90 protein-coding genes, 1 tRNA gene and 1 pseudogene are annotated in these 102606 nt (G+C 65.8%); 31 read left to right on the forward strand and 61 right to left on the reverse strand.

From position 1 onward, the window contains the following. The first annotated feature begins 3 nt into the window (after positions 1 to 3). Both ABUE31_RS18650 and ABUE31_RS18655 read left to right on the forward strand, forming a co-directional pair. A complete protein-coding gene (locus ABUE31_RS18650; RefSeq protein ID WP_367725210.1) occupies positions 4 to 1188 on the forward strand; it encodes a putative 2-aminoethylphosphonate ABC transporter ATP-binding protein in 1185 nt (394 codons plus the stop codon). A gap of 1 nt (position 1189) precedes the next feature. Then, positions 1190 to 3208, forward strand: coding sequence for a putative 2-aminoethylphosphonate ABC transporter permease subunit (locus ABUE31_RS18655; RefSeq protein ID WP_367725212.1), 2019 nt, complete (start codon positions 1190 to 1192; stop codon positions 3206 to 3208). A gap of 818 nt (positions 3209 to 4026) precedes the next feature. Here the strand turns inward: ABUE31_RS18655 and ABUE31_RS18660 are convergent. Both ABUE31_RS18660 and ABUE31_RS18665 read right to left on the reverse strand, forming a co-directional pair. Next, a complete protein-coding gene (locus ABUE31_RS18660; protein WP_367725214.1) occupies positions 4027 to 5370 on the reverse strand; it encodes a GGDEF domain-containing protein in 1344 nt (447 codons plus the stop codon). Between the two features lie 250 nt (positions 5371 to 5620). Next, positions 5621 to 6799, reverse strand: a complete 1179-nt coding sequence (locus tag ABUE31_RS18665) for a magnesium transporter (protein ID WP_367725216.1) — start codon at positions 6797 to 6799, stop codon at positions 5621 to 5623. Positions 6800 to 7012: 213 nt separating this feature from the next. Between ABUE31_RS18665 and ABUE31_RS18670 the strand changes: the two genes are divergently transcribed. Continuing rightward, positions 7013 to 7156, forward strand: coding sequence for a hypothetical protein (locus ABUE31_RS18670; protein ID WP_367725218.1), 144 nt, complete (start codon positions 7013 to 7015; stop codon positions 7154 to 7156). Between the two features lie 48 nt (positions 7157 to 7204). Next, a complete protein-coding gene (locus ABUE31_RS18675; protein WP_367725220.1) occupies positions 7205 to 7900 on the forward strand; it encodes a class I SAM-dependent methyltransferase in 696 nt (231 codons plus the stop codon). Here the strand turns inward: ABUE31_RS18675 and ABUE31_RS18680 are convergent. The 3 genes from ABUE31_RS18680 to ABUE31_RS18690 form a co-directional block, all read right to left on the reverse strand. Beyond that, the gene (locus ABUE31_RS18680; RefSeq protein ID WP_367725222.1) at positions 7897 to 8184 is read right to left on the reverse strand and encodes a Dabb family protein; all 288 of its coding nucleotides are present in this window, start codon (positions 8182 to 8184) and stop codon (positions 7897 to 7899) included. The genes ABUE31_RS18675 and ABUE31_RS18680 overlap by 4 nt on opposite strands. A 79-nt stretch (positions 8185 to 8263) precedes the next feature. Further along, a complete protein-coding gene (locus ABUE31_RS18685) occupies positions 8264 to 8392 on the reverse strand; it encodes a hypothetical protein (RefSeq protein WP_367725224.1) in 129 nt (42 codons plus the stop codon). 109 nt (positions 8393 to 8501) lie between these two features. Continuing rightward, positions 8502 to 10505 (reverse strand): bifunctional 2',3'-cyclic-nucleotide 2'-phosphodiesterase/3'-nucleotidase, encoded by a 2004-nt coding sequence (locus tag ABUE31_RS18690; RefSeq protein WP_367725226.1) that lies wholly within the window; start codon positions 10503 to 10505, stop codon positions 8502 to 8504. Positions 10506 to 10712: 207 nt separating this feature from the next. Between ABUE31_RS18690 and ABUE31_RS18695 the strand changes: the two genes are divergently transcribed. Next, the gene (locus ABUE31_RS18695) at positions 10713 to 11297 is read left to right on the forward strand and encodes a 5-formyltetrahydrofolate cyclo-ligase (RefSeq protein ID WP_367725228.1); all 585 of its coding nucleotides are present in this window, start codon (positions 10713 to 10715) and stop codon (positions 11295 to 11297) included. Position 11298: 1 nt separating this feature from the next. Here the strand turns inward: ABUE31_RS18695 and ABUE31_RS18700 are convergent, their stop codons facing one another. Continuing rightward, a complete protein-coding gene (locus tag ABUE31_RS18700; RefSeq protein WP_367725229.1) occupies positions 11299 to 11772 on the reverse strand; it encodes an Lrp/AsnC family transcriptional regulator in 474 nt (157 codons plus the stop codon). 158 nt (positions 11773 to 11930) lie between these two features. Here ABUE31_RS18700 and ald point away from each other — a divergent pair, with 158 nt between their 5' ends. Both ald and ABUE31_RS18710 read left to right on the forward strand, forming a co-directional pair. Beyond that, positions 11931 to 13049, forward strand: a complete 1119-nt coding sequence (gene ald / locus ABUE31_RS18705; RefSeq protein WP_367725230.1) for an alanine dehydrogenase — start codon at positions 11931 to 11933, stop codon at positions 13047 to 13049. A 226-nt stretch (positions 13050 to 13275) separates the two neighbouring features. Continuing rightward, on the forward strand, positions 13276 to 14520 hold the full coding sequence (locus ABUE31_RS18710) for an outer membrane protein (RefSeq protein ID WP_367725231.1): 1245 nt from the start codon (positions 13276 to 13278) through the stop codon (positions 14518 to 14520). A gap of 122 nt (positions 14521 to 14642) precedes the next feature. Here ABUE31_RS18710 and ABUE31_RS18715 read toward each other — a convergent pair whose 3' ends face one another. The 4 genes from ABUE31_RS18715 to ABUE31_RS18730 all read right to left on the reverse strand — a co-directional run bounded on the left by ABUE31_RS18715 (position 14643) and on the right by ABUE31_RS18730 (position 17066). Further along, positions 14643 to 15113, reverse strand: a complete 471-nt coding sequence (locus ABUE31_RS18715; protein WP_367725232.1) for a DUF1203 domain-containing protein — start codon at positions 15111 to 15113, stop codon at positions 14643 to 14645. 93 nt (positions 15114 to 15206) lie between these two features. After that, on the reverse strand, positions 15207 to 16232 hold the full coding sequence (locus ABUE31_RS18720) for an NAD(P)/FAD-dependent oxidoreductase (RefSeq protein WP_367725233.1): 1026 nt from the start codon (positions 16230 to 16232) through the stop codon (positions 15207 to 15209). A 73-nt stretch (positions 16233 to 16305) separates the two neighbouring features. Continuing rightward, positions 16306 to 16626: a 2Fe-2S iron-sulfur cluster-binding protein gene (locus ABUE31_RS18725; protein ID WP_367725235.1), complete on the reverse strand. Its 321-nt coding sequence runs from the start codon at positions 16624 to 16626 to the stop codon at positions 16306 to 16308. A 101-nt stretch (positions 16627 to 16727) separates the two neighbouring features. Next, positions 16728 to 17066 (reverse strand): Hpt domain-containing protein, encoded by a 339-nt coding sequence (locus ABUE31_RS18730; protein WP_367725322.1) that lies wholly within the window; start codon positions 17064 to 17066, stop codon positions 16728 to 16730. A 315-nt stretch (positions 17067 to 17381) separates the two neighbouring features. Between ABUE31_RS18730 and ABUE31_RS18735 the strand changes: the two genes are divergently transcribed. Next, the gene (locus ABUE31_RS18735; RefSeq protein ID WP_367725236.1) at positions 17382 to 23840 is read left to right on the forward strand and encodes a kinesin; all 6459 of its coding nucleotides are present in this window, start codon (positions 17382 to 17384) and stop codon (positions 23838 to 23840) included. Between the two features lie 213 nt (positions 23841 to 24053). Next, complete coding sequence (locus ABUE31_RS18740; protein ID WP_367725237.1) at positions 24054 to 24797, forward strand: L,D-transpeptidase; 744 nt, start codon at positions 24054 to 24056, stop codon at positions 24795 to 24797. A gap of 21 nt (positions 24798 to 24818) precedes the next feature. Here ABUE31_RS18740 and dapB read toward each other — a convergent pair whose 3' ends face one another. The 6 genes from dapB to ABUE31_RS18770 all read right to left on the reverse strand — a co-directional run bounded on the left by dapB (position 24819) and on the right by ABUE31_RS18770 (position 29764). Beyond that, positions 24819 to 25625, reverse strand: a complete 807-nt coding sequence (gene dapB / locus ABUE31_RS18745) for a 4-hydroxy-tetrahydrodipicolinate reductase (protein WP_367725238.1) — start codon at positions 25623 to 25625, stop codon at positions 24819 to 24821. Positions 25626 to 25740: 115 nt separating this feature from the next. Further along, a complete protein-coding gene (locus ABUE31_RS18750) occupies positions 25741 to 26298 on the reverse strand; it encodes an OmpA family protein (RefSeq protein ID WP_367725239.1) in 558 nt (185 codons plus the stop codon). A 92-nt stretch (positions 26299 to 26390) separates the two neighbouring features. Beyond that, complete coding sequence (locus ABUE31_RS18755) at positions 26391 to 26996, reverse strand: GNAT family N-acetyltransferase (RefSeq protein ID WP_437344150.1); 606 nt, start codon at positions 26994 to 26996, stop codon at positions 26391 to 26393. Then, positions 26993 to 27841 carry a 3-mercaptopyruvate sulfurtransferase gene (gene sseA, locus ABUE31_RS18760; RefSeq protein WP_367725240.1) on the reverse strand — a complete coding sequence of 283 codons (849 nt, stop codon included), beginning with the start codon at positions 27839 to 27841 and terminating at the stop codon, positions 26993 to 26995. The genes ABUE31_RS18755 and sseA overlap by 4 nt, the downstream gene beginning before the upstream one ends. A gap of 148 nt (positions 27842 to 27989) precedes the next feature. Next, positions 27990 to 28730, reverse strand: coding sequence for an alanyl-tRNA editing protein (locus tag ABUE31_RS18765; protein WP_367725242.1), 741 nt, complete (start codon positions 28728 to 28730; stop codon positions 27990 to 27992). Continuing rightward, complete coding sequence (locus tag ABUE31_RS18770; protein WP_367725243.1) at positions 28730 to 29764, reverse strand: cysteine synthase A; 1035 nt, start codon at positions 29762 to 29764, stop codon at positions 28730 to 28732. The genes ABUE31_RS18765 and ABUE31_RS18770 overlap by 1 nt, the downstream gene beginning before the upstream one ends. A 210-nt stretch (positions 29765 to 29974) precedes the next feature. Between ABUE31_RS18770 and ABUE31_RS18775 the strand changes: the two genes are divergently transcribed. After that, positions 29975 to 30790, forward strand: a complete 816-nt coding sequence (locus tag ABUE31_RS18775) for an SDR family NAD(P)-dependent oxidoreductase (RefSeq protein WP_367725245.1) — start codon at positions 29975 to 29977, stop codon at positions 30788 to 30790. 34 nt (positions 30791 to 30824) lie between these two features. On the opposite strand, the gene ABUE31_RS18780 is transcribed toward ABUE31_RS18775, so the two are convergent. Beyond that, positions 30825 to 32519 (reverse strand): amidohydrolase, encoded by a 1695-nt coding sequence (locus tag ABUE31_RS18780; RefSeq protein ID WP_367725247.1) that lies wholly within the window; start codon positions 32517 to 32519, stop codon positions 30825 to 30827. 172 nt (positions 32520 to 32691) lie between these two features. On the opposite strand from ABUE31_RS18780, the gene ABUE31_RS18785 reads away from it, so the two are divergent. From ABUE31_RS18785 to ABUE31_RS18795, 3 genes are all read left to right on the forward strand, one after another. Beyond that, on the forward strand, positions 32692 to 33126 hold the full coding sequence (locus tag ABUE31_RS18785) for a YciI family protein (protein ID WP_367725248.1): 435 nt from the start codon (positions 32692 to 32694) through the stop codon (positions 33124 to 33126). 230 nt (positions 33127 to 33356) lie between these two features. Continuing rightward, positions 33357 to 33686, forward strand: a complete 330-nt coding sequence (locus ABUE31_RS18790; RefSeq protein ID WP_367725250.1) for a hypothetical protein — start codon at positions 33357 to 33359, stop codon at positions 33684 to 33686. Positions 33687 to 33765: 79 nt separating this feature from the next. Continuing rightward, on the forward strand, positions 33766 to 34014 hold the full coding sequence (locus ABUE31_RS18795) for a DUF982 domain-containing protein (RefSeq protein ID WP_367725252.1): 249 nt from the start codon (positions 33766 to 33768) through the stop codon (positions 34012 to 34014). Positions 34015 to 34069: 55 nt separating this feature from the next. Here the strand turns inward: ABUE31_RS18795 and ABUE31_RS18800 are convergent, their stop codons facing one another. Beyond that, positions 34070 to 34222 (reverse strand): hypothetical protein, encoded by a 153-nt coding sequence (locus ABUE31_RS18800; RefSeq protein WP_367725253.1) that lies wholly within the window; start codon positions 34220 to 34222, stop codon positions 34070 to 34072. A gap of 150 nt (positions 34223 to 34372) precedes the next feature. On the opposite strand from ABUE31_RS18800, the gene ABUE31_RS18805 reads away from it, so the two are divergent. Then, positions 34373 to 35146: an NAD kinase gene (locus tag ABUE31_RS18805; RefSeq protein WP_367725255.1), complete on the forward strand. Its 774-nt coding sequence runs from the start codon at positions 34373 to 34375 to the stop codon at positions 35144 to 35146. A 189-nt stretch (positions 35147 to 35335) separates the two neighbouring features. Beyond that, complete coding sequence (locus ABUE31_RS18810) at positions 35336 to 36886, forward strand: DEAD/DEAH box helicase (protein ID WP_437344151.1); 1551 nt, start codon at positions 35336 to 35338, stop codon at positions 36884 to 36886. A gap of 63 nt (positions 36887 to 36949) precedes the next feature. On the opposite strand, the gene ABUE31_RS18815 is transcribed toward ABUE31_RS18810, so the two are convergent. From ABUE31_RS18815 to ABUE31_RS18835, 5 genes are all read right to left on the reverse strand, one after another. After that, positions 36950 to 37606, reverse strand: a complete 657-nt coding sequence (locus ABUE31_RS18815; protein WP_367725259.1) for a YiaD family glycine zipper/OmpA-like lipoprotein — start codon at positions 37604 to 37606, stop codon at positions 36950 to 36952. 247 nt (positions 37607 to 37853) lie between these two features. Beyond that, positions 37854 to 38225, reverse strand: a complete 372-nt coding sequence (locus tag ABUE31_RS18820; RefSeq protein ID WP_367725260.1) for a hypothetical protein — start codon at positions 38223 to 38225, stop codon at positions 37854 to 37856. A gap of 262 nt (positions 38226 to 38487) precedes the next feature. Next, a protein-coding gene (prfB, locus tag ABUE31_RS18825; RefSeq protein ID WP_367725261.1) for a peptide chain release factor 2 occupies positions 38488 to 39619 on the reverse strand; the annotation gives its coding sequence in 2 pieces (ribosomal slippage) (positions 38488 to 39552 and positions 39554 to 39619; 1131 coding nt in all). A 118-nt stretch (positions 39620 to 39737) separates the two neighbouring features. Next, positions 39738 to 42170: a penicillin-binding protein 1A gene (locus ABUE31_RS18830; RefSeq protein ID WP_367725262.1), complete on the reverse strand. Its 2433-nt coding sequence runs from the start codon at positions 42168 to 42170 to the stop codon at positions 39738 to 39740. A gap of 229 nt (positions 42171 to 42399) precedes the next feature. Beyond that, positions 42400 to 43623 (reverse strand): N-acetylmuramoyl-L-alanine amidase, encoded by a 1224-nt coding sequence (locus tag ABUE31_RS18835; RefSeq protein ID WP_367725263.1) that lies wholly within the window; start codon positions 43621 to 43623, stop codon positions 42400 to 42402. Between the two features lie 632 nt (positions 43624 to 44255). Between ABUE31_RS18835 and ABUE31_RS18840 the strand changes: the two genes are divergently transcribed. Continuing rightward, positions 44256 to 47255, forward strand: coding sequence for an Rne/Rng family ribonuclease (locus tag ABUE31_RS18840; protein WP_367725265.1), 3000 nt, complete (start codon positions 44256 to 44258; stop codon positions 47253 to 47255). Positions 47256 to 47385: 130 nt separating this feature from the next. Here ABUE31_RS18840 and ABUE31_RS18845 read toward each other — a convergent pair whose 3' ends face one another. The 4 genes from ABUE31_RS18845 to ABUE31_RS18860 are packed head-to-tail and all read right to left on the reverse strand — an operon-like array spanning position 47386 to position 51472. Continuing rightward, complete coding sequence (locus ABUE31_RS18845; protein WP_437344152.1) at positions 47386 to 48033, reverse strand: ABC-type transport auxiliary lipoprotein family protein; 648 nt, start codon at positions 48031 to 48033, stop codon at positions 47386 to 47388. A 20-nt stretch (positions 48034 to 48053) separates the two neighbouring features. After that, the gene (locus ABUE31_RS18850; RefSeq protein ID WP_367725266.1) at positions 48054 to 49427 is read right to left on the reverse strand and encodes an MlaD family protein; all 1374 of its coding nucleotides are present in this window, start codon (positions 49425 to 49427) and stop codon (positions 48054 to 48056) included. Between the two features lie 27 nt (positions 49428 to 49454). Continuing rightward, on the reverse strand, positions 49455 to 50276 hold the full coding sequence (locus tag ABUE31_RS18855) for an ABC transporter ATP-binding protein (RefSeq protein ID WP_367725267.1): 822 nt from the start codon (positions 50274 to 50276) through the stop codon (positions 49455 to 49457). An 8-nt stretch (positions 50277 to 50284) separates the two neighbouring features. After that, a complete protein-coding gene (locus ABUE31_RS18860; protein ID WP_367725268.1) occupies positions 50285 to 51472 on the reverse strand; it encodes an MlaE family lipid ABC transporter permease subunit in 1188 nt (395 codons plus the stop codon). Between the two features lie 77 nt (positions 51473 to 51549). Between ABUE31_RS18860 and dgcA the strand changes: the two genes are divergently transcribed. After that, positions 51550 to 52533 (forward strand): N-acetyl-D-Glu racemase DgcA, encoded by a 984-nt coding sequence (gene dgcA, locus ABUE31_RS18865; RefSeq protein WP_367725269.1) that lies wholly within the window; start codon positions 51550 to 51552, stop codon positions 52531 to 52533. Here dgcA and ABUE31_RS18870 read toward each other — a convergent pair. After that, positions 52485 to 53729, reverse strand: coding sequence for an MFS transporter (locus ABUE31_RS18870; RefSeq protein ID WP_367725270.1), 1245 nt, complete (start codon positions 53727 to 53729; stop codon positions 52485 to 52487). The genes dgcA and ABUE31_RS18870 overlap by 49 nt on opposite strands. 264 nt (positions 53730 to 53993) lie before the next feature. Continuing rightward, positions 53994 to 54818 carry a UDP-2,3-diacylglucosamine diphosphatase gene (locus ABUE31_RS18875; protein ID WP_367725271.1) on the reverse strand — a complete coding sequence of 275 codons (825 nt, stop codon included), beginning with the start codon at positions 54816 to 54818 and terminating at the stop codon, positions 53994 to 53996. A 118-nt stretch (positions 54819 to 54936) separates the two neighbouring features. Here ABUE31_RS18875 and ABUE31_RS18880 point away from each other — a divergent pair, with 118 nt between their 5' ends. From ABUE31_RS18880 to ABUE31_RS18890, 3 genes are all read left to right on the forward strand, one after another. Then, positions 54937 to 55716, forward strand: coding sequence for an SDR family oxidoreductase (locus tag ABUE31_RS18880; protein WP_367725272.1), 780 nt, complete (start codon positions 54937 to 54939; stop codon positions 55714 to 55716). 172 nt (positions 55717 to 55888) lie between these two features. Next, positions 55889 to 58210: an NADP-dependent malic enzyme gene (locus ABUE31_RS18885; RefSeq protein WP_367725273.1), complete on the forward strand. Its 2322-nt coding sequence runs from the start codon at positions 55889 to 55891 to the stop codon at positions 58208 to 58210. Between the two features lie 102 nt (positions 58211 to 58312). Next, positions 58313 to 59515, forward strand: coding sequence for a DUF2865 domain-containing protein (locus ABUE31_RS18890; protein ID WP_367725274.1), 1203 nt, complete (start codon positions 58313 to 58315; stop codon positions 59513 to 59515). Here ABUE31_RS18890 and gltX read toward each other — a convergent pair. The 7 genes from gltX to ABUE31_RS18925 form a co-directional block, all read right to left on the reverse strand. Then, positions 59433 to 60806, reverse strand: coding sequence for a glutamate--tRNA ligase (gene gltX / locus ABUE31_RS18895; RefSeq protein ID WP_367725275.1), 1374 nt, complete (start codon positions 60804 to 60806; stop codon positions 59433 to 59435). The genes ABUE31_RS18890 and gltX overlap by 83 nt on opposite strands. Positions 60807 to 60953: 147 nt before the next feature. Further along, entirely contained in the window at positions 60954 to 62774 is a 1821-nt protein-coding gene (locus ABUE31_RS18900) for an ABC transporter ATP-binding protein (protein ID WP_367725276.1), read from the reverse strand. A 251-nt stretch (positions 62775 to 63025) separates the two neighbouring features. Next, a complete protein-coding gene (locus ABUE31_RS18905) occupies positions 63026 to 64267 on the reverse strand; it encodes an MFS transporter (protein WP_367725277.1) in 1242 nt (413 codons plus the stop codon). Beyond that, the gene (locus ABUE31_RS18910; protein WP_367725278.1) at positions 64264 to 64668 is read right to left on the reverse strand and encodes a GNAT family N-acetyltransferase; all 405 of its coding nucleotides are present in this window, start codon (positions 64666 to 64668) and stop codon (positions 64264 to 64266) included. Before ABUE31_RS18910 ends, ABUE31_RS18905 begins: the two co-directional genes overlap by 4 nt. A 12-nt stretch (positions 64669 to 64680) precedes the next feature. Continuing rightward, positions 64681 to 66360, reverse strand: a complete 1680-nt coding sequence (locus ABUE31_RS18915; RefSeq protein WP_367725280.1) for an NAD+ synthase — start codon at positions 66358 to 66360, stop codon at positions 64681 to 64683. A gap of 65 nt (positions 66361 to 66425) precedes the next feature. After that, entirely contained in the window at positions 66426 to 68843 is a 2418-nt protein-coding gene (locus ABUE31_RS18920) for a hypothetical protein (protein WP_367725281.1), read from the reverse strand. 77 nt (positions 68844 to 68920) lie between these two features. Further along, positions 68921 to 69643: a DNA-3-methyladenine glycosylase I gene (locus tag ABUE31_RS18925; RefSeq protein ID WP_367725282.1), complete on the reverse strand. Its 723-nt coding sequence runs from the start codon at positions 69641 to 69643 to the stop codon at positions 68921 to 68923. Between the two features lie 86 nt (positions 69644 to 69729). Here ABUE31_RS18925 and ABUE31_RS18930 point away from each other — a divergent pair, with 86 nt between their 5' ends. Together ABUE31_RS18930 and ABUE31_RS18935 are read left to right on the forward strand one after the other, a co-directional pair. Continuing rightward, on the forward strand, positions 69730 to 70287 hold the full coding sequence (locus ABUE31_RS18930; protein WP_367725283.1) for a DUF1003 domain-containing protein: 558 nt from the start codon (positions 69730 to 69732) through the stop codon (positions 70285 to 70287). Positions 70288 to 70457: 170 nt separating this feature from the next. Beyond that, on the forward strand, positions 70458 to 71828 hold the full coding sequence (locus ABUE31_RS18935; protein ID WP_367725284.1) for a class II 3-deoxy-7-phosphoheptulonate synthase: 1371 nt from the start codon (positions 70458 to 70460) through the stop codon (positions 71826 to 71828). Between the two features lie 55 nt (positions 71829 to 71883). Here ABUE31_RS18935 and ABUE31_RS18940 read toward each other — a convergent pair whose 3' ends face one another. From ABUE31_RS18940 to ABUE31_RS18950, 3 genes are all read right to left on the reverse strand, one after another. Beyond that, the gene (locus ABUE31_RS18940) at positions 71884 to 72657 is read right to left on the reverse strand and encodes an RES family NAD+ phosphorylase (protein WP_367725285.1); all 774 of its coding nucleotides are present in this window, start codon (positions 72655 to 72657) and stop codon (positions 71884 to 71886) included. Next, positions 72617 to 72997, reverse strand: coding sequence for an antitoxin Xre/MbcA/ParS toxin-binding domain-containing protein (locus tag ABUE31_RS18945; RefSeq protein ID WP_367725286.1), 381 nt, complete (start codon positions 72995 to 72997; stop codon positions 72617 to 72619). The genes ABUE31_RS18940 and ABUE31_RS18945 overlap by 41 nt, the downstream gene beginning before the upstream one ends. Positions 72998 to 73058: 61 nt before the next feature. Next, a complete protein-coding gene (locus ABUE31_RS18950) occupies positions 73059 to 74126 on the reverse strand; it encodes a GGDEF domain-containing protein (RefSeq protein ID WP_367725287.1) in 1068 nt (355 codons plus the stop codon). Positions 74127 to 74458: 332 nt separating this feature from the next. Between ABUE31_RS18950 and ABUE31_RS18955 the strand changes: the two genes are divergently transcribed. The 3 genes from ABUE31_RS18955 to ABUE31_RS18965 all read left to right on the forward strand — a co-directional run bounded on the left by ABUE31_RS18955 (position 74459) and on the right by ABUE31_RS18965 (position 76110). Next, positions 74459 to 74875, forward strand: coding sequence for a GFA family protein (locus tag ABUE31_RS18955; protein WP_367725288.1), 417 nt, complete (start codon positions 74459 to 74461; stop codon positions 74873 to 74875). Between the two features lie 105 nt (positions 74876 to 74980). Next, complete coding sequence (locus tag ABUE31_RS18960; protein ID WP_367725289.1) at positions 74981 to 75340, forward strand: diacylglycerol kinase; 360 nt, start codon at positions 74981 to 74983, stop codon at positions 75338 to 75340. Positions 75341 to 75447: 107 nt separating this feature from the next. Beyond that, positions 75448 to 76110, forward strand: a complete 663-nt coding sequence (locus tag ABUE31_RS18965; protein WP_367725290.1) for a Crp/Fnr family transcriptional regulator — start codon at positions 75448 to 75450, stop codon at positions 76108 to 76110. Positions 76111 to 76135: 25 nt separating this feature from the next. Here the strand turns inward: ABUE31_RS18965 and ABUE31_RS18970 are convergent, their stop codons facing one another. Further along, positions 76136 to 76411 (reverse strand): hypothetical protein, encoded by a 276-nt coding sequence (locus ABUE31_RS18970; protein ID WP_367725291.1) that lies wholly within the window; start codon positions 76409 to 76411, stop codon positions 76136 to 76138. Positions 76412 to 76590: 179 nt separating this feature from the next. On the opposite strand from ABUE31_RS18970, the gene ABUE31_RS18975 reads away from it, so the two are divergent. Then, a complete protein-coding gene (locus ABUE31_RS18975; protein WP_367725292.1) occupies positions 76591 to 76968 on the forward strand; it encodes a hypothetical protein in 378 nt (125 codons plus the stop codon). A gap of 46 nt (positions 76969 to 77014) precedes the next feature. Here ABUE31_RS18975 and gor read toward each other — a convergent pair whose 3' ends face one another. The 3 genes from gor to rpiA form a co-directional block, all read right to left on the reverse strand. Beyond that, positions 77015 to 78406, reverse strand: a complete 1392-nt coding sequence (gene gor / locus ABUE31_RS18980) for a glutathione-disulfide reductase (RefSeq protein ID WP_367725293.1) — start codon at positions 78404 to 78406, stop codon at positions 77015 to 77017. A 98-nt stretch (positions 78407 to 78504) separates the two neighbouring features. Then, positions 78505 to 79131, reverse strand: a complete 627-nt coding sequence (locus ABUE31_RS18985; RefSeq protein ID WP_367725294.1) for a DUF2059 domain-containing protein — start codon at positions 79129 to 79131, stop codon at positions 78505 to 78507. A gap of 23 nt (positions 79132 to 79154) precedes the next feature. Then, complete coding sequence (gene rpiA, locus ABUE31_RS18990; RefSeq protein ID WP_367725295.1) at positions 79155 to 79850, reverse strand: ribose-5-phosphate isomerase RpiA; 696 nt, start codon at positions 79848 to 79850, stop codon at positions 79155 to 79157. Positions 79851 to 80080: 230 nt separating this feature from the next. On the opposite strand from rpiA, the gene ABUE31_RS18995 reads away from it, so the two are divergent. After that, positions 80081 to 80764, forward strand: a complete 684-nt coding sequence (locus tag ABUE31_RS18995) for a phosphoglycolate phosphatase (protein WP_367725296.1) — start codon at positions 80081 to 80083, stop codon at positions 80762 to 80764. Between the two features lie 67 nt (positions 80765 to 80831). Continuing rightward, positions 80832 to 80906: transfer RNA gene (locus ABUE31_RS19000), tRNA-Val, on the forward strand. 116 nt (positions 80907 to 81022) lie between these two features. Here the strand turns inward: ABUE31_RS19000 and ABUE31_RS19005 are convergent. From ABUE31_RS19005 to ABUE31_RS19015, 3 genes are all read right to left on the reverse strand, one after another. Continuing rightward, positions 81023 to 81688, reverse strand: coding sequence for a thioesterase domain-containing protein (locus ABUE31_RS19005; protein WP_367725297.1), 666 nt, complete (start codon positions 81686 to 81688; stop codon positions 81023 to 81025). A gap of 616 nt (positions 81689 to 82304) precedes the next feature. After that, the gene (locus ABUE31_RS19010) at positions 82305 to 84230 is read right to left on the reverse strand and encodes a L,D-transpeptidase family protein (RefSeq protein ID WP_367725298.1); all 1926 of its coding nucleotides are present in this window, start codon (positions 84228 to 84230) and stop codon (positions 82305 to 82307) included. A 253-nt stretch (positions 84231 to 84483) separates the two neighbouring features. Continuing rightward, positions 84484 to 84804: a hypothetical protein gene (locus tag ABUE31_RS19015; RefSeq protein WP_367725299.1), complete on the reverse strand. Its 321-nt coding sequence runs from the start codon at positions 84802 to 84804 to the stop codon at positions 84484 to 84486. Positions 84805 to 84946: 142 nt separating this feature from the next. On the opposite strand from ABUE31_RS19015, the gene mazG reads away from it, so the two are divergent. Continuing rightward, on the forward strand, positions 84947 to 85780 hold the full coding sequence (gene mazG / locus ABUE31_RS19020) for a nucleoside triphosphate pyrophosphohydrolase (RefSeq protein WP_367725300.1): 834 nt from the start codon (positions 84947 to 84949) through the stop codon (positions 85778 to 85780). Here mazG and hflX read toward each other — a convergent pair. From hflX to dusB, 8 genes are all read right to left on the reverse strand, one after another. Further along, positions 85777 to 87177: a GTPase HflX gene (hflX, locus tag ABUE31_RS19025; protein ID WP_437344153.1), complete on the reverse strand. Its 1401-nt coding sequence runs from the start codon at positions 87175 to 87177 to the stop codon at positions 85777 to 85779. The genes mazG and hflX overlap by 4 nt on opposite strands. Further along, complete coding sequence (gene hfq / locus ABUE31_RS19030) at positions 87178 to 87426, reverse strand: RNA chaperone Hfq (RefSeq protein WP_367725301.1); 249 nt, start codon at positions 87424 to 87426, stop codon at positions 87178 to 87180. 134 nt (positions 87427 to 87560) lie between these two features. Next, positions 87561 to 88421 (reverse strand): D-amino-acid transaminase, encoded by an 861-nt coding sequence (locus tag ABUE31_RS19035; protein ID WP_367725302.1) that lies wholly within the window; start codon positions 88419 to 88421, stop codon positions 87561 to 87563. Between the two features lie 83 nt (positions 88422 to 88504). After that, on the reverse strand, positions 88505 to 89866 hold the full coding sequence (gene ntrX / locus ABUE31_RS19040; RefSeq protein WP_367725303.1) for a nitrogen assimilation response regulator NtrX: 1362 nt from the start codon (positions 89864 to 89866) through the stop codon (positions 88505 to 88507). Beyond that, complete coding sequence (locus ABUE31_RS19045; RefSeq protein WP_367725304.1) at positions 89856 to 92144, reverse strand: sensor histidine kinase NtrY-like; 2289 nt, start codon at positions 92142 to 92144, stop codon at positions 89856 to 89858. The genes ntrX and ABUE31_RS19045 overlap by 11 nt, the downstream gene beginning before the upstream one ends. Before the next feature lie 123 nt (positions 92145 to 92267). Then, positions 92268 to 93728, reverse strand: coding sequence for a nitrogen regulation protein NR(I) (gene ntrC / locus ABUE31_RS19050; protein WP_367725305.1), 1461 nt, complete (start codon positions 93726 to 93728; stop codon positions 92268 to 92270). Then, on the reverse strand, positions 93725 to 94852 hold the full coding sequence (locus ABUE31_RS19055) for a two-component system sensor histidine kinase NtrB (RefSeq protein WP_437344154.1): 1128 nt from the start codon (positions 94850 to 94852) through the stop codon (positions 93725 to 93727). Before ABUE31_RS19055 ends, ntrC begins: the two co-directional genes overlap by 4 nt. Then, positions 94849 to 95877, reverse strand: a complete 1029-nt coding sequence (gene dusB / locus ABUE31_RS19060; protein WP_367725306.1) for a tRNA dihydrouridine synthase DusB — start codon at positions 95875 to 95877, stop codon at positions 94849 to 94851. Before dusB ends, ABUE31_RS19055 begins: the two co-directional genes overlap by 4 nt. A 127-nt stretch (positions 95878 to 96004) precedes the next feature. Between dusB and ABUE31_RS19065 the strand changes: the two are divergent. Together ABUE31_RS19065 and ABUE31_RS19070 are read left to right on the forward strand one after the other, a co-directional pair. After that, a pseudogene (locus ABUE31_RS19065) lies at positions 96005 to 97329 on the forward strand (bifunctional 2-C-methyl-D-erythritol 4-phosphate cytidylyltransferase/2-C-methyl-D-erythritol 2,4-cyclodiphosphate synthase). Continuing rightward, on the forward strand, positions 97326 to 97811 hold the full coding sequence (locus ABUE31_RS19070; protein ID WP_367725307.1) for a CinA family protein: 486 nt from the start codon (positions 97326 to 97328) through the stop codon (positions 97809 to 97811). Before ABUE31_RS19065 ends, ABUE31_RS19070 begins: the two are co-directional and overlap by 4 nt. 99 nt (positions 97812 to 97910) lie before the next feature. Here ABUE31_RS19070 and ABUE31_RS19075 read toward each other — a convergent pair whose 3' ends face one another. From ABUE31_RS19075 to ABUE31_RS19105, 7 genes are all read right to left on the reverse strand, one after another. Next, on the reverse strand, positions 97911 to 98201 hold the full coding sequence (locus ABUE31_RS19075) for a HigA family addiction module antitoxin (protein WP_367725308.1): 291 nt from the start codon (positions 98199 to 98201) through the stop codon (positions 97911 to 97913). Positions 98202 to 98212: 11 nt separating this feature from the next. Next, positions 98213 to 98494 (reverse strand): type II toxin-antitoxin system RelE/ParE family toxin, encoded by a 282-nt coding sequence (locus tag ABUE31_RS19080; RefSeq protein WP_367725309.1) that lies wholly within the window; start codon positions 98492 to 98494, stop codon positions 98213 to 98215. 92 nt (positions 98495 to 98586) lie between these two features. Beyond that, complete coding sequence (locus ABUE31_RS19085) at positions 98587 to 99051, reverse strand: type II toxin-antitoxin system RatA family toxin (protein WP_367725310.1); 465 nt, start codon at positions 99049 to 99051, stop codon at positions 98587 to 98589. Between the two features lie 7 nt (positions 99052 to 99058). Next, positions 99059 to 100024, reverse strand: a complete 966-nt coding sequence (lipA, locus tag ABUE31_RS19090) for a lipoyl synthase (protein ID WP_367725311.1) — start codon at positions 100022 to 100024, stop codon at positions 99059 to 99061. A gap of 7 nt (positions 100025 to 100031) precedes the next feature. Further along, positions 100032 to 100316, reverse strand: a complete 285-nt coding sequence (locus ABUE31_RS19095; RefSeq protein ID WP_367725312.1) for a GlsB/YeaQ/YmgE family stress response membrane protein — start codon at positions 100314 to 100316, stop codon at positions 100032 to 100034. Between the two features lie 81 nt (positions 100317 to 100397). After that, positions 100398 to 101843, reverse strand: coding sequence for a dihydrolipoyl dehydrogenase (gene lpdA, locus ABUE31_RS19100; RefSeq protein WP_367725313.1), 1446 nt, complete (start codon positions 101841 to 101843; stop codon positions 100398 to 100400). A gap of 11 nt (positions 101844 to 101854) precedes the next feature. Beyond that, positions 101855 to 102496, reverse strand: a complete 642-nt coding sequence (locus tag ABUE31_RS19105; protein ID WP_367725314.1) for an SGNH/GDSL hydrolase family protein — start codon at positions 102494 to 102496, stop codon at positions 101855 to 101857. Positions 102497 to 102606 lie beyond the last annotated feature (110 nt).

Genomic DNA, 102606 nt, shown 5'->3' on the forward strand with positions numbered 1-102606 from the left:
CCGATGAAACACGAGACCATTCCGGGCGCGACACGCGCTGCGGCAAACTCGCGGCTGTCGGCGGAAGGGACCAAGCCCGTGAAGCCCCCCTACCTGCAGATCGAGAACGTCTGGAAGACTTTTGGCGACTTTGCCGCGCTCAAGGGTATCTCACTGTCAATCTCGGAAGGCGAGTTCGTTTGCTTCCTCGGCCCTTCCGGATGCGGCAAGACAACGCTGCTGCGCGCCGTGGCCGGTCTCGATCTCCAGACCCGCGGTTCCATCAGCCAGGGCGGCAAGGACATTTCGGTCCTGCCGCCGTCGCAGCGCGACTACGGTATCGTGTTCCAGTCCTACGCGCTCTTTCCGAACCTGACGATCGAAAAGAACATTGCCTTCGGCCTTGAGAACACGCGTCGATCCAAGGTCGAGATCACGCAGCGGGTGGCCGAACTTCTGGACCTTGTCGGCCTTGCGAGTCAGGCAAAGAAGTACCCCGCGCAGCTTTCCGGGGGACAGCAGCAGCGCATCGCCCTGGCGCGCGCTATGGCCATCTCTCCGGGTCTCCTGCTGCTTGACGAACCGCTTTCGGCGCTCGACGCGAAGGTGCGCGTCCATCTGCGCCATGAGATCAAGAACCTGCAGCGCAAGTTGGGCGTGACCACCATCATGGTCACTCACGATCAGGAAGAGGCTCTCGCGATGGCCGACCGGATCGTGGTGATGAACCATGGCGTGATCGAGCAGGTCGGAACGCCGACCGAGGTCTATCGTGAACCGACGAGCCTGTTCGTCGCCGACTTCATCGGCGAGACCAACCAGTTTCCGGCCACGGTGCTGGACGACGGCAAAGTAGCGCTGACCGGCACCGAACTCGCCTGCGCGCCGCATGGCTGTGCTGTCGGTCAGCCGGCTACCGCGGTGATCCGTCCGGTCGACGTAATTCCCCATGGGCACGGCGCCCGTTCGCCGGCAGCGCCCGATGCGATCGCCACTCCCGACAACCTGATTGACGTAGATGTGCGAGAAATGGAGTTCCTCGGCGGCTTCTGGCGCACCCGCCTCGCCTCGCCGCGCTTCGGCGACAGCCTGCTCGTCGCCGATTTTTCGGTCAACGCCGTGCGCCGGCTCGACATCGTCAAGGGCAGCGCCATGAGCGTGGAGCTTCCGCGCGACCGGGTGCTCGTCTTTCCTCGGAGAGCTGCCTGACATGACCGCCGCAACGCTGGAAATCCCCAAGGGCCGCGCGTTGCGGGCCAAGGTCTCCGGTGACGACCTCGCCAAGCGCGGCTTGATGGTTGTCATATCGCTCTACCTCCTGATGGCGCTGGCAGCGCCGCTCTATGTCCTGCTTTCGAAATCCGTCTCGACATACAGATTCGACCTGACGGCGTTTGAACTGCAGCGCAGCGACGAGCGAGCCGCGAATTGGAGCGAGCCAAAGACCGTCGCAATGCTCAATGACGAGGTCGGGGGCGCGATCGCGCCGGACAGGTTGGACACCCCCGGCTCGGACGGTCGTCTGTCGCTGACCGCGCTTTATCCCGATTTCAGCTTCCGCAGTCCGGTCATGTATCGCATCCGCGGTACAAGCGACGATGCGGCCTATCTCGTCGGCTCGGAACTGCATCGGGGGACAGATTGGCTCGAGCTGGATTCAAACACATTCCGTCGCGTGGTGATCCGCCCCTCGGCGTCGTTTGGGCTCGGCAACTTCATCGCATACTTTTCAACGCCGGCGCTTGCGCAATCGATCGCCAATTCGGTGCTGATGGGTGTCGTCAGCACCGTGCTGGTCATCGGCATTGCGTTCGGCCTGGCCTATGCGCTCAACCGGAGCTGCATGCCGTTCAAGGGCTTCTTCAGGCTGATCACGACGATTCCCATTCTCGTGCCGTCGCTGTTGCCGGGTATCGCGCTGGTCTACCTCTTCGGCAATCAGGGCCTGTTGAAGGGCCTCATGATGGGGCACTCCATCTACGGCCCGATCGGAATCGTCATAGGGTCGGTGTTCTTCACCCTGCCCCACGCCCTGCTCATCATCTCGACCGCGCTGTCGGTCGCCGACCAGCGCCACTACGAAGCGGCGCAATCATTGAGGTCGAGCCCATGGCGTACCTTCTGGACAGTAACCGTGCCCGGCGCGCGCTACGGCATCATCTCGGCAGCCTTCGTGGTGTTCACCCTCGTCATCACGGATTTCGGACTGCCGAAGGTGATCGGCGGCCAGTACAACGTGCTTGCGGTAGACATCTACAAGCAGGTCATCGGCCAGCAGAATTTTGAAATGGGCGCGGTGGTGGCCGTCCTTCTGCTTGTACCGGCCGTCGCCGCCTTCTTCGTTGACAGCGCCATCCGCAAGCGCCAGGTTGCGTTGCTGTCGGCGCGCTCGGTGCCCTATCGGCCGAAACCCGAGCGTGGCTTTGACACTGTCTGCTTCGCCTATTGCTCCGCCGTGGCCCTGTTCATCCTGACGATGATCGGCGTCTGCCAGTTGGCGGCAACCGTGAAATTCTGGCCCTACGACCTCACTCCCAGCTTCAACAACTTCCGTTTCGACCTGATGGATGGTGGCGGCTGGGGTGCCTACTACAACTCGATCGTGATGGCGCTGCTAACCGCGACTTTCGGCACGGTCGTCGTCTTTGTCGGAGCCTATATGGTGGAAAAGACCGACGGTTTTGCGGCCGGGCGCACCCTTTTCCAGTTCCTTGCCATGCTGCCGATGGCGGTGCCAGGTATGGTCCTCGGCCTCTCCTACATCTTCTTCTTCAACAATCCGGCCAACCCGCTCAACCCGATCTACGGCACGATGGCGATCCTGGTGATCTCCACCGTCACCCACTTCTACACGGTCTCGCACCTTACGGCCCTCACGGCGCTTAACCAGATGGACCGCGAGTTCGAGCCGGTCGCCGCTTCGCTCAAGCAGCCGTTCCACCGCCTGTTCTTCCGGGTAACCGTGCCGGTTTCGCTACCCGCCATCCTCGACATCTCGATCTACCTGTTCGTCAATGCGATGACGACCGTCTCGGCAGTGGTGTTTCTCTATTCGACGCAGACCCAGTTGGCCTCCGTGGCCGTACTCAACATGGACGATGCGGGAGACATCGCGCCGGCGGCGGCAATGGGTATGATGATCTTCTACACCAACGTCGCCGCGCGCCTGCTGCATGGTTTCGGCTCATGGTTCCTCCTGAGGCGTTCCCAAGCTTGGCGGGTCAGGTAGCATCGCTGCCGGCAACAGGAAGGGAATAGCCGCTCCGGCGGTCGCACCCTGCCGCCAACGGCGGGAATGCCATGAAGACCGATTGGAGGTAGATAACCCTACGCTGCGCAAGCCTCAAAGTAGCTTGCTCGACTGTGCCGGCTACGGCCTCTATCGGCACATGGGATCAACGCGATGCTGGGATATCGGGACTAAGCCGGGTGGCCTCGACCTCAAGCTCCTTCTGCCGCTTCACCTGGTCGCACTTCAATCCGCTAGACTCCTCACGCCAGCGGATCCACCCCAACGACTCAAGCCTGCTGACCTGCAGGCGATCTTGACTTCGTCATGTTCCCGGGTCGCGCCCAATGTCGAGCGCGCCATGCGTCGGCCAATGAGGAACCGGCAGCGCCATGATGGCGTATCGCCCTCGGTCGGCAGGCCTCGGCAGCGCGGCTACCGTGCGAACATGCGATCCAGGCCGTCGAAGGCCTTGGCGATGGTTTCGAGCGCGAAAGGATCGTAGGCAGGCGCCGCCTGATCGGCGGTCAGGGTATCCGGGGTCCACAGCCACCACCGAAATTTGGGTAACAAACAGTGTAACAATCGACTTTCGGACTCCCTTGTTTCCTTGCATCCCAAGCGAGATTCGAGTCCTGTTCAGGGAGCCACTTTCACCACCAGCAAGTTCTGTCGCCGCAGACGCGCCCGGCTGCGTTTCCAATCCGCCTGAAACCGCTTCGCATTCATTGCGCTCAGCGCGTGATCGAGCGTCGTCGTCGACCGCAGGCGTGGCCGCCAGCAGAGACGCTCGCCGCCGTCGACGCCCAGCCCCTGCCCTACGCGCTTGCCGCGAACTCGATCCGGTTCCTGCCGTTCTGCTTGGCGCGATAGAGCGCCGCGTCTGCCTCGGACAGCAGGCTATCGACGCAGCCGGCGCAGCCGTCGTCGCTGAAGGCGAGGCCGATGCTCGCGGTGACGGAAATCGTCCGGCCGTTGGCAAGCGTCACCGGCCGTTCGCCGACCGCATCGAGGATGCGCTCGCCAATGGCGACAGCTTCCGCCCTCGATCCTGGCGCATCGAGCAGGATCGCGAACTCCTCGCCGCCCATGCGTGCCAACAGGTCGCCGTTGCGCAGGCAGTTTCTGACCCGGCCCACGAAAGACACCAGGACCTCGTCGCCCGTGGCATGGCCGAAGCTGTCGTTGATCGCCTTGAACCTGTCGATGTCGATCATCATGATCGACCGCGACGCATTTGCGGCCTGGAACGCCCGCTCCGCGGCTTCCCTGAACGCGCTGCGGTTGGCGGCGCCAGTCAGGGTGTCGTGGCTGGCCCTGTGCCGCAGTTCGGCGAGCAGTTCGTTGCGGCCGTGCATGATGCTCGCCAGCATGATCGGCGCCATTGAAACCAGCGCGATGGCGATGCGCACGGAGACAAGCGCCTTTTCATCGTAGGGCTCGATGAAATGAGGATAGAGGCCGGCGCCGGTCGCGATCAGCGTCCAGCATCCGAAGATCGCCGTCAGCAATGTCGTGCGAAACACCGAATAGGTCAGCCCGCACCAGAGCAGCGCCGGCACCGGATAGGCGATCGCGCCCGGTCCCCCGCCCAGGACGGCGACGAGGCAGGACGCAAAAACGGCAAGCGCCGGCGCAGCATTTGGCCAGCGCCGGCTTTCGACCGCCCGCTCGGGGCCCGTCCCGCCGTCCCCTGCTTTCGGCAGCGCGAGGATGAGGGGCAGGAACGTCACGTAGTTGACCAGTTCGGTTGCAAACCAGAACGACCACCCTTCAAACGCGCCGCCAGCAAAAAGGAGCGGATTCGCAAGGGCGCCGACAAGACCGGCCGCGGCTCCGGCAATGGCAGAAGCGAACAAGAGATGGAACATCGCCGTCGAATGGCGCAGGCTGACGACTTCCTCGGACACGCGACGCAGCACAAGGTAGCCGGCCGCAACGCCCACCAGGTTGGCTGCGTTGAGGACGATGGCCTTCTGCAGGCTCGACCCGGTGATCAGGTCCGCGACGAGATAGGCTGCCGCGGCGGCGGCCCAGCCGAAAAGCCCCGCCGACTTCGGAAAGCGGATCAGCAGTCCGAGCATGACGGCGTTGGCCGGCCACAGCGCGGCCAGGAACCCCACAGGCCGCGTCAGAATGCCGAACAGGCACGCCGCGAGCACGATGGCTCCGAGAATGACAGGCGCCCCCCGTGGCGAGCGAAACCAACCGCTATTCACATGTGCAAACGGGATCGAAATCCTGACGTCCGAAATACCGCCCTCCACCCAAGTCCACGTCCCAGCAACCCAGCTATAGCGCGGGACGCACCGATTCGCACTTCCAGGCGGTGCGACCGACCCGATGGACTTGGTTCGCCTGTCCGGTCGCTTTCGCGAAAGCGCGTGTCGATCCGGAGGGCGGTGATGGTTCCTAGAGCACGAGCAGCGTTGCGAGGCCCAGCATCAGACCCATGCCCGCGATGTCGGTGCCGGTCGTGAGGAAGATGCTCGACGCCGTGCAGGGATCCGCGCCGAGCCGGCGCAGCGTCAGCGGAACCAGCACGCCGAACAGCCCCGACGCCATGCACGCTCCGATCATCGCGAGCAGGATGACGAAACCGAGCGTCACCGCCTCCTGTGCGCTTCCGCCGGCAGTCCAGTACATGGCCAGTCCTGCAACGACGCCGGTCAGCGCACCATTCATCGCCCCAAGCGCGAGTTCCTTCGTGATCAACTTGCCGACGGAATGATGGTTGAGGTCGCCGAGCGTGATGCCACGTAGGGTGATCGCCAGCGCCTGGCATCCGGTGTTGCCGCTCTGTCCCGCGAGGATCGGCAGGAAGGCGGCCAGCGCGACGATCTGGCTGATCGTCCCCTCGAACAGGCTGACGACGAAGCCGGCGGCGAACGCTGTCAGGAGGTTCACCTGCAGCCAGGGATGGCGCATCTTGAAGGCAGTCCAGATGCCGGTATAGAGCCGCTCCTCCTTGGCCACGCCGACCATCTGGCCGGACTGCGCGCTGATTTCGATCGCCTGCCGCTCGAACAGCCGCCAGCCGCGCACGATGCCGATCACGCGCCGGTCGGCGTCGACCACGGGATAGACCGGATAGTGACGGTGGATGGCCGCCTTGTCGGCGACGGCCAGTTCCATGTCCGGCCGCAGCGCGAAGGGTTCGGGAAGCATCACGTCGCCCAGCGTCTCTTCGGCGTCTGCCAGGAGCAGGTCGCGGATGACCGTCAGGCCAACCAGCCGTTCTTCGGCATCGGTGACGTAGAGGTACGTGATCTGCCGGGGCGTCTCGTGATTGCGCAGGTAGGCGATCGCCTCAACCACAGTCATCGTCTGCGGCAGCACGGCCAGCGCGGGCTCCATGATCTCGCCGACCGTGTTCTCGACGATATCGCTCAGCGCCTCCGACGCCTGGGACCGCAGTTCCGGTGGCAGGTAGGCCTTGATGTGGTTGGCCAGGACCAGTGGCAGTTCGGCCAGCACCTCGGCGATGCGTTCCGGTGATTCCTTGGCCAGCATATCGGCGGCGTCCATGGGGACGCGCGCCCGCAAGGCGCGGACCAGCGCCGCGAGGTCTTCGTCATGTTGCCCGCTCATCAAATGCTCTCCGAACATCAGCGCCACGGCCGTACCAGTCGAGATTGACAGAGCGGCAAGCCGTTCAGCAAGGGAAATTGGCGGTGGGATCGGTCGCATGGGGCTCGGACCAGCCCGTTCCGCCGATCCTTTCGGCTTGTCGCCAACGCCTGTCGCGGGTTATGCCGGCTCTTGCCACGCGCATCGGCGCGATGGCGACAGGGAGAGAAACAAATGCGGCTCGTCCTTCTGCTCGTCGTCGCGCTGCTGGCCGCATGCCAGTCGACGAAAAAGGAAACCGACTACGGCACCAAGCCAAAGACCTGCGATGCGCGCTCGGTCGACAGCGGCCTTTGCGTGCCCGGCGAATATGACTAAGCACGGCGCCAGGCTGCCGCTGCCCGAAACACCCCCGAAGGAAGTTCCATGACCGCATACGCCGCTGCGCTCGGCCAACCGCAATGCCCGATCTGCGCGGGCACGGTGTTCGGCCCGGGCCCCAAGGGGCGCACCGCGCCCAACGGCGCGATGCCACGCTGCGCCGGGTGCCAGTCGCTCGAGCGCCACCGCATATTCCGCATCATGTTCGATCGGCTGGGCGTCGAGACCTTCGCCGGCTGGAAGGCGATCCAGTTCAGCCCCGATCCGACCGTCGATGCGTCCTGGTTCGCCTCGCACGAGCTTTCGGTCTACGGGGAACCCGGTGGCCTCGACATCCAGGCAATCGACCGGCCTGACGCCGCCTACGATATCGCCATCTGCTCGCACGTTCTGGAACATGTCGGCGACGACCGCGCGGCGCTCAACGAATTGCTCCGCATCGTCTCTTCCGACGGCATGCTCTACCTCGCCTTCCCCGATCCTTTCCGCGAGGAGGTGACGCGCGACTGGGGCTTCCCGAAACCGGAGAAGCACGGCCATTGGCGCGTCTACGGCGCCGACGTCGTTAAGCGTTTCGCCGCTTACATCCCCGACCAGCCGGTGCTTGCCTATCGCGGCGAGGATCCGGTCACCAGCGAATCCGAGGGAGCGTTCCTGCTGCCGCGGTCGGCCGGGCGCCATCGCTGGATCGTCGAGCGGCTCGGCGCCTCCGTCAGCCTCTTTGCCGGGCCGTCAGCCTAGCCGGCGACAACGTCGGCAGACAGGCGCAACTCGCGCAACGGCCTGACCCGGGCCGTCGTCTCGGCATAGGTCGGATGCGCCTTGTAGGCGGCGAGCGCCGCCGCGTCCGCGAATTCCGCGTAGACGACAACGTCGACCTCGTCGCAGAGCGGATCGACCTTGGTGTTCAGCGAAACCTCGAAGACGCTGGAATGCGGGATGGCGCCGAGCGCCATGAGCCCCGACCGTACCGCCTCGGCGGACTCATGCCGCTTCGCGCTGAAGAAGACGATGTGCCTGATCACCTTGGCCTCCGGAACATGGCGGCTGTTTATGAGCCCGGAGGATCGCGGTCAACGCGGCGGAATTACACGGGGGGGCCGGTCAGGCCCCGACCATCGCCGTCAGCCGCTTCAACTCCATCACCGTGGCGGTGATGTAGCGGCCGTCGTTGTAGCCGACATCCCAGATGAGGAATGCCGTCACGATGCAAATTCCAATGACGTAGCGCATGGCGTGCTTCCCGTGATCGGAGGAACATCCGCCTTTTCGACCGGGCAGACAACCCGTGCCGGCGGCGCAAGGCGGCCCGCACTCGCTGCCCGGCGCACATCGCTCCCTGCTAGAGGATGATGCGATAGCGCGCAAAACCATCGGCGCCCTCGCCCGCGGGCTCTATCGTGACGGCCTTCACGTCGACTATGTGCTCCTTCGCTTTCGGGCCGGTGTCGAAGATCGCCGACGCGCCCTCGACGGGCGCGAAACTCCAGTTGGCATCGGCCGACGGATTGATGGTGCCCTGCTCGACGATGTAGCGCACGATGACGTCGCGATTTGTGTCGGGCGCCTGGAAGATCACCTTGGACGGATTGATCTCCGGGAAGTTGCCGCCGCCGCCGGCGCGGTAATTGTTTGACGCCACCACGAACTCCCGGGCGGGGTCGATCGGCTTGCCTTCGAACATAAGGTCGACGATGCGGTTCGAGGCGGCATTCAGCACCTCGCCCTTCGGACCGTATTTCGGCGGCTGCGATAGGTCGATCCGGTAGGTGACGCCGTCGATGACGTCGAAATTGTAGGATGGGAATTCCGGGTTGATCAGCGGCTGATCGGCCTTGCCTGGCTCGATCGTGTTGAAGATGCCGGCCGACATTTCCAGCCATTCCCCGACCTGCGCGCCAGTGATCGCCACCGCCTGCACGGTGTTCGGGTAGAGATAGAGGTCGGCCACGTTCTTGATCGCCACGTCGCCGGCCGGAACGTCGGTGTAGTAGTCCGGACCGCCGCGCCCGCCGGACTTGAACGGCGCGGCCGCGGAAAGCACCGGCAGGTCCTTGTAGCCGGTGTCCTTCAGCATATCCCTGATGTACCAGGTCTGGGCCTGTGAGACGACCTGGACCGACGGGTCGTCTGCGACCAGCGCGAAATAGGAATGGAGTGGCGCCGAGGTCTTGCCGACCGGCGTGCGCACATAGGCGAGCGTGGCCTCGTGTTCCGCCTTCGCGGCATCCTCGACCTCCACGCGGCTCTCGACCAACGCCTCGGTCTTGCCGTCGACGCGCCTCGATATCGGACGCGCTTCGCTGGTCGACCCCACGACCTTCCATGCGCTGCCGTCGCGCTCGAGCAGGAGGTCGATCAGCCCGAGGTGCGAACCCCAGAAGCCGCCCATCACGCCAGGCTTGCCGTTGACCAGCCCCTTTGCGCCGTCCAGCCCGGGCATGTCGGTGCCGTCCTTCGCCTGGAATTTCGGGCCGGGGAAGTCGAGGTGACTGTGGCCGGTGACGATCGCATCGATGCCGGCGACCCCCGCGAGCGCAAGCGAGGCGTTTTCCGCCATCTCGACATAGGCCGGTTCGCCCATGCCGGAATGCGACAGGGCGACCACGATGTCCGCGCCCTCCTCCCGCATCTGCGGCGCCCAGGCTTCGCCGGCCTTCACGATGTCCCGGGTCACCGCCTTGCCGGTCAGGTGCCTGGAATCCCAGGTCATGACTTGCGGCGGGACGAAACCGATGAGGCCGATGCGGACGGGATGCTCGGCGCCGGTGCCATCCTTCACCATCCTGTCGAGGATGACGTAGGGCTTCAGGAACAGTTCGTCCTTTGTCGGGTCGCCGGCCAGCTGGCCCTTTGTCAGGTTGGCGCAGACGAAGGGAAAGTTCGCGCCGGCCAGTACTTTGAACATGAAGTCGAGGCCGTAGTTGAACTCGTGGTTGCCGAGCGTCGAGCAGTCGTATCCAAGCGTGTTCATGGCCTTGATGATGGGGTGGACGTCGCCGTCCTTCATGCCGCGCTGGTAGGCGATGTAGTCGCCCATGGGATTGCCCTGCAGGAAGTCGCCGTTGTCGACCAGGATCGAATTGGTCGCCTCCGCCCTGATCGCGTCGATGATCGAGGCCGTGCGCGCAAGGCCCATCGTGTCGTTCGGCTTGTCTGCATAGTAGTCGTAGGGAAAGACGTGCACGTGCAGGTCCGTCGTCTCCATGATCCGGAGATGCGCCTGGTTTGCCTGCGCGCGGGCGGAGAACGGATGCAGCACCGCCAGCGCGCCGGCCGATGCCGTGGCGGCGAGAAAGGCGCGGCGCGACAGCGGGGACATATCGGTGCGGGGGAATTCGGACATGGTGTTCTCCTCGTGAGGAAGCGATGCCTTGCGCCAGCATCGCCTCGCCGCCCTGGCAAGTCCAGCAGATCCGCGTGACGCCGGCATGAAACTTTGCCGGCGCACGAAAGCGTGATCGCCGCACTGTCCGCGACCATGTCGCCGATGCGCAAGCCGGCGGATGGCGGGCGCGCTATGCTGGGTGGCTCACGGGAGGAACGTTTGCATATGGATCATGACGCAGGTCGCCAGCACATGCCGCCCTGGCCCGAAATCGCCCGTTGGCGCAAGGCCGAGCGCGAGCGCCTGATCGGCGAGCGGCTGGCCATACCGGCCGACCGTCGCGCCGGGTTCTCCGTCGCCATCGCCCAGCGCCTCGACGCGTTGATAGGCGATGTCGCCGGCCGCACCGTCAGCCTCTATTGGCCCTTCCGGGGCGAACCCGACCTGCGTCCCTGGGCAGCCTCGGTGACCGGGCGCGGCGGCGTCGCCGCGCTGCCGGTCGTCATCGCCAAGGCGCAGCCCCTGGTGTTCCGCGCATACCGGCCGGGCGACCGGCTGGAAAAGGGCGTCTGGAACATTCCCGTTCCCGCGGAGGGCGATCCGGTGATTCCGGACGTGGTTGTCGCGCCGCTGGTCGGCGTGGATGACCGGCGGTTCCGGCTTGGCTATGGCGGCGGGTTCTTCGACCGCACTTTGGCCTCCCTGCCCACAAAGCCGCTGGTCGTCGGCGTCGGCTACGCCAGCCAGCACATCGCCACGATATATCCCCAGCCGCACGACATTCCGATGGACGAGGTGGTGACCGTCTGAGCTATGCGAGTTCCGGCTTCATGCCCATCGTCGTGCGGTCGACGATTTCACGCAGAGCAAAGGATGAATTGATCCTGGTCACATGCGGCATGGCGGTCAGCCACTCCTTGTGGATCCGCTCGTAGTCCGGCAGGTCGCGGGCGGCGATGCGCAGGATGTAGTCGTGTTCGCCCGAAGTCAGGTGGCAGGACAGCACGTTGGGGCAGCGCTTTACCGCCGCCTCGAATTCCGACAGCGTCTTCTCGAACTGGCCGGAGAGCGATATGTGGACGATCACCGTCATCTGCAGGCCGAGTGCCGCGTTCGACAGCCTTGCGTGATAACCGCGGATGACACCGGACTTCTCCAGGTTGTCGAGGCGACGAGAACAGGCCGATTGCGACAGCCCGACGGTCTCGGCAAGCGCCGCGTTGGACATGCGCCCGTCCTTCTGCAGGGCTTCAAGAATGGCGATATCAATCCTGTCGAGGGGCAATATTCGAACCTTCTGCGAAGCGTGCGGGATTTCGTGCAACGAATATCGCTTTTCTGCCCTTCGGCGCAACGACATTCGCAAACACGTTCGGTGCGACTTCTGTTCTAATCGCGACCATACAGGGAGCATGGCCCAAACGGCCAGAAGGAGGAATTCGCATGCGCGTCGGGTGCCCCAGGGAAATCAAGAACCATGAGTATCGCGTCGGCCTCACGCCCGGCGCGGTCCGCGAGTATGTCGCGCACGGCCACGAACTGCTGATCGAGACCGGAGCGGGCGCCGGCATCGGCGCGGGCGACGACGTCTATCGCGCCGCCGGCGCAAGGATCGCCAGGACGGCCGAGGAGGTGTTTGCCCAGGCCGACATGATCGTGAAGGTCAAGGAGCCGCAGCCCGGCGAATGGGTGCAACTGCGCGAGGGCCAGATCCTCTATACCTACCTGCACCTGGCCCCGGATCCGGACCAGACCGCTGGCCTCCTCGCATCGGGCGTCACGGCCATCGCCTACGAGACCGTCACGGACGAGCGCGGCGGGCTGCCGCTCCTCGCGCCGATGTCCGAGGTGGCTGGCCGCCTGTCGATCCAGGCGGGCGCGACCGCGCTCCAGAAGGCCAATGGTGGCCGCGGCGTGCTGCTTGGCGGCGTGCCCGGCGTGCCGCCTGGCAAGGTCGCGGTCATCGGCGGCGGCGTCGTCGGCCTGCATGCGGCCAAGATGGCGGCGGGCCTCGGCGCCGACGTCTCGATCATCGACCGCTCGATCCCCAGGTTGCGTCAGCTCGACGACCTCTTCAACGGGCGCGTGCACACGCGCTACGCCAGCATCGAGGCGTTGGAGGAAGAGTGCTTCTCGGCCGACATCGTGGTCGGCGCGGTGCTGATTCCCGGCGCAGCCGCGCCGAAACTCGTCTCGCGCGAAATGCTGTCGGGGATGAAGAAGGGCGCGGTTCTGGTCGACGTCGCGATCGACCAGGGTGGCTGCTTCGAGACGTCGCATGCGACCACCCATGCCGACCCGACCTACGAGGTCGACGGCATCATCCACTACTGCGTCGCCAACATGCCGGGCGCAGTGCCGGTGACATCTGCGCACGCCCTGAACAACGCCACGCTTCACTACGGGCTGCAGCTGGCGGACAAGGGCATCAAGGCGCTGCTGGACGAGCCTCATCTCCGGAACGGGCTCAATGTCCACAAGGGCCGCGTCACCAACCGCGCGGTGGCCGAAGCCCTCGGCTACGAGATGGCCGAGCCGAAGGCGGCGCTGGTGGCCGCCTGACCCGTTTTCCGGTGCATCGAATCGCCCTCCTCGGAGGGCGTTTCGTTCTTGCCCGGGAGAATTTGAATTGCCCGTCCCAAGCCAGCTAAGTGTCCTGAAGGGCTCGATTTCCTGCCCCTGATCCGACGCTTTTTCGAGAAGCGTGCGGCTGTGGCAGTTTTGTTACAGCCCTGAAGCCGCGACCCGCGTACATGTCCTGCGGAAATAACGCATGGGCGGGTGGCATATGACAAAACTGACAAAGATTCTTTTCGGCGCGGCATCGGCGGTGGCGATCGCTTCGGCGGTCCACGCGGCGGACGCGGTCGTCGAGGAGGCGCCGGTAGCAGGCTACAATTGGGGCGGCTTCTACGTCGGCTTGGGCGTTGGTGCCGGCGCCAATGTCGCTAGGCTGAGCGGGCTCGGCGGTGGTTACCTGGACGGCTTCGGCGCCGAAGGCGTCTTCGGTGAACTGACCGTCGGCTACGACTACATGGTCTCGCCCCGGTTCCTGTTCGGCGCTCTGGCGGACGTACACTACAGCGGCGTCGAGACGAGGCTCGGATCCGATGCATCGGCGTCCGACACCTATGGATTCGATCTCGGTCTGCGCGCCGGATATCTGCTGACGCCCTCGACCCTTGGCTACATGCTCGGCGGCTACGCCTGGCAGAAGGGCGAGATCGATGGTTTCATGGGTCCAGGCAGCGATCTCGACTCGGACCGCGACGGCTACTTCCTCGGCGTCGGCGTAGAGACGGCCGTCGCTGGCAACTGGACCCTGAAGACCGAATACCGCTTCACCCAGTTCGGCACCAACAACCTCCTCGAGGACCTCGGCGCTCCCGACGGAATCTTCGATTCGGACGTGTCCAGCCATACCTTCCGCGTGGGCGCCAACTACCGCTTCGGCATGAACAATGGCGGCGGAGCGTCGTTCGAGGTTCCGGCCTACAACTGGACCGGCTTCTACGTGGGCGGCGCGCTCGGCGCGGGAGCCGGCGTCTATGAATTGGGCGGCGAGTTCAACGGGCTCGGCGGTGAAGGCATCTTCGGCGAACTCAACGTCGGTTACGACCACGACTTCGGCAACTGGGTCGCCGGTGTCCAGGTGGACGGGCGCTATTCCGGCATCTCCACCGAGATCAGCATGGGCGGCGGCAGCATAAGTCTCGATGCCGACTACGGCTTCGACATTCTGGCGCGCGCCGGCCTCAAGATGAGCGAGACGACCCTTGCATACGCGCTCGCCGGCTACAGCTGGCAGCACTTCGAGTTCGATGTTCCCTCGATCATCGGCGATGGGCTTGACTGGGATTCCAGCGGCTTCAGCGTCGGCGGCGGCCTCGAAACGGCTGTGACCGAGAATGTTTCGCTCAATCTCGAGTATCGCTACTCGCAGTATGACAGCGAAGACTTCGACGGCGGCCCCGACGGCATCGAGCCGTCATTCCATACCGTGCGGGTCGGAGCGAAATACAAGTTCAACTGATACGCCCCGGCGTCTCGAACAAAGGCCCGCCGCTGCAATGCGGCGGGCCTTTTGCTTTCCGGGCGGAACGGCTGCGGCTCCGCATGGGAAGGTCGTCGCGAACCGGAGATCCGCCCTCCCCGTCACCCCAGTTCGATACGGCACTGGTAGCAATTGTTCTTTGCCGAGCGCATGTGCAGGTAGGCGACATCGTCGCGCGCCAGCAGCTCGGCTGCTCGATCGGCGATGGCGGGCGTCGGAACCACCGCGCCGGTCCCGTAGACGATGCGGTCGTCGGCCCCGTAGCCCCTGACGAGGTAGTCCGAGGTCCGCCCGAACAGTTCCGGCAGCAGGTCGCTTTCCTCGGCCCGCGCGCAGGCTTCGGCATGCAGGAAGATCGGCCCCGTCTCCGCATAGGGCTGCAGCGCGGGAAAAGGACGGTAGGCAAGGATCAGGTACGCATCGCCGGCCGCGACATCGCGCAGGCAATGACGGCAGGGCACGCGGTCGCCGTCGGAGATCCTGCGCTCGGGCGGCAGGCCGTAGGCATCAGCGGCGCCGGCCTGAAGCGCCCTCGCAGTTTCGGTGGGAATTGCCTTGAAGAGCGGTTTCATGCGGCACCTCGGGTTCAGGGTTTCCCCCGGGGATGCCCGAATGGCCCGCGCCGCGCCACCCGATTCCTGAACTCGCACCGGTTGACCCGGACCTCAGGCGACGCCGAGCTTTTTCTGCAGGCTGGTCGAGGATGTGGTGTACTGGAAGACGACGCGCTCGCCGGGGCTGACGATGCGCTTGGCCGCCTGCGCCATCAGCGCCACCTCGTGGAATCCGGACAGGATCAGCTTCAGCTTGCCCGGATACCAGTTGATGTCGCCGACAGCGAAGACCCCGGGCACCGAGGTCTCGAACTTCTCGGTGTCCACGGGGATCAGGTTCTCATGGAGGTTGAGCCCCCAGTCGGCGATCGGGCCGAGCTTCATGGTCAGCCCGAAGAACGGCAGCATGCGCGTGCAGGCGATCTCGAGGTCGCCGTCCGGTCCCTTGATGGTGGCCGCCTCGAGTTGGCCGCCTGCGCCGCGCAGCGCGGAAACCTGGCCGACGCGGAAGTCGAGCTGCTTCATTTCCTGAAGCGCGTACATCTTGTTGACGCTGTCGGGCGCGGCGCGGAATTCGGGACGCCGGTGGACCAGCGTCACGCTCCTGGCGATCGGCTGCAGGTTCAGCGTCCAGTCGAGCGCTGAATCGCCGCCGCCGACGATGACCAGGTCATGGCCGCGGAACTCCTCCATCCGCCGCACCGAATAGAAGACGCTTTCTCCCTCGAAGGCCTCGATGCCGGGGATCGGCGGTCGCTTCGGCTGAAAGGATCCGCCGCCCGCCGCGATGACGACGACCTTCGCCTCGAAAACCTCGTTCTCGTCGGTGGTGACGCGGAACGTGCCGTCCTCCAGCTTCTCCAGTCCCGACACCATGCGGTTGAAGGTGAATTCCGGCTTGAACGGTGCGATCTGCTCCATCAGCCGATCAACCAGTTCATGCGCCGAGACCGACGGGAGAGCCGGGATGTCGTAGATCGGCTTTTCCGGATAAAGCTCCGCGCACTGTCCGCCGGGCCTGTCGAGGATGTCGATCAGGTGGCACTTCATGTCGAAGAGGCCGAGTTCGAACACGGCGAACAGGCCGACCGGCCCTGCACCGACGATGAGGACGTCTGTCCGGGTGACTGTGGTCATGCGCATGCCCCTCGATGATTCAAGCGAAAGCATGCAGTCCTAGCACGCGGCGGGGCAGCCGCGCGACCGTTCGTCAGCCCTGCCGTTCGGGTACGGTGACCACCAGCCCGTCGAGCTCGTCGCGCACCTTGATCTGGCACGACAGCCGCGAGTTGGGCCTGACGTCGTAGGCGAAGTCGAGCATGTCTTCTTCCATCGCCTCGGGCTCGCCCACTACCGCGGTCCAGGCTTCGTCGACGTAGACATGGCACGTGGCGCACGCGCAGGCGCCGCCGCATTCCGCCTCGATGCCCGGGACCGCGTTGCGGATCGCGTTTTCCATCACGGTCGAGCCGTTTTCCGCCTCGACGTCGAATCGCGTGCCGTCGGGGGCAATGTAGGTAAGCTTTGTCATCAGGCAGTCCCGGAAAATCAGCCTTCCGCTGATAATGACTCCGGCCGCCGAGTCAACTGCGGCACATGCGCGACCAAGCTGGCCGTCCCGGCGCCGAAAGCCTAGCGGTCGATGGAGGCGATGAAATCGCAGGCCTCGTCGATCAGCCGTTCGAGGCGCTTGAGGACCAGCCTGTCGGTCGGGCTCTGTTCGATCGCGCTGGCGCATTCGGCGATCGGGAAAGCCCCCACGCCCCGCGCCGACCCTTTCAGCGCGTGGGCGAGGAAGAGCCGTTCCTTCAGCTCCGCCTTGGCGATCTGCCGGCGCACGGCCTGCGCCTGCTCGGCAAACATCGCCAGCACCTCGCGCTCAAGCTCCCGATCGCCCATCGTCTGCGCGGCGAGATGCGACAGATCCAGTGGCCTGCCGCGCCGTGAACCGGAAGGTTCTCCGCCCGGCATCGAAAAGGCGACGTTCTCGTAACCATTGCGCAAATTTGCCAAGGTCGACCTCCGGAGCATTTTCCGTTTGCCGACGCTAGGCCTTTCCGGTGGACAAGGCGTTAACCGGGGAAACCCAGCAATCCGGGCACAAATTCGCCGCAAAGCCCTACAGTGTTAACCTTATGTTTAAACTTTTACTCATCCGCGGGATTGCATGTTTCTTTTACCAGTCTGTGTCAGTACGATACGACGGGTCCATAATAAGCCTCGTGTGCGAACGATTTTGTGCCAGTTCAAGGCGCTTGCACGCGCTGAGTAGAGGGTAACGGCGTCATGGCGAAGAAACCGACGAGCACCAGGACGATCGAAAGCGACGTCTCCCGGGAGCTGGAGAACGCACTCGATCTCGATTTCGCGGAAGAGCGCAACAACACCGATTCGGCACTCTCCATGGACGACCTGGAAGCCCAGATTTCACAGGCGGCCGACGAACTCGCGCGCGAAGGCCGCAACGGCCAGCCCGCCGCGCAGAAGAAGCCCGCGCAGGACGTGCGCCCCGTCGAGCGCCCCGTGGACCGGCCGATCGAGCGCGTCCCGTCCGCCCAGCCGGCCAGCTTCGCGCCGGCCAACGACGACCGGCAGAAGGACTTCCGGTCGTTGCTGAACGGCCTGAACAAGCGCGCGTCGCGGACCGTCTACTGGGTCGCCGCCCTGCTTTCGGTGCTGTGGCTCGGCGCGGCCGCCTTCATCGCGGACCGCCTGTTCGGTTCGACGGTGTGGCAGTCCGGCTCGATCGACCAGGTCGCTTCGCGCCCCGAGATGCTGATGTTCATCGTCGGCGTGCTGCTCCCGGTCATCCTGATCTGGGCGTTTGCCGCGATGGTGCGCCGCGCACAGGAGATGCGCCTCGCCGCGCAGTCCATGACCGAGGTCGCATTCCGCCTCGCTGAGCCGGAGAACCTGGCGCAGGACCGCGTCATGACGGTCGGCCAGGCCGTTCGCCGCGAAGTCGCGGCGATGGGCGAAGGCATCGAGCGCACGCTCGCCCGCGCAGTCGAACTGGAAACGCTCGTCCATACCGAAGTGAACCAGATCGAGCGCTCCTATTCCGAGAACGCGGCGCGCATTCGCGCGCTCGTCGACGGCCTTGGCAGCGAACGCGAGGCGGTGGTGACGCATGCCGAGCGCGTGCGCGCCTCGATCACCGGTGCACACGAAACCCTGCGCGACGAAATCGGCCAGGCGAGCGACATCATCCGCGACTCGATCCTGAACGCGTCGACCAACCTGTCGATGACGATCACGAACTCCGGCGACACGCTGATCGACCGCATCAACGAAAGCGGCATCAACCTGTTCGATTCCATGGATTCGCGCGTCGATTCCATCACCGACCGGCTGACCACGTCCGGCGAGGCCTTCGCCAGCCTGCTCGACACGCGCATCGCGAAGCTCACGGATTCGACCGACAACCTCACCCGCTCGCTGACCGACCTGCTCGACGACCGCACCTCGGGCATGGTTTCGCTGCTCGGCGGCGCGGCGCGCACGCTGAGCTCGGAGTTCGAGGCCAGCCTCAACAGCATCGAGCGCACGCTTTCCGAACGCGGCCAGGGGCTCATCAGCGAGTTCGAGACGCGCGCCCATGCGCTCGACACCGGCACGGCCAAGCTCAACGCCGCGCTGGAGGCCCGCGCCCGCCAGATCAACGAAACGCTGGTCGAGCGCGCGAAGGAGATCGCCACCACCTTCATCGAGGGCAAGGAGACGCTGTTCGGCATGATCGACGAGGGCAAGTCGCGCATCGGCGCGGAGATGTCCGACATCGTGCAGTCGACCTCCTCCATGCTCGAATCCCGCGCCACCGACTTCGCTGGCCGCCTCGACCATGCCCGCCATGTCGTCTCGCGCGCCTTTGACGCGGACATCCAGCGCCTCGCCGAGGCCCGCACCGGCATCGAGCATGCCGTCGAGAACCACACCCGCAAGCTGTCGGAAAGCCGCGACCGCATGGCCGCCGCACTGCAGTCCGACCTCGCCAAGTTCGCCGAGGGCCGCGCGTCGATCGACGCCGCCGTCGGCACGCAGGTCCAGAAGCTTGCCGAAGGCCGCAACCTGCTGTCGCGCGCCCTCGACGAGGACCTGCGCAAGATCAACGACCAGCGCGCCTCGATCGACGCGGCGCTCTCGAGCCAGCTCGAGCGCCTGTCGTCCAGCCGCGAGAGCCTGTCGAAGATTCTCACGGAAGACTCGCAAAAACTCACTCAAACCCGTGCGAATATTGACGAAATGGTCGCCGGGCATGTCGGGAAACTGGCCGAGGGCCGCAACATCCTGTCCCGCGCGCTCGAAGCCGACCTCGGCAAGCTGTCGGAGGCGCGCTCGTCGATCGACGGCATCGTCGCGGCGCAGGTCGAGAAGCTTTCGGAAGGACGCGACATCCTCTCGCGCGCCCTCAAGGCCGACCTGTCCGCCATCGACAACCTCGTCGAAAGCCAGATTCAGAAGTTCGCCGACGGTCGCAACTCGATCGCCCAGGTCCTGGAAAAGGACGTCGACAAGCTGAAGGAAGGCCGCCAGGTCGTCGAGGACATGGTCTCCGAGCAGCTGAAGCACCTGGATCGCGGACGCCAGACCCTCGCCGAGGCGCTGGAAGCCGACATCGCCGGCATCAACGGCCTGCTGCAGAGCCATGTCGAGAAGTTCGCGGAAGGCCGCTCGGGCCTTACCAAGGCGCTCGAGACCGACCTCTCCAAGCTCGCCGACAGCCGCGCCAATATCGACACGATCGTGGCGAGCCAGGTCGAGAAGCTGGCCGAGGGCCGTGACATCCTCAAGCGCGCTCTCGAGGTCGACCTGACCAAGATTTCGGAAGCCCGCAACGAGGTGGATTCGCTGGTCGCCAGCCATGTCGAGAAGATTTCGCAGGGCCGCGCCGTCCTGTCGGATGCCCTGCAGGCCGACCTCGACAAGCTCGGCGACACCCGCGCCACCATCGACGCCTTCGTCTCCGGCCAGGTGCAGAAGTTCGCGGAAGGCCGCGACATGCTCACCAAGGCCCTCGAGGAGGACCTCTCCAAGCTGGCCGAAAGCCGCACCGGCATCGACGGTCTGGTCGCCGGCCAGGTCGAGAAGCTGGCCGAGGGCCGCGACATCCTCACGCGCGCCCTGCAGGCCGACCTCGAGAAGCTGACTGACGCGCGCTCCGCCGTTGACGGGCTGGTCGCCGCTCAGGTGCAGAAGATCGCCGAGGGTCGCGAGACGCTGTCGCGTGCCCTCCAGGCCGACCTCGAGAAGGTCGCCGATGGCCGCGCCGCGTTCGACGATGTCGTCAACGGCCACGTCGTTCGCCTCGCTGAGGGCCGCGACGCCATGGCGCGTGCGCTCGACGAGGATCTCGGCAAACTGGCCGAGGCCCGCCGCGACATCGACGCCCAGATCGCCGTCCACATCGACACGATCGCCGGCAAGCGCGCCGATATCTCGCAGGCCGTGTCGGCCGACGTCGAGAAGATCGAGGACGCGTTCCGCCGCCAGACCGGTATCATCGAGGAGCGCACCGGCACCATGGAGCGCGCCCTGAACCTGGGCGTCGAGAACGTCCGCCAGGTGCTGGAGAAGAGCGCCGTCACGGTGGCCGGCGCCCTGCGCGACAAGGTGCTGGAAGTCACCAATGTGCTGAACGAGCAGGCCGGCGCCGCGTTCACCGAGGCCGACAAGCGCCTCGCCGAGCGCGCCGAACAGACGTCGAGCGCCCTGCTCGCCCGCGTCGAGGACATCGCCAAGGCCTTCGGCGAAGCCGACAGCAAGATCGAGGCCCGCACCGCGGCGACGTCGAGCGCCTTGCTCGCCCGCGGCGAGGAGGTGGCCGGACTGGTCGCCAACCGCGCCAACGAGATCTCCCGCGTCATGGACGAAGCCGACCAGCGGCTGGCCGCCCGCGCCAAGGAGACCTCGAGCGCGCTGGTTTCGCATGCCGACGAGATCGCCAACCGCATGGCGAGCCGCGCCGAACAGATCGCGCAGGCATTCGACGAGGCGGACCAGCAGCTCGTGGCCCGCGCCATGGAAACGGTCGGCTCGCTCGCGGCCCGTGCCGGCGACATCGTGCGCAACTTCGACGACGCCGACCAGCGCCTCGGCATGCGCATCAGCGAATCCGCCGATGCGCTGTCGACCCGCGCCGCCGAACTCGGTCGCATCTTCGACCGCGCCGACGAGAAGCTGGTCGCCCGCATCGCCGACGGAGCCGAGAAGCTCGAGACGCGCGCCGGCGAGCTCGGCCGCATCTTCGACGAGGCCGACCAGCGCCTGGCCGACCGCGTCGCTGACAGCGCCGCCACCCTGGGCACCAGGGCCGGCGAGATCATCTTCAACTTCGAAGAGGCCGACAAGCGCATCTCGGATCGGGTTGCCGAAACGGCGAATGTCCTGTCGGGCCGCGCCGCCGAGATCGGCAACGTCTTCGCCGCCGTCGACCGCCAGGTCGCCACGCGCGTCGACGAGACGACCCAGGTCCTGTCCAACCGCGCACTCGAAGTCGGCAATCTGTTCGATGACGCCGAGCAGAGGCTTGCGGCCAAGATCAGCGACAGCGCAATGGCCATCGGCGAACACGCGGAAGGCATCATCAGCGCATTCGGCGAGACCGAGCAGCGCATCGTCGCCCGCGCGCAGCAGACTTCGGCCGAGCTTGACGCCCGCGCCCGCGCCATCGACGAGACCCTGTTGATCGCCGACGAGCGTCTTGCCGCCGGAGCCCAGGCGGTCGCGGCTCGCGTCAACGCGCATGTCGAGGACGCCGAGAACCGCCTGGCGAGCGGCGCCGAAACGATGGGCCAGAAGCTGACCGAGCAGGTCACCCAGGCCGAGCAGCAGCTCATCGAGCGCGCCAACGTCATCTCCGAGACCTTCGCGGCGGTCGGCCAGCATATCGGCCAGAGCACCAACGAGGCGGCGCGCACGATCGGCACCAACACCCGCGAACTGAACGCGATGCTGGCCGAACGCTCCGCCGAGATCACCAGGATCCTCGACGAGACCGCCCGCCCGCTGGTCGACCGCTTCGGCCAGACCGGCGACGAACTGGCCAAGACGCTCGACGAGGTCACCAGCCGGTCGACCGAGCGCCTTCGCTCCGAGAACCAGACGCTCGTCAACGCGCTTGCCAGCCGCACCGCGGAGACGCTGTCGGCCCTGTCGGAGCACACCGCAGAATCCGTCAACACGCTTGCCAGCCGCACCGCCGCGTCGGTCGCTGCTCTCACTGACCGCACGGCCGAGTCGGTAGCGGCCCTCAGCGACAGCACCGCCGAGTCCGTCGCGGCGCTCAGCAACCGCACCGCCGAGACGCTGTCGGCCGTCGACGGCGCGCGCAACAGCCTGTCGCATGGCGTGACCAGCCTGATCGACCGCCTGTCGGAATCGAGCGGCCAGCTCAACAGCCTGATCGAGGCGGCTGCGGCCAACCTGTCCGCGGTCGACGAACAGCTGACGGGAAGCACGCAGAACTTCGCGGCCAGCACCGACAAGGCTGCCCAGACGTTCGCCAGCTCGGCACGCCTGGTCGACCAGAACACGACCCGTCTGACCGAACTGTCGTCGAACACGCTGCGCGAGGTGGCCACCATCGCCACCAAGTTCGAGGCGCATTCGCGGCTGCTCGCCAGCGCGTCCGACCTCCTCAGCTCGGCCCAGAACAACCTCGAGCACACGCTTGAGCGACAGTCGTCGCTGGAAGACCTGGCCGTCGGCCTGGTCAAGAAGTCGGAAGACCTGGAACGCGTCATGCGCTCCTTCGAAAACCTCGTCGGCAACGCCATGGAAAAGGCGGAAGGCCGCACGCTGGAATCGACGGAGAAGATGCGCACCGCCTTCGCCGACCTGATCGAATCGGCGACCTCCCGCTTCAGCGGTGCAACGGATGAAATGCGCAGCACCGCGCAGGCGATCCGCGCCGAACTGGAAGAGACGCGCTCCGAGATCAAGAAGGGCGTGTTCGAGCTGCCCATGGAGGCCAAGGAATCGACGACCGCCATCCGCCGCGCCGTCAGCGAGCAGATCAACGCGCTGAAGGAGCTCTCCGCGATCGTCGCCAAGTCGGGCCGCAACGCCGACAGCTCCGATGCCCGCCCGGCGCCGCGTCAGGCTGCACCGGCCCCTGCGCCGCGTCCCGCCGCGCCGGCCGCAGTTGCACCGGCACCGCGCGCCGAGGAGCCGCAGCGCCGCCAGCCAGCGCCGGCCGTGGCCCAGCCTGCACCCCAGGCGCCGCGCCGTCCAGCAGCGCCTGCCCCTACCCCTGCCCCGGCCCAGCGCCAGCCGCAGCCGGCCACGCCGCAAGGTGGCTGGGTGCGTGACCTCCTGTCGGGCGCGTCCCGCGAGGAAAGCGCCGGCGTCGCGGTTGCCGAGGCACCGCGTCCGGCAGCGCCGAGCCAGCGTTCCCCGCTGCAGGTCGTGGAGTCCCTGAACTCTCTGTCCGTCGACATCGCCCGCGCGATCGACCACGACGCCTCGATCGAGCTCTGGGACCGCTATCGCCGCGGCGAGCGCGACGTGTTCACGCGCCGCCTCTACACGCTCAAGGGTCAGCAGACCTTCGACGACATCCGCCGCAAATACCAGTCGGACGCCGAATTCCGCGGCGCTGTCGACCGCTACTGCGAGGATTTCGAGCGCCTGCTGAAGGACGTCGCCCGCAACGACCGGGACAACGTCATGACGCAGACCTACCTGACGTCGGACACCGGCAAGGTCTACACCATGCTGGCCCATGCAGCGGGGCGGCTGCGCTAGTCACGGCTGACCGAACCACATGACGAAAGGGCGGGGAACTCCCCGCCCTTTTCGTTTTTGGCGGGCGCGCCTCGCCTTCACCAAAGATCATCTTTGCGTGAGATCGCCGCATGCCCTTGGGTCCGGTACTGGACGCGGCGGCCTTTCCCAAGTTTAAGCCAAGGCGTCCCAAGATTCGCCGATCCACCGCACGCATCGAGTACGCAGTCCATCATGCCTATTGAAGACGTTCGCCTGACGCGCCGCAGCTTTCTTTCCGCCTCCGCCACCGCCACCCTGTTCCTCGCCGGTTGCACCACCACCCCGCCGGTCAAGACGCCCGAAGTCGTGGCGGTCAAGCCGGCGCTGCCGCGCGGCCCCGTCTCCGACGCCGAACTGGCGCTTCGCTACGCGGCGGTCGAGGACAGCGGACACCTGATCCCGGCAATCCCCTATCAGCAGATGGATTCGAAGTTCTTCCGCCAGCGCGTCGTCGATCCGACCGGCGAGCGGCCCGGAACCGTCGTCGTCGACACGTCGACGCGCTTCCTCTACTTGACCGAGCCGGGCGGCACCGCCATGCGCTACGGCGTCGGGATCGGCCGCGACGGCTTCAGTTGGCAAGGCGAAGGCATCATCCACTGGCGGCAGCCCTGGCCACGCTGGAAGCCGCCGGCGGACATGATCAAGCGTCGCCCGGATCTTGAGAAATATTCCGTCGAGAATGGCGGCATGGCCCCGGGGATCAAGAACCCGCTCGGCGCCCGCGCGCTCTACATCTTCCAGAACAAGCAGGACACGCTCTACCGCCTGCACGGCACGCCCGAATGGCGCTCGATCGGCAAGGCCGTATCGTCCGGCTGCGTGCGCCTGATCAACCAGGACGTGCTCGACCTCTACAAGCGCGTGCCGCACCACGCCCGCATCGTCGTTCGCCATACGCCGTTGCCGGCGGTCCAGGAGGTGGCCGGCGCATAATAGCGCCGGAGCGACCGCGCCTCAGTCGATCAGCGCGTCCAGCCCGCGAACCAGCCCCTTGACCGACGTCACCCTGCGGATCGCCAGAAGCGTACCGGCAACGTAGGGAGCCGCCGACGAGCCCGCGTCGTGGCGAATGGTCAGGCGCTCGTCAGGCAGGCCGAACAGGGCTTCGCAGGACAGGATGTAGGACGGCAGCCGAAGCGCGTGAACCTGCACGCCCGACCCTGCCCCGACCGCCGCTCCGCGCGTTCCCGGGACACCGGACACTTCCGCGACCGGACGCGCGGTGGAGCGACCACGAACGTCCGCGAGTGCCTCCGCAAGTTCCCGCGCCGTGCCGGACGGCGCGTCCGGCTTCTTGGCGCTGGCGTAGTCGATCACCTCGACATCGGGCACATATTTCGCCGCCATCAGCGCAAAACGCTTCATCAGCGTCGCGGTGATGGAGAAGTTTCCGGCGGCGATGACGCCGACGCTACTACCCCGCGCCGCGGAGTCGATCTCGGCATAGTCGGCCGCTCCAAGGCCCGACGTGCCGATCACCACGTGCCGCCCGGCGGAGATTGCAGCCAACGCGTTCGCCTTGACGACATCCGGCTTGGTGTAGTCGACGACCACGTCGGACGGCAGCGCCAGGGCCTCCGCGAGGGTCGCCGAAACGGTTACCCCGTTGGGCGGCAACCCAAGGGCGCCGCCGCAGTCCTGTCCGGCGGCATTGCGCGCGACCGCGCCGGCCAGCATCATGTCGCCCTGTGCCGCAATCGCCGGCACCATCGCCCGACCAACCCAGCCGGTCGCCCCGGCCATTACAACCTTGATCGTCATTTTGGACCTCCCTTGTCGGCATGCCTCGATCTCGAATAGGCCCGGGACGTCGGGCTTTCAAGCCGATGGCGCCGGTCGAACGGCGCCCCTGGTGACTTGCCGACGCGACGCGGCTCTACATCAGGAAGTCGTCGAAGCGGCGGAGCGTGACTCGGCGGTTGCGCCATTCGGCAGCGGACGTCGGCACCAGCAGGTATTCCTCTCCGTAGCCGACCGTTTCAAGAGCTCGGCGCGGGATGCCGAACTCGCGAACCAGCGTCCACTTCAGCGATTCCGCCCGCCGCTCCGAAAGCGCCAGGTTCGAGGCAGCCGAACCGACTGCGTCGGTATGGCCTTCGATCAGCACCTTCGTGCCGGGACGCCGCCGCAACAGCCGCTCAAGCGCATCGGCGATGGTCTCCACCTTACGGTACTGCGAGTACGGAATCTCGGCCGAGCCAAAGGCGAAGTTGATCGACTGGATGTCGATCGAGGGCGCCATGCGGCGCAGTTCAGGCCGCCGCTTGAACTCGCGCACGGTGACCTTCTGGTCCGGCCGCACCTTGATGCGCGGGGCGGCCTCGAGCTGGCGCTCGATCCGCGATGCCGACGGCATGTCTTCCTGGGCCTCGGCGAGCGTAGGCAGTGCCAGGAACGATAGCGCGGCAGCGGCGAACTGGCGGCGGTTCAGCATTGGACATTCTCCTCGTTGACGCGGACAAATGCCCGCTGCGATGTCGTCCGGAGAATGGCTGGCGGAAGCTGAATTGGCGCTGAACGGCCCGTTCACTGAGCCGGTGGAGCGGGACGCATCACGCTCGCGGAGCGTTCGGCGAATGTCAGGGGATGGACATCCTCACGCTTCTGTCCAACCGGCGAGAATCCGAGCTTCTGATAAAGCGGCAGGGCTGCCGGATGGTCGAGCGTACAGGTCTGGACCACGATCTGGCGCGGTCCGGTCGCCCATGCGGCCTCGATGGCGGCTCCGAGGAACCAGCGGCCGAGCCCGAGACCGGTGGCGTGCTCCATCATGCCGAAATAGGCGATCTCGGTCTCGTCAGGACTGAACGGATTGATGTCGAAGAAGCCGGCCGGTGCACCGTCCAGATAGAGCACCCGAATGTCGCGGCCGGGGGCGGCGATCTTGGCCGCCAGTTCTTCGTCGGAAAGGCGCAGCACGTTGACCCAGTGCCATTTGCGGCCGACGCGATCGATCAGGTAGCGGTAGTAGTGAAGCGGCATGTCGCGCGTCTTCATCAGCGCCACGTTGAGGTTCGCGGGCGGATGCGCATAGCGCGTCGGCTTCTGCTGCATCTCGAGGAACGTCACCGTGACCGGAATCGACTCGGGCCGGCTCGCCGCGTTGTCGCCGCGCGTCTGTTGCATGTTCATCTGCCCTTTTCGACCGGCGTGTCGGAGCGGCTGCCCCATTCCGTCCACGAACCGTCGTAGAGCCGGTTGGCCGAATGGCCAAGCGTCTCCAGCGCCAGCGTGATGATAGCCGCCGTGACCCCCGAACCGCAGGACGTGACAACCGGTTTCGACAGGTCGATGCCGGCTTCCTCGAAACGCTGGCGCAACTCGTCCGGTGTCAGCAGCTTGCCATCCCTGGACAACGTCGATGCAGGCAGGCTTCTGGCACCTGGCATGTGCCCGCCGCGCACGCCAGCGCGCGGTTCGGGCTCTTCGCCGGTGAAGCGACCGGCCGGCCGCGCATCGGCGATCTGGCTGTCGCCGCCGGCAACGACATTTCGCATGTCGTCCAGCGAGGCGACACGCGAGGCATCGAAGTCGGCGTGGAAGAAGTTCGGGGCGATCCGCGTCTTTTCCGCGGTCACCGGTCGGCTGTCCGCCTTCCAGCGGTCGAAGCCGCCGTCGAGAACGTAGACCTGGAAGACGCCCATCACGCGGAACATCCACCAGACCCGCGGAGCTGAAAACAGGCCCGGGCCGTCATAGACCACGATCGTGTCGTCGGCGGAGATGCCCATCGATCCGGCAAAGCGCGAGAAGGTCGGCGGATCGGGCAGCGTATGCGGAAGGGTCGAGCCGGGGGCGACGACGGCATCCTGGTCGAAGAAGATCGCGCCAGGGATATGCGCGGCTTCATATTCCGCCTTTGGGTCCCGCTTGTGTGCGGGAAGATACCAGGACGCATCGACGATGGAGAGGCCGGGCGAGCCCAACCTTGCCTGCAGCCAGTCCGCGTCGATCGTGAAAGCTCCGCTTTCGGCCATGCAAGCTGTCTCCTCGAACGGCTTCGTTGGTCGCTCAGTCCTTACCTACATGTGCCGAGAACATCGGGCCGTAAAGGGGAAACCGCCTGGGACGGTTCCCGCCGCACAAGATAAGGCAGGGCAGACAGCCCCTGTCCGGGCGGCGCCTTCACGCCGCGGGCGCAGGTCCGAAGCGGATGCGGAAACGCCGGTTCTCGCGACCCTTCTTCTCGATCCTGCCGATGTGGATCTCGCCGACCTCGCCGGTCGATCGCACATGGGTGCCGCCGCAAGGCTGGCTGTCGACCGACCCGTCCGCGCCGACCAGCACCAGCCTGATCCGGCCGCTTCCGGTCGGCGGGCGCACGTTCTTCGACTTTACCAGCGTCGGGTTCGCAGCGAGTTGCTCGTCGGAAATCCAGCGCGTGGCCACCGGATGGTCGGCGCGCACGAGTTCCATCAGCCGCGCCGTCACGTCTTCCTTCGTGAAACCGGCATCCGGGATGTCGAAGTCGACCCTGCTGTCATCCTCGGAGACCGCTGCCCCCGTGATCGGGAACGGACAAACGACCGTCAGCAGGTGGCAGGCCGTGTGCATGCGCATCAGCTTCAGTCGCCGTTCCCAGTCGATCGCGAGCGCCACCCGGTCGCCGGGCTTGAGGTCGGAGTCCGTCGGCGGAACATGGATGATCTCGTCCTTGGTTTCGCCGGTGACCGTCGCCGCGACTTCGACCATCCGCCCGTCCGCGAGCGATAGGCGACCGGTATCGCCCGGCTGGCCGCCCGAAGTCGCATAGAAGATCGTTCGGTCTAGGATGATGCCGCCGCGCGCGTTGACCGCAACGACTTCGGCTTCCGCTTCGGCAAGATATCCGTCGTCGCGAAAGAGCGCCTCGGTCACGAACGCCATCAGTCGACCTTCTCGTAGGGAACCGAAATCTCGGGCGTCCGGTCCATCCAGCCCGGCACAGGCAGGTTCTTGCCGCGCAGGAACTCCGGATTGAAGAGCTTCGACTGGTAGCGCGTGCCGTAGTCGCAGAGGATGGTCACAATGGTGTGGCCGGGGCCAAGATCCTTCGCCATGCGGATCGCGCCGGCGATGTTGATGCCGGTCGAGCCGCCCAGGCACATGCCCTCCTCCTGCACGAGGTCGAACACGATCGGCAGCGCCTCGTCGTCCGGAACCTGATAGGAGAAGTCAGGCTCAAAACCTTCGAGGTTGGCGGTGATGCGCCCCTGCCCGATGCCCTCGGTGATCGACGATCCCTCGGCCTTGAGCACCCCTTCGGTGTAGAAGCTGTAGAGGGCCGCGCCGAGCGGATCGGCGAGCGCGATCTTGACGTCTCGGCTGTTCTCCTTCAGCCCGGCCGCCACGCCGGCGAGCGTCCCGCCCGTGCCCACGGCCGAGACGAACCCGTCGACCTTGCCTCCCGTCTGCGTCCAGATTTCCTGGGCGGTGGTGCGGATGTGCCCGTCGCGATTGGCGACATTGTCGAACTGATTTGCCCAGATCGCGCCGTTCGGCTCCGTTCGCGCCAGCTGCTCGGCAAGGCGGCCGGAAACCTTCACGTAGTTGTTCGGGTTCTTGTAGGGAACCGCCGGCACCTCGATCAGTTCGGCGCCGAGCACGCGCAAGGCGTCCTTCTTCTCCTGGCTCTGCGTGTCGGGAATGACGATGACCGTGCGGTAGCCGAGCGCCTTGGCGACGACCGTGAGCCCGATGCCGGTGTTGCCAGCGGTGCCCTCGACGATCACCCCTCCCGGCTTCAGCAGCCCGCGCCTTTCGGCGTCGCGGATGATGAACAGGCCAGCACGGTCCTTCACGGACTGGCCGGGATTCATGAACTCGGCCTTGCCGAGGATTTCGCAGCCGGTCTCCTCCGATGCCCGCCTGAGCCGGATCAGCGGCGTGTTGCCGATCGTGTCGATCACCGAACCGTTCATCTGCTTTCCCTTCGTACGGACATGCGCACAGCCGTCCGGTTCTAGAAACCCGCTCCCGCCGTTTCAAGGAAAGAAATTTCCCGGCCACCGCCCTCCTGGAGCACCGGCTTGCTCGGCGCCGAGCGAGCGGCGCACGACGCCGCGCGATATTGCTTTCACCGGAAGCATCGGCCATGCGAAAGTCGGCGGGAACGGACAGAGGTGCGAGGCATGGCGATCTACAGAGCCAACCCCAAGCATGGCGTGGCCTGGCTGACCGGCGGCAGCTCGGGCATCGGCAGGCGGCTGGCGCTCGAGCTCGCCGGACAGGGATGGACGGTGGCCGTCAGCACCCGCCCCGAGGATTCGATCGAGCAGGTCGTGGAAGCGGCCGCTTCCCTGCCCGGCAAGATCCTCGCCTACTATTGCGATGTCGCCGACGAGGCCGGCATGGCGACCACAGTCGAGACCATCGAACGGGAAGCTGGACCGATCATGCTCGCCGTCTTCAACGCCGGCGTCTACATCCCCGTGCATGGCGAGGCGCTGGACATGGCCAACATGCGCAAGACCTACGACGTCAACGTGTTCGGCATCCTGAACGGGCTCGTGCCGGTGGTGTCGCGCATGCGGACGCGCAACCGCGGCCATGTCGTCCTGATGGGGTCGGTTACAGGCTACTTCGGCTGGCCGACACTCGCCGCCTATGGCGCGACCAAAGCCGCCATCAACAACATGGCCGAAGCGCTGCGCTACGACTTCGAAAAGATGAACATCCGGATCCAGATCGTGAATCCCGGTTTCGTCGACACGCCGCTCGCCGCCAAGAACACGCATTTCATGCCGTTCCTGATGCCCGTCGACAAGGCCGGCGCCCGCATGATGAAGGCGATCGGTTTCGGCGGCTACGAAACGACGTTTCCCTGGCGGCTCACATGGCTCCTGAAGTTCATGCGGATGTGGCCGAACGCCACCCGCTTCGCCTTCATGAACTACGCAAGCCGCTGGCGCGGGTATCCGCTCATGCCGGGCAGGACGCGCGAGTAGAGGCGCGTCTGCGCCTGGGTCGTCCGGCCTGCGCCTAAGGCATCGTCGGCTTCGGCAGTCCCTCGCCCTCGTGCACCGGTTCGCCGTCGATCAGCGTCGCCAGCACCGTAGCCGACACGATCTCGGTCGGCGCGATCTTGGTGACGTCCTTGTCGAGCACCACGACGTCGGCCCTCTTGCCCACCGTCAGCGTGCCGGACTCTGCCTCGTCGAACGCAGCGTAGGCGCCGTTGACGGTGTAGGCGCGCAGCATGTCCATCACGTCGAGCCTGTGCTGCGGCGTCAGCACCGCCCCCTCAGGATCCTCGAAGTCCTGCCTGGTGACGCCGGTCTGGATCGCTTCCAGCGGGTTCATCGACGACACGCTCCAGTCGCTCGACCCGACGATGGTCGCGCCGGCCTCCTTCAGCGCGCCGAAGGGATACAGCCACTCCGAGCGCTCCGGCCCGATCTTCGGCTGGGTCAGGTCGACGATATACGGGTCCGGATAGGCCCAGAGCGCCTGGACCACGGGCAGGACGCCAAGCTGCTTGAAGCGCGGAATGTCGGCCTGATTGACCAGTTGCACATGGGTGATGATCGGGCGCCGGTCGCGCTTGCCGTTGGCCTGCTCGGCCGCCTCATAGGCGTCGAGCGTCACCCGTATCGCGCGGTCGCCAATCGAATGGGCGTGAAGCTGAAACCCGGCAGCGTCCGCGGCCACAGCGACGGCCTTCAGTTCCTCCGGCGTGAACAGGAGGTCGCCCGACGTGTTGGACCCGACATAGGCCTCGAGCAGCGCCGCGGTGCCCGTTTCGATGACGCCGTCAACGAACAGCTTGACCGAAGTCACCTCGAGACGCGGCCCCGAATAGGCAGCCTTCAGCTTTGTGACGCGCTCCACCGGAGACGCGTCGCCGGCCTCGACCTTGACGGCTGCCCCGACCCGCAACTTGAGCGCGTTCGCCGCTTCGGCACGCTGGTAGCCGGCCAGCATCCACTCCTCCGCCGAAGGGTCGATGATCGCCGTCAGCCCGTAGCCGATCGCCTCGGCCTGCGCCTTTTCGAAACCGGCATCGACTTGCGCCTGCGGATAGTCCGGCAGCAGGTCGGAGACCAGCGCCATCGCCTCCTCGCGCAGCAGGCCGGTCGGATTGCCCTGAGCATCGCGGTCGATGCGCCCGCCCTCGGGATCCCTGGTGCTGGCGTCGATGCCGGCTGCCTTGAGCGCCGCCGAATTGGCCCAGCCGGAGTGGCCGTCGATGTCCTCGAACCAGGCTGGCCGGTCGCCCGTGATCGCGTCGAGCACGGCGGCGTTCGGCTCCTTGTAGACGGCGACGCTCCATCCGCCGCCGCGCAGCCAGCCGCCTTCGGCGGCAGCCGCCATGGCGGGTTCGATCGCGGCGCGCAGGCCGGCCTCGTCGGCGGCTTCCGACAGGTCGATGTCTTCCGCTTGCGTGGCGCTCCAGATCAGATGGTTGTGCGAATCCTGGAAACCGGGCAGCACCAGCGCGTCCGCCGGCAGGTCGTAGACCCGCGCGCCCTTGAGGTACGGCTCGACGTCGGCCGCCGTCCCGACCGCCGCGATCCTGCCGTCGACAAGGGCGATCGCCTCGGCTTCCGGCTTGGCGTCGTCCATGGTCAGCACCCGCGCGCCGCGAAGCACGACCGTATCGGCATAAGCGGCCGAACTGAAAAGCATGGCGGCGGTGGCCGCAAGCAGACTGTACTTCCAGACCATTCCCGGCATCGCGTCCTCCCGCTTCCGATGCGCAGCAAGGTACAAGGGGGCAATGGCCGGTCAAGCCGGCCCCCCGGTCGCCAGTTGCGAAAAAAGCTTGGGCCATGTCGAATTCGGAAAACGTTGTTCGTCGAGACGACAGAGGCCGATCGACGGGCTCGACAACCCAGGGAGAAAACCGATGCGTTTCATGGTGATGGTCAAGGCGACGGAAGACAGTGAGGCCGGCGTTCTGCCGACCGAGGAACTGCTGACGGCCATGATGAAATACAATGAGGAACTGGTGAAGGCCGGCATCATGCTGGCCGGCGATGGCCTGCAGCCGAGCTCGAAGGGCGTGCGCGTCGCCTTCGACGGACCGAAGCGCACCGTCATCGACGGCCCCTTCGCCGAGACCAAGGAACTGATTGCCGGCTACTGGATCTGGGAAGTTCGTTCGCTCGAGGAGGCAATCGAGTGGGTCAAGCGGTGCCCCAACCCGATGTTCGGCCCCTCCGAGATCGAGATCCGCCCGTTCTACGAGATGTCAGACTTCGGAGAACTCGCGACGCCGGAGGTTCTCGCCCAGGAGAAGCGTCTGCGCGAGGAGTCGGAAAAGCTGGCAAGAAAAGGATAGGCCGCGCAAGACCGGCGCCCGCGCCGAGGCTATCCCTCGAACTGACTCCAACCGCACCCTCTCAAACGCCCGATCCGCGCTTCCCCTGCGCGGATCGGTTTCATGCGTTCACAACCCCGGGCCTTCACGGCATGGCCGAAGCAGTCTAGAAGACGGCCGTCAGGCGTTTCGCCGCGAGCTTTCCGTCAAGGCGGCGAAACGGACTTCCTGGCCAAGGCTGGAACATTTCGATGAACGGGGTGCGCAGGATCGGCGTGGCGATTGCGGCGGGCAGCATGATGCTCACGCTGGCGGCTTGTTCGCGCACGTCTGACGGCACCGTTGTCCTGCCGAAGGCGGCAACGATCCCGACCATCGACCTGGCGCCCGCGGGCCGTTTTGTCCCCTCATGGATGAAGCGTAACGAACCGACCCGGGCGGCGCACAACTTCCCGCCGGCGCCCGAGAAGAAGACCCCGCCCCGGCGCAAGACCCAGGCGCCCGTCGTCTCCTCGGGATCGGGTAACCTGGCGTGCAAGACCGTCAACGACGGCACGCGCGTCCGGATGGTGTGCTCCTAGCCGCGCGCGATCGACTTCTCGGGAACGCCAATGCGGCGTCGGGGCTGGCTTTGGCGGACCCGATGGCCTATGAGCGGCAATGTCAAACGATCGCTTTGATGTTCCGGTCGCCGTAAAGTTCGGTTCGCCGGTCCAGGAAAAAGTTCTGCGGACGGCGCAGGACGCTTCCGACTTCCTTCTCAACAACTGGCCCGGAAAGAAGAGCCCAAAGCACCGGGCCGCCCTGCAGGCGTGCCACGACTGGGCGGCAGGCACAAAACCGGCCATGACGGCGCGTCGGGCGTTCCTGGCGGCCGCCCGCGAAGTCGACGTCGAAATCGTGTCATGATGCGTCGCTCCCGCGCGCCGGGAACCGGCGGCGGGTACGGGCAACGCTCCCTAGCCTAGGCTTCCTCCGACTTTTCGGATTCGGCCGTTTGCTCGGCCTTGGCGCGCTCGCTCTTGGCGGCCTTCGCTGCGGCCTTCTCAGCCTTCTTGGCGGCCTTCTGCCGCTCGCGTTCCCTGCGTTCGTGATTGTAGTTCGGCGCCCGCGCCATGCCTTCTCCTTCGATCATTGCTGGAATAGCGGGCAGCTTACCGGGCCCATCCGGGATGTTCAACCGACCGGCCGGATGCGCAGCAACCTTTGCACCGCCCGCCGCCCGTGCTACCCGTCTGCGCCGCCAACGGACAGTCGCCCAAGCTCGATGACCAAACCCCGCAACAAACTCGCTTTCGTGTCGTCGGACACAGAGGATGCGCGCTCCGCCGCCTCCACGCTGATCAAGCGCTACGGACAGAATCCTGTCGATGACGCTGATGTCGTCGTGGCGCTCGGCGGCGACGGTTTCCTTTTGCAGACGCTGCGCGAGACCATGAGCACCGGCAAGCTCGTCTACGGCATGAACCGCGGCACGACGGGTTTCCTCATGAACGAGTTCCGCGAGGAAGGCCTCTTTGAGAGGGTTGCGGCGGCGCAGTCGGAGACGATCCGGCCACTGGAGATGGAGGCGCAGAGCGCGACTGGCGAAACGCTGGGCGCGCTGGCCATCAACGAGGTCTCGCTCTGGCGCCAATCCTACCAGACCGCGAAGATCCGTATCTCCATCGACGGCAAGGTCCGGCTCGACGAACTGAACAGCGACGGCGTCATGGTCGCGACGCCGGCGGGCTCGACCGCCTACAACCTCTCGGCCTACGGCCCCATCCTCCCGCTCGACGCACCCCTGCTGGCGCTGACGCCGGTCAGCCCGTTCCGCCCGCGCCGCTGGCGCGGTGCGCTCATCTCCAACAAGGTGGTCGTTCGCTTCGACATTCTGGAGCCCGACAAGCGACCGGTGAACGCGGCCGCCGATCACGCCGAGGTGAAGTCGGTGATCTCGGTCACCGTCAGGGAATCGCAATCGAAGACCGCGACGCTGCTGTTCGACCCCGGCTACTCCTGGAACGAGCGTATCCTGGCCGAGCAGTTCCGCTACTAGCGCGGCGGAATTTTCCGGCGATTAACGCTAGGCGCTAATCATATTTCACGTCGCACCCCTGACATTACGGCCATTTAAGTTGACATTCCGCAGGGTTGCGCATATCGCAATGCACACTAAGCAGGCGCGCGGCGCCTGCCGCGGCTCCCTCCGAGAGCGGCGCTGAACCAGCCAAAAGCAGCCAGAGATTTGTCAGTAGACACCACGACCGCTCAAGAAGCGTTGACATTCGCAGACCTCGGCCTTTCGCCGAAGGTCCTTTCCGCAGTCACCGACGCCGGTTACACCAAGCCGACGCCCATCCAGGCCGGCGCTATCCCGCATGCGCTGATGGGCAAGGACGTGCTCGGCATCGCCCAGACCGGGACCGGCAAGACCGCCGCTTTCGTGCTGCCGATGATCACGCGCCTCGAAAAGGGCCGCGCCCGGGCACGCATGCCGCGCACGCTGATCCTCGAGCCGACGCGCGAACTCGCCGCGCAGGTCGAGGAAAACTTCGTCAAGTACGGCAAGAACCACAAGCTCAACATCGCGCTCCTGATCGGCGGCGTGTCCTTCGACGAGCAGGACAAGAAGCTCGAGCGCGGCGCCGACGTGCTCATCGCCACGCCTGGCCGCTTGCTCGACCACCGCGAGCGCGGGAAGCTGCTGCTCAACGGGGTCGAAATCCTGGTCATCGACGAAGCTGACCGGATGCTCGACATGGGCTTCATTCCCGACATCGAGCGCATCTGCGAGATGATCCCGTTCACGCGCCAGACGCTGTTCTTCTCGGCGACCATGCCGCCCGAGATCACCAAGCTGACGGAAAAGTTTCTGCACGCGCCGGTCCGCGTCGAGGTGGCCCGCGCCGCCACCACCGCATCCACAGTCACACAGCGGCTGGTGAAGTCGGCGCCCAAGCCTTGGGACAAGCGCGAGGTCCTGCGCAACCTGATCCGCGCCGAGGCCGACGAGCTTAAGAACGCGATCATCTTCTGCAACCGCAAGGTCGAGGTTTCCGACCTCTACAAGTCGCTCTTGAAGTACGAGTTCGACGCCGGCGCGCTGCATGGCGACATGGACCAGCGCGCCCGCATGGCGATGCTGGACAGCTTCCGCTCCGGCAAGCTGAAGCTGCTCGTCGCATCGGACGTCGCGGCGCGCGGCCTCGACATTCCCGACGTCAGCCACGTCTTCAATTTCGACGTGCCGATCCACGCCGAGGACTACGTCCACCGCATCGGTCGTACCGGGCGCGCCGGACGTTCCGGCAAGTCGTTCACCATCGTCACCCGCAGCGACACCAAATATCTCGACGCGATCGAGAAACTGATCGGCCAGAACATCGAGTGGCTCGACGGCGACCTCTCCACCGTCGTTGCCAGCGAGAGCGACGACGAAGCGCCACGCCGTGGGCGCGGCGCTCCGCGCCGGGCCGGCCGCAAGGACGAGGGCGAGCGCAAGCGCGGCCGCAGGGAATCGCCGGCGAAACCCGCCGAAGAGATGCTGGCCGACGCCGAGGCGCCGGCAGCCGAAGCCGTGCCCGAGCGCAGCGAGCGCAAGGATGCGATCAAGGCCGACAACGCCGCCCGCGGCTCCAGGAGCGGCGGCGCCAAGGGCGAGCGTTCCGACAAGCCGAGGAACGACGACCGCCCGCGCCGCGAGGACAGGCGTCGCCGCGACGACGACCTCAATGACGGGACCGTCGGCTTCGGCGACGACATGCCGGCCTTCATGCTGATCGAGGCGAAGGTCTGACCGACCGCCACCGGACATGAAAAAAGCGGCCAGTGGCCGCTTTTTTTTGCGATGCGCCCGGCCTCAGGTCAGCGGCGACAGCTGGATCTCGACGCGGCGGTTCTGTGCCCTGCCCTCGGCGGTCGAGTTTGGCGCGATCGGACGCGATTCGCCAAATCCGGTAACCGCGAAGCGACGGGAATCGACGCCCTGCGCGGACAGATAGTTCGCAACCGAAAGTGCGCGGCGCTGCGACAGGTCGAGATTGTGCTGGTCGCTGCCGGTGCTGTCGGTATGGCCGTACACGTCGACGACGGTCCGCTGGTAGCGGTTCAGAACCTTGGCCACTGAATTCAGCGTAGGATAGAAGCTCGACTTCACCGCGTCCTGGTCGACGGCGAAGGTGATGTCGGACGGCATGTTCAGGATCACCTGGTCGCCGACGCGCGTGACGCTGACGCCGGTTCCCTGCAATTCCGCGCGCAGGTCGGCCTCGTTCTTGTCCATGGTCGCGCCGATGGCGCCGCCGGTCAGCGCGCCGAGGCCGGCGCCGATCAGGACAGCGTTGCGCTGCGCGTTCTTCGAGCCGCCGACCGCCATGCCGGCCAGAGCGCCCAGACCCGCACCGATCGCGGCGCCGCCTGCCGTGTTGGAAACCTTCTGCTCGCCGGTATAGGGATCGGTCGAGCACGCGCCCAACAGCGCGGCAGCCGCAAGGGCGGCGATCATCTTCTTGGTCATCAGGTATCCCCTCTCGGTTTCCTCAGTGCGACCGTTCCGTCGCTGCCCTTCCCCCATGCCTTGTACCGCCAAATACGGCAAAAAGCCGACGAGGCGCGCTCTGGCGCCGGTCGACCGCAAGGGCCGACGTGGCAGATTGCATATGGTGTCCGGCCTGTCGCCCGGAAAATCGATGCCCGCCTGAAATTCTTTCAGCCACATCTGCCAGCGCGAGCCGACGCGGCGGGTCGGCGGGCAAGGCGGCCGGTCAGTAGGAGCGCGGCGGGACGAACAGGCAGATGGTGCGCGAATCGTCCGCGCCGGCTACCGAGCACCAGTGGTACTCGCCATCGGGGGAGTTTTTCAGCCGCGTGTCCGAGTAGGTGACGACCTCGCCGGTCCCCTTGATCACGTAGCCTTCCGGCCTTTCGCTGATTTGACGGGCAGACACTTCGCGGCAGTCGTAGCCGGAACAGCAGGAAAAGGGATAGGACCAGCCCTGCGGCTTGGCCGCGGTCGGCAACGCGTCATGCGCCGCCGCCGAGAGCAGCGGAACTCCGGTCAAGGCCGTGGCCGCAATGCAGGGAACGAGAAGACTGTGGAGGGTCCGGCGGACCGGATCTGTCGGGTGGTAAGACATGGCTCAGTCCTGTCAAAACGAGTTCGTCAAGCCTTCGCTTGCCCGTCCAGGACCGTGTCTTCCCATTCGCCGGCTCGTCAGCCGCTGATATGCCGCGTCCGGCTGCGATTTTCTCTCGCTCCTCCCGCTCCACAAGGGTGCGCCGATTCGTCAGCCGGCACAATTGGCTTCGTCCGAGCGAAGCCTGACGCCAGATGCCGACATGTACAGGCCTCAGGCTGCGCCGGCATCCTTAACAAGAAGTAAAAATGCGAGGCCTACGCTAGTCCAGGTCCGCCACCGGCTGGCCGCTGCCGCCCTCGATGCGCTGCGAGAGCGACGCCTCCATGAACTCGTCGAGGTCGCCGTCGAGCACGTCCGACGGGCTGGTGTTCTCCACTCCGGTGCGCAGGTCCTTCACCAGTTGGTAGGGCTGCAGAACGTAGGAGCGGATCTGGTGCCCCCAGCCGATGTCGGACTTCGACGCCTCGGTTGCGTTGGCCGCGGCCTCGCGCTTCTTGAGCTCTTCCTCGTAGAGACGCGAGCGCAGCATCTCCCACGCCTTGGCGCGGTTCTTGTGCTGCGATCGCTCGGCCTGGCAGGCGACCGCGATGCCGGTTGCCAGATGCGTGATGCGCACTGCCGAATCCGTCGTGTTGACGTGCTGCCCGCCCGAGCCAGAGGCGCGGTAGGTGTCGATGCGCACGTCGGACTCGCTGACCTGCACGTCGATCGAATCGTCGATCACGGGATAGACCCACACGCTGGCGAAAGACGTGTGGCGGCGCGCGTTGCTGTCATAAGGCGAGATGCGCACCAGGCGGTGCACGCCCGATTCCGTCTTCAGCCAGCCATAGGCCTTCTCGCCCTTGATCAGCACCGTGGCCGACTTGATGCCCGCCTCCTCGCCGTCATGGACCTCCAGAACATCGACCTTGAAGCCGCGGCGCTCGGCCCAGCGGGTGTACATGCGCAGCAGCATGGAACCCCAGTCCTGGCTCTCGGTGCCGCCCGCGCCGGCATGGATTTCCAGATAGCTGTCGTTGCCGTCGGCCTCGCCGGACAGCATGGTCTCGATCTGGCGCGCCCTAACCTCGCCCGACAGCGAGCGGATCGCCGCCTCCGCTTCCTCGACGACGGAGCGGTCGTTCTCCTCCTCGCCGAGTTCGATCAGGCCGATATTGTCCTCGAGCGCCTGGGTCAGGCCGCGCACCGCCTTGACGCCGTCCTCCAGCGTCTGGCGTTCACGCATCAGCTTCTGGGCTTCCAGCGCGTCGTTCCAGAGGGAAGGATCCTCCGCGCGGTTGTTCAGGTAATCAAGTCGCTTGAGCGCCTGATCCCAGTCAAAGATGCCTCCTCAGCAGGCTTATGGCCTGCTTGATTTCGTCGACGAGCTTTTCGGTTTCCGCGCGCATGGCAGGAATGGACTTTCTGTCAGATCGTTGAATCGGCGCGGACCATAGGGAGGCGACCCGCGCGTGTAAAGCCGCCGCCGTCCGATCGCGCCGAAATGGCGCGGCCGGCGCAGCCGGGCTAGTAGAGGCCGCCGCCGCCCCCCTGGATCGCGCGGCTCGCCGAAGGCGAAAGGTCCTCGCCCATCGTACCGTCGGCGTCCATGCCGATCACCCAATAGGTGTCGGCCGGCCCGGTGCCGGGCTTGAAGGCTTCCATGATGGTGCCCGCCTCGCCCTCGCTGGCGCGCATGCCGGTCTTGCGGTTGATGGCGATGAGCGTCATCCCCTCGGGCACCTGGAACTCGGTCGGCGGCGTGTCCTTCAGTGCCTCGGCCACGAACTCCTTGAAGATCGGCGCGGCAAGGCCGCCGCCCGTCGAGCCCTTGCCCAGCGTCCGCGGCTGGTCGAAGCCGAGATAGAGACCGACCACCAGGTTCGGCGTGAAGCCCATGAACCAGGCGTCCTTCTCGTCGTTGGTGGTGCCGGTCTTGCCGGCGATCGGCCGGTTGAGCTCCTTGAGCGTCGTCGCCGTGCCGCGCAACACCACGCCCTCCATCATCGAGGTGATCTGGTAGGCGGTCATCGGGTCGAGAACCTGGTCGGCGTTGTCGACCAGTTCGGGCTCCGCCTGGTTCTCCCAGTCGGCGGCCACGCAGCCTTCGCACCCGCGCTCGTCGTGCTTGTAGACGGTCTTGCCGTAGCGGTCCTGGATGCGGTCGATCAGCGACGGCTTGATCTGGCGTCCGCCGTTCGCCATCACCGAATAGGCCGAAACCATGCGCATGACGGTCGTCTCGCCGGAGCCCAGCGCCATCGGCAGATAGGGCGCCAGATGGTCGTAGACGCCGAAACGCTCGGCGTACTCGGCCACGATCTTCATGCCCATGTCGTGCGCGAGCCGCACGGTCATCAGGTTTCGCGACCGCTCGATGCCGGCCCGCAGCGTCGAGGGTCCGGCCGACTTGCTGTCATAGTTCTTCGGCGACCAGGTCGTGTTGCCCGAGGTGATGGTGATGGGCCCATCCATGATGACGGACGCCGGCGTGTAGCCGTTGTCGAGCGCCGCGGCGTAGACGATCGGCTTGAACGCGGAGCCCGGCTGGCGCATGGCCTGCGTGGCGCGGTTGAATTCCGATTGCGAGAAGGAGAAACCGCCCACCATCGCCAGCACGCGGCCGGTGTGCGGGTCCATCGCCACCATGCCGCCCGACACGGCGGGAACCTGGCGCAATTCATAGGCGGCGCCTTCCTTCTTCTCGACATAGACGACATCGCCCGGCTTCAGCACGTCGGCGGGAGAATTCGCCTTGACGCGGCGGCCGTCAACGACATGGCGCATGGCGAAACTCATGTCCTCCGTCGACACGGTGCCAGTCTCGCGTTCGGCCGAGAGAGCGCCGGAAATCTCGCGGCTCGGCTGCAGCCCGATCGACAGGCCCGCATCGGAGCTTTCGAGGACCACCGCCAGGCGCCATTCGGGCACGTCGTCGAGATCCTTGACCTCGCCGAGCGGCACGCCCCAGTCGGCGCCGAGTTCGATCTGCTTCACCGGGCCGCGGTAGCCGCGCAGCCTGTCGTATTTCAGCAGGCCGTTCTGCATCGCCTTGCGGGCGATCCGCTGCAGATCCGGGTCGAGCGTCGTCCGCACGGACAGGCCGCCCTCGTAGAGCGCGTTCTCGCCGTAGCGCGAGATGATCTCGCGGCGGACTTCCTCGGTAAAATACTCGCCGGCGAACAGGTAGCTGCCGGTGCGGCGCGGCTTCACGCCGAGCGGGCCGGCCTTTGCCTTGTCGCCTTCCTCACGCGACACGTATCCGTTCTCGACCATCTGATCGATGACCCAGTTGCGGCGCTCGATGGCGCGCTGGGTATGGCGGAAGGGGTGGTAGTTGGACGGCCCCTTCGGCAGCGCGGCGAGGTAGGCTGCCTCGGCGACCGTAAGCTCGTTCACCGACTTGTCGAAGTAGGTGAGCGCCGCGCCGGCCACGCCATACGCGTTGAGGCCGAAGAAGATCTCGTTGAGGTAGAGTTCGAGTATCCGGTCCTTGGAGAAGGCCTGCTCGATGCGGAACGACAGGATCGCTTCCTTGATCTTGCGCTCGTAGGTCTGGTCCTTGGTCAGCAGGAAGTTCTTCGCGACCTGCTGGGTGATCGTCGAGGCGCCCTGGCGCGCGCCGGTCTGGATGTTGTTGACGACGGCGCGGAACAGGCCGGCGACGTCGATGCCGGGATGCTTGTAGAAATTCTTGTCCTCGGCCGACAGGAACGCGGCCTTGACGCGGTCGGGCACCGCCTGGATCGGCAGATAGAGGCGCCGCTGGCGAGCGAACTCGCCCATCAGCGCGCCGTCGGAGGCATGCACGCGGGTCGTCACAGGCGGCTCGTATTTCGAAAGCACCTCGTAGTCGGGCAGGTCCTTGGCCAGCCCGCCGATAACCATCCACACGCCTGCCGCCGCAAGCAGTGCGAAGGCCACGCCGATGCCGAAGAAATAGCCTAGAAGTCGAATCATACCCGCTCCAATGCCAGCCCGGGGGACGACTGCATGAGCGCGTCAGCGCGCAGGCATGCCCGCAAACGGCACATTCCATATCCTCCGACCCTTGATCCGCCGATGTGTAGAAATTGCGGCGGCACGGCCTGCCGGAGGCAGTTCTGTTCGATTAATACGGCAACTGTGGTCGATGCGCCACTGGAACGCGCCACATGGGCCACCGAAACCTCGACCAGGCGCGGCCCGCTCAACCGTCCCCGCCGGTCGACGTCGCAAACATCTCGATCGCCTTGGAAATGCTGCCGGCGGCCTTGCCGCGCCATTCGGCGCTTTTCAGCTGCTCCTCGTCTTTGGCGTTGGAGAGGTAGCCGAGTTCCAGCAGGACAGACGGCACGTCGGGCGCCTTCAGCACCTTGAACCCGGCGAAGCGGTGCGGATTGTTGATGAGGCCGACGGTGCTCGACAGTTCGCCGACGAGCGAGCGGGCGAAACGCATGGAGAAGCTGTGCGTCTCGCGCTTGATGAGATCGACGAGAATGTCGGCCACCTCGTGGTTTTCCTCCTCGACAACGATTCCCGCGAGTTGGTCGGACAGGTTCTCCCGGTCGGCGAGCGCCTGAGCCTCGGCGTCGGAAGCCTTTTCCGAAACGGTGTAGACCGTCGCGCCGCGAATCTTCTTGAGGCGGATGGTGTCGGCGTGGATGGAGATGAACAGGTCGGCTTCATGCTCCCTGGCGATGCGCACCCGGTCGTCAAGCCGCAGGAATTCGTCCTTCTCGCGGGTCATGAAGACGTTGTAGCGCCCGTCAGCGCGCAGGCGGTCGCGCAATTCGGTGGCGAATGTCAGCGTGATGTCCTTCTCGACCGTACCGCTCGGCCCGGCCGCGCCGCCGTCGATCCCGCCGTGCCCGGGATCGATGACGATGGTGAAGCGCTGGCCATCGCGGCCTGTCCTGAGGCCCAGCCTTTCGCTTTTCGGCGTGACCTGCGTCGACGCCGTGGTCTGGGCCTGGACCGAGAGGGCGTCGTCGAACGCCCGCTGCGACGCGGCGACAAGGTCGGCGACCAGCCGGAAGCCGCGCGAGGATTCGTTGGGCAGAATGTCGAGCCTGTCCACCACGAACGGCCCCTTGGCCTCGATGATCAGGCGCGACGTCTTCGCGTCGACCTGGCCGTAGCGGACGTTTCCGACCAGCCCCCTCGCCTTCAGGTCGCCGGGATTGATCGCCAGCCGCGCGCCCGGGACGTCGATCACCAGCCTGTGCGGCGCCCGCAGCAGGAACCAGCGCGGCTCGGGCTCGCTGTCGAAATTGACCACCACGCGCATTCGCGCTTCGTCGCCCGCCATCTTGAAGTCGTGCGCTTCGAGCGCGAAGGACGGCGCGCGCGCCGTCAACAGGAGGACGAGCGCCAAGAAGGCCGCCGCGGCAAGCGCGCGCCACATGCTTCGGTGCTCGTCTGCTGAACTCATTACAGTGTCCTTGCCCCATGTTCTGCGGCTCGCGGGGTGCCCATCCTCGCCGGCGGATAGGCTGCACATACTGTTAACGAGTGGTATCCAGATAAGGTTAATCAAGCCTTTCATGCGGTTGCCGGCGCACTGCATCGATTGCCGGCATCAGAAATCAGGGTTGCCTAAAACCTCGCCAAATCATAAAAGCGATGCTGGATTACCGCAATGCCCGGACCCACCCCGCCGCTCCCAAAGGTTAGTCACGGCGGACCCAAGGCGGCTCCAATCGTAACCCAGCGATCGTGGCAGAGGTTGTCCCTAAGGATTTCGTCAGGGCGTCCGGTGGCGCGGAGCCCTTTCGCAAACAAATACGGCCGGATGCGTAAGTTCCGTGCCGGCTCTTCGTGAGCAAAAAAGCTGGTCCGGCGCCGCCGGGCTTAGGTTCAAAGGTTCCGCAAGGGAAGCGATGGCTTCGAGCGCAATCACGGAAAGGTCCGCAAGACACCGCGCCGGTTCGGCTGCGGGCGGTACCGCTGTGGCGTTACGCCAGGCCCGGGCGGACACATTTTCCGGCACCTCATCAGACGCAGGGCGGCGAAGGCTTTCTTCACCGGCGCTTCGGCTGGCGGCTGCCGGAGGGAAAACTGATAATGCCCAACAAGATGCTTATAGACTCCTCCCACCCGGAGGAAACGCGGGTTGTCGTCGTACGCGGTAGCCGCATCGAAGAATTCGATTTCGAATCACAGGACAAGAAGCAGCTCAAAGGAAACATCTATCTGGCGCGGGTTACCCGCGTAGAGCCGTCCCTTCAGGCTGCATTTGTCGAATATGGCGGGAACCGTCACGGCTTCCTCGCCTTCAGCGAAATTCACCCCGACTACTACCAGATTCCGGTCGCCGACCGTCAGGCGCTGCTGCGCGCCGAAGCGGAGGAGCACGAGGATGAGGACGAGGACGGCGAAGAACGCAGCCGGGGCCGGCGGCGCCGCCGCGGCGGCCGAAGCCGCGACCGCGGCGACGAAGCGGTCAGCGCCGTCGCAGGTGCCGACTCAAGTGCGACCTCGCCGGAAGGCATGGCGGACGATGCCGACATGCACGAGGCCGAAGGAGCGTCGGACGAAGCCGGGAACGTTGAGGCGCACGAAGACGTCGAAGACAGTGTGACCATCGAGGCCGCCCCTTCCGAGGCGACCGACTCCGAGCCGGTCGAAGCGGCGACGGAAGAACTGACTGCGCGGGAAGACGAGCATCCGGTCGACGCAGAGGGCGACGACGACGGCCGCAAGGGCGATCCGACATCGATCGCCGCCGAAGTCGAGCTCGACGTCGTCAGCGAGAAGCTACCCGAACCGACCGAAAGCGAAGGTGCCGTCGAGGACACCCAGCGGTCCGGCGGCGACGACCACGACCATGACCATGAAGTCGAATCCGTCGGCGCCGAGGACGCCCTCGACGAGGTTCGCAACCGCCGCAAGCCGCCGCGCCGGCACTACAAGATCCAGGAGGTCATCAAGCGCCGCCAGATCCTGCTCGTGCAGGTCGTCAAGGAAGAGCGCGGCAACAAGGGCGCGGCGCTGACCACCTATCTGTCGCTGGCCGGCCGCTACTCGGTGCTGATGCCGAATACCGCCCGCGGCGGCGGTATTTCGCGCAAGATCACCAACGCCCAGGACCGCAAGCGGCTCAAGGAGGTCGTATCCGACCTCGAGGTTCCGCAGGGCATGGGCGTCATCCTGCGCACGGCCGGCGAGAGCCGCACCAAGGCCGAAATCAAGCGCGACTACGAATACCTGATGCGCCTGTGGGACAATGTCCGAGAGTTGACGCTGAAGTCGACCGCTCCGGCCCTCGTCTACGAGGAGGGATCGCTCATCAAGCGTTCGGTGCGTGACCTCTACAACAAGGATATCGACGAGATTCTCGTCTCCGGCGAGGACGGCTACCGCGAAGCCAAGGACTTCATGCGGATGCTGATGCCGAGCCACGCCAAGGTGGTTCAGCCCTACCGGGAGACCACCCCGCTGTTCGCGCGGTTCGGCGTCGAGGCGCAGCTCGACAAGATGCTGCAGCCGCAAGTGACGCTCAAGAGCGGCGGCTACATCATCATCAACCAGACCGAGGCGCTGGTATCGATCGACGTCAACTCGGGACGCTCCACCAAGGAGCATTCGATCGAGGAGACGGCGCTCCACACCAACCTCGAGGCAGCCGAGGAAGTCGCCCGGCAGCTGCGCCTGCGCGACCTCGCCGGCCTGATCGTCATCGACTTCATCGACATGGAGGAGAACCGCAACAACCGTGCGGTCGAGAAGCGCCTCAAGGATCATCTGAAGAACGACCGGGCGCGCATCCAGCTCGGCCGCATCTCGCATTTCGGGCTGATGGAAATGAGCCGCCAGCGCATTCGCGCCAGCGTGCTGGAATCGACCATGAAGCCGTGCCCGCATTGCGGTGGTACCGGCCATGTGCGCTCCGACTCGTCGGTGGCGCTGCTGGTCGTGCGCGCCATCGAGGAATTCCTGCTCAAGGATTCCCGCAACCACATCGTAGTCCGGACGCCGGCCTCGATCGCGCTCTATGTGCTCAACCACAAGCGCAGCACCCTGGCCGAGCTCGAGGCCAAGTTCGGCCTGACGATCACCATCGATGTCGACGAGACGGTCGCCGCCCAGCACTACGTGATTGCGCGGGGCGCCGTCGCCGAGAAGCCGGAAGGCTTCCAGGAGCGCCAGTTCCTGCCGGTGGTCATCGAAGAGGAAGACGACGATCCCGAGATCGAGATCGAGGCGGACGAAGAGGCGCCGGCCGACCAGCGGCCGCAGCAGCGTCACGCCGAGGGCGGCGAGGAAGGCGGGCGCAAGCGCAAGCGCCGGCGCCGCCGCCGCGGCGGCCGCGACCGCGACCAAAACGGCGAGCGTGACGGCGAGCATGAAGCGCGCGCCAACCCGGCCGTCGATCCGGAAGCGGGCGACGAGGACGGCGTGACCACGGAGGCAGACGCCGAAGCCGATGGGGACGCCGAAGCTGTCGCGGCCGAAGCGCCCGCCTCTGCCGAGGACGGTCACAAGAAGCGCCGGCGCGGCAAGCGCGGCGGCAAGCGCAACCGCAAGGATGGCGAAGGCGCTCAGGCGGACGCCGAAGGCGCGGAACACGGCGCGGACGACGCCGGTGCGGGGGCCGTCGTCGCTGCAAACGACGGTGCCGTGGTGGAAAGCCTGTCCGTGGTTGAGGAAACATCCGTGGTCGAAGAGGCGGCAGCCGCCGATGCGGTCGCGGCCGAACCGGCGGCGGAGGCGTTAGCCGAAGTCGCCCCGGAACCCGCCGAAAAGCCCAAGAAGCCTCGCCGGGCGTCGCGGTCGAAGAAGGCCGCCGCCGCGGAGGAAGCCGCCGCAGAAGCCGTCAAGGCCGAAGCACAGCCGGCTGTCGCCGCCGACGACCCTGCGGCGGCGCCCGAACCGGCCCCTGCCGAACAGGCGTCTGTCGAACCGGTCGCCGAAGCGAAGCCGGAAACCGTGCGCGCCTCGCGCCGGCGCACGGCAAGCGCGGAACCGGCGGCCGCCGTCGTCTCGTCGACCGCCACCGAAGGCGAACCGGCAGCCGAGCAGCCGAAGCGCACCGGTTGGTGGCAGAAGCGCAGCTTCTTTTGATAGGCGGTCCTGCGCCTGATGGCGCGGGACGCGGAGCATGCAAACGTCCTGCCGGGGAAACCCGCGCAGGACGTTTTGTTTTTGCGGAAGTGGCGCGCGCCGTCGTCGGCGCACTCAATAGGTCAGGGCCTCAGAGAATCCGGCCGGTCCAGTCGACGATCGCGACAGCGGCCTCTCCGAATGCCGCATCCAGGGCCGAGACATAGGCGTTGTTGCCCTCGCCCGGCACCGGCGCCGTCGCGGTAAAGACCTTTTCCGCGCGGACCACGCCGTTGCGGTCGTTCAGCAACCGGACGAACAGTTCGACATTTGCATGCGCACCGCCGTCCACGCGAACCTCGAACGAGCGGATCTCGACGATCACCTGATAGTCGATCGCCAGCCCTTCGCCGGGCCTGCCGACGCCCTTGAACTCGCCGGAACGCTGGAACGTCTCGGCAAGCCTGGCCTGCACCACCTTCGGCAGTCGGTCGGCCCATTGGGCGCCCTTGAGGTACTGGATCGATCCGGGAGCCGGCGCAATGACGATGTTCTGGCCGTCCAGCGCCTTCAGCGCGGAGGGTTCGGCGATCAGGATCTGCCGGTAGCTGCGCCCGCGCCCGTCGCCGGCGGCCGGTGCAGTCAGCTCATAGGTGTCGAGCGGCTTCGATCCGCCGCCGAGCAGAGCGCAGCCCGACAGGATCGAAAGGGCCAAGGCGCCCGATATCAGCGCGACTGGTCTCACCATGCCCCCACGCAACGGCCGCACGCGGGCGGCCAATCCCTCGACAGGTTTCATGCGGGTGCTGTCCATCAAAGTCAACGCCGCGCGCGTCCGTCGTACTGGCGAACCGTGCCGTCTCCGCCGGTGATAAGGCGCTGCGGATTGCGTTCGAGGTCGCTGATGGCCTGCTCGATACGGTTGATCGAGCGGCGGCTGTCCTGCACCAGCGCCTCTACGTCGCGCAGCCCCTGCCCGGAGAACCGGCCGAGCCCGTCCATGATGCCCGCCAGGCGCGAGTTCAGGGTCTCGGCGACCTCCCGGAACGCCTTCAGCGTGGCGCTGGCGTCGGCCATCACGCCCTCGGCCTCGCCCGAGCCGAGCAGCTTGTCTACCTTGACGAGGATGCCGTCGACGCGGGTCGAGGCGGCGTTCAGCCGGCCGGATATCTCCCTGGCGTCGCTGATGATCTTGTCGACGTCTTCGGCGCGCGGGGCGAGCTTGTCGGTGAACCGGGCTATGTCCGTCGCCGCCTTGTCGGCGCTCGCGCTCGCCTTGGCGATGTCTGCGAGCGCCATCCGGACCGTCTGCGGATCGACGCCGTCGAGCACGCCGTCGACCTTGGTCAGGGTCTGCCCAGCCTGCCGGGCGAAGTCGTTGATCGTCGCCACCGCTTTGTCGACGCCGCCGACGATCTCGTCGAAGCGGTCGCTCTGCTCCTTAAGGCTCTGGGTGAACGTCTCCACGTTGCCGACGATGTTCTCGATTTTCTGGCGATCCACCGAGTTCAGCAGATCTTCGGCCGCCTTCAGCGTGCCGTCGAGCTTGCCGGATACGCCTGCCAACTCCTCGGAAAGGGCGGACACGCTCGAGAGGAACTTGTCGATGCCGTCCGAATTGTCGGCCAACGCCTTGGAGAACGTCTCGACGTTGCGGGCTGTCTGGGTCAGCGGGCCGCGCACCTCGCGCGTGAACGTCTCCAGGTCGTTCAGCACGTTGTCGGCGCGCGTGAAGATGTCCTGCGCCGTCTGCAGGAGGTTCGTCACTGCCGAGGGATTGGCGACGATCTCGGCGATCCTGTCCTCGGCTTCCGCCTCGTCGAGCAGGTTCGGCTCCTTCGGGTCGGCTCCCTTGAGTTCGATGTTTGCCTGTCCGGTCAGGCCCGCGATGCCGACATCGGCCTGCGTGGATTTGGTGATCGGGGTCAGCCTGTCGATCTCGGTATCGGCGATCGCCACCGTCGGATTGAGCACGTCGATGTAGACGCGCCGGACGTCGCCGACCTTGACGCCGTTGAACAGCACCGCGCTGCCACGGCCGAGACCCGAAGCAGAGCCCGGAATACGCACGCGCAGCGTCGTCGTCTCGCCGCGATCGCCGATCGCCGAGGTCCAGTAGACGAACAGGAACGCGGCGACGATCGCGACGACGGTGAATATCCCGACGATGACGTAGTTGGCCCTGGTTTCCATTCCACCCCTTATGCTTGCGTCCCGACCCTACCCGCGCGCGGCGAGGTCGAGCTGCCGAGCGCGCTTGCCCCTGAAGTAGGACTTCACCCAGGGCTCCTCGCTCGCCAGCATGTCCTCGATGCTGCCCTGCACGAGTATCCGCTTCTTGCCCAGAACCGCGACGCGGTCGCAGGCGGAAAACAGGCTGTCGAGGTCATGGGTCACCATGTAGACCGTCAGTCCCATCGTGTCGCGCATCTTGACCACGAGTTCGTCGAATTCAGCGGCGCCGATAGGATCGAGACCGGAAGTCGGCTCGTCGAGGAAGACGATCTCGGGATCGAGCGCCAGCGCGCGCGCCAGCGCGGCGCGCTTGATCATGCCGCCCGAGAGCTCGCTTGGAAACTTCCTCGCCGCATCCAGCGGAAGGCCCACCAGTTCGATCTTGAGCAGCGCCAGTTCGTCCATCAGCTGCTGCGGCAGGTCGAGATACTCGCGCATCGGCACCTGGATGTTCTCCAGAACGGTAAGGGCCGAGAACAGGGCGCCGTGCTGGAACAGGACCCCGATGCGCATGTCCACCCGCAGCCGCTCGGCTTCGCTCGCCTTGTCGAGATCGACGCCGAACAGCATGATCGTGCCGGAGCGCTTCTTGGTCAGGCCGAGCACGGTGCGCAGCAGCACCGACTTTCCGGCACCCGAAGCTCCCACGAAGCCCAGGATTTCACCCCGCCTGACGTCGAGGGAGAGGTTCTCGAGCACCACGTTCTCGCCGAAGGCCACCGTCACGTCGCGCACGGAGAGCACGACCTCGGATTCGGCCTGTGTGGGCTTGCCGTTGGGCAACTCGATGTCGGCAACGTCGCTCATCGGCGCCCCTAGAAGTCGATCGCCGCATAGAAGACGGCAAATGCGCCGTCGAGGATGATCACCACGAAGATCGACTTCACCACCGAAGCGGTGACGTGGCCGCCGAGCGATTCCGCGCTGCCGCCGACCTTGAGCCCCTCGACCGCGCCGATGATGCCGATGATGAGCGCCATGAACGGCGCCTTGATCAGTCCGGCGAAGATCGTGGACACATCGATCGCCACGCGCAGGCGATCGATGAACTGGATCGGCGGAATATCCGAATAGGCCCAGGAGACGAGGATGCCGCCGCCGAGCGCGGCGAAATTCGCGAGGATCGACAGGCATGGCAGGGCTATGACCAGCGCCACCAGTCGCGGGAAAACCAGCACGCCGATCGGGTTCAGCCCGATCACGGTCAGCGCGTCCACCTCCTCGCGCATCTTCATCGAGCCGATTTCGGCGGTGATGGCGCTGCCTGATCGGCCCGCCAGCATGATGGCGGTCATCAGCACGCCCAGTTCGCGCAGCACCAGGATGCCGACGAGGTCGACGACGAAGATGTCGGCGCCGAAGTAGGAAAGCTGGTAGGCGCCCTGCTGGGCGATAATGGCCCCGACGATCGCCGACATCAGCACCACCACCGGGATGGCGCCGACGCCCATCTTGTCGATCTGCGCGAAGATGGCCGCCAGGTTGATGCTGTGCCCGCGCCCGAGCTTCATCTGGCCGCCGCGGATTGTGGCGCCAAGGATGTTCATGCCCGCGAGGAAGTCGTCACGCAACTCGTAGACGCGCTCGCCGATCTTCGCGAAGACCGCCACGACGATGCTGGAGCGGCGTACCTGCCTCGGTTCTTCGCGCGCCTCGGTCGCCGCCTCGACGGCGCCGAGTAGGATGCCAGCGACCTCGTTCTGGCCTTCGATGCGGGCCTCCAGCCCCTTGGCGCGCGCCGCGACCAGCAGGCGCTGGATCATCCAGGCTCCCGCCGTGTCCATCCTGCCGACGCCCGAAATGTCGATCACCAGCGAGGCAAATCCGTTGCGCGCCGCAAGCGCGCGCATCGCCTTGTCGACGGCGGCGACACGGCGCGTCGTCCAGTTGCCGGAGAGCCGGCAGACCAGGGCGCCGCCGTCTTCCCGGGTCTCGACACGGGGCTCTGGATTGGGCGCCTGCCCCTCGCCTTTGCCGACATCCAGTTGGGCGTTGATCTGCATGGTGAATCGTCTTAACCCCTCGCGCCACGGCTGTCGATTTGACAGCCGCGCCTTCGGGCCCTCCGGAGCAGATAAACATGAACCGTGTCCTTTCTGTCTCCGAGGAACGTTTTCCTATCGCTGGAACGTTCACGATTTCAAGAGGTTCCAAGACCGAAGCCGAGGTGGTCGTCTGCTCGATCACCGACGGCGGGCAAGCCGGTCGGGGCGAATGCGTGCCCTACAAGCGCTATGGCGAAACAGTCGCCAGCGTGTGCACCCAGATTCAAGCGATGGCCGCGATGGTCGCCGACGGCATCGGGCGTCAGGACCTTCTTGAGGCGATGCCGCCGGGCGCCGCGCGCAACGCGGTCGACTGCGCGTTGTGGGATTTGGAGGCCAAGCTTTCCGGCGTTCGCGTGGCCGACAGCCTCGGCATCCGCCGCCCCACGGCCCTGGAAACCGCGTTCACGCTGTCTCTCGGCACGCCGGAAGCGATGGCGGTGCAGGCGCGCGCCAATGCGGACCGCCCGCTGCTGAAGGTCAAGATCGGCGGCGACGGCGACATCGCCCGCATCCGCGCCGTGCGCGACGCCGCGCCGGACAGCCGTCTGATCCTCGACGCGAACGAGGGGTGGACCGAGGCCAACCTGCAGGCGAACCTGGCGGCGGCGGCGGAACTCGGCGTCGCCCTGGTCGAGCAGCCGCTTCCGGCTGGCGCCGACGACCTGCTCGCCCACATCGACCGGCCGGTTCAGGTCTGCGCCGACGAGAGCGTCCACACCACCGACGGCCTGGAGCGTCTGGCCGGCCTTTACGACGCCATCAACATCAAGCTCGACAAGACGGGCGGCCTCACCGCGGCGCTGGACCTGCGCGATAGGGCCCGCGCTATGAACCTGTCCGTCATGGTCGGGTGCATGGTCGGCACCTCGCTCGCCATGGCGCCGGCCGTGCTGCTGGCGCAGGGAGCGGATTTCGTCGACCTCGACGGCCCGCTGCTTCTGGCGCGCGACCGCGAACCCGGCCTCGCCTACCGCGGATCGCTGGTGTCCCCGCCAGGCCCTGCCCTCTGGGGCTGAGGTCGGCGCACGGCCGCTGCCGCCAGGATCAGGCAGAGCCCGGCCAATGCCACCAGCGCCATGAAATAGAAGCCGCCGGTGCCGTACCACTGGTAGAGCGAGCCCGACAGCAGCGTCACCACGGCCATCGAGACCCCGACCGAAAAGTAGGCGACGCCCTGGGCCGCTCCGGTGCGCTCCTCCGGCACGGTCTCAGCGATCATCTTCTGCAACCCGATGAGCAGAAGGCCGGTGGACAGTGCGTGCAGCGTCTGCACGCCGAAAAACCCCGGCACGCCCAGTCCGAGCGGCTCGATCAGCGGATAGGCGACCCACCGCAGGATTGCCGCGGCGCCCGCGACGACCAGCACGCCGGTCGCGGAAACGGAGCCGAACAGCCGCTTGAAGAGCATGAAGATCACGACTTCAGCCACAACCGCCCAGGCCCACAGCATGCCGATCACGCCGTCGCTTATGCCGATCGCCTTCCAGTAGATCGAGACGAAGCCGAACAGGAAGCCGTGGCTGGCGTTGATGATGCCGGTGCCGGCCACGAACAGCAGGAAGTACCGGTTGAACAGCCGCGGGGCGTCCTGCTGGAGCGCGACGGCGGACAGCGGCGAAGCGCGGCGCGGCGGGCCGAGGCGCGGCGACAACACGGCGGCGGCAAGCGTTGCCAGGAGACCCGCCAGGATCATCGCCGGAACGGCCTGCGCGCTGCTGGCGGCCAGGATCATGCCGCCGATGAAGGTGGCGGCAAGAAACGACAGCGAACCCCAGATCCGCATGCCCGGATAGCTGGAGCCGAAGCGCCGCACGCCCGACAGCGCGAGCGCATCCGCCAGCGGTGACTGCGGCGTCCAGAAGACGGCAAGCGCGAGCGAGACGGCAAGCACCAGCCCGTATCCGGCCGGCAGGAAGTAGCCGAGTGAAAGCAGCACCGAGACCACGGAAATCGCGATCAGCACGTTCGCCCGGTCGCCCGCGCGGTCGGCCATGGCCGTGATGACAGGCGTCGTCACGACGCGCAGGAACATCGGCGCGGCGAGGATCACGGCGATCTGTTCGGCATCGAACCCGTTGACTTCGAGCCAGAGCGGAAAATACGGCAGGTGGACGCCAAGCGGCAGGAAGACCGCCGCGAAGATCAGCGACATCCTGAGTTCGAAACGCGCGGGTTTGACGAACCGGTCAGGCTGGTTGGGCGACGAGGACATGGACGGCGGACGATCCGGCTGATTCTGCTCGGGTCGTTAGCCGAGTATCCTTTTCCCTTACCATGACGGGCCTCGCGGCGGAACCAGCTGGAGCAATGGTCAAGAGGAGTTGCGGAGGCGGCGCGATGACCGGCCCGGCCACGCCAAGCCGCGTCGCATGTCGATCCGCGGGCCGCAAACGGCCGAGACCCGGCAGTCCGTTCCCCGAATCGGGAACGGCACGGCGTGGCGCCGCAATTCGATGCATCGCCACGGGAGCGCGCCTCAGGCGGCTTCGACGGCACGTCCGTCGAGGCGCACGGGCACCATCTTGTCGGGCAGCGCATTCGACGCGGCCCTGATATGCGGCCAGTGGACGATCTCCATTGCGCCGTCGAAATGCTCGACGATGGCGGTGCAGCTCTCCACCCAGTCGCCGGTGTTGAGATAGGTGATTTCGCCGAGCGTCTCGATCGCGGCGTGGTGGATGTGGCCGCAGATCACCCCGTCCACCTCGCAGCGCCGCGCTTCCTCCGTCAGCACTTCCTGGAACGCGCCGATGAAGTTGACCGCCTGCTTGACCTTCACCTTGGCCCACGACGAAAACGACCAGTAGGGCAACCCGAACGCCCTGCGCACGCGTGCGATCAACCGGTTGGCGAGCATCGCGAGTTCGTAGGAGCGGTCGCCCAGATAGGCGAGCCAGCGGACGTTCATCACCACCGTGTCGAACTGATCGCCGTGGATCACAAGGTAGCGCTTGCCGTCCGCCGCTTCGTGAATCGCCCGGTCGGCGACCTCGATGCCGCCGAAGTGGGTGCCCTGGAACATGCGCAGGAACTCGTCGTGGTTGCCTGCGATGTAGGTGACGCTGGCACCCTTGCGGGCCTGGCGGAGCAGCTTCTGCACGACGTCGTTGTGGGTCTGCGGCCAGTGCCAGGAGCGGCGCAGCCGCCAGCCGTCAACGATGTCGCCGACCAGGAAGACCGTCTCGGCTTCGTGGTGGCGCAGGAAGTCGATCAGGAAATCGGCCTTCGCTGCGCGCGATCCAAGATGCACGTCGGAGATGAAGAGGGTGCGGAATTGCTTGGCCTGGCCCAATGTGGTCATCCAGCAGTTGCGTTTGCGCCAGCCTATGCCCCGATTCATGCAACAGCAGTGTGACGGTTGCGGTTTTCGGCGGCCGCGCTAGCTTGCGCACTCGAACCGCTTCGGAAGGAAAAGCACCATGGACCTCGGCATCCGCGGCAAGACCGCCATCGTTTGCGCATCGAGCCGCGGGCTCGGCAGGGGTTGCGCCGAGGCCCTCGCCGAGGCCGGCTGCGACCTCGTCGTGAACGGCCGCGACGAGAAGGTACTCGCCCGCACGGCCGCGGAGATCCGCGACCGCTTCGGCGTCGCGGTCGCCGAGGTGCCGGGCGATGTTGCCGACCCCGCGATCCAGAAGGCCCTGGTCGGCGCGGCGCGGCAGGTCGACATCCTCGTCAACAACAATGGCGGCCCGCCCTATCGCCCGTTCAGCGAACTCGACCGCGAGGCGATCCTCAAAGGCGTCACCAACAACATGGTCGCCCCGCTCGAACTCATCCAGGCGGTGATGGGGGGTATGGCCGAGCGCGGTTTCGGGCGCATCGTCAACATCACCTCGCTGTCGGTCTACATGCCGATCCCCGGCCTCGACCTCTCGTCGGGAGCGCGCGCGGGCCTCACCTCGTTCCTTGCCGGCGTAGCGCGCACCGTCATCGACCGCAATGTCACCATCAACCAGATCCTGCCCGGCAAGCTCGACACCGACAGGCTGCGCGGCCCGCACGAACCCGGCTCGGTCGAGGACCCGGCGGCCGCGGCGGCGCGAAAAGCCCGCCTCGCGGCGGAAGTACCGGCAAAGCGGCTGGGAACGCCGGCCGAGTTCGGCCAGGTCTGCGCCTTCCTCTGCTCGGTCCATGCAGGCTACATGACCGGCCAGAACATCCCCGTGGACGGCGGCCTCTATGTCAGCGCCTTCTAGCCGTAGGAACTTGATTCTGGACTGCAGAAAACCGGTCCAATAGACTGGAATCACTCGTTATTGCGTTGCGGGGCTTCTCCCTGACTTTTTGGCGAGCGGAGCCTCGCAAATCGGCCCCTGCGTGCTAGAACGCGCAGGCGCTGTGTTTTGAGCCAACGGAGCGGAAAGCGGGATGGAAACCGACAAGCAGAAGAATGCGCGCCAGGACCTCGACGAGGCGGCGCTGTTCTTTCACAAGTATCCGACGCCCGGAAAGCTCGAGATTCAGGCAACCAAGCCGCTCGGCAACCAGCGCGACCTTGCGCTCGCCTATTCGCCGGGCGTCGCCGCCCCCTGCCTCGCCATCCAGGACGACCCCGCGACCGCGGCCGACTACACCGCCCGCGCCAACCTCGTCGGGGTGATCTCCAACGGCACCGCCGTCCTCGGCCTCGGCAACATCGGACCTCTGGCCTCCAAGCCCGTCATGGAGGGCAAGGCCGTTCTCTTCAAGAAATTCGCGGGCATCGACGTCTTCGACATCGAGATCGACGCGCCCGAGATCGACCAGATGGTCGGCACCATCGCAGCACTCGAGCCGACCTTCGGCGGCATCAACCTCGAAGATATCAAGGCGCCCGAGTGCTTCGAGGTCGAGGAACGGCTCAAGGCCAGGATGAGCATCCCCGTCTTCCACGACGACCAGCACGGCACCGCGATCATCGTCGCGGCCGCAGTCATCAACGGACTGGAACTGGCCGGCAAGAAGCTGACTGACGTCAAGATCGTGACGTCAGGAGCTGGCGCGGCGGCGATCGCCTGCCTCAACCTTCTGGTTTCGCTCGGCGCCAGGGTCGAGAACATCTGGGTCACCGACCGGTTCGGCGTCGCCTATGAGGGGCGCGTGGACGAGATGGACCGCTGGAAGGCGCCCTATGTGAAAGACACGCCAGCGCGCGCGCTGGCCGATGTCATCGGCGGCGCCGATGTGTTCCTCGGCCTCTCTGCGGCGGGCGTGCTGAGCCCTGACCTGCTGAAGGAGATGGCCGCGAAACCGCTGGTCCTCGCCCTTGCCAACCCGAAGCCCGAGATCATGCCGGAGGTCGCCCGCCAGGCGCGCCCGGACGCCATGATCTGCACCGGCCGGTCGGACTACCCCAACCAGGTCAACAATGTCCTCTGCTTCCCCTACATCTTCCGGGGCGCGCTCGACTGCGGCGCGCGGGCCATCAACGAGGAGATGAAGATGGCCGCCGTGCGGGCGATCGCGGCGCTGGCGCGCGAGGAGCCGTCAGACGTCGCCGCGCGCGCCTATGCCGAGGAAACCCCGACCTTCGGTCCCGATTTCCTGATCCCCTCGCCCTTCGACCCGCGCCTGATCCTGCGCATCGCGCCGGCCGTGGCCAGGGCGGCCTGCGAAAGCGGCGTAGCCTCGCGGCCGATCGAGGATTTCGACGCCTATGTCGACAAGCTGAACCGGTTCGTCTTCCGCTCCGGCCTCGTCATGAAGCCGGTCTTCTCGATCGCCAAGGGCGCGCAGGGAAAGCGGGTCATCTACGCCGACGGCGAGGACGAACGCGTGCTGCGCGCCGCCCAGGTCGTGCTCGAGGAAGGCATCGCGGAGCCGATCCTGATCGGTCGCCCGCAGGTCATCGACGTCCGGCTGAAGCGCTACGGCCTGCGCATCCGGCCGGGCGTCGACTTCGAACTGGTCAATCCCGAGGACGATCCGCGCTACCGCGCCTATGTCGACCTGCTGATCGATCTGATGGGCCGCAGGGGCGTCACCCAGGAGGCGGCGCGGCTCATGGTTCGCGGCAACCCGACGGTAATCGCCTCGCTGGCGCTGAAGCGCGGCGATGCAGATGCCATGATCTGCGGCCTCGAAGGGCGTTTCGAGCGCCATTTGCGCAACGTGACGCTGATCGTCGGACGACGCCCTTCCCTGCGCGATCGCGACCTGTCGACGCTTTCGATGCTGATCACCCAGCGCGGCGTGGTGTTCCTGACCGACACCTACGTCACCGTCGATCCCACCGCCGACGAGATCGCCCAGATGACCGTTCTGGCGGCCGAGGAAATCCGACGGTTCGGCATCGAGCCGAAGGCTGCCCTCCTGTCGCTGTCCGATTTCGGCTCGCGCGACGCGCCGAGCGCGCTGAAGATGCGCCAGGCCGGAGAAATCCTGCGCCGCATCGCGCCCGACCTGGAGTTCGACGGCGAGATGCATGCCGACACCGCCGTCTCCGAAGCGCTTCGCCAGCGCGTCTACCCGCATTCGCGGCTAAAGGGCGAGGCCAACCTTCTTGTCTTCCCGAACCTCGACGCTGCCAACATCACGCTGACCGCGCTCAAGCAGATGATGGACGCTCTGCATGTCGGGCCGATCCTGCTCGGCACCGAGAAGCCGGCGCACATCCTGACACCTTCGGTAACCTCGCGCGGCGTGGTCAACATGACGGCGCTCGCCATCGCCGAGGGCGCGCATCGTTCACAGGAAACGGAGCCGGCTTGACCGTCCTCGGCCCCGCGGCCCGCGACATGCAGCGGACTGCGGGGTAACCTGCCGGCGCAGAGAATCGCTCCCCAGTCCAAGATGAAGGCGGAACACAGGCAAATGGCGGCACGACCTCGATGGCACGGCGCGCGCGTCGCGCTGGCGGCGACGCTGATCGCGCTCGCTTCGGCGATGCCGCAGGCGTCGCATGCATCGTCGCGCGTCTGCCGCCAGCTTGAGGCCGAACTCGCTTCCGGCGGCGTGCGCGCGCCCGCGCCGTCGCGCAAGCAGGAAGCCGCGATCGCCAAGCAGCAGGAACAGCTTCGGTTGGCCAAACGGGAGGCGCGCAAGGCCGGCTGCAGCTTCAAGATATTCGGGGGCGGATCGAAGTCATGCGCCGCCATCAGCCAGAAGATCGACAGGATGCAGCGCAACCTCGATCAGCTCGAACGCAGGCGTGCGCGACCGGCAAAAACAAACCGCTCGCGATCCCAGATCATGGCGGCCCTTCGCGCCAACGGCTGCCGCGACGACGCGACCGCCGAGAGGCGGCTGCCGCAGGCGCTCGATGGACCCCGCAACTTCCTCGACCAGTTATTCGGCGGCGGCATCCGCCAGCGCGGTTCGATCGACGACCTCGGCGACCCGCTCGACAGCCGCGACGGCCGCAATGTCGGTCGCGCGCCGCAAGCGCCACAGGGCGGCTGGGTCAACGAAGGCGGGCGCATCCGCTTCGTCGCTCCGCCGGGTCGCTACCGCACTGTCTGCGTTCGCACCTGCGACGGGTACTTCTTCCCGATGTCCGGCTCGTCAACGCCGTCGGACTTCGAGCGCGACCAGTCCAATTGCCGGTCGAGTTGCCCCGGCGCCGACGTGCAGCTCTACTATCTCCGTCCCGGGCAGGAGTCCGAGGCGATGGTCTCCGGCCTCTCGGGACAGCCATATGCCGACCTGCCGGCAGCCTGGCTCTACCGGCAGACCGGCGTGCCGAGCCCGGCCGGATGCGCATGCAGCGCGCCGGGAAATCGGCAGCCGAAGAACTTTTCCATCATTGCCGGCAACCCGCCGGCGGCTTCCGAACCTGTCGAAGCCGCGCCCGCGATCCCCCTCCAGAGCGAGGGTTCCGATGCAGTGGCAGCCGACGAAGCCAGCGTGAGTTCCGACGGCGCAATGGAATCCGAGGTCGAAACCGTCGAACCGAAGGGCGGCACACCGGCCGCGCCGGCCGGTGACCGGAAGATCAGGGTCGTCGGGCCTGCATTCCTGCCGGCCCAAGAAGGGGCAGAAGGTCAGCCAGCTCCGGACCAGACGGAAGTCCGGTGATCGCAAGCCGTAGCGGCTCGTAGAGCATCTTGCCCTTGCGGCCGGTCTTCTCCTTCAGCCCATCGACCCAGATCTTGAACGTGTCGCCGTTCCAGGGCGTCGGAGGCAGGGCGTCGAACGCCGCGCGCACATAGTCGGCGTCCTCGGCCGACAGGTTGACTGGCTCCAGCGGCCCCTGCCGCACGATCCGCCACCACGTGGTCGCGTCGGTCAGCCGGTCGAGATTGCCGCGCACCGCCAGCCAGAACGGCTCGGCCTGGTCGCCGAGGATGCCGAACGCCGACAGGCGGTCTCGCGCATCGGCAAACGACATCTGGCGCAGCATGTCGCGGTTCAGGGCGTTGAGATCTTCCGGATCGAACTTCGCCGCCGACTTCGACGCGGCGCCGATGTCGAACAGTTTCGCGAGTTCCGTCATCGTCGACGCCGCGACGACGTTTTCCGAGGTGCCCGTCAGTACGGCCAGCGACGCGATCGTCATCGGCTCCAGGCCGGACTCGCGCAGGCTCGCGATCGACAGCGCGCCGGTGCGTTTCGACAGTGCTTCGCCGGTCGCCGTGGTGAGCAGGTTGTGGTGCCCGAAGGCCGGCGGCTCGGCGCCCAGCGCCCGGAACAGCGCGATCTGCACGCCGGTGTTGGTGACGTGGTCGTCGCCGCGAATGACATGCGTGATCGACATGTCGATGTCGTCGACCACCGATGGCAGCGTATAGAGGAAGGTGCCGTCCTCGCGGATCAGGATCGGATCGGACAGCGAGGCGAGGTCGATGGTTTCGTCGCCGCGCACGAGGTCGCTCCATTCCACCTCGGTACGTTCCGGCTCCATCGGATCGTTGCGGAAGTTGGGCAGCATGAAGCGCCAGTGCGGCTTGCGGCCATCGGCCTCGTACTCGGATATCTGCGCGTGAGTGAGCTGCAGCGCCTCGCGACCGTAGACCGGGGGAAGCCCGCGCGTGCGCCGAACCTTGCGCCGGAGGTCCAGTTCCTCAGGCGTTTCGTAGCAGGCGTAGAGAAGGCCGTCGCGCTTCAGCCGATCGACGGCGTCCTCGTAGCGGTCGAAGCGGCGCGACTGGTATTCGGTGGCGTCCTGGAAGATGCCGAGCCAGTGCAGGTCGTAGAGGATCGCGTCGGCGTATTCCTGGCGCGACCGCGCCAGATCGGTATCGTCGAAGCGCTGCACGAAGTTGCCGTTGTTCTTCATGGCGAAAAGCCAGTTGAACAACGCGGTGCGCGCATTGCCGATGTGGATGTTACCGGTTGGCGATGGGGCGAAACGGACTGTAACGGGCATTTGCGGGCCGTAGACGAAGGTTCGAGAAGTTACAACACAAAAAGCCGCGCCCGACCGGAGACATAGAGTATGCCGCCCGGCTTGGGAAGGGAGGCGCGGCGGACCCAGGGTAAGCGCCCGGCCGCCAGCATGCGGCCGGGCGCAGGGTCATGCCTGCGCTGGCTCTACCAGAAGCCCGCTGGTCAGCTCGAGGGCCTGTCGCTCGAACAGCCTGCGGTAGATCCCGTTGTCGAGGCGCACCAGTTCGGCGTGCGTTCCCTCCTCCACGATCTCGCCGCGGTCGAAGACGAGCAGCCGGTCGAGCGACTTCACGGTCGAGAGGCGATGCGCGATGACCAGCGTCGTGCGTCCCGTCATCAGGCGCTCCATCGCCTGCTGGATCAGCATCTCCGATTCCGAATCGAGGCTGGACGTGGCCTCGTCGAGGATCAAAATCGGGGCGTCCGCGAGAAAGGCGCGCGCGATCGCCACCCGCTGGCGCTCGCCGCCCGACAGCTTGACGCCGCGCTCGCCCACAAGCGTCGAATAGCCCTTCGGCAGCCTGGCGATGAAATCATGTGCGCTGGCGAGCCTTGCCGCATGCTCGATCTCCTCCTGGCTGGCGCCCGGACGACTGTAGGCGATGTTCTCCGCCAGCGAGCGGTGGAACAGGATCGGCTCCTGCTGCACGATGGCGATCTGCGACCTGAGCGACGCCTGCCCGGCCTCGGCGATATCCTGTCCGTCGATGAGGATGCGCCCTCCGTTCAGGTCGTAGAGCCGCTGCACCAGCTTGACGAAGGTCGTCTTGCCGGAGCCCGAATGCCCGACCAGCCCGACCCGCTCGCCCGGCCGTATCGACACCGAGAAATCGCGGTAGAGCGGCAGGCGGTGGCTGCCGTAGTGAAAGGTGACGGCCTCGAACTCGATGCCGCCATTGGAGATCCTGATCGGCCGTGCGTCCTGCCGGTCGGCGACGCCGAGCGGCTGGCCCTGCATCTCCACCAGTTCCTCCATGTCGTTCACCGAACGCTGCAGGTTGCGGATGTGCTGGCCGATGTCGCGCAGGTAGCCTTGCAGCAGGAAGAACGAGGTAAGGACGAAGGTGATGTCGCCGGCGCTCGCCTGGCCCGCGGCCCAGAGGAAAAGGGCGAAGCCGATGATCGCCGCGCGCATCAGCAGCAGCGTTACGCCCTGCGTGGTGCCGTTGATGGTGCCGCGCGTCCAGGTGCGCGCCGTGCGGCCGCGCCACTTGGCGACGACCGTCGCGAAGCGCGCATCCTCGCGACGTTCTCCGCCGAACGCCTTCACCACCGCGTTGCAGCTGACGGCGTCGGCAAGCGCTCCGCCGAGCTTGGTGTCCCAGGCGTTGCTGAGGCGCGCCGCCGGCGCGACATAGGCCAGCGAGAGCACGACCGTCAGCCCGATATAGGCAAGCGAGCCGATCGCCACGATCAATCCCATGACCGGCCAGGAGACGCCGAGCAGGATCGTGGTGCCGACCAGCATGACGAGCGAGGGCAGCAGCGCCATCAGGATGGTGTCGTTCAGAAGGTCGAGCGCCCACATGCCGCGCGTGATCTTGCGCACCGTCGAGCCCGCGAAACTGTTTGCATGCCAGTCGGTGGAGAAGCGCTGGACCCTTTGGAAGGCGTCGGCGCCGATGTCCGACATCATCTTGAGCGTGAGTGCGATGATCGCCATGAACGCCAGATGCCTGAAGACCAATGCGCCGATCGCCAACGCCATCAGCATGGCGAAGGCTGCCATCGCGGCGTGCCAGGAGGCTGGATCGGACGCGCTGCCGCTCGCCACGGCATCGACGAGTCGGCCCGCGTAGAGCGGCGTCAACACGTCGGCAAGGGTGGCCGTCAGGAACGCCGCGGCGATCAGCGAAAGCCGCACCGGCTGGCGCCGCCAATGCACCCAGGTGAATCCGAGAACGCTACGGAAGGCGCCGCCGCGCAGGTCGATGCGAAAACGAGTCATGCTGTCATTGGCGCCACCAACGGACGCCATCCTCGAAATGCGGAAGTACAAAAATGCGAGGCGGGAGAAGGCGCTCGCTACGTCAGGGCGTCCTGGAAAGACGCCCGCCTACCGTCCGGTCAGTTCCCGGCGGTCAGGGAGACGACGTGAAATTCCAGCATTCAGACCTCCCTGCTCGAGCGACGAAGTCCCGCTTATAGCGAACGGCCTCTCAACCGCCAAGAGCAGCGCCTCGAAAAACGCCGCTGGCCTCAGGCTGGCGCCGGAGGTGGCACATTGGCCACGGCACGCGTGCGTAGACGCCGCGATATCGGCAGAAGCAAGAGCGACACCGCGAAACAATACAGGCCCATCGTGACGATCTGGCCGGGATAGCTGACCCCACGGTCGATAAGGACGCCGGTGATGCCCGGTCCTGCCGCCGAGGCGAACACCATCGCGGCGACGACGAGGGAGCGGATCGCGCCGAGGTGGCGCAGCCCGTAGACCTCCGGCCAGACCGCGCCGAACAGCGTCGTGGAAAGGCCGTTGGACAGGCCGAGCGCGGCCATGAACAGGAAGGGGGTCCAGTTCGCTTCGAGCACGCCGAGGATGAGGCAGGCGACGCCGAGCGGCACCAGCACGAAGGGAAGCAGCGCCAGCCCCGAGAAACGATCGATCAGCTGACCCGAGACCAGCGTGAAGATGCTGTTGACCAGCGCGGCCATGGTGAACGACGCGGCGAAGACGCCCAGCGACCAGCCGCGCAGTTCGACCAGATAGACCTGGTGGAAAAAGACCGTCGTGACGATGAAGCCCGGCGCCATGACGCCGAGCATCAGCAGGTAGAACATCGGGTCGCGCAGCACCTCGCCCCTCGTCCAGTCGCGCGCATCGATTGCGCGCGGCGCCGGGTCGGTGGCGCGCGGGGTTCGGTCCACGGCCACCAGCGAAGCGATCAGGGGCAGCGCGACGATGACAAGCGACGCGGCGGCGAGCAGCCAGCCGTTGCGCCAGCCGACGAGCCCGGCGACGGCGACAAAGACGATCGGGAACACCGCGTCGCCGGCATTGTGGCCGAGAATGACGACCGAGAGCGCCCGCCCCCGCTGCGCCGAGAACCAGCGCGCGGTCGCCGTGTAGGCGCTGTGCACCATCATGCCCTGGCCGAACAAGCGCAGCAGGTAGATCGAAAGCAGCAGGAGCGCGACGTGACGGGACACCGCCATCATCACGCAGGCGGCCGCGAGCATCGGCACGACGAGCAGCGTGACCGCCCGCATGCTGCGACGATCGACGATCGAACCGAGGTAGGGCAGCGTCAGCGCGCTGGCCAGCGTCGCGATCATGTAGACCGTGCCGAAGCCGCCATGCGTCAGCCCGTAGTCCTCTCGGATATGCCCGGCCGAAAGCGCGATGAAGAAGGTCTGCCCGTAGGACGAGAAGAAGGTGAAGAGCAGCCCGCCAGCCAGCCATCGTGCGTTGTCGCGCAAGAAGTGCAGGAAACCGCTCATCCCGCGGCAATCCGGTCGAGACGCATCTCGTTGCCATCGGTCGTCGGCCTGAAACCGTAGCGCGCATAGAGCTCATGCGCATCCGAGGTGTTCAGCATCCAGGTCGATACGCTGCTCAGGTCGGGATGCGCGAGCAGCGACGCCACCAGCGCCTTGCCGATCCCCTTGCCGCGATGTTCCGGCCAGACGATGACGTCCGAGATGCGGGCAAAGACGGCGCGGTCGCCGGAGGCGCGGGCGAAACTAACCTGGCGTCCGTCGATCAGCGCGATTGCGCAAAGGGAATTCTCGAAGGCGCGGCGGTTGATCGCGTCGGTGCGCTGGCCGCCCCAGTAGCTCGCCCTGAGGAGATCCGAGGTGGCCCGGAAGTCGAGGCGGGTCAGGTCGTGCGAGATTTCCATCGGGTGGAAGCGCTAGCCGCGATCCCTGAAACGGTTGGTGATCGGGTAGCGCCTGTCGCGGCCGAAATTCTTCCTGGTGATCTTCACGCCGGGAGCGGCCTGCCGGCGCTTGTACTCGGCGATATAGAGCAGGTGCTCGACGCGGTGCACGGTTTCGCGGTCGTGTCCCCTGGCGACGATCTCGTCGACGCCCATCTCGTTCTCGACAAGGCACTCCAGGATGTCGTCCAGCACCGGATAGGGCGGCAGGGAATCCTGGTCCGTCTGGTTCGACCGCAGTTCAGCCGATGGCGCCTTGTCGATGATGTTTTGCGGGATCACCTCGCCGGACGGTCCGAGCGCGCCCGGCGGCACGGTCGTGTTGCGCCACGCCGAAAGCGCGTAGACCTGCATCTTGTAGAGGTCCTTGATGGGATTGAAGCCGCCGTTCATGTCGCCGTAGAGCGTGGCGTAGCCGACCGACATCTCGCTCTTGTTGCCGGTCGTCACCACCATCGAGCCGAACTTGTTCGAGATCGCCATCAGGATGGTGCCGCGAGCCCTGCTCTGCAGGTTTTCTTCGGTGATGCCCTCGCCGGTGCCCTCGAAAAGCTGGCTCAGCGCATGCGAGAAGCCCTCGACCGGCTCGGCGATCGGCACGATGTCGTAGCGGCAACCAAGGGCGCGAGCGCAATCCTCGGCGTCCTTCAGCGAGTCCTTCGAGGTATACTTGTAGGGCATCATGACCGCCCGCAGCCGCTCCTCGCCGAGCGCGTCGACGGCCAGGGCCGCGCAGATCGCGGAATCGATTCCGCCCGACAGGCCGAGAACCACGTTCTTGAAGCCGTTCTTGTTCACATAGTCGCGCAGGCCGAGCATGCAGGCGCGGTAGTCCGCCTCCTCCTTCTCGGGGATGCGCGACATCGGCCCATCGACGCACGACCAGCCCTCCGGCCCGCGCTTCCATTCGGTGACGGCCAGCGTCTCCTCGAACTGGCTCATCTGGAAAGCGAGCGACTTGTCGGCCTGGATGGCGAAGGACGCGCCATCGAACACCAGTTCGTCCTGGCCGCCGAGTTGGTTGGCGTAGAGGATCGGCAGGCCGGACTCGATCACCTGGCGGATGACCACCTGCTGGCGGATGTCGACCTTGCCCCGGTAGTAGGGCGAGCCGTTCGGAACCAGCAGGATTTCCGCGCCGCTCTCGGCAAGCGTCTCGCACACTTCGAGATCGCCCCAGATATCCTCGCAGATCGGAACGCCGATCCTGACACCCCGGAAATTGATCGGCCCCGGCATGTCCGGGCCCGCCTGGAACACGCGCTTCTCGTCGAACTCGCCATAATTGGGCAGGTCGAGCTTGAAGCGCTCCGCGAGCACCTTGCCGCCATCGGCCACCACGACAGCGTTGTGGACGCCGCTCTTGCGCTTTAGCGGCGTGCCGATGACGACGCCCGGACCGCCGTCGGCGGTGTCCTTGACGAAGTCGAGCGTGGCGCGTTCGCAGGCGGAGATGAAGGCCGGCTTCAGGACCAGGTCTTCGGGCGGATAGCCGGCGATGAAGAGTTCGGTGAAGAGCACGATGTCGGCGCCCTGCCGCGCCGCGTCCGCCCTCGCCTCGCGCGCCTTGGCGAGATTGCCGGCGATATCGCCGACCGTCGGGTTGAGCTGCGCGACCGCGATCCGCAGCAGGTCTTTTGCTTTCCGGCTCATGCGCCTCGTCTAGCCTGCCGGCGGAGACGTGGCAATCTGGCAGCGTCGCCGCACCGTCTACGCCACTATTGGGCCGAGAATCTGTAGGGTTCGGTCACCAGCTGTGGCGCAGAACGATGCGCGAGTTCGCGTGTCCGCTCGCAGAATGCGCTGCCCGGATCGCCACCGGGACACAGGCGCGCACCCGGCAGCAGCACCTCGATGCTCGCCTTCTTCACGAACAGGATGTCGTTCCACCAGCGCGCGATGTCTTCCTGCTCGCGCTGGGCGGGATAGAGCAGCGGACGGCTGTAGGGGCCGTTGGGCAGAAGCGGCTCGCCGACGGCCACCACGGTCATGCTTTCGCGCGGGCCGAGATCGATCGTCCACGTCGCCGGGCGATAGACAGGGTTGGCGAGCGCGGAAATCTCGACGTCGCTCAGGGCTATGTCGCCCCTGTTCCTGATGCCGATGCGGAATACCGCGTGGAACGACGTCGGGTCGCACACGGCGTCCTTGGCGCCTCGCCGCGTCTGTTTGCCGATCTCGTCGGCTGCCTGCAGCAGCGCCTGGCGCGAACATTTCTCGATTTCCCGCTGCAGCCGGTCGCGAAGCTCCTCTTCGGCCATTCCGGCTGCGACATCGACGCTGACCTCGGCGGCGAGACTGCCGAGATTGACTGCCAGATCGGCGCTCGGAATTTGGCTCACGGCAGTCTTGGCGACTTCCTGGGCAAGGCCGTCTATGCCCTCCTTCATCAGCTGGTCGAGGTTCGGAATGTTCGGCGGTATGCCCATTGACGCCAGCGCCGTGTCGAGAGCGAAGGCGAGCACGCTTTCGGGGATCAGGTCCAGGGTCAGCGTGCCGACCACGTCGACCACGCGGTCTTTCACCCATTGGTAGGCCTTGCTCGCCCAGTTCCAGGCGTCGGCGAAGAAGGTGGCGATCTCCTCGATGACATTCTTGTCGTTGTCGCCGTACTTCTCCTCCCAGGTCTTGCAGCCGGGAGGCCATCGCTCGACGCGGTGATAGGGTTCGAAGTCGATACTGGTGAGTTCGACGTCAGGTCTCGAGCCGGGCGCTTCCGACTTGGCGTAGAACTCGAACGTCGGCGTCTGCGGCAACTTCGCGCCATAAAAGATGCGCATCACGTTGGACGGCTGGCCGACGACCTGGCTCGACGCCCCGCCGATCGGCAGGACGCGGACGTTCAGGATCGCGCCGCTCGCCGGCAGCCGGGCTGCCACGTCCCGCAGGTCAAGACTGAACCATCCCTGGTTCGCAGCAACCGTTCCCGCAGCAACGAGGCCAGGCGGCTCGATATCGCCCGCGACGCCATTGCCGAACGGCGGAAACGGCTGCGTGCCGACCTGCCAGCGGACGCCAGCACTGTGCGGGACTTTGGTGACATTGAAGTTGAACGTCACGTTTTCTCTGGAAGCTACTGGATCAATTTCGAAATCAGCCGCGCTCGATACCGAGCAATCTGAGCTGCCGCACCGGTAGAGGCTGGCGCCTGGGGGATACGATCCGACGATCTTCAGGATCGCGTTCCAGTTTGCGGCAACGATCTGCGGCGGTTGCGGACGAAAATCGATAAAATTGGTGAATTGCCTCGGCGCAATCGTGATCGACGGCTGCTTATCTTGGTCGACGGGGCGCGGGGTCGGTATGTGAAACGCCGTTGCCGGCATCCGAAGCGTTCCCTCCGGCCGCATCTCGGCTGGTCCGGCCGTCTCGCCTCCGGCCTTCGGCAGCCCGAGCTCAGCGTCTCCAGGCTTTTGCCTAGCTTCGTCGCGGTCCCTGCGTTCGCAGACGATCTGCCTGAAGCCGTTGCATTTGGCGCCCTCGCAGAACCGGCCATCGCCGAAGACGATGGTTGGGATGCCCTTCGCGCCAATGCCCCGGTCGATCCGCAAGGCGCTGGCCCTGTCGAACCCCTGCTCGACGCAGAACTGGTCCGCCGCTGCCTGGCCGCAGGCGCGACCCCAGTTGTGGCACCAGTCAAGGCGAACCCTGTTGATCATGGGATAGGCGAAACGGGTCGCGTTCGGCCCGATCGCCGTCACCTTCATCCGGGGACCCGGTTCCTTCACCGGCGGTGGCGCGGTGACGATCGTTCCCTTGTTGTCCCGGCTCGAAGAACCCTTCTCGTCCGGCGTCTTGGCCTGAACGCCGGGCTTGGAACAGATGATGGCCTTGAAGCCTGCGCAATCGGGTCCACGGCATACGCGGCCGTCACCGAACACCACCGTCGGAATTTCGCGCCGCCCAAGTTCGGGATCCCGCAGGAACCGCAGCGCCCGGGAGAACCCCATTTCGGCGCAGAAGAGGCTGGCGGCAGGTTCGCCGCAGTCGCGGCCCCAGTGCTTGCACCAGTCCAGCCGAACGCCCCTCACCTCGGGCGTCGGAAACGTCTGGACGACATCCGAGGCAGTGGCTGCGCCGGGCGCTGCGCCAAACAGAAGCAGCGCGACGAGGAATGCGGAGCGCGTCGTCGGCATGACGACCTCCTGCCTGGCGCCAGACTACGCCCATTCCGCACATCGGCCAAGCGACAGACGCCGACCGGGCGCCATCCCTACGAGAGATCGGCTCCGGTATAGCCGGCGATCACTTCGGGCGGATTGTTCTCGCCGATCGACATGGAGAGGATGCGCGAGATGTGGGCGCGCGGCAGGCCGGTTTCCTTCGCCCAGGCATTGATCTGGTCCTGCACCTTCTGCTGGTCCTTCTTCGAACCCGGCGTCTCGGCGATGTCCAGCCCTGCGTCGCGCAGCGCCAGCACCATGTCGCGCGAGAAGAGGAACGTGTCCCAGCCCAGCCAGCGCAGCAGGTACTGGCCGGTGGCGCCGCCGAGCCGGCTGCCATGCTTGCCGAGATAGGCAGTCAGGCCGATCTGGTCGTCGGCCGGCCAACCGGCCAGGAATTTTCCGAAACCGCCGTGCTCGTTTGAGACCCGTTCCACGAAGGCGGCGTTCTCCCTGACCGACATGATCTTCTGGCCGTTGCGCACGATGCGCTTGTCGGCCGTCAGGTCGTGCCAGAAATCCTCGGGCTGGAAGAGCAGCGCCTTCGGCTCGAAGCCGAGGAACGCCTCCTCGAAGCCAGGCCACTTCGCTTCGATGACCGACCATACGAAGCCGGCGGAAAAGACCCGCTCGGCCATTGTCGACAGGATGCGGTCGTCGGGAACCTTCGCCACCTTGCGATTGTCGGGCTTCGGCCCGAGCAGCTTGGTCAGGATGACGTCGCCGCCCTTGCGCCTGGCCGCGCGCTCCCGGATCGTCTTGAAGCTGGACATGGCGGACCTCCCTGGGCGCTGTCTTTCTGCCGCCCTGCCATGATCCTATAAGGGGGCATTGCTGCCAAGCCGCCGGGGAGAACCTCATGACGAAAACCGTAGCCGAACTTGCCGGCCGCTGGCTGAAGCGCCGGCCGGACGCGCTGAGCGAGCAGGAAAGCCGCGTCCTGGAAAGCGCGATCGAGCGCAAGCCGGTCGCCCGCGACGTCAACGTCGCCGTCGCCCGACAGGCAAGCGTCGGCGACCGGCTGGCCGACGCGATCGCGCGGATCGGCGGCTCCTGGACCTTCATCGTCTGCTCGATCGCCTTCCTCGTGCTCTGGACCCTCGGAAACGCATGGCTGCTCGGACGCCAGGGCTTCGACCCCTACCCCTTCATTTTCCTCAACCTCGTGCTGTCGATGGTCGCGGCGCTCCAGGCGCCCATCATCATGATGTCGCAGAACCGCCAGACCGAGCGCGACCGGCTCGATGCCTCGCACGACTACGAGGTCAACCTGAAGGCCGAGATCGAGATCATGGCACTGCACGAGAAGCTCGACGAGATGCGCCACAGCCAGATCATGACCATGCGCGACGACGTAGCCAGGCTTGCCGCCCAGCTCGACCGCATCGAGGCGCTGGTGAGCGGACCGCGCGCCTGAACGGCGTCCGGCCGCGGCTTGCGGGGGCGATCAGGATGGGTCGTCCATTCGATTTCCTTGGGATTCCGGGCTAGAATAGGCCTTGGGGTTCGTGTTAGGAGCCGCGGTCCCCATATTGAGGGAATTGTATGCCGGCGCGTGACGAAGCCGGCCAGGACTAGGACAAGACAATGACGAAGTGGTCGCCGAATTCTTGGAGAGCAAAGCCCATCCAGCAGGTCCCGGCTTATCCGGACGCCGCCGCGCTGCAGGATGTCGAAGGCCGTCTCGCGACCTTTCCGCCGCTCGTTTTTGCAGGTGAGGCGCGCAAGCTGAAGAAGCAGCTCGCCCAGGTCGCCGCGGGCAACGCCTTCCTGTTGCAGGGCGGAGATTGCGCCGAAAGCTTCGCCGAACATGGCGCTGACAACATCCGCGACTTCTTCCGCGTCTTCCTGCAGATGGCCGTGGTGCTGACCTATGCCGGCGCGCAGCCGGTGGTGAAGGTCGGTCGCGTGGCCGGACAGTTCGCCAAGCCGCGCTCGTCGGACAACGAGACCAAGGACGGCGTGACGCTGCCCAGCTACCGCGGCGACATCATCAACGGCATCGAGTTTGACGAGAAGGCCCGCATTCCGGACCCGGCGCGCCAGGAGATGGCCTACCGGCAGTCGGCGGCGACGCTGAACCTGCTGCGCGCCTTCGCCCAGGGCGGCTACGCCAGCCTGGAGAACGTGCACAAGTGGATGCTCGGGTTTGTCGCCGACAGCCCGCAGTCCGAACGCTACGAGGCGCTGGCCAGCCGCATCTCCGAGACGATGGAGTTCATGCGCGCCGTCGGCATCACCTCGGAGAGCAATTTCGCGTTGCGCGAAACCGACTTCTACACCAGTCACGAGGCTCTGCTGCTCGGCTACGAGGAGGCGCTGACGCGCGTCGATTCCACGAGCGGCGACTGGTACGCGACCTCGGGCCACATGATCTGGATCGGCGACCGCACGCGCCAGCCCGACCATGCGCATGTCGAGTACTGCCGCGGCATCAAGAACCCGCTCGGCCTCAAATGCGGCCCGTCGCTGTCGCCGGACGGCCTGCTGCAGCTCATCGACACGCTGAACCCGGAGAACGAGCCCGGCCGCCTCACGCTGATTGCCCGCTTCGGCTCCGACAAGGTCGCCGAGCACCTGCCCAAGCTGGTGCGCGCCGTGAAGAAGGAAGGCCGCGAGGTGGTCTGGTCTTCGGATCCGATGCACGGCAACACGATCACCGCCGCCGGCTACAAGACCCGGCCGTTCGACCGCATCCTCAAGGAGGTGCAGACCTTCTTCGAGGTGCATCGCGCCGAAGGCACGCATCCGGGCGGCATCCATGTCGAGATGACCGGCAAGAACGTCACCGAATGCACGGGCGGCGCGCGCGCCATCCGCGACGAGGAACTGCAGGATCGCTACCACACCCACTGCGATCCGCGCCTCAACGCCGAGCAGGCGATCGAGCTTGCTTTCCTGGTGTCGGAACTCCTGAAGAAGTCGTCCCGGCCGGTGCAGACGGTCGCCGCCGAGTAGGTTCGGCCGTCCCCAGAATACAGACAAAAGGCGCCAATCGGCGCCTTTTTTGTTCTCAGGCTTTGCGCTCCCACACCAGCCCTGCAAGCCTCGGATCGCCCAAAAGGTCGGCGCGGCCGAAGCCGATGCGCCGGCGCGGGAACTCGCAGAGCGCCTGCACGCCCGACGCCGAAAGCCTGATGCGCCAGGTCTGGCGGTCGACCGGCCTTGACCTGGCGAAGGCCAGGCAGGTGAGCAGCGCGACATTCGCCCTGCCCTCGGGATCGCGCACCGAACGGTAGCGGATGGCATGGAGCTCGGCCTCCCGCGCCGCGTCGGCGAGCGCCTGGCAGGCCTCGTAGTCCGAATGAGCCGTCCAGTGCGTGCTGTCCCTCGAGAGGGGCGGCCTCGTCAGGTCGACGGCCCGCTCCGTCCGGATCGCCGCGGAAAAGGCTGTGTACTCGGCCGCATCGCCCGGCCAGGGCGTGTCGGGGGAATCCGCGAAGAAGAGCAGGCGGTAGAAGGCCATTTCGGCGACGGCCGTCGCGACATGCTCGGCCGCATAATACACGCCCCGCGTTCGGCCCGCCCGCCTGAAGCGCGACCCCTGCGGATAGACCGATCCGTAGCGGAACGGCGTCGCCAGCAGATAGTCGAGGTGGCGGCATTCCGCGGGGATGGCTGGCTTGGTCTCCTCGATCAGGTCTTCCAGCAGCGCCTGTTCGTCCAGCGTGTCGACGAGCTTCAGTGTGGAGACGCGGTGCTGCGCTTCGACCAGACGCCACACCTTGCCGTCCAGGCTGACCGCTTCAGACGAGAGCGCGGCGGCTGTCCAGATAGGCGATGACATCGATCAGCCCGGTAATCGTCATGATCTTTTCCAGCGGCCGAGACTCGAGCGCCGAATTGGGGTTCTTGATCCAGGCGCGGGCGACCGCCTCGTCGCCGCCTACGATGGCGTCGAGCGAGCGGAACAACCTGACGAACAGCACCCCGAGTTCGAACGGCTTCGAGCCGCGCTCGAGGCTGAAGTCCTTGCGGCGCATGCGCGATACGGTCGCCTCGGAAACGCCGAGCACGGCCGACAGCGCGCGCGCGCTGACGCCGAGACGGTCGGCGGCGCGCAGCACCGCTTCGGTAAGCACCTTGGCCTGCTTCGCCTCCAGGCCGCTCAACTTTGGCTGCGGCATTGGATTCTCCATTTCTGGAGAAAATATAGTGCAGAAATGCTTCTGTGGAAAGACCTGTCCGTCAATCCTTGCGATAGAGCATCCAGTTCTTTCCGGTCCGCTCCGGCAAGGTCGAGAACCGGGTGACGCGGTTGCGCCCCGTCACCTTCGACCGGTAGAGCGCCCTGTCGCACTTGGAATAGAGGTCTTCCGGCCCGTCCGCCTCCGACGCCATGCAGAGTCCCATCGATATCGTGACCGTGCCGTAGCTGGTGTTGGTCTGGGCGTTCACGAACGGCGTCTGCTCGATCAGCAGCCGGATGCGGTCGGCGATCTCGAACGTCGCCTCCTCGCTGGCGCCGTCGACGATCAGGGCAAACTCCTCGCCACCGGTGCGCGCGACGAACATGTCGTCGCGGATCGATGAGCGGAAGATGTCCGCGACGCCCTGCAGCACCCTGTCGCCGACCGGGTGCCCGTAGCGGTCGTTGATGCCCTTGAATCGGTCGATGTCGGCGAGGATCAGCGCCTTGAACAGGATACCGCGGTTGCTGTTGTAGATGTCGGCGATTTCCCGGTCGAAGGCGCGCCGGTTCCAGATCTGCGTCAGCGGATCGGTATTGGCGAGGCGCTTGTACTCCTCGAGCTTCGACTTGACGCTTTCCAGTTCGTTGGACTTCTCGGTAAGCGTGCTTGCGACTTCCCGCCCATGGTTGATGGTCGAGGTGGTTGCCACCGACATCACCTCGACGATCTTCTGGAGCAGGTCCTTGCTGACGAGTCGGCCGTTCAACCCCTCGGCGGTCTGGCCGAGCACGCGACCGTATTTTTCGACGTAGCTGCGCTCGTTGCGAAGGATCGAGGCCACCTCCTCCAGTTCCCTGGCGATCGTTTCGCGCGCATGCTCGACGATGCCGCTGTCGTGATGGCTCGCGAAGTACTTGCGGCCGATCCGGTCGAGTTCGTCCTGTGTCGGCTTCTTGCTCAGCGATACGATCTCCAGGCTCAACTCATGGTTGGAGCCGGAAAGCGCCTCGTAGAAAATCTCGTAGTTCCGCGGCAGGGCCACCACGCCGAGCTGACGCATCGTCAGCAACACGGAACTCGCCAGGTCAGTCGCCCGATCGCTCTGAGCACTCGCAGGCTGCATGCAGAATTCCACCTTGCATCAGTCGTCGCGCGCCGGGGGTGCGGCACGATCTGGATTGTACGGATGTGCAGCCGGCGGGAAGCCAGCGGAAGAACGGACCTTGGATCACGATGAGATGCGCCCCAGATGCATCCTCGCTTGAATTGACTATAGGGAAACGCAGGCTAAATTTTCCTTAATTGCGAACGGCTTGCGGGCGGTTCATGGTGTCCTCGGCTGCGCTGCCCTGACGGGATCGGCCGGGCAGAGCATTGCCGGGAGCCGCGCAGAGAACGGCGCAATGCAGGGTCGCCGCTTGTGGTGATCTGGGTTGTCATACGGAGTAGAAGAGCATGACTGACCATCGCGGGGCATGTCTTTGCGGCGCCGTCCGCTTCACCGCATCAGGTCCGCTGCGCGGCGTGATCTACTGCCATTGCTCTCAATGCCGCAAACAGACCGGCCTCTACTACGCCGCAACCAATGTCGCCGACGTCGATCTCGCCATCGAAGGCGGCAACAGCATCACCTGGTATGAGGCCTCGTCGTTTGCCAGGCGCGGATTTTGCTCCGTCTGCGGCTCGGCGCTGTTCTGGAAACACAATGAATCGGACGAGATATCGGTCATGGCCGGCGCCTTTGACCAGCCGAGCGGACTGAAACCCGAAGCGCATATCTTCATCGCCGACAAGGGCGACTACTACGACGTCGCAGACGGGCTGCCGCAGTTCGAGCGGTCGACGCCGGACGTCAAGGTCGCAGGCGACTGACATCGCGAAATTCAGAGCGGACCGCGCGGACCATCGCCGAAATTGTTCCCCTTGCCGTCGATCTTGCGCTAAAGCGAGCGGCTTCCGTCCCTTCGTGAGGTCTCCATGGAACGCCTGATCAAGGCCTGGCAGAATTCGGTCCGCGCGTTCAGGCGCCTTTCAACCACGGAGACAGCCTTCCAGCAGGAACTGATCCTCCTGGCTCTGGCGCTGCCGGCGGCTTGGTTCCTGTCCAACTCGTGGCGGGGCTATTGGCTGCTCGTCGGCGTGGTCCTCCTGCTGATCATGGTCGAGGTGCTTAACACCGGCATCGAGGCCACCTGCGACGCGGTTTCGCGCGAGTTCCACATCGACATCGAACTCGCCAAGGATTGCGGTTCGCTGGCGGTTCTGATCTCGATCATGCTGGCGCTGATCGTCTGGGGCCTGGCTATCGTCGAGACGTTGTTCGGCTCGCCGTTCTGACAGGCCGCCTTGGAACCTTCCTCGGACTGTAACGTTGTCGGCCCATGGTCCAAACCGCTGCCTTTCTGCGCAGCCTCGAGCGTCGGGATAGTCTTAGCGACGACGAGGTGAGAATCATCGGCGAGCTTCCTGCACGACCGGCCGTGTTCGCGGCCGGCGAAGAGATCGTGCGGGAAGGTACCCGCCAGAAGGAAAGCTGCCTCGTCACGTCCGGGTTCGCCGCGCGAAGCCAGTCGCTGCGCTCCGGCGAGCGGCAGATCACAGCCGTGCACGTGCCCGGCGACTTCGTCGATCTGCACAGCATGATGCTGAAGGTCATGGACCATAGCGTGGTGGCGCTTGGCCCGTGCAAGGTCGCCTTCGTACCCCACGAGAGGATCAGGGAAGTCACCGAACAGAGCCCTCACCTCGCGCGTCTGTTCTGGCTGTCGACGACAATCGACGGCGCCATCCAGCGCACCTGGATCACCTGCCTCGGTCGGCGCTCGGCCGAGCAGCATCTCGCCCATCTGATCTGCGAACTCTATGTGCGTCTCGAGGCTGCCGGCATCGCCTCCGACTTCACCTATGGCTTCCCCGTCACGCAGGCGGAACTCGGCGACGTGCTCGGCCTCTCGGTGGTCCATGTGAACCGGAAGCTGCAGGAATTGCGTTCAGCAGGCCTCGTCGAATGGCGCGACGGAAAGGTCACGATCCGCGATTTCGACCAGCTCGCAAGACTTTCAGAGTTCGACCCGACTTATCTCAGCCTGAGGCGGGAAGCACGCTAGGCTGCATCGCGCGGGTCGTCGGCGGTCAGCGGTGGATGTTCGGCCTTTCAGGCAGATGGTCCGAGCGGTCCGCATGCTCCCGGTGATCGAATGCGACGAACATGGTCCGACCAGTGGCGATGCGGACAATCGAGGCGACGATTTCCTCATCCGGCTCCAAACGCCCCGGATCTGCCTTGCGGAACTCCAGGATCACGCGGCTCGTCGAGATCGGCTCACCCAGCGGATGGCCCGAAAGCACAACCGAAACAAGTTCGTCGCAGGATGGTTTGCGGTCGGTGTTGAAGGCAAGGCCGGTCACTGCTGCGATCTCCGAAACACATGCCCCTATCGCTCCATGCTACGCCGTCCACCGCTAATAGCGAGTGAAATTGTGGTCCTACCACTTGACCTCGGACAGTAGCTGGAACGGCCCTTACAACGGCCGCTATTGCGTGAGACGTCGCATTGCGAGAAGGTCGCAACCTTATGGAGGGACACATGCTCAGACTTGTTGCGCTGCTTTCGCTGCTGGCTGTCGCGTCATGCTCATCGACGCAAGGCGGCTCCAATGCCGCGAAACCCAGCACACAGGGCGCGGGCGCCTCGGTGACCCTGACCGATGCAGACCGCGCCGCGGTCGAAGTCGCCGTCCGCACCCGGCTCGCCGACAACGCCGCGACGTTCCGCACCATGATCGCCCAGCGCGAGGCAAACGGTTCCGTCGTTGTCTGCGGCTACGTCAATCCCGGGACGGGCGACACGCCGTTCTACGGACATCTGAGCGGGCAGAGCTTCACCCTTGCCGACATCGGCGGGCCGACCGAGCGCACCATCGCGGTCCAGCAGGCGTGCCACGGACGCGGCATCTACATCTGACCTTCGAACGGCCTGCCCGAGGCCCAGGGGCTGACGCCGCCGCGGCTCAGTCGACCCGGCTTCCGTTGCGTACCAGGTAGCTCGGCCGGTACATCGTGACGAGCTCTTCCGACGCAGTCGGGTGAACGGCCATCGTCCGGTCGAAGTCGTCCTTGGTGAGGCGGGCCTTCAGCGCGATGCCGAGAAGCTGCGCCATCTCGCCGGCGTCGGGACCGAGGATGTGCGCGCCGAGCACGCGCCGAGTTTCCGCGTCCACCACCAGCTTGGTGAGCATCTTCTCCTGCCGTCCCGACAGCGTGTGCCGCATCGGGCGGAAGCTTGCGCTGTAGATCTCGAGATTTTCGAAGCGCTTGGCCGCCTCGTCTTCCGAAAGCCCGACGGTCCCGATCTCGGGCTGCGAAAACACCGCCGTGGCGATGCAGTCGTGGTCTGGTTCGGTCGGATTGTCCTTGAACGCGGTCTCGACGAAGCACATCGCCTCATGGATCGCGACCGGCGTCAACTGCACCCGGTCGGTCACGTCGCCGATCGCCCAGACGTTGTCGAGATTGGTCCGCGACAGGGAATCGACGATGATTTCGTCCCTGACGCCGGTCTTCACCCCGGCGGCCTCGAGCCCGAGATTTTCCGTGTTGGGAATTCGGCCGATGGCAAGCATGACCTGGTCGGCGACGATGGTCTCGCCGCTGTTCAGAGTAGCCGCCAGCCTGCCGTCGGCGCGCTTGTCGATTCGCTCGAAGATGGTGTGGCAGAGAATGCGGATACCCTTGGCCGCCATCTCCTCATGCAGCCGGTGGCGCAGATCCATGTCGAACCGCTGCAGGATCTCCATCCCGCGATAGATCAGCGTGGTCTCGACGCCGAGGCCGTGGAAGATGTTGGCGAATTCGACCGCGATATAGCCGCCGCCCGCGATCACGATCGACTTCGGCAGTTCGGCCAGGTCGAAGGCCTCGTTCGAGAAGATGCAGTGCTCGTGGCCCGGCAGCGCCACATGCGGGTTCGGCCTTCCGCCCGTCGCGATCAGGATGTGTTCGGCAGTGACCGTGCGGTCCTCGTTCTCGATGCGAATCGTATGTGCATCGACAAGGCTTGCGCGGCTATGGAATGTCTCGCCGCCGGCGTTGGCGACCCCGCTCTCGTAGAGACCGGACAGCCGGGCGATCTCCTTGTCCTTGTTGGCGACGAGGGTCGGCCAGTCGAAGCTCGCCTCGGGCACCGTCCAGCCATATCCGGCGGCATCGGCGAAATGTTCGGGGAACTGCGAGGCGTAGACGTAGAGCTTCTTTGGAACGCAGCCGCGGATGACGCAGGTGCCGCCGTAGCGGTATTCCTCGGCGACTGCGACCCGCTTGCCGAGCCCGGCCGACAGTCGCGCCGCGCGCACACCGCCCGAACCGCCGCCGATGACGAAAAGGTCGTAGTCGTATGTCGGCATGGTCTCAGGCTCCGCGAAAGTGGCGGATCACAGTTAGGTGCCGATGGCCGAAAAGAAAAGCCCGGCGCTGGGCCGGGCTTGTTCCGCGGGCGCCAGCGTCACTGGATCGGATTGTCGAGACCCTGCAGGACCGGCGCTTCGCCTTCCGGCGCGGCCGCCGCTTCGCCGTCCTGCGGCGCGGGGGCGGCTGCGTCGCTGATCGCCTTGTCGGCCTTCACCTGCGCGGCCACCACCTGCTCGATCTGCTTGCCGACTTCGGTCGCGAGATCGCGCTGGATGCCGCGCTGCCAGATGTCGGCGGCCCGGGTCACCTCACGCGCGACGATCGGCCCCTGCGACAGCAGTTTCTTGCCGGCTTCGCTGGCATAGAAGGTTGCAATCGCCGTGAGTTCGGCCTCGCTGTAGGTGCGGGCGTAGACGAGCGCCGCCTCGCGCTCCAGGTCGGCACGGCGGCTGGCCAGGGCCAGCGCCTTCTCGTCGACCGTCGAGGTGATCAGGTCGGTCAGGTCGGGGTTCTGCTGGATGAGTTCCTGCTTCAGCATCTGGGCCGCGGCCGGCAGCAGCAGGTCGTAGGATTCCGTCGCCTTGACCGCGTTGAGGGTAGCCCGCGCCGCCTTCAGGTGCGCCTCGGAGATTTCCTGCGCAACGGCCTGCGAGGCGACGGCGACAAAAGCCGACGCCGCAAGCAAAACAGCGGTTCGGCGGACGCGATGAGCCAAGGTCATGTGAAGTAGAACTCCCTGTTTTGTCAGTTTGCCTGGACGGACCTGATGCCGTCGGCGCCCGCAATGATCGCCAGCCCGGCCATGCCCAGGAACAGTCCGTGCTCGACGACGCCGGGGATGGCGCGAAGAGCATTCGACAGCGCTCTTGTATCCGGAATGCGGCCAAAAGATGCATCCAGGATCAAATGTCCGCCGTCTGTAACAAATGGCTCGCCGTTCGTCACCCTCAATGTCAGCGGGCCCGAAAGGCCGAGTTCGGCCGCCGCGCGGGCGATGGCGATCTCGGTCGCCCTGAGGCCGAATCGGTTGACCTCGATCGGCAGCGGGAATCGCCCCAGCGTGTCGACCAGCTTGCTCTCGTCGGCGATCACGATCATGCGCGCCGACGCCGCCGCGACGATCTTTTCCCTGAGCAGCGCCCCGCCGCCTCCCTTGATCAGGTTGAGCCCGGGATCGATCTCGTCCGCGCCGTCGATCGTCAGGTCGAGCTCAGGCGTCTCTTCGAGCGTGGACAGCCTGACGCCGAGTTCGTCGCAGAGCGCCGCCGTGCGTTCCGACGTCGGCACCCCGATGATCGTCATGCCCTCGGCGACCTTTTGCGCCAGCAGTCGAACGAACTCGGCGGCGGTCGAGCCGGTTCCGATGCCAAGGCGCATGCCGTCCCTGACCTCGGCCAGGGCGGCCCTCGCCGCTTCGATCTTGAGAGCCTTCGCGTCCATAAGCCTCACCCGTCGCCAATACATGCGCGAACACCGCGCGCGCCCTTCGGAAAATCTGCCCGGGCCGAAGCGGGACAAGGTCCCCTGCCCGCCCGCCCCTGCCCGGTAGCGTCGCGCGGCTCGTACCACCTTTGACCGGCGCGGCAAAGCGCTTGGTCGGGTTGCGGCGCGCCGCGCGCCGGGCTATCGCCCATGCGACAAATCTTTCGCCAAGCAGGAATGACAGACCCATGGGCAAGCCGATCATCGTATTCGACCTCGACGGTACGCTCGTCGATACGGCTCCCGACCTGCTCGACAGCCTGAACCACACGCTCGACGCCGGCGGGGCCGCGCGCACGGATGTCACCGGTTTTCGCCAGTATGTCGGCCATGGCGGGCGAGTCATGATCGAGCGGGCCTACAAGGCGCAGAGCCGCGACCTTCCCGTCGCCGAGCACGACAGGCTGTTCGCGCTGTTCCTGGAGCACTACGGCGCCAACATTCCAGGCCAGTCGAAGCCATATCCGGGTGTGGTCGAGGCGCTCGACCGTTTCCGCGATGCGGGCCACCTGCTAGCCGTCTGCACCAACAAGACGGAGGACTTCTCCAAGCGCCTCCTCGTTTCGCTGGGAATGAGCGGATACTTCGCGGCGATCTGCGGCCAGGACACCTTCGACGTCCGCAAGCCCCACCCGCGCCATCTCACCGAGACGATCAGGCTGGCCGGAGGCGACGCGTCCAGGGCCGTCATGGTCGGCGATTCGAGAACCGACATCGACACCGCCAAGGCGGCCGGGATTCCGGTCGTCGCGGTCGACTTCGGCTATACCGACCGCCACGTCCGGGAATTCGAACCGTCGCAGGTGATATCGCATTTCGACGAACTGACGGTGGCGGCCGCGGAGCGTCTGATCGCCGCATCGAACCTCTGATCGCATCCTTGACTTCGCAGCGGACGGCGGCCTATATCGCGGCTCGCTTCGGCCTCTGGCCGGCGGCGGGCGATTAGCTCAGCGGGAGAGCACACCCTTCACACGGGTGGGGTCGCAGGTTCAATCCCTGCATCGCCCACCATGCACCACCAGCCGCAAAACCATGTTTCAGTTGGTTCGGGATTTTCGACCGATGCTCGGTCATCGCCCTTTTTCCGGCGTCCGCGCGGCAGAGCACCACTTCCCCACGGCGAAGCCTCAGGGCCTGACGATGGCTTTCACCCTGCGCAGCAAGGCCCGCTGGATTGCCGGCTGCTGATCCAGGTTGAAGTGGCCGATCTCGGCCTTGCCGGCATGGTCGATGTTTTCGAGTCTGCCGCGGAAACCCGGCCCGGGGTGGACGACAGCGCCCCAGCCGCCATGGCTGAAATAGTGGTTCGTGACCTTGCGCACGTTTGAGGGAACGAGCGGCGGCGCGGTCGCGGCCAGCGTGACAAGCCAGGTCACCTTGATCCCGGCTGTCTTGAGACGCTGCGCGACGCGGATTGCGTTGTTGGCGCCGAGCGAGTGGCCGATCAGCACCACCGGCTTGGGACCGGACTTCTTCTGGTTTGCGATGATCGTGGTGGCGACGCCTCTCCAGTTGCCGTGACTGACAACTTTGAACGGAACCCCGGCCTTTGCGAAATCGGCGCCGAGTTGGTCCAGCCCCTCCGAAAACACGTCGCCAAATCCGCGCAGCAGGTAGACGTCCCCGCGGTAGCGGGTCGATGCCGCTCCGGCTGGCAACGAAAGCAGCAGGATCGCGGCGAGCATGACGATCCATTGCAGGCAGCGCTGTTTCATCGATGTCGCGGGTGATCTGGTCGAGGACGGCCCGTGATAGACGAGCAGCGCCTCGAAATCACTCACAAAATGCGTCACCGTTCGGGTCTCCTCGCCGGGACACCGTGACCGGCAAGGTGCTGACCCGTCGCCAAGCTCGATCGTCTTTCGCGCGAAGTGCCGTTTGTTCTTGGATCTGATGGCAGGCCGCCCCCTTTAGCGTCGCACCAGCCGACCTTCTACCATGACTCGCGCCTGTTGCCGTTGACGGCAATATTCTCGGGCTGACGGGTCGCATTGCCGATGGTCAGAGGCTGAACCAAACGGTGCATGCGAAACTGAGTTCTCTGCCTCGCCCGCCAGATGCCCTGCAACGATCGATTGCACGGGCTCACCCATCCGCGATTCCGGCCAAAGGTTGACCAGACCACCAGTCTGTGAGACTTCCCATGGGTCAAGCGAACGGGGGTATCATGAAGAAGGCATATGAGAAGCCGGCGCTCCTGCGCCGTGAGATGCTGAGCTGGGTCGCCGCTGGCGGTGCGCTTTCAATCCCGCAGCAGAATCCAGAACAATAGTTCTTACGCAGATTTGTCGAGCGCCGCCTTCAGGGCGGCGTTTGCCTTTCAGGGGGTCCGGGACAAAGAGCGGGCCGCGCCCAGGTCTTTGAGCGCCAAGCGACCGCGTGGACGCTCGACAAACCTCCTACTGGTCATCAGCTACTTGGTACGCGAACCGCGTCCGTCTTTTCCAGGGCCAGCTTGACGCGCGCGTCGCGATCGTAGACGTCGCCGAAATACTCGACCTGGCCGTGCTTGTCGGGCCAGGCGGTGAAGTAGGCGACATAGACGGGAATCTTGAGGGTCTTCTCCGTCGAGTGCCCCTGCCTCAGCTTCGCCGCGACGTAGTCGACCGACTTGCCGAGCACGGCGGCGGCCATGCCGCGCGGATCCTTGAGGCGCACGCAGCCGTGGCTGAAGGCGCGCATGTCGCGGTCGAACAGGGCCTTTTGCGGTGTGTCGTGCATGTAGATCGCGTGCTTGTTCGGGAACAGGATCTTCAACTCGCCGAGGGCGTTGGCCTCGCTGGGTGTCTGGCGAACGCTGTAGGGAACCTTGGAGCCATAGGCCCACCAGTTCACCGACGACGAGGCAATGCGACGGCCCCTGGAGTCGGTCACCTCGTATCCGGCCCTGTCGAGGTAGCCGGGGTCGTTGCGCAAGCGCGGCAGCATCTCGTTGACGATGATCGACTGCGGCACGCCCCAGTACGGATTGTAGTCGATCTGCTCGATCTCGTCGTAGAAGAAGCTCGTCTGGTTCGACGGCTTGCCGACGACGGCGCGCATGTTGAGCTTCTCGACGCCGTTGTCGAAGAACTGCGCCGTGAATGCCGGCTGGTTGATGAACACGCGCGTTTCGCCGAGCTCGTGCGGCAGCCAGCGCAACTGCTCGAGGGCGATCGTCACCTTCTCGATCCGGTCGGCCTTCGAGGTGCCGGCGAGCGCGGAGACCGTGCGCGGCCCGATCACACCATCCGGCTTCAGCCCTTCCTTAGCCTGCGCCGCCTTGATGACCGGCACGAGGTCTTCGTCATAGGTCTCGCTTGCCACCCGCTGCGACAAGAGCTCGCCGTACTCGCCCCCCATCTCGTCGTCGAGGTCGCGCGCGATGAGCTGCAGGATCTTGCCCAGTTCCGGGTTGGCCTGGCCCGGCTTCAGCAGAAGCTTGGGATCGACCACGATTTCGTTCTCGGCGCTTGCCTTCAGCGCCTCGAGCTCGATGCGCAGCGCGCGATAGGCCTCGTTGGTGGGGTGCCGGGCCTCCAGCCATCCGCGCGCATCGCCCGTGAACGACAACGTCCTCAGCGCCGCCACCATGTCGAACGGCTTCTCGGGCAGGTCGTGGTAGCCCGACAGCTTGTTCGGATTGACACGGCCGACGCCGGCGTCGCGCGCATAGCGCAGAACGCGCGCCGAAAGCGCCATCTCGAAACGGATCAGGTCGGCCTTGCGGCCGCCGGCGCCGGTGGCGATGACGGAACTGGTCACCGAGGGTACGGTAACGGCATAGTCCGCCGGCGACAGGCCGTACCCGGCCGCCTCCCCCAGGACGCGCAGCGCATCGCGCGCCCGCGCGTTGACGCCGACCTCGTCGACCCAGATGAAATCGGGATTGGCGGCGTAGTATTCGACGATGGCCTTGCCGATCGCCGGTTCGGCGAACAGTTCGTAGTCGGCGAGTGCCGCCGCGGCCTCGCGGAACGCGGTGCCCGACGTCGCCTGGTCGAGCGAGGCGGACTGGCCGATCGCCGCCAGCGTGGCGAAATCGACGCGCTGCAGCTCGACGGCCTTGTAGTTGTAGTAGGACGGCGCGCTGATCTTCGCCACGGGGACGCCGCCACGGCGCACGTTGGTGCGCGGCGGCTCAAGCGGCAGTCGCTGCTGGTTCTTGCGGTAGCCGCCGCTGTCGAGGCGGCCGCTGCGCGATGTGTAGCCCGCCGAATCAAGTCGCTGGCTGCGCACGCCGCCGCCGAACAGATTTTCGAAGAGCGACTGCGCACCCGCCGAGGGCATTCCCATTGCGAACGAGCCGACCAGTACGGTGGCCTGCAGGAAAACCTTCCTCGTGATCAATGTCATAGGTGATCCATTTCCATTCGCCGCATGAAATGCATCGTCAGGCACCATGGCGGGTGTAAGGCGCAACACTAGCGATTCATACCGATAACGTTAAGCTCCCATAAATTTCGTTGCTCGTGTTGCCAAACCGCTTCACAACCCCGTGAGCGCAAATTCATCGCCGGGCCGCAGCGGGACGCCTTTCAACTTCGCAAACCGGCGCGGGACTTTGCAACAACGCAACCGACCGAAAATGGTTCACGCAGCCGAGAGGCTAGAGCACCGTGGCCAGCGCCAGCCATAGGGCGGCGCCGGTCCTGGCCGTCCACGCCTGCCCGTCGGGAACGAGATCCGCGGTGCGCCAAACGGCGGCGGCAAGGAAGACGTTGTAGGGCAACGGGGCGAAGAAGATCGCCATTGCAGTGGCAAGATCGGCCTTGAGACCGAGCGCCACGAGGCCGCCAAACGCCGCCACCAGGTTGACGAGCGACCCAACCACCACCATGTCGCGCCAGAACAGCAGCCCGAGCGGAACCTCGCGCCGCCAGCGGCGGAAGAAGAACGCAGCAGGGCCGCCGCCCGCCGACATCGCCATGGACCGACCTCCCAACGCTCGCGCCGATTCGATTCGGCCGCCGCTCTGCGCGTCACAAGCACATCAGCGGCGAATTGTGGAAATCCCGGGGCTGCCCGCAAACGCTGTTTCTCGTCGCCGCGCCGCGGGCTAGCATGCGCCGATGAAGCCCTCCCGCGACATCTTACGACTGATCGAGATCATGGCGGCCCTGCGCGCCCCGGGCACCGGCTGCCCGTGGGACGTCGAGCAGACCTTCTCGACCATAGCCCCCTACACGATCGAGGAAGCCTATGAAGTGGCCGACGCCATCGCGCGCGGCGACATGGACGACCTGCGCGAGGAACTCGGCGACCTCCTGCTTCAGGTTGTCTACCATGCGCAAATGGCTGAAGAAGCGCAGGAATTCACCTTTGGCGATGTCGTCGAGGCGATCACTGAAAAGATGATCCGCCGCCATCCGCACGTGTTCGGCGACGAGCAGGCGCGCAGCGCCGGCATGGCCAAGGGCATGTGGGAAAGGATCAAGTCGGAGGAAAAAGCGCTGAAGCGCTCCGCGCGGGTCGCCCGCGGCCTGCCCGCGGAAGACCATGGCGCTGGATACCTCGACGGCGTCCCCGTTGCCCTTCCGGCGCTCACCCGCGCGCTGAAGCTTCAGGAGAAGGCGGCCCGCGTCGGCTTCGACTGGACCGAAGCCGCGCCGATCCTCGACAAGATCGAGGAGGAAATCGGCGAGTTGCGCGAGGCACTGTCCAGCGGCGACACCGCCGCCGCGAAGGACGAGTTCGGCGACGTGCTGTTTGCGCTGGTCAACATCGGCCGCCACCTGAAGATCGATTCGGAGGCCGCCCTCGCCGGCACCAACGAGAAGTTCCGCAGCCGCTTCCATCACGTCGAACGCGCGATCAATGCGTCCGGCCGGACGCTCGACACTTCAACGCTGGATGAGATGGAAGAACTCTGGCAGCAGGCGAAAGTTGAAGAAAGGCCTGCTTAGGCCGCGTTCTTGCCGCCCAGCCGGCTTTCTATTTCGGCGCGCGCCGATTCTGTCGCGCGAATCGAGATCGACACGCTGCCGTCCTCGTTGTCCTCGCGCGCGACGACGTCTCCGTTGCGGTAGAGCCAGTCGGTCAGTCCCAGCTGGTCTGGGCGCAACGTGACCCTGATCTCCTTTAGTTCACCGGAGACGCGGCGCTCGATGCGGCCGGCCAGCGCATCGATGCCCTCGCCCGTGGCGGCCGAAATGGCCACCGGCAGATCTTCGCCTTCCGCGTGTCGATCGTCGAGCAGCCGGGCGCGGCTGCCCTCGTCGAGCAGGTCGATCTTGTTCCACACTTCGATGACCCGGCTGCGGTCGTTGGCGTCGACGCCAAGGTCGGCCAGAATGCGCTCGACGTCTTCCGCCTGGGCCGCCGTGTCGGGATCGGCGATATCGCGCACGTGGAGCACGACATCGGCTTCGACCACCTCCTCCAGCGTCGCGCGGAAGGCGGCGACGAGGTGGGTCGGCAGGTCGGAGATGAAGCCGACGGTATCCGACAGGATGATCGGCGTGCCGTGCGGCAGCCGCACCCGCCGCAGCGTCGGGTCGAGCGTGGCGAACAGCATGTCTTCGGCGAGCACGCCGGCGCCCGTCAGCCGGTTGAAGAGAGTCGACTTGCCGGCATTGGTGTAGCCGACGATCGCAACAACCGGGAACGGCACCTTCTTGCGCTTGGCGCGGTGCAGGTCGCGGGTGCGCCGCACCGTTTCGAGCTCGCGCTTCAGCTTGACGATCTTGTCCTGCAGGACGCGCCGGTCGGCCTCGATCTGGGTTTCGCCGGGGCCGCCCAGAAAGCCGCCGCCGCCGCGTTGCCGCTCAAGGTGGGTCCAGCTTCGGACCAGACGGCCGCGCTGGTATTCGAGATGCGCGAGTTCGACCTGAAGCGCGCCTTCCTTGGTGCGCGCCCGTTCGCCGAAAATCTCCAGGATCAGCGCCGTGCGGTCCAGCACCTTGGCGTTGAGCGCCTTTTCGAGGTTGCGCTGCTGCACCGGCGTGAGCGGGTGATCGACGATCACCACTTCCACCTTCTCGCTTTCGACGACCGCGGCGATTTCTTCGACCTTGCCCGTTCCGAGCAGGGTCGCGGGCCGCGGGTCGTTGACCGTGATCACGGCGCTCCAGACGATGTCGAGATCGATCGCCAGCGCGAGGCCGACGGCCTCCGCGTGGCGCGCGTCGGGCGACCTGCTCAGCCTCGGACGGCTCTGGGACGCTTCCTCGTCAGGGCGAAAAGCGCGTGGCAGGACGGGCACGACGACCGCCGCACGCGTCGGCGCGGCAATGCGCGACACACCGGCCTGTTTGGCCGACTGTTCGCTCGCCCCCTGGCCTGCGCTCTTCTGTCTTGCCAATCAGGTGCCCTGGCCGGATTCCTCGCCATCAAACATCTGAACCGGCTGGCTCGGCATGATGGTGGAAATGGCGTGCTTGTAGACGAGCTGAGAATGCCCGTCGCGACGCAGCAGAACACAGAAATTGTCGAACGAGGTGACGACGCCGGTCAGTTTCACGCCGTTGATGAGGAATATCGTCAACGGGTTCTTGGTCTTCCTGACCGAATTCAGGAAAAGGTCCTGAAGATTCTGCGAGCGTTCCGCCATTGTTCTTATCTTTCGCTACCTGGATCGTCCCAACAACAATGCGCCAAATTTAATTGCGCCTGTCAAGCATACAGCCTCCCCTTGCCGCTGGCGGCGGCAATGGAAGGTAATTGAAGATTATGCGCAGCCGGTTATCAGGCCTGCCGCTTTTCCGCAACGTCAAAAAAGGCGTTCCGCAGAGAAAGTACGATGGAGCCCGGGTGCCCGTTGGCGATCGGCTCCCCGTCGATCGCCACGACCGGGGTGGCGACGGTGGTCGCCGAACTGATGAATGCCTCACGCGCTGCCTTGGCTTCGGCGACGGTGAAGGCGCGCTCCTCCACCTTAAGGCCGAGCTTGGCGGCAACCTTGAAAAGGGTCGTACGGGTGATTCCGCGGAGAATCCCGCGGTCCGCCGGACGCGTCACCAGGACGCCATCCTTCGTCACGATCCAGGCGTTCGACGAGCCGCCCTCGGTCACGTTCCCATCGCGGTCGACAAACCATGCCTCCTGGGCGCCCGCGGCCCTCGCCGCTTCCTTGGCCAGCACATTCGGCAGCAGGCCTACGGTCTTGATATCGACGCGGTCCCAGCGGTTTTCCGGCACGGTTATCACCTTGATGCCGTTTTCCGCCCGCTTGGCGCCAACGGAGGGATCGACCTTCTTGGCGGTCACCACCAGGGAGGGCCTGACGCCGGCGGGAAACAGGAAGTCGCGGCCGGCGACGCCGCGCGTGACCTGGAGGTAGACGAGGCCGATCTTCACCCGGTTGCGGCGCACAACCTCCCCGATCACGACCTCCAACGCAGATCGAGACATCGGCCAGCCGATCTTCAATTCGCGCAGCGAGCGGTCGAGGCGGTCGAGGTGCCCCCGCATGTCGACGATAAAGCCGCGCGCCACCTCGCACACCTCGTAGACGCCGTCGGCGAACTGGTAGCCCCTGTCCTCGATGTGCACGCCGGCGCTGGCATGCGGAAGATAGCGCCCGTTCACATAGGCAACGCGCGGCATTTCAAGACGACCCCGAGAAAATGGATTCTGATACCGGCGCCGACACGACGCCGACGCCCGCAGGAAGGTGAGCCCGTGCCGCCTTAGACGCCAAGGGACTTCAGCTTGCGGTGAAGCGCCGAGCGCTCCATGCCTATGAATTCGGCGGTCCGCGAAATGTTGCCGCCGAAGCGGTTTATCTGCGCGATCAGATATTCCTTTTCGAACATTTCGCGCGCCTCGCGAAGCGGCAACGCCATGATGTGCTGGTCGGACTGGCTGGGCGCCCGCGGCATGACATCGCCGATCTCGGAGGGCAAAAGGTCGGCGGTGATCGGCGCGTCGGCGTCGTCGCCGCGCACCAGGATCATCAGGCGCTCCACGTTGTTGCGCAACTGGCGCACGTTGCCCGGCCAGTTATGCGCCTGCAGCACCGCCAGCGCGTCGTCGCCGATGCGCCGCGGGCGGATGCCTGCCTGCCGCGCGATCTGCTTCATGAAATGGTCGACGAGGTACGGGATGTCCTCGCGCCGCTCGGCAAGGCCGGGCACCATCACAGGCACCACCGCCAGGCGATGATAGAGGTCTTCCCGGAAACGGCCTTCGGCGATCATCGCCTCCAGGTTCTGGGCGGTCGAGGAGATGATGCGCACGTCGACCTTGACGCGCTTGGTGCCCCCTACCCGCTCGAACTGCTGGTCGACCAGGACGCGCAGGATCCTGCTTTGCGTTTCCTTAGGCATGTCCGCGACCTCGTCGAGGTAGAGGATGCCGCGATGCGCCTCCTCGAGCGCGCCGACCTTGCGCTCGCCGCCGTTCGATTCCGTACCGAAGAGTTCGATCTCCATGCGCTCGGGCGTGATCGTCGCCGCGTTCACGCTGACGAACGGTCCGCCCTTGCGCGTTGACGTTGCATGGATGGCGCGCGCCACCAGTTCCTTGCCGGAACCGGATGGGCCGACGATCATGATGCGGCTGTTGGTCGGCGAAACGCGCTCGATGGTCTGTCGAAGCTGGCTCATCGCCGACGACATGCCGACCAGGTCGAACGTCTCGCCGCTGCGCAGCTTCAGGTCCGAAACCTCCCGCTTGAGCTTCGAGGTCTCGAGCGCCCGCTCGGCTATGAGGATCAGCCGGTCGGCCTTGAACGGCTTCTCGATGAAGTCGTAGGCGCCGCGGCGGATCGCCGACACGGCGGTCTCGATGTTGCCGTGTCCCGAGATCATCACGACCGGCAGGTTCGGATGCATCGTCTTGATCTGGTCGAGCAGCGCCAGCCCGTCGAGGCGCGAGCCCTGCAGCCAGATGTCGAGGAAGACGAGCCGCGGCACGCGGTCGGCGATCGCCGCCAGGGCGCTGTCCGCGTCGTGCGCGGTTCGCGTCTCGTGCCCTTCGTCGCTCAGGATACCGGCGACGAGTTCGCGGATGTCCTCTTCGTCGTCGACGACGAGAATGTCAGACGCCATTTTCTACCTTCCCACTCTCACTGCCGTTTCCGTCCGATTCGGCGCGCTCAGCGGCACCCTTGCCGGAAGACGCGGGCAGAATCATGGAAACCATCGCACCGCGTCCGCCATGGAAATCTGTCGGCGCATCATGGAGTTCCAGCCAGCCGCCATGGTCCTCGACGATCTTCTTGACGATCGCCAGGCCAAGACCCGTGCCCTTCTCGCGGGTCGTCATGTAGGGCTCGAGCAGGCGCTGCCTATTCTCCCGTGGAAGACCCTTGCCGTTGTCAATCACGTCGACCCGGATCATTCCGTCGACAATCCCGGCGCGGATGCGGATCGCGCCCTGGCCGCCGATCTCCTTGCTCACCGCCTCGATCGCCTCGGCGGCGTTCTTGACCACGTTGCCGAACGCCTGGGCCATCAGGCGGCTGTCGAACGTCCCCTTCAGCGGTTCGCTGCCGAACTCGCGCTCGAACTTGATGTCGGAACGGCTGACCTCGACGAGGAAGGACGCCTCGCGCAGCGCCTCGCGCAGGTCGATGCGCTTCATCTCGGGCTTCGGCATGCGCGCGAAGGCGGAGAATTCGTCGACCATGCGGCCGATGTCCTCGACCTGACGGATGATCGTGTCGGTGCATTGGTCGAAGACCTCGCGATCCTCGGTGATCACCTTGCCGTAGCGGCGGCGGATGCGCTCGGCCGACAGCTGGATCGGCGTCAGCGGGTTCTTGATCTCGTGCGCGATGCGGCGCGCGACGTCCGCCCAGGCCGACGAGCGTTGCGCCTGCACAAGGTCCGTGATGTCATCCACGGTGACGACGTAGGACTTTTCGTCCTGGTCGTCGTCGCCGCCTTCGATAGTCACCTGGACATTGAAGGTGCGTTCGGCGCCGGTCCTGTAGAAGGTGACCTGTTCGCGGTAGACGGCACGGCCCGAACGGCGGCCGATCTCGAAAACCTTGCCGACATGGGGCAGGAGCGCGGACAGGTTCTTTCCCACGGATTCGTCGGCAGGCAGCGCCAGCATGGTTTCTGCCGAACGGTTGACGATGGTTATCGTTCCATAGGGATCCACGCCGATGACGCCTGCGGTGACGCCGGCCAGCACCGCCTCGGAGAAGCGGCGGCGTTCGTCCACGAGGTCCTTGGCGTGCAGGATCTCGTTGCGCTGCGACTTCACCTCGAGCAGCATCTTGTTGAACGTATCGCCGAGCGAGGCGACGTCGCCATCGGATGGACGCACCGGCACCGACACGTCGAGGTTTCCGGTCGCCACCTCATCGGCGGCGCTGATCAGTTGGCGGATGGGTCGAACCAGCCGGTCGGCGACCGCGATGCCGGTCCAGATCGCCGAGAGCACGATGATCAGGGTCAGGCCGAGATAGAGCAGCCCGAAGGCGATTTGCGTGGTCCGCCGGTTCGCCTCCAGCGCGCGGTACTCGTCGGTATTCGCGGTGACGATCTGGCGCGCCCGGATGACTTCCGGATCGACCAGGCGGATCGTGTAGAGGTAGGCGTCCTCGATCTGCCGCAGCTTGATGATCGAGCCGACGATGTTGCTGGTGCGCGGCTCGATCAGGACCGGCTGTCCGCCTTTCGCCCGATCGAGCGCGTCCGCGGGCGGTGGCGGCATGTCGAAGTCCGACCGTGTCTCGGCATTCATGATGAACGAGCCGTCGACCCTGACCAGGGCTGCGTGAGCGAGCGCGCGGCCGACCGCCTGCCGGCTCAGGAACTCGCGAAAGCCGGTGCGGTCGAGGCCGTAGAGCGGGCGCGCATTGTCGAGGTCGTTTGCCATCGACAGGGTCGTGCCCTGCAGGTTGCGCGCGTTCTCGCGCACGTAGGCCTCGGCGATCGACAGCGACGAGTTGATGATCGTTTTGGTGCGCAGTTCGAACCAGCGGTCGAGGCCGATGTCGAGCGTAATCGACGCGATGATCGCCACGAGCAGCGCCGGCAGCACCGCGATCAGCGAGAACATGGCGACGATGCGGATATGCAGCCGGGAGGCGGCCTTGCCGCGCCGCCGCGCCATGGCGACACGATGCACCTCGCGGCCGATCAGGGCGATCAGGACGGCGACGAACAGCGCGTTGATGACGATCAGCACGACCGTTGTCGTCTCGTCCGGCGCGATCGGCGTGACGCCGACGAGGATCGCAAACGAGATCGCCGCCATGACCAACGCGCCGACGACGGCGATGACGCCTGGCAACGCGAGCAGGCGACGGCCGTCGGAGACGACAGTCGGCTCGAAGGGTCGGTCAGGAATCGCCGCAGACTGGAATGCCATTACACTTCATGATTCCCACGGTTTGTGCCGATCTATGCAACGCATTGTGGCAATTGTGCAACGAGGCGTGGCATTTCTGACACGTTTTCCCGTACGGAAACCGGAGGTGGGGCCTGCGAGGCGTCAGGACGGCTTGGATGCGCGGTAGACGTTCACGCCGAGTTCCCTGATCTTCTTGCGCAGCGTGTTGCGGTTCAGGCCGAGCAGTTCCGCGGCCTTGATCTGGTTGCCGCGCGTGGCGGTCATCGACGCCAGGACCAGCGGGTACTCCACCTCGGCAAGAATGCGGTGGTAGAGGCCGGGCGGCGGCAGTTCGCCGGCGAAGCTGGCGAAGTAGCGCTGCAGATAGTGCTCGGCCGCTTGGCCGATCGTCAGGTTCTCAGGCACCATCGCGCCGCCCGCGGCGGCAGTCGCCTCCTCACCCGTCTTCAACTCGGACTCGATGATCTCGGCCGAAATCTCGTCCTGCGGATAGAGCGCGGCCAGCCTGCGGATCAGGTTTTCCAGTTCGCGCACGTTGCCCGGCCAGGGGTAGCGCTTCATCAGTTCGATGCCGCCGCTCGAAATGCGCTTCGTGCGCAGGCCCTCGCTCTCGCCCTGCTTGAAGAAGTGCCGGACCAGGTCCGGCACGTCCTCGGCGCGCTCGCGCAGCGCCGGCAGGCGCAACGGAACGACATTGAGCCGGTAGAACAGGTCCTCGCGGAACAGGCCCTGGCCGATCAGCGTGCGCAGGTCCTTGTTGGTGGCCGCCACGATGCGCACGTCCGTCTTGATCGGCGTGCGACCGCCGACCGTGGTGTATTCGCCCTGCTGGAGCACCCGCAGCAGGCGCGTCTGCGCCTCCATCGGCATGTCGCCGATCTCGTCGAGGAAGAGCGTGCCGCCCTCGGCCTGCTCGAAACGGCCGGTCGAGCGGTTCTGCGCGCCGGTGAAGGCGCCCTTCTCGTGACCGAACAGTTCCGACTCGATGAGGTCGCGCGGGATCGCCGCCATGTTGATGGCGACGAACGGCCCGGTGCGGCGGCGGCCATATTCGTGCAGGGCGCGCGCGACCAGTTCCTTGCCGGTGCCCGACTCGCCGCTGATCATCACCGTCAGGTCTGTCTGCATCATGCGCGCCAGCATGCGGTATATGTCCTGCATGGCGGCCGACCGCCCGACCAGCGGCATCGCCTCGCCGTGTTCGTCTGACCGGTTGTCGACCTTCGGCCGGCGCGGTTCCGACAGCGCCCGGTTGACGATGTTGAGCAGTTCGTTGAGGTCGAAGGGCTTGGGCAGGTACTCGTAGGCGCCCGTCTCCGACGCTCGGATGGCCGTCATGAAGGTGTTCTGCGCGCTCATCACGACCACCGGCAGCTCCGGCCGCGCCTTCTTGATGCGCGGCAGCATGTCGAACGCGTTTTCGTCCGGCATGACGACGTCGGTGATGACGAGATCCCCCTCGCCCGCGGCCACCCAGCGCCACAGCGTGGCGGCGTTGGACGTGACACGCACCTGATGCCCCACGCGCGACAGCGCCTGGTTGAGCACGGTGCGGATCGCGGCATCGTCGTCGGCGACGAGAATGTTGCCCTGTACGGTCACTCCTGGCCTCCCTCGGCCTCGTCTTCGGCAGGAGCCGAGACATCTTTCCAGGCTGGCATCAGCACGCGGAAGGTTGCACCGCGTGGCGTCGAATCGCATTCGATGATGCCGCCGTGGTCGCCAACGATCTTGGCCACCAGCGCCAGCCCCAGTCCGGACCCGTTCGGCTTCGTGGTGATGAAAGGGTCGAACAGGATCGGCAGGATGTCGTCGGACACGCCGGGTCCATTGTCCTTCACGCAGAACTCGAGCGGCAGCGAGACGCGATCCTGGGTGCCCGGGAACGAAACCCGCATGCCTGGCCGGAAGGCCGTCGACAGGGTGATCTCTGATTCCGGCGTGTTGCCGACCGCCTCGGCCGCGTTCTTCACGAGGTTCAAGAACACCTGGATGAGCTGGTCGCGGTTCGCGTAGACCGGCGGCAGCGAAGGATCGTAGTCCTCAATGATCCTGATCTGGCTGGCGAACCCGTTCTTGGCGATCGCCTTCACATGATCGAGCACCACGTGGATGTTCACCGGATAGCGGTCGATCGGCCGCTCGTCGGAGAAGATCTCCATGCGGTCGACCAGCGACACGATGCGGTCGGTCTCGTCGGTGATGAGCCGTATCAGCGCCCGGTCCTCGTCGGACACCGCCGTCTCCAGAAGCTGCGCTGCGCCGCGAATGCCCGACAGCGGATTCTTGATCTCATGCGCCAGCATGGCGGCGAGCCCGGTGACCGAACGCGCCGCGCTTCGGTGTGTCATCTGGCGGTCGATCTTGTCCGCCATCGACCGCTCCTGGAACATCACCACCACGGAACCTGGGTATTCCGGCACCGGCGCGACATAGAGGTCGACCACCTTCTCGATGCCGACGCGCGGCGACGACACGTCGACGCGGTATTCGTTGACCGGCGCCTTGCGCGCGCGAACCTGGTCGACGAGCGCGAGGATCGGGCTGCCGAACGGCACGAAATGCTCCAGCGTCTTGCGCGAGAGGCCGGCGGCGCTCGACCGGAAGAAGTCTTCGGCATCGGCGTTGGCGTAGGTGATGTTGCCTTCCGGCCCGATCATGACGACCGGGCGGCGGATCGTGTTCAGAAGGATCTGCGCGGCTTCCGCCTCGGTGGTCATGCTCATGCCGCGGCTTGTTCCTGCTGTACGTCCGCCCCGGGCATGAACGCCTCCCGCAGGCCGGCGATGACCCGGCCGGTGTCGTGCTCGGTCATGATCGTGGCGCGCAGCCCCGCCGGCAGTTCCGGGGCGTGGCGGTCGATGTACCAGCCGAGGTGCTTGCGCGCCTGCCTCAGGCCGCTTTCGGTCCCGTAGAGCGACAGCATGTCCTCGTAGTGGGACACGACATAGTCGGCGAGGTCGCGGCCGCGCGCCGGCGCGGCGTTGCCGGCGCTGCTGCCTGCGGCGCGCGCGATATCGCCCGGCGCCCAGGGCGCGCCGTAGCTGGCGCGGCCGATCATCACGGCATCGGCGCCGGACAGTTCCAGTGCGGCGGCCGCGTCCGCCGGAATGCCGACGTCGCCGTTCGCCACCAGCGGCACAGTGATCGCCGCCTTGACCCGCGCGATCGCACGCCAGTCGGCCCGACCCTTGTAGAACTGGCAGCGCGTGCGCCCATGCACTGTGATCATCCGGACGCCGGCCTGCTCGGCGCGGCGGGGGGAAGGTGGCGCGTTGAGCGCCGTCTCGTCCCAGCCCAGCCTCATCTTGAGGGTCACCGGCACGTCGACGGCGCCGACGACAGCGTCGATGAGGGTCAGTGCGTGGTCGGGGTCGCGCATCAGCGCCGACCCGGAATAGCCGCCGGTCACCTTCTTCGCCGGACAGCCCATGTTGATGTCGATGATGTCGGCGCCTTCGGCCTCGGCGATGCGGGCGGCTTCCGCCATATGGCCGGCCTCGCGGCCCGCGAGCTGCACCATGTGGACCGGCAGGCCCGAGTGCCTCACGCGCCGGCCCGAATCGAGGCGGCCCCTGGCAAGCTCGCCGCTCGCCACCATTTCGGACACGACCAGCCCGGCGCCATGCGCATGGGCGCGGCGGCGGAATGCCTCGTCCGTCACGCCCGACATGGGCGCCAGAAACACGCGGTTTCGGATCGTGACGCTGCCGAGGGCGAGCGGGTCAGCGAGTTTCACGAGTCCGGACATGCATAAAAACCAAGCATCGCTCCAATCTGCCCAACGACTAGACAGTTTCGGCCGAGCATGCAACCTGGACTCGCGCGAAATTATGTCGCCCTCGCAAAGAGTCTGGTTTTCGGGAAGCAGCGCGACTATGCGTCTCGCCATGCAGAGTGGTTCAAGGAAAGAGCCTGCCAAGGCGGCGGTCGTTGTCGTCGCCGCGGGCCGCGGCGAAAGGGCCGGCAAGGCCGAGGGGCCGAAACAGTACCGCCCCATCGGCGGACGACCGGTCGTCTCGCACACGCTGGAGGCATTCCTCGGCCATCCCCGCATCGGCCGGATCGTGGTAGCCATCCATCCGGACGACGACGCGCTGTTCAGGGCCGCGGCCGCCGGCTTCGGCGACGACAGGATCATCGCCATCCATGGCGGTGCGACNTAGCCATCCATCCGGACGACGACGCGCTGTTCAGGGCCGCGGCCGCCGGCTTCGGCGACGACAGGATCATCGCCATCCATGGCGGTGCGACGCGGCAGGAATCGACGAGACTTGCCCTGCTGGCGCTCCGCGAGGACGCGCCGACCATGGTCCTCATCCATGACGGCGTGCGCCCGTTCGTCGATGCCGCCCTGATCGACCGCACCATCGACGCGATCGAGGAACGCCAGGGCGCGCTTCCGTCCATGCAGGTGGCAGAGACACTCAAGCGCATGGACGGCGACGGCAATGTCGGCGAGACCGTTCCGCGAGCCGGCCTCTTTGCGGCGCAGACGCCGCAGGGTTTTCCGTTCTGGCCCATCCTCGCAGCCCACGAAAAGGCGTTCCAGCTTGGCAAACACGATTTCACCGATGACGCAGCCGTCGCCGAATGGGCCAACATCCCGGTGCGCATCGTGACCGGTTCGCCCGACAACGTGAAGCTGACCTGGGCGCGCGACATGGTGGTCGCCGACCAGCGGCTCGTCGGCGGGCGATCGGCCTTCCCCGACATTCGTACAGGCAACGGCTATGATGTGCACTGCTTCGAGCCGGGCGACCACGTGACGCTTTGCGGCGTCGATATCCCGCACGGCAAGAAGCTGTCAGGCCATTCCGACGCCGACGTCGCCCTGCATGCGCTGACCGACGCCCTGCTCGCTACCTGCGGCGCCGGCGACATCGGAACCCATTTCCCGCCGTCTGACCCGCAATGGAAAGGCGCCGCCTCGCGCGTCTTCCTGGAGCACGCCGCCGCGATCGTGCGGGCCCACGGCGGCCGCATCGCCAACGCCGACGTGACGCTGATCTGCGAGGCGCCCCGCATCGGGCCGCATCGGGAGGCCATGACGGAAGCCGTCGCCACGATGCTCGGCATCGCCACGGCGCGCGTGTCGGTGAAGGCGACGACCAACGAAAAGCTCGGCTTCATCGGCCGCGAGGAAGGGATCGCGGCGATCGCCACGGCCAGCGTCGTCTATCCCGGGGAAGTGCCGGAATGAACGACCGGGAGGGCCTCGCGGACAGGTTTCTAAAGGCCTGCGCCCGACGCAAGATATTCGCGGCGACAGCGGAATCCTGCACCGGCGGCATGATCGTCGCGCTTCTCACCGATATTCCGGGATCGTCGGCGGTGGTCGACCGCGGCTTCGTCACCTATTCCAACGCCGCCAAGATAGAGATGCTCGGCGTCGCCAGGGATACCCTCGACGGACACGGCGCAGTCTCGGCCGAGACGGCGCGTGAGATGGCGGCAGGCGCGCTGGCGAATTCGAACGCCGGTATCGCTCTTGCAGTGACCGGCATCGCCGGCCCGGACGGCGGCACGGCGGAAAAGCCGGTCGGCCTGGTCTGGTTCGGCATGGCGCTGTCGGGAAAGCCGGTCGTCACCGAAAAACGCATCTTCGACAACCGTGGCCGCGACTTCATACGCCGCGAGACCGTCCAGCACGCCCTGAGAATGGGGCTGAAGGCACTGGACTAGAGACGAAAGCGTCGCCGTCCCTCTTCTTAGCCACCGCCTGCCCGCCATCGCATCGACATATCGGTCGCCGGGCACCTGGTCGTGTGACCGCGCGAACGCTCACGCAGCCACGAGCGGCTTGATATGCGACACGTCGACGACCTTGCTTGCCATGGCGAGATCATGAGCGCGCTGCAGGTTCAGCCAGAACTCCGGCGTATTGCCGAAAAACGCGGACAGCCGAAGGGCGGTATCCGCAGTCAAGACGGTGTCGCCTTTGACCAGCCGCTCGATCCGGGTACGAGGCACATCGAGACGCTTGGCGAGCGCGCCGGCGCTCATCTCGAGCGGCTCAAGGAAAAGTTGGCTGAGCACTTCGCCGGGATGGACGGGGTTCTTGATCATACTCATCTCATCATATCTCAGTGGTAGTCCACAATTTCCACATCCGCCGGCCCTTGATCCGTCCACAAGAAGCAGATGCGCCATTGCCGGTTGATGCGTACCGAATGCTGGCCGTTCCGGTCCGCGGACAGTGCTTCGAGGCCGTTGCCGGGAGGAAACCGCAAATCTTCCAGCACGGCCGCGGCATCCAGCGCCGAAAGCATTGCCCGCGTCCGCTTCACCAGATCGGCTGGAAATCCCTTGCCATAGACGTCCTTGACGGCGTTCGCCGCCAACTTGCCCTTGGTGCTAAGGATCATGCAAAGCGATGTATCATGACGTGATACATTTCTCAATGGGACACTTGGAGAGCGCGATAGGGTTCCGGACGCACTTGTCCGCGCTCGAAGACCTACGCAGCCGTTCCAGACTTCCCATAGATCGCGTCGGCGCGCTTCTCGAAGGCATCGGCGAACATGCGGAAGGCGCGGTCGAACATGGCGCCCATCATGGCGCCGAGAATGCGGCTCTTGAATTCGTAGTCGATGAAGAAATGGATGTCGGTGCCGCCGGCCGCCGTCGCGTCGAACCGCCAGATGTTGCTGAGATAGCGGAACGGCCCATCGAGGTATTTGACGTCGATGGCGTTCTCGTCCGGCTTCAGGTGCACCTGGCTGGTGAAGGTCTCGCGGATCGCCTTGTAGCCGACGGTCATGTCGGCGACGAGCACGGTGCGGCCGTCGCGCTCCTTGCGCGAGCGCACCGTAAGCGCTTCGCAAAGCGGCAGGAACTCCGGATACTTTTCCACGTCGGCGACCAGCGCGAACATCTCTTCGGGCGGATGCGCGACGTGCTTGATCGTCTCGAACTGCGGCATGGCCGGCTTAGGCCGACTTCGCCAGTTGCGCCTCGCGCGCCGCCCGCAGCCGCGCGAAATCTTCGCCCGCGTGGTGCGAGGAGCGCGTCAGCGGGCTCGATGCGACGAGCAGGAAACCCTTGGTCCGGCCGACCGTCTCGTAGGACTTGAATTCGTCGGGCGTGACGAACCGCTTCACCGGATGGTGCTTCTTCGTCGGCTGCAGGTACTGGCCGATGGTCATGAAGTCGACATTGGCCGAGCGCAGGTCGTCCATCAACTGCAGGATCTCGTTCCGCTCTTCGCCCAGGCCGACCATGATGCCGGACTTGGTGAAGATCGAGGGATCGAGTTCCTTGACCCGCTGCAGAAGCCGGATCGAATGGAAGTAGCGCGCGCCGGGGCGAACCGTCAGGTAGTTCGACGGCACGGTCTCCAGATTGTGGTTGAACACGTCGGGGCGCGCCGCGACCACCACTTCCAGCGCCCCGTCCTTGCGCAGGAAATCGGGCGTCAGGATCTCGATCGTCGTCTCCGGCGTTGCCGCGCGGATGGCGTGGATGACGTCGGCGAAGTGCTGCGCGCCGCCGTCGTCGAGATCGTCACGGTCGACCGAGGTAATGACCACATGGGTCAGCCCCATCTGCTTCACCGCATGCGCGACGCGCGCCGGTTCGTCGCGATCGAGCGCGGTCGGAATGCCGGTGGCGACGTTGCAGAACGCGCAGGCGCGCGTGCAAATCTCGCCCATGATCATGAAGGTGGCGTGCTTCTTGTCCCAGCATTCGCCGATGTTGGGGCAGCCGGCTTCCTCGCAGACGGTGACCAACTTGTGCGTCTTCACGATGGCGCGGGTGTCGGCATAGCCCTGCGAGGTCGGCGCCTTGACGCGGATCCAGTCGGGCTTGCGCAGAACCTCCTGGTCGGGCCGATGGGCCTTCTCGGGATGCCGCACGCGCGGCGCGCTGGTGATGTTGTCGAGGACCGTAACCATGATGTCTTCAGTTCACTCCGCTCGCCTTGGCGCGGTCGAAAATCCACAGCAGCAGGATGGCGCCCGCCACGGCGACGACCAGATTGCCGGCGAACCCCTGATAGTTAAGTCCGAGCACGCCCGCCAGCGTGCCGCCCACGAACGATCCGGCGATGCCGACCAGGATGTTGGTCAGCAGGCCATGCTCGCGGTTCATCGCCTTCTCGGCGACATAGCCCGCCAGGAACCCGATCACCAGCATGCCGAAGAAGCCGACGCCCGCCATTCCCATGATTCCGACACTGTGCTCCATGCATGTCCTCCGAGAGGTTACCTGCAAGCCGTCATATAGGCCGGAACGCCGCGCCGAAACAGGTGGCGAAACGCGCCGGACCTATGCGTTCAATGCGCGGCCGTACGCGTCCAGCACGCTTTCCTTCATGGTTTCCGACAGCGTCGGATGCGGGAAGATCGTGTGCATCAGCTCTTCCTCGGTGGTCTCGAGGTTCATGGCGACGACGAAGCCCTGGATCAGCTCCGTCACCTCCGCGCCGACCATGTGGGCGCCGAGCAACTGGCCGGTCTTCTTGTCGAAGATCGTCTTGACCATGCCCTGGTCCTCGCCGAGCGCGATCGCCTTGCCGTTGGCGACGAAGGGGAAACGGCCAACACGGATGTCCTTGCCCTCGGCCTTGGCCTTCGCCTCTGTCAGGCCGACCGACGCCACCTGCGGGTGGCAATAGGTGCAGCCGGGGATCTTCAGCTTGTCCATCGGATGGACGTTCGGCAGGCCGGCGATCTTCTCCACGCAGATGACCGCCTCATGCTCGGCCTTGTGGGCGAGCATCGGCGGTCCGGCGACGTCGCCGATGGCGTAGATGCCCGGCACGCTGGTCTTGCCGTAGCCATCGATGACGATGCAGCCGCGGTCGGTCTTCACGCCGAGCGCCTCGAGGCCGAGGTTCTCGATGTTGCCCTGCACGCCGACGGCCGAGATCATCCTGTCGGCGGTGATCTTCTCGACCTTGCCGTCCTTCGTCTCGACATGGGCGGTGACGGAATCCTTGCCCTTCTCGACCTTCGCCACCTTGGCTTCCAGCATGATCTTCATGCCCTGCTTCTCGAACTGCTTTTTCGCGAAGACGGCGATCTCGGTGTCCTCGACCGGCATCACCTGCGGCATGATCTCGACGACGGTCACGTCGACGCCCATCGTGCGGTAGAAGGAGGCGAACTCGATGCCGATCGCGCCGGACCCCATGACGAGCAGAGACTTCGGCATCTCCTTCGGCACCATCGCCTCGAAGTAGGTCCAGATCAGCTTGCCGTCCGGCTCGATGCCGGGCAGAGCGCGCGGCCGCGCGCCGGTCGCCACGATGATGTGCTTGGCGGTGTAGGTGCCTTCGCCGAGCGTGTTCTTCGGCACCGGCCCGACCGGTTCCATCGGCTTCTTGGCCGGCTTGGAGACGACGATCTCGTTCGCCTTGGTCAGCTTGGCCTCGCCCCAGATGACGTCGACCTTGTTCTTCTTCATCAGGAAGCCGACGCCGTTGTTCATCCGCTGCGCGATGCCGCGCGAACGGTCGACGATCGCCTTCACGTCGGGCGTCACCGTGCCCTCGAGCTTCAGGCCGTAGTTCTTGGCGTGCTCGGCATAGTGCAGCACCTCGGCCGAACGCAGCAGCGCCTTGGTCGGGATGCAGCCCCAGTTGGAGCAGATGCCGGCAAGGTGCTCGCGCTCGACGACCGCCGTCTTGAGCCCAAGCTGCGCGGCGCGGATCGCCGCGATGTAGCCGCCGGGACCGGAGCCGATGATGATCACGTCATAGGAATTGGCCACGTGATGTCTCCTCAGAGTTCGAGCATCTTGCGCACGGCCGGCGCGATGCCGCGTCCGATGGCGCGGGTGTTCTCCGCATCGAGATGCACGCCGTCAAGCGGCGTCGTCTTCGCCACGCTGCCGGCATCGAAGAAGGCGCAGCCCGTCATCGCCGCAAGTTCCGCGTAGAGCCGGGCGAGGTGCTCAGAGGCTGCCTCGCCGCCCGCGAAGAACTGCTTGAACTCGTGGTTGTCGGTCTGGCTGACGGCGGGCGGCGAGACGAGCAGGATCTGCGGCGCGCTCCAGCCGAAGCCGTACTCGGTGCCGCGCACGATCTCCACCAGCCGGAGCAGTCCGTACTTGGCGGTGTAGGGGCTGCCGTGGATCCAAGGCTTCATGTCGTTGGCGCCGAGCATGATGATGACGAGGTCGAGCGGCGCATGCGTCAGCAACGCCGTCGCCAGCGTCTTCGCGGCATTGCGGTCTGCGGCGCTGAGATGATCGTCGAACGCCGTGGTGCGCCCGTTCAGCCCGTCGGGAATGACCCGCGCCTTGCCGCCAAGCTCGGCCTCCAGCACGCTCGGCCAGCGGTCCTCATGGGCGTGGCGCGACGGCCCCGCGGCGTCGTAGCCCCAGGTGAGCGAGTCGCCGTAGGCAAGAATGGTCTTTTTCATCGTGGCCTATCTATCCTGAAATCCTGAACGAGAGGACGGCTGTCCCGGCTGGCCGATCGGCCACCCTCCCCGCGCGGGGAGGGATTCGTTCTATACCAGCATTCCGAGCG

This window comes from Mesorhizobium marinum (assembly GCF_040813675.1).
Taxonomy (GTDB): Bacteria; Pseudomonadota; Alphaproteobacteria; order Rhizobiales; family Rhizobiaceae; genus Mesorhizobium_K; species Mesorhizobium_K marinum.

What these genes read in the sequence shown, in the direction of transcription:
- ABUE31_RS19035 (WP_367725302.1), bottom strand. Translation starts at nt 88,421, where the DNA reads ATGCCGCGCGTTGCCTATGTGAACGGGCGCTATCTTCCGCATGCCAGC.
- ABUE31_RS18850 (WP_367725266.1), bottom strand. Translation starts at nt 49,427, where the DNA reads ATGGAAACCAGGGCCAACTACGTCATCGTCGGGATATTCACCGTCGTC.
- gor (WP_367725293.1), bottom strand. Translation starts at nt 78,406, where the DNA reads ATGCCGACATACGACTACGACCTTTTCGTCATCGGCGGCGGTTCGGGC.
- ABUE31_RS18655 (WP_367725212.1), top strand. Translation starts at nt 1,190, where the DNA reads ATGACCGCCGCAACGCTGGAAATCCCCAAGGGCCGCGCGTTGCGGGCC.
- ABUE31_RS18785 (WP_367725248.1), top strand. Translation starts at nt 32,692, where the DNA reads ATGCGTTTCATGGTGATGGTCAAGGCGACGGAAGACAGTGAGGCCGGC.
- ABUE31_RS18875 (WP_367725271.1), bottom strand. Translation starts at nt 54,818, where the DNA reads ATGACCACATTGGGCCAGGCCAAGCAATTCCGCACCCTCTTCATCTCC.
- ABUE31_RS18730 (WP_367725322.1), bottom strand. Translation starts at nt 17,066, where the DNA reads ATGCCGGGCGGAGAACCTTCCGGTTCACGGCGCGGCAGGCCACTGGAT.
- ABUE31_RS18930 (WP_367725283.1), top strand. Translation starts at nt 69,730, where the DNA reads ATGACGAAAACCGTAGCCGAACTTGCCGGCCGCTGGCTGAAGCGCCGG.
- ntrX (WP_367725303.1), bottom strand. Translation starts at nt 89,866, where the DNA reads ATGGCGTCTGACATTCTCGTCGTCGACGACGAAGAGGACATCCGCGAA.
- ABUE31_RS18720 (WP_367725233.1), bottom strand. Translation starts at nt 16,232, where the DNA reads ATGACCACAGTCACCCGGACAGACGTCCTCATCGTCGGTGCAGGGCCG.
- ABUE31_RS18820 (WP_367725260.1), bottom strand. Translation starts at nt 38,225, where the DNA reads ATGTCTTACCACCCGACAGATCCGGTCCGCCGGACCCTCCACAGTCTT.
- ABUE31_RS18665 (WP_367725216.1), bottom strand. Translation starts at nt 6,799, where the DNA reads ATGAGCGGGCAACATGACGAAGACCTCGCGGCGCTGGTCCGCGCCTTG.
- ABUE31_RS18800 (WP_367725253.1), bottom strand. Translation starts at nt 34,222, where the DNA reads ATGGCGCGGGCGCCGAACTACAATCACGAACGCAGGGAACGCGAGCGG.
- ABUE31_RS19055 (WP_437344154.1), bottom strand. Translation starts at nt 94,852, where the DNA reads ATGAGCATGACCACCGAGGCGGAAGCCGCGCAGATCCTTCTGAACACG.
- ABUE31_RS18795 (WP_367725252.1), top strand. Translation starts at nt 33,766, where the DNA reads ATGTCAAACGATCGCTTTGATGTTCCGGTCGCCGTAAAGTTCGGTTCG.
- ABUE31_RS18750 (WP_367725239.1), bottom strand. Translation starts at nt 26,298, where the DNA reads ATGCTGAACCGCCGCCAGTTCGCCGCTGCCGCGCTATCGTTCCTGGCA.
- ABUE31_RS18975 (WP_367725292.1), top strand. Translation starts at nt 76,591, where the DNA reads ATGCTCAGACTTGTTGCGCTGCTTTCGCTGCTGGCTGTCGCGTCATGC.
- ABUE31_RS18995 (WP_367725296.1), top strand. Translation starts at nt 80,081, where the DNA reads ATGGGCAAGCCGATCATCGTATTCGACCTCGACGGTACGCTCGTCGAT.
- ABUE31_RS18805 (WP_367725255.1), top strand. Translation starts at nt 34,373, where the DNA reads ATGACCAAACCCCGCAACAAACTCGCTTTCGTGTCGTCGGACACAGAG.
- ABUE31_RS19045 (WP_367725304.1), bottom strand. Translation starts at nt 92,144, where the DNA reads ATGGCATTCCAGTCTGCGGCGATTCCTGACCGACCCTTCGAGCCGACT.
- ABUE31_RS18650 (WP_367725210.1), top strand. Translation starts at nt 4, where the DNA reads ATGAAACACGAGACCATTCCGGGCGCGACACGCGCTGCGGCAAACTCG.
- ABUE31_RS19070 (WP_367725307.1), top strand. Translation starts at nt 97,326, where the DNA reads ATGAACGACCGGGAGGGCCTCGCGGACAGGTTTCTAAAGGCCTGCGCC.
- ABUE31_RS18915 (WP_367725280.1), bottom strand. Translation starts at nt 66,360, where the DNA reads ATGAGCCGGAAAGCAAAAGACCTGCTGCGGATCGCGGTCGCGCAGCTC.
- ABUE31_RS18845 (WP_437344152.1), bottom strand. Translation starts at nt 48,033, where the DNA reads ATGAAACCTGTCGAGGGATTGGCCGCCCGCGTGCGGCCGTTGCGTGGG.
- ABUE31_RS18940 (WP_367725285.1), bottom strand. Translation starts at nt 72,657, where the DNA reads ATGTCATCGCCTATCTGGACAGCCGCCGCGCTCTCGTCTGAAGCGGTC.
- ABUE31_RS18830 (WP_367725262.1), bottom strand. Translation starts at nt 42,170, where the DNA reads ATGATTCGACTTCTAGGCTATTTCTTCGGCATCGGCGTGGCCTTCGCA.
- dapB (WP_367725238.1), bottom strand. Translation starts at nt 25,625, where the DNA reads ATGACGATCAAGGTTGTAATGGCCGGGGCGACCGGCTGGGTTGGTCGG.
- ABUE31_RS19080 (WP_367725309.1), bottom strand. Translation starts at nt 98,494, where the DNA reads ATGATCCTTAGCACCAAGGGCAAGTTGGCGGCGAACGCCGTCAAGGAC.
- ABUE31_RS18860 (WP_367725268.1), bottom strand. Translation starts at nt 51,472, where the DNA reads ATGCAGATCAACGCCCAACTGGATGTCGGCAAAGGCGAGGGGCAGGCG.
- ABUE31_RS18945 (WP_367725286.1), bottom strand. Translation starts at nt 72,997, where the DNA reads ATGCCGCAGCCAAAGTTGAGCGGCCTGGAGGCGAAGCAGGCCAAGGTG.
- ABUE31_RS18900 (WP_367725276.1), bottom strand. Translation starts at nt 62,774, where the DNA reads ATGACTCGTTTTCGCATCGACCTGCGCGGCGGCGCCTTCCGTAGCGTT.
- ABUE31_RS19010 (WP_367725298.1), bottom strand. Translation starts at nt 84,230, where the DNA reads ATGACATTGATCACGAGGAAGGTTTTCCTGCAGGCCACCGTACTGGTC.
- ABUE31_RS18935 (WP_367725284.1), top strand. Translation starts at nt 70,458, where the DNA reads ATGACGAAGTGGTCGCCGAATTCTTGGAGAGCAAAGCCCATCCAGCAG.
- ABUE31_RS18815 (WP_367725259.1), bottom strand. Translation starts at nt 37,606, where the DNA reads ATGACCAAGAAGATGATCGCCGCCCTTGCGGCTGCCGCGCTGTTGGGC.
- rpiA (WP_367725295.1), bottom strand. Translation starts at nt 79,850, where the DNA reads ATGGACGCGAAGGCTCTCAAGATCGAAGCGGCGAGGGCCGCCCTGGCC.
- ABUE31_RS18775 (WP_367725245.1), top strand. Translation starts at nt 29,975, where the DNA reads ATGGCGATCTACAGAGCCAACCCCAAGCATGGCGTGGCCTGGCTGACC.
- ABUE31_RS19075 (WP_367725308.1), bottom strand. Translation starts at nt 98,201, where the DNA reads ATGAGTATGATCAAGAACCCCGTCCATCCCGGCGAAGTGCTCAGCCAA.
- ABUE31_RS18710 (WP_367725231.1), top strand. Translation starts at nt 13,276, where the DNA reads ATGACAAAACTGACAAAGATTCTTTTCGGCGCGGCATCGGCGGTGGCG.
- ABUE31_RS18690 (WP_367725226.1), bottom strand. Translation starts at nt 10,505, where the DNA reads ATGTCCGAATTCCCCCGCACCGATATGTCCCCGCTGTCGCGCCGCGCC.
- ABUE31_RS18770 (WP_367725243.1), bottom strand. Translation starts at nt 29,764, where the DNA reads ATGAACGGTTCGGTGATCGACACGATCGGCAACACGCCGCTGATCCGG.
- ABUE31_RS18905 (WP_367725277.1), bottom strand. Translation starts at nt 64,267, where the DNA reads ATGAGCGGTTTCCTGCACTTCTTGCGCGACAACGCACGATGGCTGGCT.
- ABUE31_RS18910 (WP_367725278.1), bottom strand. Translation starts at nt 64,668, where the DNA reads ATGGAAATCTCGCACGACCTGACCCGCCTCGACTTCCGGGCCACCTCG.
- ABUE31_RS19085 (WP_367725310.1), bottom strand. Translation starts at nt 99,051, where the DNA reads ATGCCGCAGTTCGAGACGATCAAGCACGTCGCGCATCCGCCCGAAGAG.
- ABUE31_RS18985 (WP_367725294.1), bottom strand. Translation starts at nt 79,131, where the DNA reads ATGACCTTGGCTCATCGCGTCCGCCGAACCGCTGTTTTGCTTGCGGCG.
- ald (WP_367725230.1), top strand. Translation starts at nt 11,931, where the DNA reads ATGCGCGTCGGGTGCCCCAGGGAAATCAAGAACCATGAGTATCGCGTC.
- ABUE31_RS18890 (WP_367725274.1), top strand. Translation starts at nt 58,313, where the DNA reads ATGGCGGCACGACCTCGATGGCACGGCGCGCGCGTCGCGCTGGCGGCG.
- gltX (WP_367725275.1), bottom strand. Translation starts at nt 60,806, where the DNA reads ATGCCCGTTACAGTCCGTTTCGCCCCATCGCCAACCGGTAACATCCAC.
- ABUE31_RS18870 (WP_367725270.1), bottom strand. Translation starts at nt 53,729, where the DNA reads ATGTCCTCGTCGCCCAACCAGCCTGACCGGTTCGTCAAACCCGCGCGT.
- ABUE31_RS18695 (WP_367725228.1), top strand. Translation starts at nt 10,713, where the DNA reads ATGGATCATGACGCAGGTCGCCAGCACATGCCGCCCTGGCCCGAAATC.
- ABUE31_RS18790 (WP_367725250.1), top strand. Translation starts at nt 33,357, where the DNA reads ATGAACGGGGTGCGCAGGATCGGCGTGGCGATTGCGGCGGGCAGCATG.
- ABUE31_RS18960 (WP_367725289.1), top strand. Translation starts at nt 74,981, where the DNA reads ATGGAACGCCTGATCAAGGCCTGGCAGAATTCGGTCCGCGCGTTCAGG.
- ABUE31_RS19095 (WP_367725312.1), bottom strand. Translation starts at nt 100,316, where the DNA reads ATGGAGCACAGTGTCGGAATCATGGGAATGGCGGGCGTCGGCTTCTTC.
- ABUE31_RS18835 (WP_367725263.1), bottom strand. Translation starts at nt 43,623, where the DNA reads ATGAGTTCAGCAGACGAGCACCGAAGCATGTGGCGCGCGCTTGCCGCG.
- lipA (WP_367725311.1), bottom strand. Translation starts at nt 100,024, where the DNA reads ATGGTTACGGTCCTCGACAACATCACCAGCGCGCCGCGCGTGCGGCAT.
- ABUE31_RS18735 (WP_367725236.1), top strand. Translation starts at nt 17,382, where the DNA reads ATGGCGAAGAAACCGACGAGCACCAGGACGATCGAAAGCGACGTCTCC.
- ABUE31_RS18765 (WP_367725242.1), bottom strand. Translation starts at nt 28,730, where the DNA reads ATGGCGTTCGTGACCGAGGCGCTCTTTCGCGACGACGGATATCTTGCC.
- ABUE31_RS18880 (WP_367725272.1), top strand. Translation starts at nt 54,937, where the DNA reads ATGGACCTCGGCATCCGCGGCAAGACCGCCATCGTTTGCGCATCGAGC.
- ABUE31_RS18755 (WP_437344150.1), bottom strand. Translation starts at nt 26,996, where the DNA reads ATGAACATGCAACAGACGCGCGGCGACAACGCGGCGAGCCGGCCCGAG.
- ABUE31_RS18950 (WP_367725287.1), bottom strand. Translation starts at nt 74,126, where the DNA reads ATGCAGCCTGCGAGTGCTCAGAGCGATCGGGCGACTGACCTGGCGAGT.
- dusB (WP_367725306.1), bottom strand. Translation starts at nt 95,877, where the DNA reads ATGTCCGGACTCGTGAAACTCGCTGACCCGCTCGCCCTCGGCAGCGTC.
- mazG (WP_367725300.1), top strand. Translation starts at nt 84,947, where the DNA reads ATGAAGCCCTCCCGCGACATCTTACGACTGATCGAGATCATGGCGGCC.
- ABUE31_RS18670 (WP_367725218.1), top strand. Translation starts at nt 7,013, where the DNA reads ATGCGGCTCGTCCTTCTGCTCGTCGTCGCGCTGCTGGCCGCATGCCAG.
- ABUE31_RS18675 (WP_367725220.1), top strand. Translation starts at nt 7,205, where the DNA reads ATGACCGCATACGCCGCTGCGCTCGGCCAACCGCAATGCCCGATCTGC.
- ABUE31_RS18920 (WP_367725281.1), bottom strand. Translation starts at nt 68,843, where the DNA reads ATGCCGACGACGCGCTCCGCATTCCTCGTCGCGCTGCTTCTGTTTGGC.
- ABUE31_RS18885 (WP_367725273.1), top strand. Translation starts at nt 55,889, where the DNA reads ATGGAAACCGACAAGCAGAAGAATGCGCGCCAGGACCTCGACGAGGCG.
- ABUE31_RS18740 (WP_367725237.1), top strand. Translation starts at nt 24,054, where the DNA reads ATGCCTATTGAAGACGTTCGCCTGACGCGCCGCAGCTTTCTTTCCGCC.
- hfq (WP_367725301.1), bottom strand. Translation starts at nt 87,426, where the DNA reads ATGGCGGAACGCTCGCAGAATCTTCAGGACCTTTTCCTGAATTCGGTC.
- ABUE31_RS18955 (WP_367725288.1), top strand. Translation starts at nt 74,459, where the DNA reads ATGACTGACCATCGCGGGGCATGTCTTTGCGGCGCCGTCCGCTTCACC.
- ABUE31_RS18715 (WP_367725232.1), bottom strand. Translation starts at nt 15,113, where the DNA reads ATGAAACCGCTCTTCAAGGCAATTCCCACCGAAACTGCGAGGGCGCTT.
- ABUE31_RS19105 (WP_367725314.1), bottom strand. Translation starts at nt 102,496, where the DNA reads ATGAAAAAGACCATTCTTGCCTACGGCGACTCGCTCACCTGGGGCTAC.
- ABUE31_RS18685 (WP_367725224.1), bottom strand. Translation starts at nt 8,392, where the DNA reads ATGCGCTACGTCATTGGAATTTGCATCGTGACGGCATTCCTCATCTGG.
- ABUE31_RS18840 (WP_367725265.1), top strand. Translation starts at nt 44,256, where the DNA reads ATGCCCAACAAGATGCTTATAGACTCCTCCCACCCGGAGGAAACGCGG.
- ABUE31_RS19015 (WP_367725299.1), bottom strand. Translation starts at nt 84,804, where the DNA reads ATGGCGATGTCGGCGGGCGGCGGCCCTGCTGCGTTCTTCTTCCGCCGC.
- ABUE31_RS18925 (WP_367725282.1), bottom strand. Translation starts at nt 69,643, where the DNA reads ATGTCCAGCTTCAAGACGATCCGGGAGCGCGCGGCCAGGCGCAAGGGC.
- ABUE31_RS18725 (WP_367725235.1), bottom strand. Translation starts at nt 16,626, where the DNA reads ATGACAAAGCTTACCTACATTGCCCCCGACGGCACGCGATTCGACGTC.
- sseA (WP_367725240.1), bottom strand. Translation starts at nt 27,841, where the DNA reads ATGGCCGAAAGCGGAGCTTTCACGATCGACGCGGACTGGCTGCAGGCA.
- ABUE31_RS18855 (WP_367725267.1), bottom strand. Translation starts at nt 50,276, where the DNA reads ATGAGCGACGTTGCCGACATCGAGTTGCCCAACGGCAAGCCCACACAG.
- ABUE31_RS18780 (WP_367725247.1), bottom strand. Translation starts at nt 32,519, where the DNA reads ATGCCGGGAATGGTCTGGAAGTACAGTCTGCTTGCGGCCACCGCCGCC.
- dgcA (WP_367725269.1), top strand. Translation starts at nt 51,550, where the DNA reads ATGAACCGTGTCCTTTCTGTCTCCGAGGAACGTTTTCCTATCGCTGGA.